87 protein-coding genes are annotated in these 105,991 nt (G+C 49.0%); 47 read left to right on the forward strand and 40 right to left on the reverse strand.

Annotation, left to right across the window (positions count from 1 at the left end; all coding sequences use genetic code 11):
* A partial coding sequence (locus ACYVB1_RS18505; RefSeq protein ID WP_460923686.1) for a transposase-like zinc-binding domain-containing protein occupies window positions 1-95 on the reverse strand: 95 nt, incomplete at its 3' end.
* A 219-nt stretch (window positions 96-314) separates the two neighbouring features.
* On the opposite strand from ACYVB1_RS18505, the gene ACYVB1_RS18510 reads away from it, so the two are divergent.
* Both ACYVB1_RS18510 and ACYVB1_RS18515 read left to right on the forward strand, forming a co-directional pair.
* The gene (locus tag ACYVB1_RS18510) at window positions 315-764 is read left to right on the forward strand and encodes a GNAT family N-acetyltransferase (protein ID WP_460925291.1); all 450 of its coding nucleotides are present in this window, start codon (window positions 315-317) and stop codon (window positions 762-764) included.
* Window positions 765-801: 37 nt separating this feature from the next.
* Window positions 802-1,065, forward strand: a complete 264-nt coding sequence (locus tag ACYVB1_RS18515; protein WP_460925292.1) for a DUF3820 family protein — start codon at window positions 802-804, stop codon at window positions 1,063-1,065.
* Between the two features lie 65 nt (window positions 1,066-1,130).
* On the opposite strand, the gene ACYVB1_RS18520 is transcribed toward ACYVB1_RS18515, so the two are convergent.
* Window positions 1,131-2,843 carry a GMC oxidoreductase gene (locus ACYVB1_RS18520; protein WP_460925293.1) on the reverse strand — a complete coding sequence of 571 codons (1,713 nt, stop codon included), beginning with the start codon at window positions 2,841-2,843 and terminating at the stop codon, window positions 1,131-1,133.
* 6 nt (window positions 2,844-2,849) lie between these two features.
* On the reverse strand, window positions 2,850-3,383 hold the full coding sequence (locus ACYVB1_RS18525; RefSeq protein WP_460925294.1) for a gluconate 2-dehydrogenase subunit 3 family protein: 534 nt from the start codon (window positions 3,381-3,383) through the stop codon (window positions 2,850-2,852).
* Between the two features lie 380 nt (window positions 3,384-3,763).
* Here ACYVB1_RS18525 and ACYVB1_RS18530 point away from each other — a divergent pair, with 380 nt between their 5' ends.
* The 3 genes from ACYVB1_RS18530 (at window position 3,764) to ACYVB1_RS18540 (ending at window position 8,536) form a co-directional block, all read left to right on the forward strand.
* Window positions 3,764-4,084, forward strand: a complete 321-nt coding sequence (locus ACYVB1_RS18530; protein ID WP_460925295.1) for a hypothetical protein — start codon at window positions 3,764-3,766, stop codon at window positions 4,082-4,084.
* 479 nt (window positions 4,085-4,563) lie between these two features.
* Window positions 4,564-7,512 (forward strand): T9SS type A sorting domain-containing protein, encoded by a 2,949-nt coding sequence (locus ACYVB1_RS18535; protein ID WP_460925296.1) that lies wholly within the window; start codon window positions 4,564-4,566, stop codon window positions 7,510-7,512.
* A gap of 175 nt (window positions 7,513-7,687) precedes the next feature.
* Window positions 7,688-8,536 carry an alpha/beta fold hydrolase gene (locus ACYVB1_RS18540; protein WP_460925298.1) on the forward strand — a complete coding sequence of 283 codons (849 nt, stop codon included), beginning with the start codon at window positions 7,688-7,690 and terminating at the stop codon, window positions 8,534-8,536.
* A gap of 54 nt (window positions 8,537-8,590) precedes the next feature.
* Here ACYVB1_RS18540 and ACYVB1_RS18545 read toward each other — a convergent pair whose 3' ends face one another.
* The 4 genes from ACYVB1_RS18545 to ACYVB1_RS18560 all read right to left on the reverse strand — a co-directional run bounded on the left by ACYVB1_RS18545 (window position 8,591) and on the right by ACYVB1_RS18560 (window position 13,735).
* Window positions 8,591-9,907: a gluconate:H+ symporter gene (locus ACYVB1_RS18545; protein WP_460925299.1), complete on the reverse strand. Its 1,317-nt coding sequence runs from the start codon at window positions 9,905-9,907 to the stop codon at window positions 8,591-8,593.
* Window positions 9,908-10,004: 97 nt separating this feature from the next.
* Window positions 10,005-11,537, reverse strand: coding sequence for a gluconokinase (locus tag ACYVB1_RS18550; RefSeq protein WP_460925300.1), 1,533 nt, complete (start codon window positions 11,535-11,537; stop codon window positions 10,005-10,007).
* Window positions 11,538-11,784: 247 nt separating this feature from the next.
* Window positions 11,785-13,017, reverse strand: a complete 1,233-nt coding sequence (locus tag ACYVB1_RS18555; RefSeq protein ID WP_460925301.1) for a Bcr/CflA family multidrug efflux MFS transporter — start codon at window positions 13,015-13,017, stop codon at window positions 11,785-11,787.
* Window positions 13,018-13,447: 430 nt separating this feature from the next.
* Window positions 13,448-13,735, reverse strand: coding sequence for a hypothetical protein (locus ACYVB1_RS18560; protein ID WP_460925302.1), 288 nt, complete (start codon window positions 13,733-13,735; stop codon window positions 13,448-13,450).
* 353 nt (window positions 13,736-14,088) lie between these two features.
* Between ACYVB1_RS18560 and ACYVB1_RS18565 the strand changes: the two genes are divergently transcribed.
* Both ACYVB1_RS18565 and ACYVB1_RS18570 read left to right on the forward strand, forming a co-directional pair.
* Window positions 14,089-14,496: an ACT domain-containing protein gene (locus ACYVB1_RS18565; RefSeq protein ID WP_460925303.1), complete on the forward strand. Its 408-nt coding sequence runs from the start codon at window positions 14,089-14,091 to the stop codon at window positions 14,494-14,496.
* A gap of 227 nt (window positions 14,497-14,723) precedes the next feature.
* Window positions 14,724-15,629 carry a bestrophin family protein gene (locus ACYVB1_RS18570; protein ID WP_460925304.1) on the forward strand — a complete coding sequence of 302 codons (906 nt, stop codon included), beginning with the start codon at window positions 14,724-14,726 and terminating at the stop codon, window positions 15,627-15,629.
* Window positions 15,630-15,746: 117 nt separating this feature from the next.
* Here ACYVB1_RS18570 and ACYVB1_RS18575 read toward each other — a convergent pair whose 3' ends face one another.
* Window positions 15,747-16,028 (reverse strand): hypothetical protein, encoded by a 282-nt coding sequence (locus ACYVB1_RS18575; RefSeq protein ID WP_460925305.1) that lies wholly within the window; start codon window positions 16,026-16,028, stop codon window positions 15,747-15,749.
* Window positions 16,029-16,383: 355 nt separating this feature from the next.
* On the opposite strand from ACYVB1_RS18575, the gene ACYVB1_RS18580 reads away from it, so the two are divergent.
* A complete protein-coding gene (locus tag ACYVB1_RS18580; protein WP_460925306.1) occupies window positions 16,384-16,809 on the forward strand; it encodes a hypothetical protein in 426 nt (141 codons plus the stop codon).
* A 160-nt stretch (window positions 16,810-16,969) separates the two neighbouring features.
* Here the strand turns inward: ACYVB1_RS18580 and ACYVB1_RS18585 are convergent, their stop codons facing one another.
* Complete coding sequence (locus ACYVB1_RS18585; RefSeq protein WP_460925307.1) at window positions 16,970-17,458, reverse strand: META domain-containing protein; 489 nt, start codon at window positions 17,456-17,458, stop codon at window positions 16,970-16,972.
* 132 nt (window positions 17,459-17,590) lie between these two features.
* Entirely contained in the window at window positions 17,591-18,490 is a 900-nt protein-coding gene (locus ACYVB1_RS18590; protein WP_460925308.1) for a hypothetical protein, read from the reverse strand.
* A gap of 423 nt (window positions 18,491-18,913) precedes the next feature.
* On the opposite strand from ACYVB1_RS18590, the gene ACYVB1_RS18595 reads away from it, so the two are divergent.
* Window positions 18,914-20,527 carry a catalase gene (locus ACYVB1_RS18595; RefSeq protein WP_460925379.1) on the forward strand — a complete coding sequence of 538 codons (1,614 nt, stop codon included), beginning with the start codon at window positions 18,914-18,916 and terminating at the stop codon, window positions 20,525-20,527.
* A gap of 530 nt (window positions 20,528-21,057) precedes the next feature.
* Here ACYVB1_RS18595 and ACYVB1_RS18600 read toward each other — a convergent pair.
* Both ACYVB1_RS18600 and ACYVB1_RS18605 read right to left on the reverse strand, forming a co-directional pair.
* A complete protein-coding gene (locus ACYVB1_RS18600; RefSeq protein WP_460925309.1) occupies window positions 21,058-22,398 on the reverse strand; it encodes an amidohydrolase family protein in 1,341 nt (446 codons plus the stop codon).
* A gap of 87 nt (window positions 22,399-22,485) precedes the next feature.
* Window positions 22,486-25,506 (reverse strand): amidohydrolase family protein, encoded by a 3,021-nt coding sequence (locus ACYVB1_RS18605; RefSeq protein ID WP_460925310.1) that lies wholly within the window; start codon window positions 25,504-25,506, stop codon window positions 22,486-22,488.
* 331 nt (window positions 25,507-25,837) lie between these two features.
* Between ACYVB1_RS18605 and ACYVB1_RS18610 the strand changes: the two genes are divergently transcribed.
* The 10 genes from ACYVB1_RS18610 (at window position 25,838) to ACYVB1_RS18655 (ending at window position 38,238) form a co-directional block, all read left to right on the forward strand.
* Window positions 25,838-26,857, forward strand: a complete 1,020-nt coding sequence (locus tag ACYVB1_RS18610; protein WP_460925311.1) for a BamA/TamA family outer membrane protein — start codon at window positions 25,838-25,840, stop codon at window positions 26,855-26,857.
* A gap of 192 nt (window positions 26,858-27,049) precedes the next feature.
* A complete protein-coding gene (locus ACYVB1_RS18615) occupies window positions 27,050-28,216 on the forward strand; it encodes a BamA/TamA family outer membrane protein (protein ID WP_460925312.1) in 1,167 nt (388 codons plus the stop codon).
* A 240-nt stretch (window positions 28,217-28,456) separates the two neighbouring features.
* Window positions 28,457-29,962, forward strand: coding sequence for a catalase (locus ACYVB1_RS18620; RefSeq protein WP_460925313.1), 1,506 nt, complete (start codon window positions 28,457-28,459; stop codon window positions 29,960-29,962).
* A 185-nt stretch (window positions 29,963-30,147) separates the two neighbouring features.
* Window positions 30,148-30,453: an ArsR/SmtB family transcription factor gene (locus tag ACYVB1_RS18625; RefSeq protein ID WP_460925314.1), complete on the forward strand. Its 306-nt coding sequence runs from the start codon at window positions 30,148-30,150 to the stop codon at window positions 30,451-30,453.
* Window positions 30,454-30,574: 121 nt separating this feature from the next.
* Window positions 30,575-30,976: a rhodanese-like domain-containing protein gene (locus ACYVB1_RS18630; protein WP_460925315.1), complete on the forward strand. Its 402-nt coding sequence runs from the start codon at window positions 30,575-30,577 to the stop codon at window positions 30,974-30,976.
* Between the two features lie 277 nt (window positions 30,977-31,253).
* A complete protein-coding gene (locus ACYVB1_RS18635) occupies window positions 31,254-32,480 on the forward strand; it encodes an exonuclease SbcCD subunit D C-terminal domain-containing protein (protein ID WP_460925316.1) in 1,227 nt (408 codons plus the stop codon).
* A gap of 237 nt (window positions 32,481-32,717) precedes the next feature.
* A complete protein-coding gene (locus ACYVB1_RS18640; protein ID WP_460925317.1) occupies window positions 32,718-36,371 on the forward strand; it encodes an AAA family ATPase in 3,654 nt (1,217 codons plus the stop codon).
* Between the two features lie 136 nt (window positions 36,372-36,507).
* Window positions 36,508-37,362 carry a thermonuclease family protein gene (locus ACYVB1_RS18645; protein ID WP_460925318.1) on the forward strand — a complete coding sequence of 285 codons (855 nt, stop codon included), beginning with the start codon at window positions 36,508-36,510 and terminating at the stop codon, window positions 37,360-37,362.
* An 82-nt stretch (window positions 37,363-37,444) separates the two neighbouring features.
* On the forward strand, window positions 37,445-37,798 hold the full coding sequence (locus ACYVB1_RS18650; protein ID WP_460925319.1) for a hypothetical protein: 354 nt from the start codon (window positions 37,445-37,447) through the stop codon (window positions 37,796-37,798).
* 260 nt (window positions 37,799-38,058) lie between these two features.
* Window positions 38,059-38,238 (forward strand): hypothetical protein, encoded by a 180-nt coding sequence (locus ACYVB1_RS18655; protein WP_460925320.1) that lies wholly within the window; start codon window positions 38,059-38,061, stop codon window positions 38,236-38,238.
* Between the two features lie 94 nt (window positions 38,239-38,332).
* On the opposite strand, the gene ACYVB1_RS18660 is transcribed toward ACYVB1_RS18655, so the two are convergent.
* A complete protein-coding gene (locus tag ACYVB1_RS18660; protein ID WP_460925321.1) occupies window positions 38,333-39,190 on the reverse strand; it encodes a universal stress protein in 858 nt (285 codons plus the stop codon).
* A 275-nt stretch (window positions 39,191-39,465) separates the two neighbouring features.
* Window positions 39,466-40,521 carry a DUF6687 family protein gene (locus ACYVB1_RS18665; RefSeq protein WP_460925322.1) on the reverse strand — a complete coding sequence of 352 codons (1,056 nt, stop codon included), beginning with the start codon at window positions 40,519-40,521 and terminating at the stop codon, window positions 39,466-39,468.
* 151 nt (window positions 40,522-40,672) lie between these two features.
* Between ACYVB1_RS18665 and ACYVB1_RS18670 the strand changes: the two genes are divergently transcribed.
* Window positions 40,673-42,133, forward strand: a complete 1,461-nt coding sequence (locus ACYVB1_RS18670; RefSeq protein ID WP_460925323.1) for a nicotinate phosphoribosyltransferase — start codon at window positions 40,673-40,675, stop codon at window positions 42,131-42,133.
* Window position 42,134: 1 nt separating this feature from the next.
* Here ACYVB1_RS18670 and ACYVB1_RS18675 read toward each other — a convergent pair whose 3' ends face one another.
* Window positions 42,135-42,425 (reverse strand): HNH endonuclease, encoded by a 291-nt coding sequence (locus ACYVB1_RS18675; RefSeq protein WP_460925324.1) that lies wholly within the window; start codon window positions 42,423-42,425, stop codon window positions 42,135-42,137.
* 127 nt (window positions 42,426-42,552) lie between these two features.
* On the opposite strand from ACYVB1_RS18675, the gene ACYVB1_RS18680 reads away from it, so the two are divergent.
* Window positions 42,553-43,806, forward strand: coding sequence for an MFS transporter (locus ACYVB1_RS18680; protein WP_460925325.1), 1,254 nt, complete (start codon window positions 42,553-42,555; stop codon window positions 43,804-43,806).
* Window positions 43,807-44,271: 465 nt separating this feature from the next.
* Window positions 44,272-45,060, forward strand: a complete 789-nt coding sequence (locus tag ACYVB1_RS18685) for a hypothetical protein (RefSeq protein WP_460925326.1) — start codon at window positions 44,272-44,274, stop codon at window positions 45,058-45,060.
* A gap of 89 nt (window positions 45,061-45,149) precedes the next feature.
* On the opposite strand, the gene ACYVB1_RS18690 is transcribed toward ACYVB1_RS18685, so the two are convergent.
* The 5 genes from ACYVB1_RS18690 to ACYVB1_RS18710 all read right to left on the reverse strand — a co-directional run bounded on the left by ACYVB1_RS18690 (window position 45,150) and on the right by ACYVB1_RS18710 (window position 50,054).
* The gene (locus tag ACYVB1_RS18690; protein ID WP_460925327.1) at window positions 45,150-46,655 is read right to left on the reverse strand and encodes a carboxypeptidase-like regulatory domain-containing protein; all 1,506 of its coding nucleotides are present in this window, start codon (window positions 46,653-46,655) and stop codon (window positions 45,150-45,152) included.
* A 221-nt stretch (window positions 46,656-46,876) separates the two neighbouring features.
* Window positions 46,877-48,178: a CsgG/HfaB family protein gene (locus ACYVB1_RS18695; protein ID WP_460925328.1), complete on the reverse strand. Its 1,302-nt coding sequence runs from the start codon at window positions 48,176-48,178 to the stop codon at window positions 46,877-46,879.
* Between the two features lie 169 nt (window positions 48,179-48,347).
* Entirely contained in the window at window positions 48,348-48,764 is a 417-nt protein-coding gene (locus ACYVB1_RS18700; protein ID WP_460925329.1) for a curli production assembly/transport component CsgF, read from the reverse strand.
* Between the two features lie 39 nt (window positions 48,765-48,803).
* Window positions 48,804-49,334 (reverse strand): CsgE family curli-type amyloid fiber assembly protein, encoded by a 531-nt coding sequence (locus ACYVB1_RS18705; protein WP_460925330.1) that lies wholly within the window; start codon window positions 49,332-49,334, stop codon window positions 48,804-48,806.
* A 303-nt stretch (window positions 49,335-49,637) separates the two neighbouring features.
* On the reverse strand, window positions 49,638-50,054 hold the full coding sequence (locus ACYVB1_RS18710; RefSeq protein ID WP_460925331.1) for a response regulator: 417 nt from the start codon (window positions 50,052-50,054) through the stop codon (window positions 49,638-49,640).
* Between the two features lie 562 nt (window positions 50,055-50,616).
* Between ACYVB1_RS18710 and ACYVB1_RS18715 the strand changes: the two genes are divergently transcribed.
* Entirely contained in the window at window positions 50,617-50,820 is a 204-nt protein-coding gene (locus ACYVB1_RS18715; RefSeq protein WP_460925332.1) for a hypothetical protein, read from the forward strand.
* 131 nt (window positions 50,821-50,951) lie between these two features.
* Window positions 50,952-51,260 carry a thioredoxin gene (gene trxA, locus ACYVB1_RS18720; RefSeq protein WP_460925333.1) on the forward strand — a complete coding sequence of 103 codons (309 nt, stop codon included), beginning with the start codon at window positions 50,952-50,954 and terminating at the stop codon, window positions 51,258-51,260.
* A gap of 50 nt (window positions 51,261-51,310) precedes the next feature.
* Here the strand turns inward: trxA and ACYVB1_RS18725 are convergent, their stop codons facing one another.
* Window positions 51,311-52,642: a sensor histidine kinase gene (locus ACYVB1_RS18725; RefSeq protein ID WP_460925334.1), complete on the reverse strand. Its 1,332-nt coding sequence runs from the start codon at window positions 52,640-52,642 to the stop codon at window positions 51,311-51,313.
* A gap of 37 nt (window positions 52,643-52,679) precedes the next feature.
* On the reverse strand, window positions 52,680-54,062 hold the full coding sequence (locus tag ACYVB1_RS18730) for a sigma-54-dependent transcriptional regulator (RefSeq protein ID WP_460925335.1): 1,383 nt from the start codon (window positions 54,060-54,062) through the stop codon (window positions 52,680-52,682).
* A 303-nt stretch (window positions 54,063-54,365) separates the two neighbouring features.
* On the opposite strand from ACYVB1_RS18730, the gene ACYVB1_RS18735 reads away from it, so the two are divergent.
* From ACYVB1_RS18735 to ACYVB1_RS18785, 11 genes are all read left to right on the forward strand, one after another.
* Window positions 54,366-55,616, forward strand: a complete 1,251-nt coding sequence (locus ACYVB1_RS18735) for an efflux RND transporter periplasmic adaptor subunit (RefSeq protein ID WP_460925336.1) — start codon at window positions 54,366-54,368, stop codon at window positions 55,614-55,616.
* Between the two features lie 73 nt (window positions 55,617-55,689).
* On the forward strand, window positions 55,690-56,409 hold the full coding sequence (locus tag ACYVB1_RS18740; RefSeq protein ID WP_460925337.1) for an ABC transporter ATP-binding protein: 720 nt from the start codon (window positions 55,690-55,692) through the stop codon (window positions 56,407-56,409).
* 321 nt (window positions 56,410-56,730) lie between these two features.
* Window positions 56,731-59,160, forward strand: coding sequence for an ABC transporter permease (locus ACYVB1_RS18745; protein ID WP_460925338.1), 2,430 nt, complete (start codon window positions 56,731-56,733; stop codon window positions 59,158-59,160).
* A 215-nt stretch (window positions 59,161-59,375) separates the two neighbouring features.
* Window positions 59,376-59,636 carry an ABC transporter permease gene (locus tag ACYVB1_RS18750; protein ID WP_460925339.1) on the forward strand — a complete coding sequence of 87 codons (261 nt, stop codon included), beginning with the start codon at window positions 59,376-59,378 and terminating at the stop codon, window positions 59,634-59,636.
* Window positions 59,637-59,648: 12 nt separating this feature from the next.
* A complete protein-coding gene (locus tag ACYVB1_RS18755; RefSeq protein WP_460925340.1) occupies window positions 59,649-60,920 on the forward strand; it encodes an ABC transporter permease in 1,272 nt (423 codons plus the stop codon).
* A gap of 22 nt (window positions 60,921-60,942) precedes the next feature.
* Entirely contained in the window at window positions 60,943-61,584 is a 642-nt protein-coding gene (locus ACYVB1_RS18760; protein ID WP_460925341.1) for an ABC transporter permease, read from the forward strand.
* 109 nt (window positions 61,585-61,693) lie between these two features.
* Entirely contained in the window at window positions 61,694-62,059 is a 366-nt protein-coding gene (locus ACYVB1_RS18765) for a hypothetical protein (RefSeq protein ID WP_460925342.1), read from the forward strand.
* A 214-nt stretch (window positions 62,060-62,273) separates the two neighbouring features.
* Window positions 62,274-64,145: a M61 family metallopeptidase gene (locus tag ACYVB1_RS18770; protein ID WP_460925343.1), complete on the forward strand. Its 1,872-nt coding sequence runs from the start codon at window positions 62,274-62,276 to the stop codon at window positions 64,143-64,145.
* A gap of 191 nt (window positions 64,146-64,336) precedes the next feature.
* Window positions 64,337-65,605 carry a TolC family protein gene (locus ACYVB1_RS18775; protein WP_460925344.1) on the forward strand — a complete coding sequence of 423 codons (1,269 nt, stop codon included), beginning with the start codon at window positions 64,337-64,339 and terminating at the stop codon, window positions 65,603-65,605.
* A 460-nt stretch (window positions 65,606-66,065) separates the two neighbouring features.
* Window positions 66,066-68,321 (forward strand): TonB-dependent receptor, encoded by a 2,256-nt coding sequence (locus tag ACYVB1_RS18780; RefSeq protein WP_460925345.1) that lies wholly within the window; start codon window positions 66,066-66,068, stop codon window positions 68,319-68,321.
* Window positions 68,318-69,127: a DUF4249 domain-containing protein gene (locus ACYVB1_RS18785; protein ID WP_460925346.1), complete on the forward strand. Its 810-nt coding sequence runs from the start codon at window positions 68,318-68,320 to the stop codon at window positions 69,125-69,127. The genes ACYVB1_RS18780 and ACYVB1_RS18785 overlap by 4 nt, the downstream gene beginning before the upstream one ends.
* 204 nt (window positions 69,128-69,331) lie before the next feature.
* On the opposite strand, the gene ACYVB1_RS18790 is transcribed toward ACYVB1_RS18785, so the two are convergent.
* From ACYVB1_RS18790 to ACYVB1_RS18800, 3 genes are all read right to left on the reverse strand, one after another.
* Window positions 69,332-70,156: a purine-nucleoside phosphorylase gene (locus ACYVB1_RS18790; protein WP_460925347.1), complete on the reverse strand. Its 825-nt coding sequence runs from the start codon at window positions 70,154-70,156 to the stop codon at window positions 69,332-69,334.
* A 250-nt stretch (window positions 70,157-70,406) separates the two neighbouring features.
* The gene (gene sppA, locus ACYVB1_RS18795) at window positions 70,407-72,170 is read right to left on the reverse strand and encodes a signal peptide peptidase SppA (protein WP_460925349.1); all 1,764 of its coding nucleotides are present in this window, start codon (window positions 72,168-72,170) and stop codon (window positions 70,407-70,409) included.
* A 136-nt stretch (window positions 72,171-72,306) separates the two neighbouring features.
* Entirely contained in the window at window positions 72,307-73,575 is a 1,269-nt protein-coding gene (locus tag ACYVB1_RS18800; protein ID WP_460925350.1) for a replication-associated recombination protein A, read from the reverse strand.
* A 227-nt stretch (window positions 73,576-73,802) separates the two neighbouring features.
* Here ACYVB1_RS18800 and ACYVB1_RS18805 point away from each other — a divergent pair, with 227 nt between their 5' ends.
* On the forward strand, window positions 73,803-75,101 hold the full coding sequence (locus ACYVB1_RS18805) for a serine hydrolase domain-containing protein (RefSeq protein WP_460925351.1): 1,299 nt from the start codon (window positions 73,803-73,805) through the stop codon (window positions 75,099-75,101).
* A gap of 131 nt (window positions 75,102-75,232) precedes the next feature.
* On the opposite strand, the gene ACYVB1_RS18810 is transcribed toward ACYVB1_RS18805, so the two are convergent.
* The gene (locus tag ACYVB1_RS18810) at window positions 75,233-76,393 is read right to left on the reverse strand and encodes an AI-2E family transporter (protein WP_460925352.1); all 1,161 of its coding nucleotides are present in this window, start codon (window positions 76,391-76,393) and stop codon (window positions 75,233-75,235) included.
* Between the two features lie 72 nt (window positions 76,394-76,465).
* Here ACYVB1_RS18810 and ACYVB1_RS18815 point away from each other — a divergent pair, with 72 nt between their 5' ends.
* The gene (locus tag ACYVB1_RS18815; RefSeq protein ID WP_460925353.1) at window positions 76,466-77,368 is read left to right on the forward strand and encodes a DMT family transporter; all 903 of its coding nucleotides are present in this window, start codon (window positions 76,466-76,468) and stop codon (window positions 77,366-77,368) included.
* Window positions 77,369-77,372: 4 nt separating this feature from the next.
* Here the strand turns inward: ACYVB1_RS18815 and ACYVB1_RS18820 are convergent, their stop codons facing one another.
* From ACYVB1_RS18820 to lpdA, 9 genes are all read right to left on the reverse strand, one after another.
* Complete coding sequence (locus ACYVB1_RS18820) at window positions 77,373-78,377, reverse strand: MBL fold metallo-hydrolase (protein WP_460925354.1); 1,005 nt, start codon at window positions 78,375-78,377, stop codon at window positions 77,373-77,375.
* A 155-nt stretch (window positions 78,378-78,532) separates the two neighbouring features.
* Window positions 78,533-79,624, reverse strand: coding sequence for an AI-2E family transporter (locus ACYVB1_RS18825; RefSeq protein WP_460925355.1), 1,092 nt, complete (start codon window positions 79,622-79,624; stop codon window positions 78,533-78,535).
* Between the two features lie 198 nt (window positions 79,625-79,822).
* Window positions 79,823-81,130, reverse strand: coding sequence for a DEAD/DEAH box helicase (locus ACYVB1_RS18830; RefSeq protein WP_460925356.1), 1,308 nt, complete (start codon window positions 81,128-81,130; stop codon window positions 79,823-79,825).
* A gap of 289 nt (window positions 81,131-81,419) precedes the next feature.
* Complete coding sequence (locus ACYVB1_RS18835; RefSeq protein WP_460925357.1) at window positions 81,420-82,064, reverse strand: NAD(P)-dependent oxidoreductase; 645 nt, start codon at window positions 82,062-82,064, stop codon at window positions 81,420-81,422.
* 174 nt (window positions 82,065-82,238) lie between these two features.
* Window positions 82,239-83,222, reverse strand: coding sequence for a YpdA family putative bacillithiol disulfide reductase (locus ACYVB1_RS18840; RefSeq protein WP_460925358.1), 984 nt, complete (start codon window positions 83,220-83,222; stop codon window positions 82,239-82,241).
* Between the two features lie 86 nt (window positions 83,223-83,308).
* Entirely contained in the window at window positions 83,309-83,830 is a 522-nt protein-coding gene (locus ACYVB1_RS18845; RefSeq protein ID WP_460925359.1) for a GNAT family N-acetyltransferase, read from the reverse strand.
* Between the two features lie 248 nt (window positions 83,831-84,078).
* A complete protein-coding gene (locus ACYVB1_RS18850) occupies window positions 84,079-85,197 on the reverse strand; it encodes a fatty acid desaturase family protein (protein ID WP_460925360.1) in 1,119 nt (372 codons plus the stop codon).
* 81 nt (window positions 85,198-85,278) lie between these two features.
* Complete coding sequence (locus tag ACYVB1_RS18855) at window positions 85,279-86,391, reverse strand: fatty acid desaturase family protein (protein ID WP_460925361.1); 1,113 nt, start codon at window positions 86,389-86,391, stop codon at window positions 85,279-85,281.
* 344 nt (window positions 86,392-86,735) lie between these two features.
* Window positions 86,736-88,130: a dihydrolipoyl dehydrogenase gene (lpdA, locus tag ACYVB1_RS18860; RefSeq protein ID WP_460925362.1), complete on the reverse strand. Its 1,395-nt coding sequence runs from the start codon at window positions 88,128-88,130 to the stop codon at window positions 86,736-86,738.
* 372 nt (window positions 88,131-88,502) lie between these two features.
* Between lpdA and ACYVB1_RS18865 the strand changes: the two genes are divergently transcribed.
* Entirely contained in the window at window positions 88,503-88,640 is a 138-nt protein-coding gene (locus tag ACYVB1_RS18865; RefSeq protein WP_460925363.1) for a hypothetical protein, read from the forward strand.
* 182 nt (window positions 88,641-88,822) lie between these two features.
* Here the strand turns inward: ACYVB1_RS18865 and ACYVB1_RS18870 are convergent, their stop codons facing one another.
* Entirely contained in the window at window positions 88,823-90,166 is a 1,344-nt protein-coding gene (locus tag ACYVB1_RS18870; protein ID WP_460925364.1) for a peptidoglycan DD-metalloendopeptidase family protein, read from the reverse strand.
* Between the two features lie 274 nt (window positions 90,167-90,440).
* Here ACYVB1_RS18870 and fabG point away from each other — a divergent pair, with 274 nt between their 5' ends.
* Window positions 90,441-91,187 carry a 3-oxoacyl-[acyl-carrier-protein] reductase gene (gene fabG / locus ACYVB1_RS18875; protein ID WP_460925365.1) on the forward strand — a complete coding sequence of 249 codons (747 nt, stop codon included), beginning with the start codon at window positions 90,441-90,443 and terminating at the stop codon, window positions 91,185-91,187.
* Between the two features lie 88 nt (window positions 91,188-91,275).
* Here the strand turns inward: fabG and ACYVB1_RS18880 are convergent, their stop codons facing one another.
* A complete protein-coding gene (locus tag ACYVB1_RS18880; RefSeq protein ID WP_460925366.1) occupies window positions 91,276-91,404 on the reverse strand; it encodes a hypothetical protein in 129 nt (42 codons plus the stop codon).
* 52 nt (window positions 91,405-91,456) lie between these two features.
* Here ACYVB1_RS18880 and ACYVB1_RS18885 point away from each other — a divergent pair, with 52 nt between their 5' ends.
* The 7 genes from ACYVB1_RS18885 (at window position 91,457) to ACYVB1_RS18915 (ending at window position 99,165) form a co-directional block, all read left to right on the forward strand.
* A complete protein-coding gene (locus ACYVB1_RS18885) occupies window positions 91,457-93,541 on the forward strand; it encodes a vWA domain-containing protein (RefSeq protein WP_460925367.1) in 2,085 nt (694 codons plus the stop codon).
* Between the two features lie 75 nt (window positions 93,542-93,616).
* Window positions 93,617-94,225 (forward strand): GNAT family N-acetyltransferase, encoded by a 609-nt coding sequence (locus ACYVB1_RS18890; RefSeq protein WP_460925368.1) that lies wholly within the window; start codon window positions 93,617-93,619, stop codon window positions 94,223-94,225.
* A 19-nt stretch (window positions 94,226-94,244) separates the two neighbouring features.
* Complete coding sequence (locus ACYVB1_RS18895; protein ID WP_460925370.1) at window positions 94,245-94,922, forward strand: pseudouridine synthase; 678 nt, start codon at window positions 94,245-94,247, stop codon at window positions 94,920-94,922.
* A gap of 95 nt (window positions 94,923-95,017) precedes the next feature.
* Entirely contained in the window at window positions 95,018-95,575 is a 558-nt protein-coding gene (locus ACYVB1_RS18900) for a GNAT family N-acetyltransferase (protein ID WP_460925371.1), read from the forward strand.
* Window positions 95,576-95,712: 137 nt separating this feature from the next.
* Window positions 95,713-97,014, forward strand: a complete 1,302-nt coding sequence (locus tag ACYVB1_RS18905) for a M20/M25/M40 family metallo-hydrolase (RefSeq protein ID WP_460925372.1) — start codon at window positions 95,713-95,715, stop codon at window positions 97,012-97,014.
* Between the two features lie 69 nt (window positions 97,015-97,083).
* Window positions 97,084-98,118, forward strand: coding sequence for a hypothetical protein (locus ACYVB1_RS18910; protein ID WP_460925373.1), 1,035 nt, complete (start codon window positions 97,084-97,086; stop codon window positions 98,116-98,118).
* A 60-nt stretch (window positions 98,119-98,178) separates the two neighbouring features.
* On the forward strand, window positions 98,179-99,165 hold the full coding sequence (locus tag ACYVB1_RS18915; protein WP_460925374.1) for an ABC transporter ATP-binding protein: 987 nt from the start codon (window positions 98,179-98,181) through the stop codon (window positions 99,163-99,165).
* 391 nt (window positions 99,166-99,556) lie between these two features.
* Here ACYVB1_RS18915 and ACYVB1_RS18920 read toward each other — a convergent pair whose 3' ends face one another.
* Entirely contained in the window at window positions 99,557-100,339 is a 783-nt protein-coding gene (locus ACYVB1_RS18920) for an endonuclease/exonuclease/phosphatase family protein (RefSeq protein WP_460925375.1), read from the reverse strand.
* A gap of 296 nt (window positions 100,340-100,635) precedes the next feature.
* On the opposite strand from ACYVB1_RS18920, the gene priA reads away from it, so the two are divergent.
* The gene (gene priA, locus ACYVB1_RS18925; RefSeq protein WP_460925376.1) at window positions 100,636-103,167 is read left to right on the forward strand and encodes a replication restart helicase PriA; all 2,532 of its coding nucleotides are present in this window, start codon (window positions 100,636-100,638) and stop codon (window positions 103,165-103,167) included.
* Between the two features lie 522 nt (window positions 103,168-103,689).
* Here priA and ACYVB1_RS18930 read toward each other — a convergent pair.
* Window positions 103,690-105,102: an SLC13 family permease gene (locus tag ACYVB1_RS18930; protein WP_460925377.1), complete on the reverse strand. Its 1,413-nt coding sequence runs from the start codon at window positions 105,100-105,102 to the stop codon at window positions 103,690-103,692.
* A 193-nt stretch (window positions 105,103-105,295) separates the two neighbouring features.
* Window positions 105,296-105,832 carry a DinB family protein gene (locus tag ACYVB1_RS18935; protein WP_460925378.1) on the reverse strand — a complete coding sequence of 179 codons (537 nt, stop codon included), beginning with the start codon at window positions 105,830-105,832 and terminating at the stop codon, window positions 105,296-105,298.
* Between the last annotated feature and the right edge of the window lie 159 nt (window positions 105,833-105,991).

Genomic DNA, 105,991 nt, shown 5'->3' on the forward strand with positions numbered 1-105,991 from the left:
AGAAAGTTCTGCCTGCCCGTGCGCTTTACGCCGTTTTTGACTACCTTCATACTGTGGCAGTAGGGGCAGTTTACTTGGATAGTTATCTCGCACATAACTTCCTATCAACACCCTTGCTGCCATACCTATTCCCGCATCATACATTGTAGGCCACAACCAAAATTTATTTATTGAGGGGCCGGTTTAGTTTAAACTAAATTACCTTTGTCTCCTGAAATAAGCTTTGTCCTATAGCCCACTGAAAGATTTGCGCAGCAGCCACTAAGAAAGGTTTTAAATCAGGCAGACATAAGAATTCATAATCTACCAATAAAATGACGCTTACTAAAGTTAGCAAAAGTTTTGACGCCCTTACACCGCATGAAATGTATGAGATGCTTCGGTTAAGAAGTGATGTGTTTGTGGTAGAGCAAAACTGTGTGTTCCTGGATCAGGATAATAAAGATCAGAAGTGCCACCACATACTGCTCTACAACCAGCATACACTGGTGGCTTATGCCCGCCTGGTACCACCAGGGGTGTCTTACCCCAACGAAATGTCGATAGGCAGGATAGTAACCAGTCCGGAGGTGAGAGGCACAGGGGTTGGGAAGCAGTTGATGGAGATAGCCATAGCCGAATGCTATGCTTTATACGGCACCGGCCCCATCAAAATTGGTGCGCAGCTTTACGCCGAGAAGTTCTATAACGCGTTTGGCTTTATACAGAGTGGCGAGGTATATGACGAGGATGGTATCGACCATGTTGAAATGACAAAGCCTTAACTACCAAACCTTCTAACTCAGCAATTAATAAAAAAGTATGGCTGATTCTACGCGACCAGACCCAAGCATCCTGCTTGATTTGGTAAAGGTTAAAATGCCTTTTGGCAAGTACAAGGATACAGTATTATGTGACCTTCCTGTCTCCTACCTCGAATGGTTCTACCGGGAAGGCTTCCCTCCGGGGAAACTGGGAATGCAACTCGCAACCATCTTCGAAATCAAAACAAACGGCTTAAACTATTTATTAGATCCGCTGAAACGACAGGTTTCTAGGAGCCAGACTAAATACCCACGCCGATAAACAGGAAAGCCAGCGATACACACCGCTGGCTTTTCTGCTTTACCTGGTACTTTGATTTAGTGCTACTACAGGTTCATTTTCTTCATTTCCTTAACAGCATAATCTACTGCACGGGCAGTAAGTGCCATGTAAGTAAGCGATGGGTTCTGTGTAGAAGTAGAGGTCATTGAGGCACCGTCTGTCACGAACACGTTCTTGCACTCGTGCAGCTGGTTCCACTTGTTCAGCAGGGAAGTCTTCGGGTCTTTACCCATTCGCACGCCCCCCATTTCGTGTATATCCAGCCCGGGAGCCCGATCAGAGTCTATTGCCTGAATGTTGGTAAAGCCTGCATTCGTGAACATCTCCGTCATCTGCTCCAGGTAATCTTTTGTCATTTTCTGGTCGTTCTCATCATAGGCAACAGAGATGCGAAGCTGCGGCATGTCGTAGGGGTCTTTCTTGGTCGTATCGAGGGCAACATAGTTGCTTTCCTTTGGTATCGTTTCGCCCATCATATGCGAACCTACAGACCAACCACCCAAAGAAGGGTTCAGCAGGCTGTTTTTCAGGCTCTCCCCCAGTCCATCCTGGTTCGTAACACTTTTACGGTTGGCGCTAAAGCCGGCAGCATAGCCCCTCAGGAAATCAGTCTCCTGTTTGTACACATTCCGGAAGCGCGGTATATAAGGGCTGTTCGGCCTGCGTCCGTCGGTGGTAGAATCCAGGTGGCCGTCATAGTCTGCAGATACTCTTGCCTTATAGTTGTGGAAGGCAACATACTTGCCCATCAGCCCATTGTCGTTGCCCAAGCCGTTCGGGAAGCGCTTTGAGGTAGAGTTCAGCAGGATGAGGTTCGTGTTAAGTGCTGCGGCATTCACAAAAATGATTTTGGCATAAAATTCCATCACCTCTTTCGTGTTGGCATCTATTACCCGCACACCCGTTGCCTTGCCTTTTTCATCATCGTAGATAATGGAATGCACCACCGAATCCGGGCGCAGTGTCAGATTACCTGTCCGGGCTGCCCAGGGTATAGTGGAGGCATTGCTACTGAAGTAACCGCCAAACGGGCAGCCGCGCTCGCAGATGGTACGGTGCTGGCATTGTGCCCTGCCCTGCTCCAGGTGGATGGGCTGTGGCTTGGTAATGTGTGCAGCGCGCCCCATGATTACCTGGCGGTCCTTGTACTTCTGCGCCACCTGCTTCTGGAAGTGAGTTTCCACACAGTTCATTTCATGCGGCGGCAGAAACTCACCGTCCGGCAGTTGCGGTATACCGTCTCTGTTACCGGAAATACCGGCAAACTTCTCTACGTAGCTGTACCATGGCGCAATATCGGCATATCGGATAGGCCAGTCTACGGCAAAGCCGTCGCGGGCCGGGCCTTCAAAATCGAAATCGCTCCAGCGTTGCGTCTGTCGCGCCCACAGCAGAGACTTGCCGCCCACCTGATAACCACGAATCCAGTCGAACGGCTTTTCCTGCACGTAAGGATGCTCGGCATCTTTCACAAAGAAGTGCTCGGTACCCTCATAAAAAGCATAGCACTTACTCACAATGGGGTTTTGCTTTACAACCTCAAGCGGTAACTGCCCCCGGTGCTCAAACTCCCAGGGGTTTTTGGTGGTGGTGGGATAATCCTTTATATGCTTTACATCCTTGCCTCGCTCGAGCACAAGCGTCTTAAGGCCATGCCCGGTCAGTTCTTTTGCTGCCCAGCCACCGCTGATGCCAGAGCCTATCACAATGGCATCATAGGTCATATCTTTAACTGCGTCTATCGCTAAATTTGCCATGTTGTATTAAGAAAGGGATTTTGAATCAACAGGAACACAACCATAGTAGTGGCCGGGGATTGCCTGGTAATTGGTAAGGTTCATCATCACGTACTCAGAATTCATGTAGCCCCGGACAGTAAGTCCTTTTACCATTTTATAGAACTCAGTCTCACTTGCATCGCCTGACTGCTCCATCTCTCGCAGCAGGGCAATGCGTTCGTCTGTGCTGCAGGCATCAAAGGCCTTACCATGCTTTTTATCGGCCTTTGCTTTCAGGGACTCTAATCCTTTCACAAGATTTTCCTGCGCTTCCTTCTCATAGCAATCCGTCACCATTTTCTGGACAAAGAGATGCACATTCAGGTCTTTGGCACCAGGAGTATCAGTGGCCGGAATGATAGTGTCGACCACATGTGCTAAAAGCCCCTCCTGGCTTGGCGAAAGGTATGGCTGCAGTTCCTGCGCTGTTGCTTTTTTGCTGCTGAGGTCGCAGCCTGGCAAAAGCACCAGACCTGTAACGGCAAGCGCCATATTCCTAATTACTACGCGTCTGTTCATGCGTAAAAAATGTTTATGGTTCTGTTATCTGATTAAAAAATATCAACTGCTGAACGCAGCTTACACACAATGCCTTAACCTGCAGCACGCAGTTGAGCCTCCACATGTAGCTTGAAGCACAAGCAGTCAAAAGCCATACAGGATCAACTACTTACACATCATAAAACTTTAAGGGAAAAAGCCTTTATGCCAATAACCATGTAAGACGACATCATCCTGAAAAGTTCCTTTTGCATTTGGGAACATATTACTAAATATTTCTAAGGTTGCCAAACATCAATGAGGTATGGCCTGGAAACAGGTTGAGCAGCCGAAACTCAGAAGCTTAGGGGTTCGTGCCAGTGTGCCTTTTCGGGACATCCAGTCTTTTCTGGTTTGATATGAAAAGAGAAGAGTATGAAAGGATTGTTCTGTCTCCTATACTCAGGGAGCGTGTGTTCAAGGCAACCTTAACATTACACATAGTTTTGCAGGTGCAACAGCAAGCCTGCGGCCAGGCTGTGCTCTATCTGGAAAAAACTCCTGCTCCGAACGAAGCTGTCTTCAGCAGACAGCTTCATCATGAGCCAGAAAAGCAGACACCGCATCAAGTTAAAACTACGGCAGCCTCCATATCATTAAAAGTAAAATTCACCACTGTTTTCCAGGACTTGAGAACGGCCATACACTTGCTTCAAGTAGCCACAAAGAGACACTTTTAAAGTCCTCTAAAAAATGAGAATCCATCAAAAACCCAAAGCAATTCAGACTTAACTAAATCCTATGTACGAAGCGTGTTAATTAACTTTTGATTGTTTCCTTCATTAAATTTTAATAATCAAATAACACCTGTTATTGTCTTATACCAATATCAAAGTTTAACTTTTTAAAATTTTTCCTAATAAAGCCTTAGTATTTAATATACCTTATATGTAATATTGCTACATAACTATATACAATTAATCAAACAAAGGTCTATTAGATAAACTATCAGGAAATATTACCAATTGATAAATGCTGCAAAATATAGCAACAGGAAAGCTATTGCCCTTTAGGAAGGAAAACTCTTAAACAAGCAGCATTATCTACAAAAAAGCAAAAACCATCCTGTTTTTGCACAGGATAAGTATTGTCAAAAAAGTACAAAGAAAACAACTCCCCCTAGTAAGAACGCAGTCACCCTTAACCCCTAAATTATTTTATGAAAAACTTTTACATTTCTAACCTACCCCTCTTACGGGCTCAAACTGCCACTGTTGCATTCAGAAGCATATGCGGCAGAATTCAGAAACAAACGACGCTTTTGGTGCTAAGCATGCTGCTGCTTAGTTTTAGTAGTTTTGGGCAGAAAACATTTCTTTCCGCTACTAATGGTAATTGGCATGAAACCAGCACATGGGTAATTCAAGGTAACGGCAGCAATACTAGCGCAACATCAGAATTACCTAGCTCAATTGATTTTGTTATAATCAAGCAAGGCCATACTGTTACTGTTAACACTCAAGAAAACACATGCCATACACTTACAATAGAAGCAGGTAAAACAGGTAATAGCCCTACTGGTGGCCGAATTCACATTGGAAGTGCTGGAACAGGAAAGCTAACATTGATTGACCTAAAGTTCGAGATTGCAAACGGAACACCTAAACAGCGAGCCGCTTTGCAGTTAGGTGCAAACGGTCATTTAGTTGTTTCAGGTGCTATATCTAAGATCAGCAGTGTTGGTCAGAACCAAGATGTTACCTCCCTTGACCATTCAAAGATTTTGTATAATATTAGCTCCACTAGTACTATTGAGTATAATGGTACAAATCAATCCATATTTAATTTCTACGCAATAGCAGGTAATACTGATACTGAGTCCGAAGCCTCTAACAGGTACGGTAATTTGATTCTCAGTAAACCAGCTAATACTACTGGACCAGTCGTTAAGACTCCTGCGGCAAAAGCTGATGGCACAACGGGGCTTGCTATCAGGGGTGACCTAACAGTGAACTCTGAAGTTACTTTTGATGCACTAGCGCTAAATCACACCATAGTAAAAAGCCTTGTCAACGCCGGAACCATAGAAGCAAAAACAAGCAACATTAATATTGGGGAGAATTTTACTAACAGTATAAATAATGTAAGTGGCACCTTCAATCAAGGCACCGGACTTGTAAACTACAATGGAGCAAATCAAGATGCTGCTGGCGTGGCCTACCATAACTTACAATTCTCAGGTACAGGCACAAAAACTGCTACATCCGGACTTTCTGTAGCGCATAACCTTGATATAATATCAGGAATTACTTTCAATGCTGGTAGTGGTACACACACCATTACAGCAAACTTAACTAATGCTGGTATTATCAATGCCGGCAGCAGTGGTATTAACATCGGAGGAGCTTTCAATAGTACTGGTGAATTTAACAGTGAAACAGGTACTATTAACTATAATGGAAATGCTCAGCTTATCTCACCACTTTATTATCATAACCTGTCACTAACTCCTGCTTCAGGAAATACGGCTGTATCAAAAACTGCAAACGGTGCTATCTTCGTTTCTAAAGCATTTGTAATAAATTCAGGAGCAAATTTTATACATAATAGCCAATCCTTCTATTATAATGGAGGTCCACAAACTATTACTCCTGCCGTTTATTATAATCTCATATTGGGTGGAACAGGCATCAAGTCAGCTACTTCTAACTTATTAATAGAAGGTAATCTGGAATTAGAATCCGGTGCCAGATTTGAAACTTCAGGCGCTTCTAATTACACACATTCCATTAAAGGAAATGTGCGTAATAGTGGTATTATAAACAACGCTAGCGGAACTGTTCCATATGCCAATGCTCTGAACGTAACAGGAAACTTTACAAACCATGGAACCTTCAATGCTAAGAGTTCTACACACACAATCTTAGGGAACTGGACTAACGCTGGAACTTTTAATGCCAACAGTTCCACCATTGAACTATCTGGAAACGGCTTAACTAAAACAATAACTTCTTTATCAGCTGGAACAGATGTGTTCCATAACTTAACAGTTTCGAGTGGAAACTCAAGTTTAGTTAACAATCTAACTGTTAGTAATGTATTACGGGTTGAAAACACAGTACTACAAACTAATACGAACACTTTATTTTTAGGCTCAACCGCTGACATATTATCTGCAGAGACAGCAACGTCTCACATCAAAGGTAATGTACAAACCACAAGAAACCTTACAACAACCACAGGTCAGCTTTTTGGCAATATTGGTCTTAGAATAACAAATATTCAATCTGACATAAACGCTGTTACTGTGAAACGTGTGACGGGATCAACTTTCGAAAACAGTACTGTAGAACGTCAGTATTATGTTACTGCTCCAGGTGCACAGGCAACTGATAAATTTACAGCCTCCATGGAGTTGGCATTTCCAGATTTTAATTTAACAGAACCAGCAGGAACAGTGTATGAGGTTTATAGAAAAAACATAAACAACACCTACGAACTCTTACCTAAAGTTGAAGCAGGAGATTCTTATTACAACTACAAATTGGCTGATGCAGACAGAAAATATGGAGTGTATACTTTGGCGAATCGTAATACCCCCCTTCCCGTGGAGCTTACCTGGTTCAGGGCACAGCGCCAGGCACAGGGCGTTCAGCTGACCTGGGAAACAGCATCTGAGAAAGAAAATACGGGCTTTGAGGTGCAGGTATCCACCAATGGCAAGACCTTCAGCAAAGTGGCTTTTGTGGACAGCAAGGTAATAAACTCTTCCGTGACCCAGCGCTACAGCTACACCGATAATGCTACTCTTGCGTTTGGCACGCGCTATTATCGTTTGGCACAAGTAGATTTAGATGGCACAACTACCTACTCTAATATCAGAGCAGTAGATATGGAGGCTAAAGTTGTGGCAGCTGCTGCCTACCCTAATCCGTTTGCAGAAGGCCAGGAGGTAATGGTGCGCCTGCCACAGGGTGGTGAAAGCCGCCAGGTAAGCCTGGTGCTGACTAATGCAATGGGCCAGGTAGTACTGGATCAGCAGACGCAGGTGCAGGATGGACAGGTTGATTTCGCCGTGAGCACAGCAAAAGCAACTGCAAAAGGTTTGTACCTGCTCAGCATCATCGACAATGGCACAAAGTACAGCTTTAAGCTACTGAAGAAATAAACAACCATCACCAACCAACAAATGAAAGAGGGCAGCCTATGTGAGCTGCCCTCTTTTTTTATTTAAGCCAATTAAGTAAGAGCGTACCTTAGTAACAGGTACAACTATATAATCAACTGATACTTTCTATGCTGTATCCTATATCCTCTGATACCGTTCTTTGGTATGATGAAACATGGATATAAGAGAAAAATATTACACCGTAAACGGTATCCGTTTGCATGTAGCAGAAGCAGGCGCCACGGATGGGCCCGTTATATTGTTCCTGCACGGGTTCCCGGAATTCTGGTACGGCTGGCAGAAGCAACTCGAATATTTTGCTGCGAGAGGCTTCCGAGCTATAGCACCTGATCAGCGGGGCTACAACACCAGCAGCAAACCGAAGGGACTAAAAGCATACACCCTTTCCCAACTGATGAATGATATTGCTGATCTGATACAGCAGGTTATTACCCGGAAAGTATACCTCGTAGGGCACGATTGGGGCGGCGCAGTAGCCTGGGCTGTTGCGCAACACTACCCCAATCTGCTCGAAAAGCTGGTTATCCTGAATATGCCGCACCTGGAGGTCATGCAGGAGGAACTCCGCACCAACTCAAAGCAGCGCTTAAAGAGCTGGTATATCGGTTTCTTCCAGCTTCCTATGCTGCCAGAGGCAAGCAGCAAAGCCTTCAACTTTAAGGTATTGGAGAGAAGCATGGTATCAACAGCAAAAAAAGGGGCTTTCTCAAGAACAGATATAGAGCGCTACAAAGCAGCATGGCAACAGCCACGGGCCCTGACCAGCATGATTAACTGGTACCGCGCCTACAAATACGACACCCTGGATATAACCCGTGCGGTAACCGTTCCTACCCTGATGCTCTGGGGCAGAAAAGACACCTTCCTGAGCGACACCATGGCACAGCCCAGCATAGAAAAATGTACCAACGGGCAGCTGATTTTCCTGGATGATGCCACACACTGGCTGCACCATGAAAAGCCTGAAGAGGTAAACAGTCTTCTGTACGACTTCATAAAGTGACGAAACAGGGGCCATAATGAACCCACAGTGTTTAAAAATACTGGTACGGGCACACTAAATAAAAGGCTCCAGCGCCAGCACGCCTAGCAATCCTAGCACCGAAACAAGGGTTTCCATAATGGACCAGGTCGCCAGGGTTTGCGGAATAGTCAGGTTAAAATATTCTTTGAACATCCAGAAGCCCGGGTCGTTCACGTGGGAGAACATGAGGCTACCGGCTCCTATGGATAAAACCATCAGCTCCGGGCTTACCCCGGTGCTGGCAATGAGCGGCAGGGCAATTCCGGCACCTGTTATTGCCGCTACGGTTGCCGAACCGAGGCAAACCCGCAGGAGCGCCGTAATCAGCCAGGAAAGAAACAGCGGAGATAAGTTAGTGCCACTGATAAGGCCCGTTACTTCATTCCCCACGCCACTGTCTACCAATACCTGTTTCAGAGCCCCACCACCACCTATAATGAGTAAAATCATGGCAATGCCTGCTATCGAGTCTGTGCAGACTTTCATTACCTCCGGCATCTTTTTTCCTCTGTTCAGGCCTAGCGTTACAATAGCCACCAGCACCGAGATCAGAAGCGCCATCACCGGGTCTCCTATAAACTCAAATAGCCGCCTTACAGGTGATGCAGCAGGCAACACGATAGACAGTACAGCAGAAACAGCCATCAATGCTATTGGTACAAGGGCAGTAAACACGCTTATTCCATAGCCAGGCATTTCCTCTTCAGAAAGGGGTTTCAGGACAAAGAGATTTTGAGGCGGAGCAGTTTTGATCTTCTTCAGGAAGCGGGTGAAAAAGGGCCCCGCCACCACGATAGTAGGCACAGCCAGTAAAAGGCCGTAGAGCAGTGTGAGGGTAATGTCGGCTTCAAATATAACTGCAATGGCGGTAGGTCCGGGGTGTGGCGGCAGAAAGCCATGTGTCACCGAAAGCGCAGCAGCAGCCGGAATGCCGACATACAGCAGCGGCAGTTTGGCAGATATGGCAACGGCAAAAACCAGGGGCATAATCACCACGAAACCCGCGTTGTAGAACATGGGCAATCCTACAATAAAACCGGTCAGCACCATTGCCCATTGCAGGTTCCGCTTACCAAATCGCTTTATCAGGCCGTACGTGATCCGCTGGGCAGCGCCACTCTCCGACAACAGATTTCCCAGCATAGCACCAAATCCCAGTATCAGCACAAGTGATCCCAGCGTGTCTCCTATCCCCTTTTGCAACGATGCCAGAGCATCCTGCACGGCCATTCCTTCTCCCAAACCTACACCCAGCGCCACCAGCACCAAGGCAATGAAGGCATTTATCCGCACAACAAGCGTCAGTACAAGGAGCGCAACAACACCAAGTAGAACAATAAAAAGTGACATAGTTTAGGAGTTTATAAGTCTGCCTGCAGTTCTTTAACCATCAGTCTACAACATGCTATGTCTGAATATATAGATTTAAATTTATATCCTGTACTTTTTATATGCCTTTATGGTGTGCAGCCTTATGAAGGCAGTCTTTGAGCTTTGGGTAGAGTTCGTTAAACAGTGAAAAGTTCTGCATATAACGGGCGTGGAGTTTCGGGTCAGGCACAAAGGTTTGCTTCACTCTGATCATCGCAGCGGCGTCCTCCAGGTTGTTGAGAAGGCCTAAAGCCTGCATGCCCATAATGGCGGCACCGAAAGCCGAACCTTCGTGGGTGTCGGTCAGGTGCACTTCTTTGTTGAAGATGTCGGCCAGCATCTGCACCCATACACCTGAGTGCGAAAAACCGCCATTCGCATAAATGGCAGAAATGGGACCTGTGGTTTGTTCCAACGCCCTGCCAACACTGTACACATTATACATCACTCCTTCCATGAGCGCCCGCAGGAAGTGCTCGCGGGTATGATTGTAGTGCACACCGAAGAAACAGGCCCGTGCCGAAGGGTCCCAGATTGGAGCGCGCTCCCCCAGCAGGTACGGCAGGAAAATTAAACCATCAGCACCGGCTGGCACAGCAGCAGCCTTCTCGTTGAGCAGATCGTATATCTCTGTGTTTTCCTGCTGCGCAAGCGCTGCTTCTGCCTGATAAAAATTGTCGCGGAACCAGCGCAGCACCACACCACCGTTGTTCACAGCCCCTCCCAGCACAAAGCGCTCCGGAGTTAGAATGTAACTGAAGATACGCTCCTGTATATCAGTGGCTGGTTCGCTTGCCATTACCCGCACCGCACCACTGGTACCAATCGTGACCACAGCATCCCCAGGCCGTACAGCGTTAGAGCCTAAATTAGCAAGGCACCCATCGCTGGCCCCGATCACGAAAGGAACCGAAGCCGGTATGTTGAGCAGCGTAGCATAAGCCGGCTTCATGTTGCGGAAAATATGCGATGGAGGCACAGGCTCTGAGAGCTTGTCCTTTGTGATGCCGGCCAGTTCCAAGGAATCCAGGTGCCACTCAAACGTAAAAATGTTGAACAGGCCAGTAGCGGAAGCGATCGAAAAGTCTATTTTGTACTCCCCGAAAAGGCGGAAAAATACATACTCTTTAATGCCGATAAATTTAGCTGCATTTTTAAAGACTGCTGGTTCATGGTCGCGCAGCCAGCGCAGTTTCGGCAAAGGTGACATCGGGTGCAGCGGAGTGCCGGTATGCAAGTAAATATCATGCCCTATCACGCTTTCCTTCAGGTTGGTGGCATACACCTTGCTTCGCGTATCAGCCCAGATAATACAGTTTGTAAGCAGATTACCTTTTTCATCTAAGGCTATGAGGCTATGCATGGCACTGCTGAAACTTACCCCGGCTAATGCGTAGCCAAGTTTGCCAAGTTCTGCAGCAACAGTACGCAGGCTGTCCAGCACTGCTTTCAGAACCACCTCCGGATCCTGCTCCGCTTCATCAGGCCTGGTACTGATAATAGGATACTCAATGGCTTCACGGACAAGCATGTTGCCCTCCGTATCAAAAGCGACTGCTTTGGTACTCGTAGTACCTATATCCATACCTATCAGGGCCTGTTGCTTCATTTTTCTGTTTTAATTCAGTTCTAAAGTACGTGATATAACCCGTGAGAAGTTATAATTTGGCTCCTGGCAAGTAAAAACCCACATTATAATTCCGGGTCTGCAACCTTGCTCATCCGCATATTCTAAAGTTGCCGGTTTATAGCATATGCAGCAAATATTAATTGGCAAAAGCCACTGCATCGTATAAAAAAAGGAAGCCCCTGAAAAATCAGGGGCTTCCTTTTAACGTTCCTGCCAGAGCAGCACCTTACATCACCACGGAGGTATCTTCTTCTATTTGCCGCTGGCTTGCCTGATACCGTACGTTGCGCTTGCTAATCGTCAGCACCACCAGCCCACCCAGGGCACAGGCCGTCATGACACTCACCATCGGAATGGCCGTACTGTTATGGAACACGCTTACTGCAGCTGACACCACTCCGGCCATTGCCATCCTGAAGCTCCCCATCAGGGCGGATGCACTGCCGGCATGCTTCGTGAACGGCGCCAGTGAAAGTGCAGTCGCATTCGGGTTCGTTAGCCCCTGCCCTGTCAGGAAAATAAACATCAACAGAATCAGGCTGTACATTCCAAACCAGCCATACCAGGTGCCTGCAACTAACACGATACCGATGGCTGACTGGTAAAACAGGGTGAAATTGATGATTTGCTGGCTCTTGAACTTCTTCAGCAGGATATGGTTCAGCTGTGTTGACCCGATCATAGCAAACGCCAGAAAAGCGAAAATCCAGCCATACGTCTGCTCGCTTACATTATAAATGTTCATAAAAACATCTGCCGAGCCTGCTATGTAGGCAAATGGGGCTGATGTGGCAATACCGCCCACCAGCGCATACACCAGGAACTGCGGTTGCTTAAGCACTGTATAAAAGTTGCTTATTACCGGTTTCGGGCGAAGCGACATGGTGGCATCCGGCTGCTTGCCTTCCGGCAAAGCAAAATGTATGCTCAGCAGGATAAGCGCTGTGATGATAGCCAGAATGATAAAAACATAATGCCACCCGAAAGCCGCCGTTACATAGCCACCCACTGTTGGTGCTATCATAGGAGACACCGCAATAACCAGCGTTATCAACGAGAAGGCCTGCGCTGTTTTATTCACCGGGAACAAGTCCCGCACCAGCGCCTGCGCTGCCACCATGCCGGCACAACCTCCCAATGCCTGCAGGAACCGCATGGCAATTAAAGATTCTACAGAATCAGTGAATGCGCATCCTAAGGAAGCCAGCAGGTAAATAACCAGGCCTGCGTACAGCGGGTTCTTTCTTCCGTACCGGTCGAGCAGCGGGCCGTAAAGCAGTTGACCTGCAGATATACCTACCAGGTAACTGGTTAAAGACAGCTGCACCTGGGCGATGGAAGTATTTAAATCTTCTGCAATTGCCGGGAACCCCGGCAGGTACATATCTATGGAAAAAGGGCTGATAGTTGCCAAAGCCCCCAGTATCAATATGATAATAAAGTATTCTTTACGCGTCATGAATTTGCAAACTTTCGAAGTTATAACATTCAAAAACAATACCTGGCAGGTAAAGTTTATTGAAAGCCATATTTAATTTTCCACAACCCTTACATACGCCTCACATCTGGCGAACAATATAACAGTCACAAAACAGATTGCGGGGAAGGCACCTTTCTTAGTGAAGCACCAAAAGGCTGGTGTGACCGCCTGCACTACACCAGGTTGCTGCTGGAAAAGCAGATGCTAACAAGTAGAAGGTGCTAATTATATAAGGAGGTGGTAAAAAAAGAGGTAAGTGGGCAAAAGCGGGTAAGAAACTTTGTACTTGTGCCTTCTCTGATGTACTTACTCCTGACGGTTCATCACAAAAGCAGAGAAACCTTCAGATGGCTTAAAGGCACTTGTTTGGCATCAGTGGCAATAAAACCACAACACTCTGTTGACTGACCTAAACTCCGTCATCACTTGCTGTTTCCAACGTGCCCTCTGTACCAGCAGCTTTAGACAAATTGGCGTATTTATTTTTCAGGCGCAACACATTGTCTTTGTCAATCATTTCATCATCCCCGCTGTGCAAAATGAGTTCTTCCTGTAGGCGTATATCCGTCACAAACATTCGGTCGAGGTAAATTCCATTGGAATAAAACCGGCAATAGAAGCGCCTTTCATTTATCGGAGTCAGGGCGATCATATCACAGCCGGACAGCTTTTCATAAAAAATTACTAATTCGTTCATTCTCAACACCATTTAACATAATACAGCACGTGCATTACTTTCTCCTCAATAGCGGTAAGGGTAAAATTTTTGACTATATATAGCCATCAAATATACTACCATTCCAGCACACTAGTACATATACTTAAAACAATCAGTATTTATACGCAGCAAATACATAGGGTTCTTTTTTCAGTATAATTTGTAACGCGAAATAATCAGCAGCCAATACAAGGACAGAAGAATTAACTTGGTTCTTTGAGGACAATAAAGCGGCCTTCACTCGCCCCCCTGTTTCGGACGACTTTATATACACAAACTCCTGCCCTATTTCTTTTATCTGCCTGAAGCTGATTCTTACGTATGCAGTTAGCATGAATAAATACGGAGAAAAGAACCTTGCTGTACTGCTGCTGCAAATGGAACCTGAGCTGAACGACGGAGAGTTTGTGTTTTGCACACTCCAGGAGGAAAGTTCCACTGGCATGAATAATGCCTTGTTCAGCTTCAAGGAAAGAGAAGGCCTTACCGTAGTTTTGCCCAAAGAAGCAGCAGAGGGAGCCGGAATTTCCTATTCAGTTGTCTTTTCCTGGATTACACTAAAAGTACATTCCTCGCTGGAAGCCGTAGGCTTAACAGCTGCTTTTTCCAAGGCCCTGGCGGACGCCGGCATCAGTTGCAATGTGGTAGCTGCATATTATCATGATCATATTTTTGTACCTGCCAAAGATGCTTCCAACGCCATGCAGGTGCTTAGGTCCTGCACTAACCAGGCTTCCTGACTACACATGTGCAGCGTATCACCTGCTTCAGGCCAAATCTGAGAAAGGCCTTTCCCGGTTTTACAAACAAAAGGCTTTACCTAAATGCCATCCTTCCAACGAAGGCAGAAGTGATGCGTAAAAAACTTTGGCTAAAGTGCTTTGGCTGCTCCAGGCGCCAAAGCATGGCCTTCTGGTAATGCAGCGTTCCAGAGCAGAATGTATGAACTCAACAAAAGACATATTGCATGCTAGTAGAAAAGCCAATTCCCGTCAGGTATGTTTACAAAAAGGTTCGGAAGGATGTGATAAGTGTTTTGTGCTTCTCCGTTGTGTTTCATATCCTGAAGCTGTTTGTGGCAGAACATCTTCCTCAGATTCCTTTCCAGCTACCTACTATCCTGGGGACCTCCATCTCCCTGATACTGGCCTTTAACCTGAACCAGTCTTATGACAGGTGGTGGGAAGCACGTAAGGTGTGGGGAGCTATCGTGAACGACTCCCGTTCCTTTGTTATGCAACTGAAGGGATTTGTAAGACGGGAAAGCGATACTGGCACCATGTTGTTGAAAAAAATGGCGCACAGGCAGATTGCCTGGTGTTACTGCCTTGGCCAGTCACTGCGGGGCCTGGACCCTATTGCTGCAGATCAGGTAAGCAACCTGTCGGATGAAGACATAAATTTTATTAAGACACAGAACAATAAGCCCTTCGCCCTGTTGATGCTGCATACGGAAGACCTGCGAAAACTTTACCTGAGCGAGGATGTAAACCCATTCCAGCAAGTACAGATAGACAGCACCATTACGCGCCTCTGTGACTCGATGGGAAAAGCGGAAAGAATTAACAGCACGGTTTTCCCGGTTACCTACAGGATTTTCGTTCACTTCTTCATTTACCTGTTCCTGGTGGTGCTTTCGCTTGCATTAGTGGAAACCATTGGCTTTTTTGAGATTCCGCTCCTGACCATGATCGCCTCGACCTTTTTCTTATTAGAGAAAACCGGCAAGCACATGCAGGACCCCTTCCGAAACAGACCAACGGACACAGCTGTAACAGCCATTGCCAGAACCATAGAAATCAATATCAGGCAGGTGCTGAAAGAGGAGGATGTGCCGAAACCACTGGCGCCTGAAAAGTTCTACCTGATGTAAAAACTGCTGGGGCCAGTTCCGTTTAAAGTACAGGCAGCATAACCATCCTCTTTTGTAAAAAAAGAAGGGATGCACCTGTATTATCAACCGCGGCTATGTGATTTGAAACAGAATGGATCAGGACTTACTGATGACGATGTTTGTCAGGGCCATCAGAATGATGGGATGCTTTTGCCTCATTTTCTCTAACATGAACTCCATTATGAAATAGTCGCTCACATCACTGTCTATGCCATCACAAAGCAGTGAATACTTAAATCTGATCACACCAATGTAGCAGGCATCATCGTGATCAATCAAGTAGTTGCAAATGCTGTAATATAATTCCTGAGACTCTTTCTCTCCTAACTCAATACTTAATACATCTTCTACAGCTTTTTTGGCACTGTTTCTTAACATAACCTGGAGAAATTTAACAATGGCTTAATAAAAATACGTATTTCCCCACCATAGTTTACGTGTTTGAACAAATATATTGCGCCCCTACACCTTACAGGGCGTTTTTCTGGCTACAGCAGGGAGAAGAATGAAACTTGGTTTCATGTTATGAATGTGGATAAAGTGTGTATAGACAGGATAGAAAGGTTTGCCTTTACAAGGCTTTACATACCTAACTCACTAACTACCAATTTATAAAATTAAAACACAGGAAAGACGCTCATCCACAGGCGTGTAAAATTTGTCCACATTCACATATCATACATATCGGTTACCTATATTTGTATAGATATACACCCTTACACAAGCAGGTAACATGCAGCAGACAGAGATTAAAACAGGTATACACAGAGGCGAAATCATTAAAGATGCCATCAAAGCGAGCGGTGTGGCAGTAGGTGTGGTAGCAGAGAAAATTGGCATCAGCCGCAAAACACTTTACAATAAATTTAAGGAATCAAGTATTCCTTACAGCTTTATACTCAAATTAGGCGAGGTGATACACCACGACTTCTCACTGGAGTTCCCGCATCTGAGTAAAACTGTAAAAAAAGAGGCACCAAAGCCACAGGCACCTGTCAGTAATAACCTGCTGTTGCAATTCGACAGTGCTCCCCAAGAGCCTTACAAGCCAAACAACATGAAAGAGTGTGAACAGGAGCTTGTAACGCTGCAGCGCAAATACATCACCCTGTTGGAAAACTTTAACGAGCTTCTGCTGAAGACTTCTCAAAGCAAGTAGTTTACACAGCTATGGGTAGTAAAGGTGAGCGTCATGTTTGCCGTTTTACATCTGGAGAGCCCCCTGCCGTGCAACCGCTGTAAAGGTAAAAGGCTACATCTGCTGTTGTGCAGGATGCAGCCTTTTACCTTACTCACTTCAAACAGGCTTTACGAATGGTTTAATCATTGCCGTTTGTCCTGTTCCGGTCCATATCATTTTCCATTATCTGGAGGTTTCCTGTCTTAAAGGTAGCCACAGCTTTGTCGCCCTCATACAGGGTAAGCACATCCCCCGCTATCCGATAGGTGTTTACACGGCCTAGCACTTCCAGCATCTTATTCTCCATACCCATTTCTGCACAGGACATTCGGGTAGTGCTTAAGTCTGATAGCTGCAGGCGCTGCTCAGTTAAAGAATATTTGCCTCTCAGTCTGTTACAGCCCGTAAACCCCGAAATGTCATTTTCGTTTTCCTCGAATCGTATATAAGCGGTGCGTGTGTCCTGGGGTGCCTGCACGTTCTGCCCTTCCAATGACAATAGTACCCAGTAAGCATCCTGTATAATTTCTGTTTCTGTAGTGATGGTGTTTTTCTTGAGTGTACAGGCGTTGCAAAGGGAAAGTAGCAGGACTGCCACCGGAAGCATAGCGGTTAGTTTATTCATCATACTTGTGGGTTTAGTTATTCATACAGGCCTTGCAGCTGTTGCATGTATAGTACGCAAGGCTTTAGCTAAAGTATAGCACAACAAAAAGCCCACAACATGTGGGCTTCCTGCTCTGATTAAATTTGCTGTTCTTTATCCACGAACCTGGCCACCGTTTTCACTGTAGTTGGTGATGGCAGAACTCTCACGGTAATCAGGGCCTGATCTGCCGTAACGGTTGTGACGGCTGCTCACACGGTCTCCATCGCTGTCGGACTGCTGATCGCTCACGTAGTCGCGGTTAGAGGAGTAAAGGCCGGTAGCATAGTTATCGTCACGGTCGCTGCCGGAGTTTTGTATACGGCCACTGTAGCGGAAGTCCTCATTGTCTAAATAACGGTCGTTATCCCGGCTGTAGCTAGTGTTTCTACTGCGGTCTTCGCCACGGTAGTTGTTGTCTGCGCGGTCGTATTTAAAATCTGAACGGTCATAGTAGCTATCTTCTGTACCTGCATTGTAGCCACTGTTTCGGTCCCTGTTATAGGTTCTGCCTTCATCACGGCCAAAATCGCCGTAACGTCTGCCTCCGCCGCTATACTGGTAACTGTTATCCCCGCGGGAGTAGCCGCCTTCTCTTCCCTGATCCCTGTTGCTATAGCGGCCATTGTCACGGCTGTAGCGGTCATTGTTATCACGCCAGCCTGTGCCTCTGGTGCGGTCGTATCCACCGTTTCTGTCGTTTCCCATGTATGGGTTCGGATCGCCATAGCGGTATTGGTCCTGATTATTGCCGGAAGAACCATAGCGGTTGCTGGACTGGTATCCTTCTACAGGGCCTGAAGATGGTCCTCTGCCATAGGCATTGCTGCCAGTGCTGCGCACATTCCGGTACTCAGCATTCTGATCCCGCATACCATAATAATTTCCACCGCTGCTGTAGCGGTCCCTGTAGTTCTCTAAGCCATCATTGTTGTTACGGTGATTCCGGTCTGTATTTCGTTTATTATCATTGTTGCGATAGTCGCGGCTGTAATATTGGTCGTCTCTTTCCATAGTTATAGTGTAGTTTAATTTTAATTTCAACTCTACCTATATAAACGAACCTTAGCCGCCAACGTTATTTTTCACCTCTTAAATGCCTTTAAGGAAGCTATGTGTAAAGGCACTGCCTTCACTATGCTTTCGCACGATTCATCAACATGGAACAGCGCATCTTAACAGAATGGGCGCCGAAGAAGAAGTGTCTGGCTTCAAACATATAGGTATGGTCTCTTCCACCAGCCTTTGCACGAATCTACTTTCTCCTCGTATACACCAACAAGCCTATTATAAATTCTATAGATACAAGATAGAAAAAATCTATAACCATTTCAGGATATTATAAAGTATAAGCATGAAAGTAAACGTGTCTCTTATCAAAACACCTAACCTATCATTATGAAAGAAAACAGCGAAAACGGCAAGAAAAACGAAGGAATGCAAGCAGGCAATGGGCAAAATGGGCAGCAAGGCAACAGGCTTACCACCCGCCAGGGCCACCCGGTTACGGATAATCAGAATATCCGAACTGTGGGCAACCGTGGTCCTGCTACCATGGAGAACTACCATTTCATAGAAAAAATCTCTCACTTCGATCGGGAGCGTGTTCCGGAGCGTGTGGTACATGCCAGAGGAGCAGGTGCACACGGCGTATTCAGAGCCTATGGAAAAGTTGGAGACCAGCCTATCGCGAAATATACCCGTGCTAAGCTGTTTCAGGAGGAAGGCAAAGAAACACCTGTGTTTGTGCGTTTCTCCACTGTTGGCCACCCGTCCGGCTCACCGGAAACCCTTCGTGATCCACGCGGTTTTGCTGTAAAATTTTACACTGAAGACGGTAACTGGGACTTAGTAGGTAACAACCTTAAGATATTCTTTATCCGCGACGCGATGAAGTTCCCGGACCTGATTCACTCCCAGAAGCCTGACCCAATCACGAACATACAGAGCGCTGAGCGCATTTTCGACTTTTTCTCGGGCACTCCGGAAGCAACTCATATGATTACGTTCCTGTACTCGCCATGGGGTATTCCGGCCAACTATCGCCAGATGCAGGGTTCGGGTGTAAACACTTATAAGTGGGTGAACGCAGACGGCGAAGCTGTGCTGGTGAAATACCACTGGGAGCCACTGAAGCAGGGCATCCGCAACCTGACAAGCAAAGAGGCGCAGGAAATTCAGGCTAAAAACTTTAACCACGCTACGCAGGATCTGTATGAAGCCATTGAGCGCGGAGACTACCCGGAGTGGGAACTGAATGTACAGATAATGAGTGATGATGAGCATCCGGAACTGGATTTCGATCCGCTGGATGACACCAAGCTGTGGCCTCAGGACCAGTTCCCTTTCCTGCCGGTTGGTAAAATGACACTCAACAGGAACCCGGAAGATTATTTCAACGAAGTAGAGCTTTCGGCTTTCGGTACAGGTGTACTGGTTGACGGGCTGGACTTCTCAGATGACAAGATGCTGCAGGGCCGTACTTTCTCATACTCTGATACACAGCGTTACCGTGTAGGAGCCAACTACCTGCAGTTACCAATTAATGCTCCTAAAAATAAGGTGCATACAAATCAGCGAGGTGGTCAAATGTCCTACAAAACGGACTGGGCACCGGGCCAGAACAAGCACGTAAACTACGAACCTTCTGTTTTAGGAGGTTTGTCGGAGGCTCCAAAACCAGGAAAGGATTATATGCCGCGCTACGAGGCGAACCTGACACGCCAGGCTATAGACCGCAAAAATCCATTTAAGCAGGCAGGTGAGACTTACCGCAACTTTGAGGACTGGGAGCGCGAAGAATTAATCTCCAACCTGTCCAATGACCTGGCCACCTGTGATAAGCGCATTCAGGACAAGATGCTGGAACACTTTACACAGGCAGATGAAGATTACGGCCACAGGGTTAGAGAAGGCATTCAGATGGCGACAGAGAAGATGATGAAAATGAAAAAGGAAATACAGGGTACAGACGGGCCAATGGGTAACACATCAGGACATGAAGGGGTGGAACAGGCACAGAATGACTCACATTCCGCTAAACCATACTAGATACCAGTTCAAAACGAATTGAAGTTAAGAGAGGCTGCAAAATTTGCGGCCTCTCTTTTTATTTGTCGGTAACAGGAGTGGCAAATGATGTTTTAACCCTGAACGTCGAGAAATTCGGGCAGTTCATCTAAATCTTTAGGCGGAGACAGCCTGGTTCCTTAGCTTTATCCAATTGAAAATGCCTGTTCCAAGCTCATGAAAAACTTACTGTTGCCTTTGGCTTAACGGCCCTCCTCTCATTCACTCCGGTGCAGCTAGTTCTCTACAATGGCTGGCAAAGCATATAAGAATTTTTGTTTAGTATTTGATTGTTTGTAATAACCTACTGAGGACCCTGCGCCAAAAACGCAGGGTTTTCTTTTTTGTTGACAGAAACACAGTGTAGGTTTCAGGAAGTGGAGGATACCGCTGTTTCTGCTTAATAGGCATTTACCGCTCCTGTACCAAAAGCAGTGTTCCGCAGAAGGTACAAAAAAAGGAGCTGCCGGATTTCCGGCAGCTCCTTTTTTTAACAGCAGTCTATTCCTGATTTAGTTCTTCATAGAAGTAGGTGTACCAGTTGCTTGCTTCTCCTGTGTCTTGTACTTGTTATCAAACTTCTCATACAAAACTTTCTGCTTGTTGTTCAGGTCTACGTTGCGGCCCTGGATGTAGGCGTGCGTCACGTTGCTGGTGCGCATGTCCAGCAGGTCGCCCGCAGATACCACGATAGTAGCATCTTTGCCTACCTCTACAGAACCAACCTGCTTGTCAATGCCAAGTATTTTGGCAGCATTCAGGGAAACAGCGGCTAAAGCCTGCTCTTTGTCCAGGCCATAGGCAGCGGCAGTACCTGCTATAAAAGGCAGGTTACGGATACCGTGAATGCTCGTGTTGTAGTCCAGTGCGAACGGGATGCCTGCTTTGTGCAACAGGTAAGGCGTTTTATAAGGCATGTCTACATCTTCCCCGGCACGCGATGGCAGGGCATGCACACCAGAGTAAATGACAGAAATGTTATTCGCCTTCAGGAAGTCAGCTACAGCGATGGCATCTCCTCCACCTACAATCACTATGTTTTTCACGCCATGCTGTTTCGCAAAGTTTACAGACTCAATGATTTCCTTGCCATAGTCGGCATGAATGTACAACTTCTTAGACCCGTTGAACAGACCAGCCATAGACGCCAGTTTCAGGTTCTCATTGTCGTGCTTGCCTGCTTTGTATACTGCTGCATCGCGCATCAGCTTTGTCAGTTCAGCCAGAGTTTCCTCACGGCCCTCTGCCATACGCTTCAGTCTTGCATCACTGTCGCTGTTACCTGTTTGGATGAGCATGTTTGGCCAGTTCAGGTGAATACCCTCATCGGCTTTCATCATGGCATCCTCCCAGTTCCAGGCATCTAAATGCACGACACTGGAAGTACCGGAAATAGTGCCACCGATAGGTGTCAGCTGTGTCATCAGCACACCATTTGTACGCACCGTCGGGATAATATCAGAGTCTGTGTTATAAGCAATGATGGAGCGCACGTTCGGGTTGAACTCCCCTACTTCACGCCAGTCGATGGTGGCGCGCACGCTCTCCACTTCGTTCAGACCCAGCGTGGAGTTTGGGTGAATCAGGCCAGGATAAATATGCTGCCCTGTCACGTCTACTACTTCGTAGTTGCCCAGGTTGGCACCATTCTGCGGACCTGCGTACGTAATCTTGCCGTTGTCAAAACCTACGGCAGCATTTTCTACTACCTGCCCATTGCCTACGTGCAGCGTGGCACCTTTCAGCAACACCGGCTTGCTCTGTTTCGGAGCAGGTGCAGGCACCTGTGCCAGGGCTGGTACACTAAGTAGCGCCGTTAATGCTGCAGTTATATATGTGTTTTTGAATTTCATGATATCCATTCTATTTAAATTGTTGATTGATGGCTGCTGATTGTTGTTTATGCCCTGAGGCAGCAACTTACAATCAACAACAAACAATTAATGGGCTAAATAAGCCTCTTCCTCGTTGAACTCCACATCTTCGCAATGCACCACACGGGCCTTTCTGGTTACAGGAGCCTGTGTTCTGGCACCTCCAGACTTCTCGTTCAGCATTTTCTGCACCAGGCGCATGCGCTCTTTCTCCAGGTCCACCCGCATTTGCTCATCACGCTCCAGGTCGTAGTAAGCAACACCGTCTACAAACGTCTTCAGCGGTTTGGCATAGATAGAAAGCGGGTGGTCGTTCCACAGCACCACGTCAGCGTCTTTGCCTTCTTTCAGGCTACCCATTCTGTCGTCGAGGTGCATGAGTTTGGCAGGGTTCAGGGTTACCATTTTCAGGGCGTCTTCTTCGCTCACACCGGCATACTTCACGCTCTTGGCTGCCTCCTGGTTCAGGCGACGAGCCATTTCAGCGTCATCCGAGTTGATGGCCGTTAACACGCCCACATTGTTCATGATACCGGCGTTGTATGGAATCGCGTCTTTCACCTCCATTTTGTAAGCCCACCAGTCAGAAAAAGTACCGGCACCTACGCCATGTTCTTTCATCTTATCGGCTACTTTATACCCTTCCAGGATGTGCGTGAACGTGTTCACCCTAAAGCCCATTTGCTCGGCTACCTTTATCATCATGTTGATTTCGGACTGCACATAAGAGTGGCAGGTGATATAGCGCTCGTCGTTCAGGATTTCTACCAGTGCATCCAGTTCCAGGTCGCGGCGGGGAGCCGGTGTTTTGGCTTTCTCGCGCCTGCTTAGTTTGTTGTAGTTCTTCCAGGCCTGGTCATATTCCTTGGCACGGGTAAAGGCATCTACATACACCTGCTCCACTCCCATTCTGGACTGCGGGAAACGGATGCTGTGCAGGTTGCTGCGGTTAGAGTGCTTCACGTTTTCACCCAGGGCAAACTTTATAAACTTTGCATCCGGCAGCAGCATCTCATCCGCGCTCTTACCCCAACGCAGCTTCACCACCGCCGATTGTCCACCAATCGGATTAGCAGAACCGTGCAGCAACTGCGAAGTAGTCACGCCACCCGCCAGCTGGCGGTATATGTTAATGTCTTCCGGGTTTACCACATCGGCCATACGTACCTCTGCTGTCACGGACTGTGTGCCTTCGTTTACGCCATCCAGCGCAATATGCGAGTGCTCATCGATGATACCCGGTGTGACGTGTTTGCCTGTTCCGTCAATGACGCGCGCCCCGGACTCGCTCAGGTTCTTCCCTACTTTGGCAATTTTACCGTTCTTCAGCAGCACATCGGCATTCTGCATGATGCCTTCTTTCTCGTTTGTCCAGACAGTGGCATTTTTGATAAGCACTGTTTCCTGCTTTGGAAGCTCAGCGGCACCAAAAGCCTGGAAAGGATAAATCATGTTGCCCAGTTCCACTGGCTTCGCTGTTTTCGTGCTGTCGCTTTTCGCTTTCTGGCTCAGGGCCTCAGAGAAAACAGCCGTCCACTTCACGCTGGAAGCATCCGGTAACTGGCCTTCGCCCTGCAGGTTTTTCTCATTTAACCAGCCACTCAAACGGATGCTTTCCTTGCTCTTCTTGTCTTTGTTGAAGGAAAGCGTAACTAAATTGTTATTAAAGGAAATGTTGCCTTTTACCGTGTCCTGTGCAATTACTTTTAGCTCAGGCTTCTCCGGTGTTCCGGCAATCATCAGTTTGCGCTCCGGCTGGTTGGCCATTTTCAAAGTATAAACGCCGCGGTAATCGGCAGGCACTTCAGATACTTTGTACTGGTTGCCCTGCACCCAGTTCTCCAGAATCACGTTCTCTTTGTCGAACAGGTCGGCGCTTGTGATGATGAAGTTAGCCAGGTAACCTTTGTTCAGGCTGCCCACTTTCTTGTCAGCGTTCAGCAACTTAGCTGGCGTAACCGTGAGGGCTTTCAGTGCCTCTTCTGCCGGCAGGCCGTATTCTATGGCTTTGCGCAGGTTTGGCAGGAAGTCTTTTTTGTCTTTCAGGTCAGCCGCGGTGAAGGCGATGGTGACACCGGCTTTCTGCAGCATGGCAGGGTTGGCAGCAGCCATTTCCCAGTGCTTCATGTCTTCCAGAGACACACGACGTGCATCAAATGGATCCTCCACGCTATAGGCGGCCGGAAAATTCAGCGACAGGATAATTGGCGCATTTGTTTCTTTTACCTGCTTTAGCATCTGGTACTCATCGCCGGCACCTTTGATGATGTATTGCTTGCCGAACTCGTCGCCTACCTTGTCGGCGCGCATCACGTTCAGCTTGTTATCTACTTCAAAAATCTGCGGAAACTTGTTTGCCGCAGTGAAGGCATTGAGCGAAAGGTTCTGCTCTTTTTCTGAGTTTTGTGCATTCCACTGCGCATCCAGGTACGTCTGGCGCAGCAGGGCAACGGCACCCATGAGCGAGTTAGGATAATCCTGCTTGGAAGAACCTCTGTCAAAAGACAAAGTGCCGGCAGCTTTCTCCAGCACAACCACTTCGTTTTCACGCTTGTCTGCCAGCGTTACCAAAGCAGCAGTACCACGGGCAATACCATCACGGTGCACGGCCAGCACAGTACCAAAGCCAAGCTTGCGCAGCTCTTCCGCCTGCTTTTTGTTGGCTTTGAATAGTTCCACGGCATTGGTTTCCGGCCTGATAGCCTGGTTCCAGTTAAAAGCTCCCTTTTTTTCCGTGTCTGGTTGCGGCGGTGAGCCATAGCCTCTGCGCTCGCTCTTTACCTCTGGCAAACCGTAGCTGGTGAACATGTCCACGAGGCCCGGGTAAATATGCTTGCCTTTTGCATCGACCACCACAGCACCCGCAGGCACTTTTACGTTGGCTCCTACGGCCTCTACCTTGCCATTGCGGATAACAAGGGTAGCATTCGGTAGTGTGGTTTTATAATCGGTATGGATAGTAGCGTTAGTGAAGGCCACTAAGCCGGAGCGTTCGTCATACACCCCGTTGCGCGGAAAAGTCTCCTGCGCCATTACGTTGCCTGCACCAAGTGCCAGGCAGACTGCAATGGTTAAGATTTTCTTCATCAATTAGATTAGTAAAGTGATAAGGTTGTTTAGATACACCAAATGTAATCATGCCGCATTAAAGTTTCGACATCATACTTTATTTTATTGCTCTTAGCGGCGGCTATAGTTTATTTCAGGATAAGATACTATATTTCATTGCACTAATGTGATAAAAATTATAATTTTTTAGGTTTAAATGCTCTAGATTCTTATCATCTTATTAGCAGTACGCTTATGAAAAAACACCTCTCTCCTGCTGCTGATAAGCTGCTGCTTTCTGGGCACCACCGCCACGACACTGGCTCAAACCGCTACTGACACCATTGCCACTAAAAAGAGCAGTGAAAGCGTGAAAGGCCTGATCCCGATACCTGTGGTGTATTATACCCCCGACACCCGTCTTGGCCTGGGTGCCGCCGTTATCGGGTACCTCCGTTTGAAAAGCCGCACCGATTCCACCTCCACCCGCCTTTCCACCGCCAGGCTTTTAGCCGATTACACACTCAACAAGCAGATGGATCAGCAGTTGCTTTGGGAGGTGTTCACGCGGGAGGAAAAGTACCTGTTGCGCGGCGAACTGCGCCACCGGGTGTATACCGACAGGTTTTATGGTGTTGGCAACAATACTGTGTTGGCAGACGAAGGTAAGTATGCCTACAACTTTGTAAGTGCCCGGTTGGGCGGATTAAAAAACATTGGCCACCGTGTGTTTGTTGGCCTTGACTTCCTGCTGACAAATTATTACAACCTGAGTTACGATTCGCTAAGCGATAGTCGTGAAAGTTTGCTGCAGGCACAGCAGATACCCGGTTACAAAGGTGGCCTGAACAGCGGAGCCGGTTTGGTTTTCCTGTACGACACCCGCGATAACACGGCGTTTGCCAGCAGCGGCATGCTCTTCGAAGCCTCTGTGTATAATTTCGGGAAGATGTTGGGCGGTGACTTTGACTACCGGAACGTGAACCTTAACTTCAGCAAGTACTTTGAGTTGCGGCCGAACCGGGTGCTGGCTTTCAATACCGTGCTCAACCTGAATAACGGAGAGGTGCCTGTGATGCGCATGGCTCCTGCCGGCGGCGACAGGATTCTGCGCGGTTATGCCCGTAACCGTTTCCTGGACGACAACTTTGCCGGCACCCAGGTTGAATACCGTTTTCCGCTGTACCGCAGGCTTGGCTTGGCTACTTTCGCAGGCATCGGTGATGTGTTTGACCAAACCTCTGATGTGCAGTTCTCCACGCTCAAATATTCTATCGGCTCCGGCCTTCGCTATGCCCTTAACAAAGAGCAAAAGCTGAATATTCGAATTGACGTTGGCTACGGTCGTGAAGGCAGCAATTTTTACATTGTCATTGGGGAAGCTTTTTAGCTTCACGGGTACAGCAGCCCGTACCTGAGCAGCAAATTTATAACTTTTTCTGCTGTTTATTTCTCTTATGTACGATACTGCTAAAATGGTTGCTAACAGCTTACTTTATATAACATAATTTTTCACTAAAAACAACAATTATCCTTCCCTGCTCTGGTATACGCAGCAGCAGCTTTAACGTAAGTAAGTCAGATGAATCACGTCTACACGTTAACGCACATGCTAAGCACCAAACAATTTTTTCTGATAGCGAGCTGCTCTATCATGCTTTTTGCTGCACAGCCCACCGTAGCGCAAGAGAAGCCCATTGCAATAGAAGAAGTTCAGGCAGACCGCACCAAAAGAGGCATCATACCGGCGCCGATTGTCTACTATACCCCCAACACCAAGTTTGCCTTCGGAGCTACTGTAGTTGGTTATCTCAAGTTAAGGAGCAAAACCGACACCACCTTTACCAGGCTCTCACTTGCCCGGTTGTTCACAGACTTTACCACCAACAGGCAAACGCACCAGTGGCTTTTCTGGAACATCTTTACCCGCGACGAAAAGTATTTTATACGTGGAGAGGTGCGCCACCGCATTTACCGCGACCGCTTTTACGGCATTGGCAACGACACGCCCGACGATGCCGAAGAAATTTTCAGACATAAATACATCACCGCCCGGGTGGCTCCTCTTAAAAACATTGGCAACCGGGTTTTCATTGGTCCTGAATTCCAGGCCTCCAATTACTACGAGACAGAGCTGAACCCGGCTAATGGCGAACAGCAGAGCCAACTGCTGACGCAGCAAATTCCGGGTTACCAGGGTGGGGTGAATGTGGGCCTAGGCATTACGGTCATAAACGATAACAGGAACAACGTAGCTTTTCCCAGCAGTGGTTATTACCTAGAAGCTTCTGCACATCGCTTCAGCGAATCCTTTGGTGGCGATTTCAACTACAACAATTACAACTTTATTGCCAGCAAATACTGGGGCTTAAAGCCTGACCATGTGTTGGCGGGCAACGTAGTCGTGAACCTGAACAATGGTGAGGTGCCGGTGCAGCGATTAGCCACAGCAGGCGGCGAGCAGATTCTGCGCAGCTACACCCGCAACCGTTTTATGGCCGATAACTTTGCCGGTGTGCAGGCAGAATACCGTTTCCCGCTTTTCTGGCGCTTGGGTATGGTGACCTTTGCAGGAGCAGGAAATGTATTCAATGAGTTTTCAGAGAACACCATCTCCACCCTCAAGTACTCCGTGGGTACCGGATTCCGCTTAAGGTTGCTGCCGGAAGAGAAACTCCACTCACGGCTCGACATCGGCTTTGGCCAGGAAGGTATTGCTATCAATGTTGGCCTCGGTGAGGCATTCTGAGAGGCTGTAAACAGGCAACTGTTGCCAGACCACGTGTAGGCAACTCTTTATTTCAAGAGGATTCAGGAGCCGCTTTATGAAATATTTTATATAGCAGCTTTACGATAAATGTATGAAAGGAGCCGCAGGAGCGGCATCATCAACTAAAACTATATTGGTATAAAATTAATCGATTTGGTTTATAATCCTCACCCAGGTAGCTTTGAATCATAAGTAAAACATCTCAAAGCCTATTACACCATGAGTGATAAAGAAAAAAACCTTCGATTGACGACTGCTTCCGGCACACCTTACTATGAGCACGAAGACAGCCAGACAGCTGGCCCACGTGGCCCTGTTCTGCTTCAGGACTTTATCCTGCACGAAAAGTTAGCGCACTTCAACCGTGAGCGCATCCCGGAGCGTGTGGTACACGCCAAAGGTTCCGGCGCCTATGGTACCTTCACCGTTACCCACGACATCACCAAATACACCCGTGCCAAAGTTTTCAGCGAAATCGGGAAAGAAACACGCGTGTTCCTGCGTTTCTCTACTGTGGGAGGTGAGAAAGGAAGTGCCGACAGTGAGCGTGACCCTCGTGGCTTTGCCGTGAAGTTTTACACCGAAGACGGTAACTGGGACCTGGTAGGCAATAACACGCCGGTTTTCTTTATCAAAGACCCGAAAAAATTCCCTGACTTTATTCATACCCAGAAGCGCGACCCTTACACCAACACCAAGAGCGCAACCATGATGTGGGATTTCTGGAGCCTGAACCCAGAAAGCCTGCACCAGGTGCTCATCCTGATGAGCGACCGCGGTACACCTGTTTCTTACCGCCACATGCACGGGTTCGGAAGCCACACCTTTGCCTTCATCAATGCAGAAAATGAGCGCCACTACGTAAAATTCCACTTCAAGACACTGCAAGGCATCCAGAACTTTACGGATGAGGAAGCCACCAGAATGAAGGGCATCGACCCGGACCAGGCACAGCGTGATCTGGTAGAGGCGATTGACAGAGGCGACTTTCCGCGCTGGGCTGTAAAAGTGCAAATCATGACAGAGGAAGAAGCTGCCAACTACAAGTGGAACCCTTTTGATGTAACCAAAGTGTGGTCGCAGAAAGACTTCCCGCTGCTAGATGTGGGCGTGCTGGAACTGAACGAGAATCCTGACAATTATTTCGCACACGTAGAGCAGGCAGCCTTTGCTCCTGCCCATGTGGTTGACGGTATCGCTTTTTCACCAGACAGAATGCTGCAGGGCCGCATACTAGGATACTCAGATGCCCAGCGTTACCGCATTGGTGCCAATTACGAGCAGATCCCGGTAAACCGATGCCCATTTGCCGTTAACAATTACCAGCGCGACGGTGCCATGCGTGTAGACGGAAACGGAGGCAGCAAGCCTAACTACTTCCCAAACAGCTTCGATTCTATTTATGCCGATGAAACATACAAGCAGAAAGCTGAGAACCTGGGCCAGAATGTACTAGCAGACTGGTACGACCGCAACGGCGTAAATGAAAACGACCATTATACACAACCCGGCGACCTGTTCCGACTGATGACTGTGGAGGCGAAACAAAACACTATCAACAACATAGTGGGTGCTATGAAAGGCATCAACGGACCGAAAAAAGACGAAATCATCAACCGCCAGCTGTGCCACTTCTTCCGTGCCGACATTGGCCTGGGAATGGGCATAGCACAAGGCTTGGGTGTGGACATTGTGCAGCACGCCAGCTCCATGCAGCCTAACTAATATTTACCAACCTTTTATACCTGTTTTCAAAAGCAGCGCTGGCCTTGCCGGTGCTGCTTTTCTTTTACCAGGTGCCGATTTTGCTGAAAAACAAACGGGAAGGAACTTCCATCGGCTGCTGGTTGTATGTTTAATTATACATGAACACACGGCCATATATTTGCCACACAATGTTTAGGGACAACATGGACAGCTTAAGGGTAAGGTTAGACAAGAAAAAACTGGAAAAGGCCGCGAACGTATTAAAGTGCCTGGCGCACCCCATGCGTATCAGCATCATTGACTTGCTGGAGCAGCGCAACCGAATGACGGTAACCCAGTTACAGGAAGTTCTTAATATTGAACAGTCTCTCCTCTCACACCACCTCATTACCATGCGTGACAAAGGCATTGTGAACACCCACCGCGAAGGCAAAAACATCTACTACTCTCTTGCCGACACAACACTTACAGCTATTATAGACCTTATCAACAGAGGCAAACAGGTTTAACACCCTCTCCTTCCAGGGAGTCATGGCCATGAGGAAATATCAGGCTGTAGCAGTTAGATCAGCATCCTTTTTTCTTAACTTTGATCGTCTCCATAACTGCCAGTTTAACACGTAGAGTTATATGAAAAATTTATTGTTCATACTTGTTACCATCATGGCCTTCAGTTGTGCACGCCCACAGCAAAACACACCTGTTGAGGTTCAGGATTTAACCACACAGGAATTTAAGCGGCAACGCATGAGCAGCAAGACAATGTTGGTAGATGTGCGCACACCGGAAGAGTTTGCTGCCGGTCATTTGTCTGGCGCAATCAACTCCGATTACAGAGGCGGTAACTTTGCCGAGGAAATGAAGAACTGGAAAAAGAACAAGGTCTATTACCTTTACTGTGCTACCGGAAACCGCAGCGGAAAAGCCGCAGAACTGATGAAAGAAGCAGGCTTTCAGCACATCTACAACATTGGCGGCTATCAGGAATTGAAAGAAGCAGGCCTGCCTACTGAACAGGGTAGTGAAGAATAAGCACAGCAGGAAGGGCCGGAGGAATCAAATTCTCCGGCCCTTCCTGCTTTACAGGCGCATCTCCGAGTTAGCTACTGCCTTCCTGTACATCTTTTACCGGGCATATCCGCTCCAGTTTACCACCAGGCTCTGTTATCCGGGCTGATTAATAAAGTCTTACTTTGATGCGCAAACTCCGCAGGTGTTAATAACCTGTTGATAAAAGCTTTCCCGCCAACTTGTAATATGCCTGTGCTCTGCTGTATCTTAGGGCTGATTAGGAGATAAGGTAAGGGATATGCGCGTATTACACACTTCAGACTGGCACCTGGGCCAGCGCCTCGTTAACCTCGAACGCACAGAAGAACACCAGTACTTCCTGAATTGGCTGCTGCAAACCATTGAGCAGGAGCAGGTAGAGGCGCTTATTATGGCGGGCGATGTGTTTGACAACGGCGCTCCCTCCAACACAGCCCTGAAACTGTACTATGATTTCCTGCGCAAGGTATGTGCCACCTGCTGCCGCCACATCATCATCACGGGCGGTAACCACGATTCTGTTTCTACTCTCAATGCCCCACGCGAACTGCTGGAGTGCTTCAACATCTACGTAATTGGTGGTGCCACGCCCGACCCGCTGGATGAACTGATTGAACTACGTAATCCGCAGGGCGAACTCGAACTGGTGGTATGTGCAGTGCCTTTCCTCCGTGACCGCGACATCCGGTTGTCTGTGGCGGGCGAGAGCTATGAGGAGCGGGAACAACGGATTAAAGAGGGTATCGCTGCGCATTACGAGGCATTTGTGCCACATCTGCAGCAGTACAAAGCACAAAACGTTCCGGTGGTGGCAACCGGCCACCTGTTTGCGGCGGGCAGCTCCGCCTCCGACAGTGAGAAAGAAATACATGTGGGTAACCTGGGCCAAATTGGAGCAGACCAGTTCCCGAAGGAGTTCGATTATGTGGCACTAGGTCACCTGCATCGCCCGCAGCAGGTAAACAAGCGTCACCATATCCGTTACTCTGGCTCTCCCATTCCGCTAAGCTTCAGCGAGGTAACTGATAAAAAAGTAAATTATGTACTGAATTTCAGGGATGGTAAACTGGCCGACCTGCAGGAGCTGGAGATACCCTGCTGCCGTAAGCTGGTCCGTTTTAAAGGTCCGTTAGATAAGGTGAAGCAACAACTGGCGGTGTATGATAACAGCGACTATGCCTTAACAGCCTGGGCCGAGGTACAGGTAGAGCTCGACGCTCCCCTCCCCGACCTGAACCAGCAACTGGAGGAGGTGCTCTCACTGAAACCAGAGATACAAGTGCTCATTCATCGCCCCCCGCTTATCTCGGCCGCAAAACAAACGCTGGAGCAGCAGGTGCAGGAAGAAGTAGACCTGCACACCCTCCGCGAAAAAGAGGTGTTCCTCAAACGCTGCGAAAGTGCTTTTCCTGAAAGCGACCATTCAGAACTGGTAGCGACCTTCTCAGAACTGCTGGAGCTGATGGGACAGGAGGAGGAAAGTTGAGAAGAGTTAAAAAGTTAGAAGGTTAAAGAGTTATAAAGTTATAAAGAACTCGCAGCGTGCGCAGCTCCTGCGAGCGTCTGATTAGTATCGCGCAACCTGTTGCAAGGGAGCTGAGGCAAAACCTCAGTGTCCTCCAGACCTGGGAGCGGTTTGCAGGCTACACAGCAAAAGCAAACACAAGCAAACGAGGTCTCACCTGACATTTGCGCCGCATAAACATATTAGCCAAAGTACACCATGAAAATCCTTTCCGTCCGTTTCCAGAACCTGAACTCACTGAAGGGTGAGCATGAAATCCGCTTTGACCGGAGTCCGCTGGCCGACGCAGGCTTGTTCGCGATTACGGGGCAGACGGGTGCAGGTAAAACAACGATACTGGATGCCATCACAGTGGGCTTATACGGGCTGGTGCACCGCCATAGCAGCGATAAGCCGCTGGAACTGATGACAAGACATACAGCAGAGTCCTTTTCGGAGGTGGAGTTTGAGGCGAACGGCAAGCGCTACCGCTCCCGGTGGCAGATACGGCGAAGCCGGAGCAAAGCAGACGGCAACATGCAGCCCGTGCACATGGAGCTTTGCGACCTGGAGGATGACAAGCCCTTTGACCTGAAGCCAAGCCATGTACCGGACAAGGTAGCGGAAATCTGCGGCCTCGATTACAGCCAGTTCCTTCGTTCTGTCATGCTCTCCCAAGGGGACTTTGCACGCTTCCTGAAGGCTAACCCGAACGAGCGCAGTAACTTATTAGAGAAAATCACCGATACCGGCATCTACTCCGAAATTTCTAAATCAGCATTTAGAAAAGCGAAAACAGAACAGCAGAAGCGCGAGGAATTGGAGCGCCGCCTGCAGGACAACAAGCTGCTACCAGAAGAACAGCGCCAGGCTTACGAGCAAAGCATAGCAGAGCTGCTAGGTCAGGAAATAGCGTTTCAGAAAGACATCGCTGCGATGCAGGAGCAATTGCAGTGGCTGCAGCAGGTACAGCAACTGCAAGCTAAAAAACAGCAACACGAGGCGGCCCTGCAGGTGCAGGAGCAGAAACTGGAGCAACTGCAGCCGGATTTCAGGAAGCTACAGCAGCACGAGCAGGCAAACCAATATGTTGGCGAGCTGACCCAGATCCGGGCTGCCGACAGCAAGGTAGCAGAAGTGCAGGAGCAGCTCCTGACACTGGAAAAACAAATTCCGGTACTGGAGGCGGAACTGGAATTGGCAGGGAAAGTGGCTGCAGAGGCCGGAAAAGCTTACCAGCAGCAGGAAGAAAACCTGCACAAGCTAGAGCCGCTGCTGGAGCAGGTCACAACGCTGGACCATCAGCTACAGACCATCCGGGAGAACTATGCCAGGGACAAAGCAGCTTATCAGCAATTTGAGGCAGCCCTGAAGCAGGAACAAACCCTGCTGCCCCAAAAGCAGGAGGAGCTGGAAAAGCTGACGCAGGAGGCCACAGCATTTAAAAATTGGCTGGAGGCGAACCAGCACCTGCAGGATTTGCGGGAGAACCTGCCTGAAATGCGCCAAACCCTGAAAGACCTGCAGGAAGTAGCGCAAAAGCTAAAGCAAAACCAGAAAGAGCAGCAGGAAATCCAAAGCCAGCGCACACAGGAGGCGCAACAGGTAAAAGAGCTCATAGCGGCGCAGGAGCAACAACAGGAACAGCAAAAAGACCTGGAGAAGCAAAAGCAGTCAAAACTTACCCGGCTACAGGAAATCCTCTCCGACAAAAGCCTAGAGGAACTGGAGCAGGCAGCACAGGCACAGCCTGCAGTACTGGCACGATACGAACGTTTGTCTGAACTTGCCCAACAGCATGCTACCCTGCAGCAGAAGCTAAAAAGCCTGCAGGAGCAAATTGCGCAACAGGAGCAGGAAGCAGCCTTGCATAAAACAAAACTGGAGGAAACGCAGCTAAAACACACGGCGGCTGCAGAACGGCTGGAAGACCTGCAGAAGCTGGTAGCGCTGCAGCAGCGCATACAGGAATACGAGCAGGCACGGCATCATCTGAAACCAGAAGAACCCTGCCCGCTCTGCGGCTCAGAGCATCATCCTTTTGTAGAAGGCCAATACACTTTCAGCCTGACAGAAGAAGAGCAGAAAAGAGATAAGCAGCAGGCATTGGTAACGGAGCTGCAGCAAAGCATCCACACACTGCAAATGCAAATCAGTGCACTGCAGCCAAAACTACAGTTGGCTGCACAAACAAAAGCAGAAGCCGAGGCCGAAGCAAAGCGCCTGCTTCTTTCTTATACCAGTTTGATGGAGGGCGTGGCTTTAACAATCAAAATTGAGGACGCCACAAAGCTTGCTGAATTACTTTACAACGAAAAGCAGGCACTGAACCAGTTGCATCAAACATTGGCGCAGGCCCGCAACCTGAGTCGCGAAACAGACGGCATTAACCAAGAACTGATGAAATTGCGCGAGGCACAGGTGCAGGCACAGGGCAAATACGCCCAGTTGAAACAGTCTGATAAACTGCTGCAGGCGCAATTACAAAAACTGGAGGCTGCCATACAGGACCAGCAGGAACAGCAGCAGGCACATACTGAAACAGCTGAGTCTTTTGCCGCCGCCTACCGGTTGGCGTATAAGCCGGAGGCAAAGCAGGAGTTGCTGCAAACGCTGGAACAGCAGGCTGCCGCATACCAGCAGAAGCAGCAGGCCCTGGAGCAAATGCGCGAAAAGTATATTGAGCTGAAAGAGCAGGTAAAAGCCTTGCAAGCGAAGGTAAAGGAGAAAGAGCAGGAGCTGAAAGAGCGCCAGGAGAACCTGAAACTGGAGCATGTAAAACTGACCGAGCTGAAGGCAGCGCGCACGGCTTTGTTCGGGGAAAAGCAGCCACAGCAGGAGCGACAACTGGCGCAGCAGGATCTCCGCAACCGCGCCCGGCAAGCGGAAGAAGCCCGTGCCAGTCAGCAGAAAAAGCAACAGCAGCTGCAGGAGGCACGGCAACGGCGCACAGAATGTACTTCCAGGCATCAGCAGGATAAGTCGGTGCTGGACCAGCTACGCGATGGCTTGCTGCAGGTGTTGCAGCAAAAAGGCATTGCCACTATCGAGGCGCTCAGTCAAATGCTTTTAAACCGCGACGAGGCAGATCGCCTGGCTAACCTGAAAGCCCAGACTGAAAAGCAACTGACGGAGCTCCGCAAATCGCTAAGCGATGTACGGCACGACCTGGAGACAACACAGGCCAGGCAGCTATCCTCTGAAAGTGCCGATGCCCTTCAGAAAGCTTCGGAAGAGAAAAAGCAGCAGCAACGACAGTTGATTGAGCAGCGCGCCCGCTTTCAGCAATTGTTGGAGCAGGACGCTGCGCAGCGCGAAAAAAACAGGGAACTGGCCGAACAGCTGCAAACACAGCAACTGGTTTGCAACCGCTGGAACCAGCTGGCCGACCTGATTGGCTCAGCAGATGGAAACAAGTTCAGCCGTTTTGCCCAGGGCCTTACCCTGGCCAGGCTGGTAGAGCTGGCTAACCGCCACCTCCAGAAACTGAACGACCGCTACCGCATCCTGAAATCTTCGGAAGAAGACCTGGAGTTGCTCATAGTTGATACCTACCAGGCAGAAGCTATCCGCCCAATGAACACGCTCTCTGGCGGTGAGAGCTTCTTGGTTAGCCTGGCACTGGCGCTGGGTCTCTCCGACCTCGCCGGGCGCCGCACCCAGATCAACTCGCTGTTCATTGATGAGGGCTTCGGCACACTGGATGCCGAAACGCTGGATGCTGCCATCACTACGCTGGAGAATTTGCAGGCCAGCGGCAAGATGATAGGTATAATCTCGCACGTAGAGGCACTGAAAGAGCGCATCAGCACACAGATACGTGTGCAAAAGAAAGCTGGTGGCGTGAGCAAGGTGGAGGTTGTGGGCTGGTAACAGCAAGTTAAAGTTATTAGCTTTTCAAAAATCCGAAAAAGCCTGGTGCATGCTGTGTACCTGAAACTGAAAAGATAACCGTTCCCATTATTTTTCTCCGGCGGGCTTGTGTATTTTTGTCTTAGCCCAAATCCACATGAGAAACAATATTCACTTACTGCTTGCCCTGGTGCTCTGTGCAGCCATGTCCTGCAAACAGAGTAGCCGGGAAGAAGCACAGGAACAGTTCAGGCAGCGGCAACAGGCTGTGCTGGAGCGCAACGAAAACCTGCCCGAAACGCCATCCGCTGAAACCACAGTAGAAGAAACAATCCCACTGGAAGAAGAAGCAGGGGAAGCTGCTCCAGCCCAACCGGCTGCTACTGCCGGTGATAAGGTAATCGGGATAAAAGACGGCGACACGATAGAGCTGCTGCGCAATGGCCAACCGGTAACTGTTCGCTTGTTCGGCGTAGATACCCCTGAAAAAAAGCAGGCCTTTGGGGAAAGAGCAAGGCAGTTCACTTCTGACCTGGTGTTTGGCAAAACGGTTCGGTTAATCGAGCATAACAAAGACAGGTACGGGCGCACTGTCGGGACAATCATGCTGCCGGACGGGCGTAATTTAAACGAGGAACTCGTAAAGAACGGCTTCGCCTGGCACTATAAAGCCTACTCCAAAGATACCAGGCTGGCTAACTTAGAAGCCGATGCCAAACGTTTTAAACGCGGTCTGTGGCAGGATCCCAACCCGGTAGCTCCCTGGGATTTCAGGAAAGAGAAGCGAAGCGGAAACAGTAATACAGAAACTGCTGTCAGCACAGCCCCTATACCGGCAGGCGCTGCGAAACGCCCTGTTTACCTTTGTAGCAGCAGCGGTTCTGAAGTCTACCACCTTAGCAAAACCTGCCATGTGCTGAAGCGTTGTAAAAAGAGCCTTGTAACCGTAACAGAAGCCGTCGCTATCCGGGAATACAATCGCCGCCCCGATAAGACCTGCAGCAATCTTTAAAAATCTTTACCTTTGGTAAACTCTGCATTATAACCCAATGAACTTCATCTTATCAGATAGAATAATTAACACCTTCAGAAATTTGCTCCTGCTAACAGTAACATGTAGCGTTTTCTCATGCCAGCAGACAGAAGAGACAGATCAAACAGAAGCAGCCAATACCATTACTGCAGCAGACACCACAGCGGTCCGGCCTGCTCCTACTTTTTATGTGATTCCGCCGGACCTGGCAGAGGAGCGTGTCTGGATCTGCGAAAATGCATCGTTTGATGTTTTCCATGTGCAGCATGATTGTCCGTTGCTGGCAGAATGCAAAGGCAAAGGCACTTTCCGGAACCTGACCCTGGTCCGCGCCATTGAAGATTATGGCCGCTACAACTGCTATGTATGCAGCGAGGAATTAGCTCACATATTCGATGAAGAGATGGTAAGATAGCTATGTTAGCAAAGTGGTGAAGGGCGCTGCTTTTAAGGCTAAATCCCAACAAGCTGCAAAGGATTGCCTGCACAAGACTAGTTACTTCTCAATTAAATACCATTTAAAGAATTCCCACAAGCTTTGAACTTCCTTTAATGTCAGGATGTTAGCCATCAATCGTTTAATGTTTGAACATTTTATTGATTATTCAAAAGCTTTAGATTTATTTTGCACCCCTAGCCACGCTAGAAGTGCTTTAGTTTAATATTAAGTTAGCCATGGGAAAGAAAATCAATCTTGAAATCACAGACCAGGAACTGTCACGGCTTGAAGAGACAGTGAATGCAATGATATACAAGTTACAGAAAGAATGGTGTGAGAGTGAAGACGTGCTGCAGTACAAAAGTCTATTAGCCAAACTGAAGTCTGCTTTCAACACGGAAGAATTTGCACGCTAATGCAGCAGCCCTAAAAAGTACTGCCGCCAACTTCAAAGAAAAAGCAAAGGCTTCGCTCTGAAAGCGGGGCCTTTGCTTTTTAAACCGCCACCGTCTACTTTGTCTTCTGCCCATGCAGTACAAGCAAAGGCACCTCTGCCTGGTATGTGAGGCGCTCTGCCAAACTTTGCGTAAACAGCTCCCGGAGAAACCCTTTTTTTCGTCTTACAACCGCCAGTATCTCGCCGCCGGCTTTTCTGAAGTAATCCTTTAGCCCTTCATCGCGGTGCTTGTTGGTTATTTCCTGAAAGCTAAGCGGCACATTGGGGAACAGTTTCTGAAGCTCCTCCCAAAAACGCTCCGCCTCCTCTGTATGAGTGTCCTCCGGTGACTTAACTACGTGCACTACGTCTATGTGTGAGCCAAAGTAGCTACCCAGTTGCACCACTTGCTTCAGGGCGTTCCGGTCCTCTTCGCTGTAATCCGACGCATATACTATTTTCTCGAAGCTAGGTGCAGGTGCCACGGAAGGTATAGAAAGCACCGGGCACTTCACTTCCTCTATCACCGCTTCAGTATTACTGCCAATTAATAATTCCTCCATGGTATTGTCCAGGCCTGTTGTGCCCATCACAATCAAATTGTAGCCTCCTGGTGCAGTCAGTTCCGCTGCCATGTCTGTTAGCAAAGCCTCTTTCAGGATATAGTCGCAGGTAAATCCCCCATCACCGTTTGCGCCATACTGTTTTTCAATTTCAAGACACAGCGCATCCAGCTTGCCGGCAGCATCGCGCTTCTGCTCCCCCAGCAGTTCGCTTGCCACTAAAGCTGTTTCAGATGTGTCGACGATTGGCAAATGCAGCACATGCAGCAGCGACAGGTGTGCTCCTGCATGCTGCGCCATGAAAACGGCATAGTCCATCGCCTTCGCAGAGGTATCCGAAAAGTCAACGGGACATAAAATTCTTTCCATATAAATTGTGTTGTTTGGTTTAGCTCATGATTATAGAACTATTTCACGATGTATACGGAAAGAATTACAAGAGATAGAGTTTTTTTGCTGAATAACCTATGTACCTACTCTAAAAGCCTTTTTTATTTTCAGCGGTGTGTTAAGCGCTCCTGGTACCAAGGCAAAATATTTGGTTATGAATAACTTATTTGTCCTTTTCAGCTTTCAGAACAAGTAATTAGGACCTGCCAGTGCCAGTTGAAGCATCCTTCAAGCCTGCGGCTGTCTGGCAACCCTTACTTGTTCAGGTCTTTGATTTCTTTCCAGGTCCACTTATGCCTGGGCTGGATATTTTTATAACCTTCCCGGTAGTAGTTTACCACCTCTTCCTGCAGTTGTGCCACAGGTATGGAAGAAGAATAAATCTCACGTTCAGTTGGGTTATCGTAGGCTTCTGCCCGGGTAAGTTTGTCTCCATCCAGGCGCAGCAAAGGGCCGGTATCAGTAATAGAATCATGGGTCCAGCGGCGGCCGGAGGTTTCCAGTTGATTCAGGCGACCCGATAACGGAGCCATGTTCAGGCGGGGGAGCGTAGGTCGGGAGGCAATGTCAACCCAGGTCGTGTACTTGTACTCTAATTCGTATTTGTTCTGATTGTAGCACGCCAGAACCATATCAAAACCCTGGGTGCGACTGAAGAGGGCATAATAGTGCACAGGGTGCGGTGTCTCGATGATAATCAAGCCAATTTCCGGGTGCCGCGTGATTTTAGTGTCCGGCTTATACATGTCGCGGTAGCCTAGCAACACACCTCCTACTTCATCTTCCCAGGCCCCTCTTTCCCAGTCCGGGTCCTGCAGTACCCGCCCGAATTCCCGGAGGAAGTACTTAAACTTCTGCACGCACTGTGCCGCTTCCTTCTCCTCCGCTTCGTCAGCGGCAAAAGGTTTGTAAAACAGTTCCCGTTCTTTGGCGTTCATCCAGCAAACCAGCTTCAGCGCCTCGCCTGCCAAAGGGTGATTCAGGTCCAGTTCTCTGAAGTCACCGATCAAAGCCATTTGCCGCAGCAACTCCTCATGTTCCAGTGCCTGCTCCGGGTTGAGAAGTGCCCACACGCCCACAAAGCCATCAACATCAAAATGATTTGATGATACATAAGGCAGGTCGAGCTCCGGCAGATTCTGACGCAGGGCATGCAGCACAATGGCAGCGCTGGTATCGTCCTGTACAGCAGCAGGTGTGGGAGCACCCTTCCAGTGCGACAGCATCACACCGTTGGCATGGGTGCTGTCCACCACGATGGCTTTTTTACTTTTAACCTCTGAGAAAGGAATAAACTGTTTTTTCTGCATGGCTCAAAATTGCATCCGTCAGCACTAAGACACAAATTGTTCATTTGTTTAATTGCTGAATTGTTAAATTGCCGGCCCGTTCAAAAGTTAGCCAACTTAAGGCTGATCGTACACGTTGGCAGGTATTGCCTCTTCATTTTGATTTACCGGTATGGCATTAAACGATATATACGCAACCTCCCTCACATTGCTCACCGACCTGTACCAGCTCACCATGGCCTACGGTTACTGGAAGAAAGGTATGGCAGAGCAGGAAGCAGTCTTCCATTTATACTTCCGGAAAAACCCGTTCAAGGGAGGCTATACCATTTCTGCCGGCTTAGAACATGCCGTGCAGTACCTGCAGGAGTTAAAGTTCCGGGAAGAGGACCTGAGTTATTTGTCTAACCTGAAAGGAGGACAGGGACAGCCGCTGTTTGAGCAGGGTTTTATACAGTACCTGCAGGATCTTCAGTTTACCTGTAGCGTGGATGCCGTTCCGGAGGGCACCGCTGTATTCCCCAATGAGCCGCTGGTAAGGGTAAGGGGGCCCTTGCTACAGGCCCAGCTGATTGAAACACCCCTGCTTACCATCATCAACTTTGAGACGCTGATTGCGACCAAAGCTGCCCGTATTGCCGATGCCGCCAAAGGAGATCATGTCATTGAGTTCGGTATGCGACGGGCGCAGGGCATCGATGGCTCCCTCTCGGCCTCCAGAGCGGCTTATATTGGCGGAACCAGTGCCACCTCGAATTTGCTGGCAGGCCAGTTGTATGATATTCCGGTAAAGGGCACGCACGCCCACAGCTGGGTGCAGGCCTTCAACTCAGAGGAAGAGGCTTTTGCAGCGTATGGAGAAGCATTTCCGCAGGATTCTGTTTTCTTAGTAGATACTTATGACACGCTGGAGGGGGTAAAGAATGCCATTGCAACAGCTAAAAAGCTACAGCCCAAAGGCTTTAAATTCGGCGGTATCCGGCTTGACTCCGGCGACCTGACCTACCTGAGCGTAGAGGCGCGTAAACTGCTGGACGAGGCCGGCTTTACCGACACCAACATCGTGGCCAGCAACGACCTGGATGAGCACATCATTACGAGCCTGAAGCACGAAGGCTCTAAAGTGAATGTGTGGGGCATCGGCACCAAAATGGTGACGGCCTATGACCAGCCTGCGCTGGGCGGTGTGTATAAGCTTGCTGCATTAAAGCGGCAGGATGGCACCTGGGAGTATAAAGTGAAGCTGTCGGAGCAACGGGCCAAGACCTCTAACCCGGGCATGCTGCAGGTGCGCCGGTTCTACGATGAAAACGGCAACATTGCCGATATGATTTATAACGAAATGGAGCCCCTGCCCGAACACCTCCAGATTGTGGACCCGCTGGACAGCACCCGCCGCAAGACAATAGCCCCTGAAACGGCCTCCGAAGAACTGCTGGTGCCGGTTTTTGAAGAAGGGCAACTGGTGTATACGCTGCCAGATCTGCCCACCATCAAATCCAGGACGAAATCCCAGCTCGACAGGCTGCACGAAAGCATACGCCGCTACCTGAACCCGCACAGCTACCCGGCAGGTTTAGAAGGAAGCCTGCACCAGTACAAAACAGATTTGATTCTGAAACTGAGAAGCTAAGTTAACGTCGCCTGCCCCTCCGGTTAGAGATGCGCTGAATGCGTTTACCCCGTACCCACTTCAGGTACTTTTGTAAAGGCTCCGCTCTTTGCAGTGCCGGTATACTGTTAAACTGGGTAGCTAAATCGCGGTTGGAGAAGGTGAGGTGGATGGTGCTGTGGCAGGGCTGGCAAAGTTCGGCAGTAGCGCCATAGCGGCCACCCTCCTCCCGCGGCACAAGGTGGTGCCGTGACAGGCTCTGCACTTCTCTCCCGCAGAGCTCACAAACGTTTTCTTCCTGCTTCTTAACCATTCTTTTACAGCCTCTTTCTGGTCTTCTTTTACACAAAACAATTGCGCCAGGTTGATAGTTTAAAGAGGTTCCTCTGTTAAGAGCATGATTATGCTTAATTTACACGCCTACATTGAACCGAAGTATTATGAAAGCCTCTCCACAAGAGCCTGAAGATATCTCTGTTGCCTCACCCGATGCCGTTGTTCCCAAAAAGGTTATCCGTGAAGGGCTGCTGATCTTTATACTTGCCGCCATACAGTTCACGCACATGATCGACTTTGTGATCATGATGCCGCTGGGCCCCCAACTGATGCGTGTGTTCAGCATTTCTCCGAAGGAATTCGGCCTGCTGGTATCGGCTTATACCTTTAGCGCCGCAGTGGCCGGGTTCCTGAGTGCCCTTGTCATCGACCGCTTCGACAGGAAACATGCACTGCTGGGTTTGTACCTGGGCTTTACCTTAGGCACCCTGGCCTGTGCCATGGCTCCCTCTTATGTGCTGCTGCTGACGGCTCGTATAATAGCCGGGGCTTTTGGCGGTGTGCTGGGAGCAATCTTGCTGGCCATTATCGGGGATGCTATTCCGGAGGAGCGCCGCGGAGCGGCCACCGGTAAGGTAATGGCGGCCTTCTCGGTAGCCTCCATTGCCGGTATTCCAATTGGCTTATACCTGGCAAGCCAGACAAGCTGGCACGCCCCTTTTTACCTTGTAGCTGCCCTGAGTTTTGTCATTCTCTTAGTTGGCTTTTTCTTTTTACCCACCATGCGAGGGCACCTGACCAATGCTACCAAAGAAAGTCCTTTCCTGGTGATCCGCAAAATCCTGGGCATCCTAAACCTGCAGTGGGCTATGGCTTTAACAATTACTCTTACCATGGCTGGCTTTTTTGTAGTGCCTTTCATCAGCCCCTATATGGTAGCCAACGTGGGGTTTGAAGAGGCTGAGTTGAGTTATATCTATTTGTTTGGCGGGCTGGCAACCGTTTTCACCTCGCAATGGGCTGGTTGGCTTGCAGACAGGCACGGAAAAAAACGTGTGTTCGCCATTTCGGCTTTGCTTTCCATTCTGCCGATTCTGGTGATAACGAACCTGCCACCTGTGCCACACTATATCGCGCTTATCATCACAACGTTCTTCTTTGTCTTCTATGGCGCCCGCTTTGTGCCAGCCATGGCTTTGATCACTTCCACTGTAGAGCCAAAACTGAGAGGCAGCTTCATGAGTATCAACTCCTCTGTGCAGCAGCTAAGCGCTGGCCTCGGCTCGTTTGCAGCGGGCTTTATTGTAAAAGAGTCTGCTACGGGCAGTCTGCTACACTTTTCCTGGGTCGGTATTATAGCCTGCGCTATCACCCTGGTTTCTGTTTGGATTGTACAGTACTTGAAGCCTGTAGCATAGTAACGCATATCCCTTGTTTTCAAAAGAGCCTATCTGTCATAAGCCAGCCTCTTTTGTGTTGCCTAGTTTGCAACAGCAGGCATTTACAAATACACCTTTCTGTCCTCCATCAGAAAGGTTATAAAATTATAACTCTTCTGTTAAGGTATCTTTAACTCCAACTTTGGGAGAAAACAGCTCTTAATTACCCCCCGGCTAAGGAATAAGCTACTTTTACCTCTTTTTGCAATACTTTAACGATTGAACAATGCAGGCAAAATTCCTTCCAGCTATGTTCAAGAGGGTGAATAAAAGAGCTGTTGCAACATTCTGCAATAAATAACAAAAAAGTTATAACATTCCGTGGGCACTTGTGGTATAAACGGGTGGAAAATTAAGAGCTGTTTTCAGCTGACCATAAGGTTGTTCCGATCGTATTATTACTTATTTTTTCACTTAAATTCTTTCACCAAAACATTAAGTACTATGAAACAACTCAAACTCATTTTAGCTGCTGCTTTAGTCATGCCTTCCTTCGCTATGGCTCAGAACCAGCTAACGATTGACCAGGCTGGTAACAACCATATGGCACAGATTGAACAAGTCGGCAGTAACAACCTTATTGATGTTGCACAGCGGGACAACGAGCAGATGGTGCAGGTAAACCAGTCAGGTAGTGACAACTGGGCTTACCAGGATCAGGAGGGGTCGCAGAATGCTATAATGCTGCAGCAGGCTGGTTCCGGTAACTACACCATGCAGTTCCAGGGAGGTGCAAATAACGCCACCACCATTGAGCAGGTAGGAACTAACGGCTATGTGTATGTGGAGCAGTTTGGAAACGACAACGTTACAGAAGCTTACCAGTACGCTGCAACCATGAGCAATTCCCTGGAGCAGTTCCAGTGGGGTGATGGTAACTACCTCCGCGCTGACCAGGTAAGTGGCCTGAGCAATGTTTCCTGGCAAGCGCAGTATGGCGACAACAACATAGGTGTAGCAGCACAGGCTGGCGATAACTTATGGGCTGTACAGTACCAGGAAGGTAACTCAAACGCGGCGGCTATCCTGCAGTATGGCCTCATGAATTATGCTGAAATTGAACAGTATGGTTCTAACAACATAAGTGCCATCGGCCAGATGGGTACAGGTAACCTAGGGTACATCGGCCAGTGGGGTAACGGTAACGTTGCAGCCATCCTCCAGACCGGCAATAATGGCAATGCCGTTGTGACACAGGTGGGCAACAACAACGTGATTGCAGTTACGCAGTAAAAGCAATTATCTTAAATCATAAAAAATGGCTGCCTCCTGAGAGGCAGCCATTTTTATATACACCTGAAGCAAGAAGCCGTACACTTTGCTTATTTCCAGTCGGGCATGGTGGCGTTGGAGAAAAGCTTTACCCTGTTTCTGCCATCAGCAGCATCCATCATGTATACATCATGTGGGCCAAGGCCATCGTTCGGCGTGTTCACAAATATTATTTTGGAACCATCAGGGGAATATTTCGGGTAAAGGTCATTTGTTCCTTCAGGCTTAAAACGGGAAAGGTCTGTTACACCTGAACCATCGAGGGTTGTCCGGAAAATATGTGCATTGAGTTGCCGCCCTTGCAAGTTCTCAAAACCAGCCACGTCGTGGGTATAGAGCACATTGTTGCCATCAATAGAAAAAGAAGGGCTTTCCACACGGCCCGGGAGGTTCCCCACCAACAAAGTCATGTCTGAGCCATCTGCATTCATGATATAGATTTCTGAATCGTTTATGTCAGCGCCTATTGTCTGAGCTACTATCCTGTCGCCCCTCTCTGTCCAGTCTACCATCCGGAAGTGGCGGTTGGCAGGCGCTGTGGCTACCAGCGTGAGGCCTGAACCATCGCGTTCTATGCGGTAAAGCTTGTTGTAATTAGGATAAAGCAACTGCCCTCCGTCCGGAGACCAGGCAAAGCCAATGCCCTGGTTGTGGTATCCGGCAACAGGCACACTTGTGATTTGTTTTTTATTAGAACCATCCCGGTTCATAGAGAAAATCTGTGGTTCTATGCCAACGTTGGAGGAATAGGCTATTACATCACGCTGTGGATTAAGAATTGGCCACCATTCGCGGCTAAAGTCTGAAGTTAAGCGAAAGGTATTAACCTCTGTACCATCTGAACTGTAAATATTAAAGTCACCACCCCCTGTCGAGCGGGCAAAAAGGTAACGTGCCTCCGGCACTGGTACGGTGGTAAAACTCCAAACTTCACCGTTGGTTAGTCCGCCCCTGTTATCTCTCACTACCACCTGCCAGAAATAAGTGGTGTTATACATGAGGTTACGTGCCACCACACTGGTATCGGATATTGCCTCCGCAACCCTTCTCCTCCCCGTACTGCCCGATTCGTACAGGTAAACATCGTATGTTAAAGAATCGCTGTTTAGCGTATCCGGTGCCTGCCACCTCAGGGTAACATCAATAGGCTGATTGGTTGCGTTTACTTCGGGTGAAGGGCTTCCTGGTTGTCCGGGTGCAGAACCACCGACCTGCGTCTCCTCCAGCACAAGTGTTACATCACTCTGCTCTGCATCCCTTACCGCTATGGTAACTGTCCTGGTTTTATAGCCAAGTTTCTGAGCCGAGATGCTATAATCCCCTCTGGAAATACCGGTGATAGAAAACACACCCTCTTCATTAGTGATAACGGCTGATGTAGCCGGGTTTGTTGTAATGCTGACTGCCTCGATCGGCCGGTTTGTTGTAGCGTCGATAACCACACCCCTGATAGTCCCTCTACCATTGGGTTCTATGGTGTCTTCGTTACACGCCATAATACTGGTTAGCAGCAGAAAGAAGTAAACAAACTTATAAATGGTAGCTGTCTTGAACATGTATATTATAATGGAAAAATTAAGAGAAACTTACCGGCTACTTAGGTTAAAGTCTTTAAGACTTCTAACCTAGGTGCCGCGTGAAACCTGGTACTAAACGAACAAAAAATCAAAGAGTTAATCCTTTATCTCATTTACCGAATACAAGTTGCCTTGAACGGCCCTGTAATGCAGTCAACCAATCCTCTGGCTCAAAGCCAGAGCAGACTATTTGCATAAGATTACCTGTAAAGGCCAAAATAGAAGTTTACACCTACCTTTCCAGTCCAGAAATAGTCATTAAACCGGCCTTGCTCTACCTCATCAAAGCTATCGTTCAGCAAATAGGAACTGGATGCATTGAAGTCCAGGCCAATACGCCTTGTAACCGTATATTCATAACCCAGCCCCGCTTTTACATAAGGATTGAACCCTTCTGTTCCAAAATTTGAGAAGATGTTATCTGTTACCAAAGCACCTGCACCAACCTGAAGGTAGGGTGTGTGCCTTAATTTAGGAAAGAGGTTGTAGTTCAGGTCTAATTCAGCATAGTTTACAATAAGGTCAAAAACTTCACGTGTGGCAAGTCCTCCCCTTCCCAACTTCAGGTCAAACCCCAGGTTGTTGCGGGTACTGACTTTGAAGCCCAGTTCTCCTACAGGTCTTACCACAGGATTTGAGTAGTCGCCACGGTATAGTATGCCACCGCCCGCCACACTTGCCCCCAGCAACCCCCGTCGCTCTGCCAGCAACTGCCCCTGTACATCTGAATGCTGTACATTTTCTTTTTCCTGGAGGTAGTCTTTGATAACAGCTGATTCCATGGCCGCAGGATTTTCCGGGCTCCAGTAACCCGCCAGAATCCCCTCAATTATTAAACTTTGAACCGCTTTGTTGATGGCTTCTTTTACTGCGATTTCTGTCGGCTCATTGTACGTAAAACCGGTTTCTGCCTCCAGCAGGCGTTTGAAGGTAACATACCGGAACAACCCGAAATCAACTGATTGCGAAAGAATGGTTTTGGAGGTGTAAACGGTCTTCAGTATTTCGCCTGTACTAGATGATACGGCTCTTAGGTACACCGTCACTTTGTCCTCCCTATACTGCCCGGAGCCTCCCGCTCCAAAATATCTTAGTCCGGCACCGCCTGTTACAACATTCGCATCATAAGAGATAATGCCACCCTCCAGTATTACCCCTGCAAAAAGGAGCCCGGGTAAAGCGGGTTGCTTGTTGCCGGTAATGGCTTCAGCCTCGGCACGGGTAGAACGTATAATTTTGCGCTCGTTTAAAAGATTGCCCAGGTTTTCCCGCTCAATTGGGGTGAACCATCCAGATTCTTCCAGCGCATTTATAAGAATAGTAGTGGCTCCCTGGGTTACGGCCGTAGACCAGTTGGCATTGTTAAGAGATGGCTTGTATTGCCCGGTCTGGTCCCGGAACTTATATACGGCTGCCACTACTTTCTGCTGTGGCGGCGGCAGGTTTACCACTTCCTCACTGTTTGGCGCAGGCGCACCCAGCATGGCCCTTGAAGTATGCAAGGGCTGGTTGAAATAAGGCGCGCAGGAAGCTAACTGAAGTAGAAATAACAGAAAGGTCAGGGCACGTAAAGGCCGAAACATTTTATGCAGCATAAGAAAGGGTGACGTATGTGTAAGGGTGTAGCAAAAGCAGTACTAAATTGAAGGCACTCAAACCTAAGGGCAGCTGTCAGAAATAGGGAATTGTAACCGTTGTCCTGTCTCCTGTTCCAATGTCCACAATCACAATGTTGATGCCGCTGCCTCCTTCTGTTACATCAATCTGGTAGCTTCCCACTGTATAACTGCCCGGCTCTAATCCTTCTTCACCAAACTGTGAGGCAACCAGCTGCCTTGATAGTTGATTCAGTATCTGCCTGTTCAGGTTTTGCTCGAAGTCCTGGAGTGGGCTCCTGTTCAGCAAACTGTTTACCTGCGCGTTAGGATCTGTTGTTTTATCCTGTGCCTGGGCAGAACTCTGCAGCCACTGGTAATTAAAAGTATCGCCGCCAAAGGCAGGGTTCTTCGGCTGGTACAGCAGGTCTTGTGCCTGCAGGTGGCTCGCTGCCAGCAAACAAATAGCCAGTAAATAGAACAGTTTGTTCATTTTTTTATCGTTGGTATAGCTGTAATCATCAGTTTCACATTAAAATACCTCGCGTGCTTTTTTGCCCTCTGCTTCCAGTTGTTTGTTCAACTGGTCGTTCACCAGGTACTCATACACTACCCCCACCATGTAGGTGGCCACCTCCTCCACAATGTCGTACCGGGGCTGAAGCGGCTGCTCAAATAACTTCACCTCATTCACCGACAGGGAAACAATGGTGATGTTACCCCGGCCCGGAAGTTCTTCTATCTGAATAGTGAAGTTCTTAGCCATGGGAGGAGCCTCCCACTGCCTTTGGAAAACATCGTAAAAATCGCGGCCGGCTTTAGAAATGGTTTTATCTACAATCAAACCATCAATCTCGAGGTCAGCCGAGCTCCGGATGTTCTGCTCGTACTGGTTGCGTTGCTCTGGGGTAAGTGGTAGTCCTGTTGTATCCTGCACAATAGAATCCTGCGGCACCAACGGCCTGTGCTGGGGTAGATTTTGCTGCGCACAAGCGTTTTCGGCTTCTGCCAGGAGCAGAAACAGGCAAAGAAACTTTAGTACAGAAAAGACTATGTTGCTCAAGCAGGATGAAAAAGACAAACCGGTATTATATAACAGAACCCTGATGTTTTTGCTTATACCCTAACTTTCTGCAAAAGTTTACCCGAACACAGATATTCTATTGTTTTTCTGCCAAACAGGTAAAATACGGAGGTGATGAGGCGCAGCTTACGGCACTAGCAAGGTTCAGGTTCAGGTTCAGGTTCAGCTCTCCTGAGTTTGATAAGCGGTCTGTTGCTGCTATCCATGCCTTCAGCCTATGCCTGTAAGACATAGGCTGAAGGCATGTCAGTTATTCGAGGTGTGCTAAAAAGGAGCGGATGTCTAGCGCTTGTATATATGGATGGTATGCGAAAAATAAGAGTCACCGGTTTTTAAGGCCTGCAGTGCGTCCCGCAGTTCGGCTGGCTCCGTGTTTTTAAGTAAATAACCTCTTACCCCCCTTTTCAGCAGGCCATCTACAAGCGACTCCTCTCCATGAATGGTCATAACCAGTATAGAAACATTGTCATACTTCGACAGCAGGTAGCGGGCTGTTTGTACACCATCCATTTCCGGCATCTCCAGATCGAGTATGATAACGTCTGGCAGGTTGTTTTCTATTTTATCCAGCAGCTCTGCCCCATTACTGGCATCGGCAACTACCTTTATTTCCGGAAATGCTTTAAATAATTCCAGAATTCCCTTCCGGAGCAGTACGTGATCATCAGCAATGGCTAATGTAAGCGGTTGATACACCATTATGGTAAATAAGTTTGTTGATTGTTGTGTTATAGTTAGTATTCTGGTATTACTTTACCCTGACCTGGGCCCCCACCCCAGCCAGGAATCTAAAGTTCATTTGTCCATCAGTTAAATTTTTCTGTTCAAACATTGAAGTTTACTTACTTCTCCTTTTGTTGTATTATGTCAAATATCCAGCATTATTGGCCACCTATGGCACTAGTGATGATGGGTGGCTCCTACTCCAGAGCTTTTGCCAGTTTTTCCTCAGAAGAATGATGTTATTGACGTGTCTGCAGTGCTTTCTTTTGTATAATTTACTGACTAGGCAGTAGTTTGGCACCATTTACCATCCATTTCTCCTGTTCAGTTATACAGCCCCCTTTATTTCTGCAGCCCAGTTAAAGGTTTAAATATATAAAGTTTTAAATATTAAAACTACACTATGTTAAACTTTCAAAAACAAAAAATTTATAAAATGATGGAAGACGACGAACTGTACTTAGAAAATAACGGCCAGTAGTGGAAGCGACGCACCCCGCTCCACCGGCAGTCAGACTTTTACAGCGTAGCTGCATTTTTGAAAGGTCAGATATCACGCAACAAAACAGGGCTGGAAGAACCGGGCGATGTAAAAGGAAAGCCGCTGCTGCACCTGCAGTTCCTGCACGAGTATCCGTACTCGCCCTACAGTTGCTTCCGGCACAAGGTGCAGGGCAAAGACGGCTACTGGCGCATATGGCACTGGAAAACAAGACACCGTTGCTCTGTTCCATTAAAGTAACCAAACCTAAAGCATAAAGCTTTGATTTGGCAAAGCCTTTCATGCTTTTAACCAGAAGTACAGGCGCTGCCCTGGTGTAACCCACGCTCCTACCATACCCGTATTCAGGTTGAATGTAAGATGTGAAAGCCATGGCGAAGAAATCATTTCAGGAACTGATAAACACTCCAGACATGCCGGTGCTGGTAGACTTTTATGCCGACTGGTGCGGCCCGTGCAAAACAATGTCACCGGTGGTGAAGCAGGTTGCCAGCCAGTTTGACGGGAAGCTGAAAGTTATTAAAGTGGATGTAGACAAAAACCAGGCAGCAGCGGCACAATACCGGGTGCAGGGCGTGCCTACCTTTATACTCTTCCGGAATGGCCAGCAGGTATGGCGCCAGTCCGGGGCTATGCCAGCCCATGTGCTGTCGCAGGCAGTGCAGCAGGCGCTGGTTTAATTTTGAATAACTGAATACACTCCCTGCATATTCAGTTATTCAAAATTTAGTCATTCGGTTAATGCCTTTAGCTGCAGGCTGAAAACGGTCGGGCCTCTGGGTTGTGTGTTTACCCTAATACTGCCCCCATGCTGCCGTATGATTTGTTTTGACAGGCTTAAACCAATGCCCGATCCCTGCTTTTTGGTGGTGTAAAACGGGATAAACATTTTATCCAGTACTTCAGCTGGAATACCTTCTCCATTATCTGTCACATCAATCCGGATTTTATTTTTTTCCAGTTCGGGTATATAGGCCATTACTTCCACACAGGGCTTTTCTACTGCCTCACAGGCCTCCATTCCGTTCTTGATCAGGTTAATCAGCACCTGTTCCAGTTGCTCTGCATCAGCCAGTATGGTAAGGTTGTCATCGGGCAGGTAGAGTTTAAGGCTGATGTGCTGTGTTTGCATGGTGGGCTGCAGTAGCAGCCGTACGCTTTGCAGCAGTTCCCGTACCTTTACCGGACGGAGCTCTGAGGTAGGCAGCCGCATCAGGCGGCGGTAGTCTTTCACAAAGTTTAGCATACCAGCACTGCGCCGTTCTATTGTCTGCAGTCCCGCCTGCATATCTTCCAGCACCTCCTCCTCTATGGCTTCTCCGGCAGCCTGTTTGGCTATAACTTCACTTTCCAGTAAACCTGCTACGGTAGATGTAAGCGAAATAACAGGCGTTATAGAATTCATGATTTCGTGTGTGAGCACCCGAATTACCTTCTGCCATGTCTGCAGTTCCTGCTCCTCTAGCTCTGACTTTATGTTTTGCAGCGTTACAATCCGCAGCAGTTGCCCCTGCGAGCGCAGTTCGGTAACAGCTATGTTCAACAGCAGTTGATCCTGGTCCAGCACCACAGTTACCAAGGCCTTGTCATTGTGTTTTGTGTGCCACAGCGCATGCACCAGCTCCGGGCTCACCCGTGAGAGGGCGTGTACACTGCGCAAATGCGGCACGCGCAGCAGCTCTTTGACCACATGGTTTACCAGCTGCACCTCTCCTTCTTCGTCAAAGGTAAGAATACCAACACCTACCTGCTCCACAATAGTCTGCAGGTAGTGGTAGTGCGCCTGCTTCTCTGTTTTTACCCGCTGAAAAGACTCCGAAATATCGTTAAAGCTGGCATACAGGTCGCGGAAAGAGGAATTAGGCCCTTCGGCAGCAAATCGCTGTGTAAAGTCAGAGTGCTTGATGGCTTCCAGAAAGCTGCTGATGTCGCGGTTGGTGCGCTCTACAAAAAAAAGCATGTCGTAGAGCTGAAACAGCACCAGCAGGAAAAGGCAAAAAGCCGTCATGTACCAGTCCGTGCGATAAATAACGAAAATGGTAACAACGATAATTGCTACCAAAAGCAATAACCGAAACAGCAGCTTAGCCTTAAAACCATTAAAGACCATGCTTCTCTATTCTCCTGTAAAGGGCAGTGCGCGTAATACCCAGTTCTTTTGCCGCGTGCGTAATGTTGCCGGAGTGCTTTACCAGCGCCTTCTGTACCATCATCTTCTCCAGCGTGTCCAGCGTATAGTCACTTTCTGCTAAGTTTTCTACCAGCTGGCGTGGCTCCCGTGCGGCCTCGCTGGGCGCGAAATAAAAGTCCCCGGCCTGCAGCTCGTCTCCATCGCAAAGTATCACGGCGCGTTCCATGGCATGGTCCAGTTCCCGGATGTTGCCAGGCCAGTGGTACTCGTTCAGGCGGCGCAGGGTGTTCTGGTTCATGCGCAGGCCAGGGCGCTCATATTTCTGACTGTAAATCTTCAGGAAATGCTCTGCCAGTAGTTTAATGTCTTCGCGGCGCTCCCGAAGCGGGGGCAGGTGTATTTCTACTGTATTGATGCGGTAGAGCAAATCCTGCCGAAAGCTTCCGTCCCGCACCATTTCATACAGCGGCATGTTGGTCGCACAAATGAGGCGGATGTTAATGGGCCGCGGCTTATTGGTACCCAAGCGGATAACCTGACGGCCTTGCAGCACCGTCAGCAGTTTAGCCTGCAGCGCCGGCGACAGGTTTCCAATTTCATCCAGAAAAAGCGTTCCGCCAGTGGCTGCTTCAAAACGGCCGGCGCGGTCTTCTTTGGCATCGGTAAAGGAGCCTTTGGCGTGACCAAACAGCTCGCTTTCAAACAAAGTGGTACTCACAGCGCCCAGGTCTACTTTCTCGAAAGCCTCATTTGCCCGTTTGGATTTGCGGTGCAGCGCCCGGGCGGCCACTTCTTTACCGGTGCCGTTTTCGCCTAATATGAGCACGTTGGCATCAGTGCCTGCTACTTTGTCTATTGTCTGGTACACCCGCTGCATGGCCGGCGACACACCAATAAATTCCCCATAATGGTACACTGTGTTATTTTGCTCGGCTGCCTCTGCCGTCCGGCTTTCCTTGCTGCTGTTTTTCTGGCAGGCTGATTTCAGAATGGCTACCAATTTCTCGTTCTGCCAGGGCTTCAGCACAAAGTCAGCGGCTCCTTCTTTCAGGGCGCGCACTGCCAGCTCAATATCGCCATAAGCTGTCATCAGAATAACAGAAGTTCTCGGGGAGGTTTGCCTGATCTGCTTCAGCCAGTACAAGCCTTCTTTGCTGGAGGTAGCCCCGGTACTGTAGTTCATGTCCAGCAGTACCACATCTATCTGGTGTTCCTGCAGCAGAGAAGGGATTGTGTAAGGGTCGGAGGTAGTCTGCACAGATGAAAAGTGCTGCTTCAGAAGCAGCCGGCCTGCCATCAGGATATCCTCCTCGTCATCGACTATCAGTATGTTGCAGGCGGTTTTACTCATGGTTCAGGTGCGCGTCAGTAGGGTAAAAGTATGTAAAATTACGTATTTTTAGGGCAAAATACCATGCCAGCTGCTAAGTATACCTGTCTGGCCACAATTCTCCTAACCAATTTTGCAGCATCTTTTGCAAGCTGTTCGGATGCAGACACCCGGGTGTTCGGAAGCGGACACTTCAAACATCGTCAAAGCACCATACTTATATCCAACATACTGATAATCAATACATTCCGTTTTATGGCACATTTATTGGCAACACTGAAACAAACAGTACGAAAAAAACAAAAGCGTTAATATATCTTCAAAATGGATCGGGTAATTGAAAAGAAAACGAACACACCAAAAAGGATTGCCATCATAGGGGGCGCTGTGGCGCTGCTGGTGCTGCTAATCTACAATCTTCTCTTTGCCGAGCACACCTCTAAGCTGAATGTAGACAGCGAACGTGTAACACTGGGCAACGTGCAGGATGGTGTTTTCCAGGAGTTCATTGCCATTGATGGTTCGGTGGAGCCGCTTAAAACCTTTTACCTCGACATTGCAGAAGGTGGCCGCGTAGAGCAGGTCTTCAAGGAAGACGGACAGACAGTGCAGGAAGGCGATACCATCCTGAAGCTTTCAAACACCACACTCCAGATCGACTTCATGACACGCGAATCGCAGTTGTACGACCTGATGAACGAGCGCCAGAACTCAGAGATTGAAATGAAGCAGGACCTGATCCGGAAAGAAAACGACCTGGCGGAGATTGAATACAACCTGGCCCTGGCTAAAAGAAAATACGAGCGTAACAAAATGCTGATAGCGGAAAAAGTAATTCCGCAGGAGGAGTATGACGCCTCGCAGGATGAGTACAACTACCTGAACAAGCGCAAAACCCTGGCCGAGCGGTCTGTAAAACAGGATGCCAAACTCATGGACGACCGCCTGCGTCAGCTCGACCTTTCCATCTCCCGCATGAGCGCCAACATTGGCATGGCCCGCAACACCCTGAATAACCTGTATGTGGTAGCCCCTATCACAGGCCAGCTTTCCACGCTGAAAGCAGAGGTAGGTGAGTCGAAAGGAGCCGGCGAGAACATTGGCCAGATCGACAACCTGAGCGGCTATAAAGTAACTGCCAACATCGACCAGCATTATATTTCCCGTGTCTACGAAGGGCTCACCGGCACTTTCGAGTTCAACGGAAAAACACACGAGGTAAGCATTGCCAAGGTGTTCCCGGATGTGCAGAACAACACCTTTAAGGTGGACATGCAATTTACAAAAGACGCACCGGAAGGCATTCGCCGCGGGCAGACCCTGCAGCTGAAGCTGAACCTTAACGACGGCGGCAAAGCAGTGCTGGTGCCACGCGGTGGTTTCTACCAGAGCACAGGCGGCAACTGGATATTTGTAGTAGATAAGTCAGGTGATTTCGCTACCAAACGCAACATCAAACTGGGCCGCCAGAACCCGAACTATTACGAAGTACTGGACGGCCTGCAGCCAGGCGAAAAAGTAGTCCTCTCCTCCTACGACAGCTACGGCGACATTGACAGGTTGGAGTTGAAATAGATTAGCACATTAATTACTGCCCTAGTACAAAATAAAACTATCAGGAAAAAAAACTCATAAACATAAAGGGACCATGAACAAGGTAGACTTAATTATCGAAACAAAGAACCTGGAGAAAAAATACGTAACAGATACAGTGGAAACCACTGCCCTCGCCGGCGTAGATTTGAAAATAGCAAAAGGAGAGTTTGTGGCCATCATGGGCCCTTCTGGTTGCGGCAAGTCCACGCTGCTGAACATCCTGGGTATGCTTGACAGCCCTTCTTCCGGCACCTTCACCTTCCTGGGCCAAGACATCAGCAACGCGACTGAGCGCCAGCGTGCCAAGCTGCGCAAAGAGAACCTTGGTTTCGTGTTCCAGAGCTTTAACCTGATTGACGAACTGACCGTGTTAGAAAACATCGGGCTGCCACTTGCTTACCTGGGTGTTGGGAAAGAGGAAACAAACAAGCGCGTGCAGGCGGCTATGGAGCGCATGGGCATCGCCCACCGGCGCAATCACTTCCCGCAGCAGCTATCAGGTGGTCAGCAGCAGCGTGTGGCCATTGCCCGCGCCACCGTTTCCAACCCCAGCCTGATACTCGCCGACGAACCGACCGGTAACCTCGACTCGGTGCACGGCCGCGAGGTGATGGCGCTGCTGTCTGAACTGAACGAAGCTGGCACAACGGTAGTAATGGTAACGCACTCCCCTTCAGATGCCGAGTACGCCCACCGCATCGTGAACCTGTTCGACGGCCAGATTGTAACCGAAAACCTGAACGTGAAGCGCCACGCAGCCGAGCTACTGTAGTGCCCTCTATAAGATTTGTTGTTTGTTTATATGTTGTTTGTAGTAGTGTAGGCGCGTCACCCGCGCCTACCTGCAAAACTTATACTTACAGCACCGCCCCACGCACAATCCTTACACCCGAAACGCCCTGACTTCACAGCCAATGTGAGGCCGGCATGCAGACTTACCTGTTGCCCCAATACCTTCAGTTTTGGCTGCTAATAAGATAAAAATTAAAGTAGCTATTGCCCATGCTTTCGTCACCAGCCGTGCTGAAAAGGCGGAGCCGTAGGAAGTTCGCTTTCCTTAATAACTGATTTCTGAAGCTTAACCTCAATGCAGATGCTAAAAAACTACCTAAAGATTGCCTTCCGAAACCTGGCCCGGAATAAAGTATATTCTGCCATCAACATTGGTGGCCTGTCAGTAGGTATAGCAGCCTGCATCCTCATCTTCCTTTTTGTAAAAGACGAGCTCAGCTACGACCGCCACCATGCAAAGGCAGACCGCATTTACAGAGTTACCCGCGACTTCCTGTCTAAAGATGGATCTGTAAGCCTGCACCTTGCCCGTGTGGCCCCGCCCATAGGACCACTTTTGCAACAGGATTTTCCCCAAATAGAAGCCGTAGCGAGAATGGTTACTTTTGGTGTGATGCTGGAAAACAAAGAAGCACAAAAAACCTTCAGAGAAGATGACATGTTCTTTGCGGAGCCTGAAGCCCTGGAGATTTTCGACATCAACCTGGTAAAAGGAAACCCAAAGACAGCGCTGCGCGAACCGTTCACTCTGCTAATCAGTGATAAAACAGCTGAAAAATACTTTCCCGGCGAAGAACCTGTAGGAAAAGTGCTGCATTTCGGAGAAAACTCAAGCTTAAGGGTGGAGGGCGTGTATGAATCTTTTCCGGCCAACTCACACGTTCACCCGGAATTACTGGGGTCTTTTGCTACGCTCAATGACTCTACTGTGTATGGTGCCGAGGCACTTAAAACCCAATGGGGAAACAACTCCTTCCCTACTTACCTGCTGCTGCCATCAGAAGAGGAGGCAAAAAAGATACAGGCGCAATTACCCTCTTTCCTCGACAGGCACCTGGCAGGCACCAGCCATGCAGGAGACGGAAAACCCAGCGAGTTTACCAACCTCTACCTGCAAAAGCTGACAGACATTCACCTGCGCTCTAACCTGGATTCAGAACTGGAGGTCAACAGTGACATAGACAGCATTTTCATCCTTTCAATAGTAGCCGTTATTATCCTTCTAATTGCCTGCATCAATTACGTTAACCTCAGCACGGCCCGCTCTACCAGCCGGGCTAAAGAAGTTGGCGTACGGAAAGTGATTGGCGCAGCAAGGCACAACCTCGTTTTCCAGTTCCTGCTGGAGTCTGTGCTGCTGGTAACAATTGCCACCTTCCTTTCTTTGGGAATAGTGGAAATCTGCCTGCCCTGGCTAAACAGCTTTACCGGCAAAGAAATAGAGTCTAACCTGTTTACTGATCAGTGGCTACTGGTACTCCTGCTCTCGCTACCAGTGCTGATTGGTGTGCTGGCAGGCCTGTACCCTGCTTTCTACCTGTCGCATTTCCAGGCTGCCACTGTGCTCAAAGGCACCTTAAGCAACTCTTCCAGAAACCCGCTGCTCCGTAAGTCGCTGGTGATTGTGCAGTTCTCTATTTCCATTATTCTCATCATTGCGACCGGCATTATCTTTCAGCAACTGGTTTACATCCAGAACAAGGACCTGGGCTTTGACAAGGAACAGATGGTGATTCTGCAGGAGTTTCCTGCGATAAGGCCCCAAATGGAAGCTTTTAAGGCAGAATTACAGAAGTCATCAGCCATACAGGGTGTGGGCAGGTCGCAGCTGATACCAACCGAGCAGCTGCTAAACTCCTCAGGCGCGCAGGTGGCAAAAGGAGACAGCATGGCACCAACGGCAGCTACCATTAAGTTTGTAACCGTTGATCATGATCTGCTGGATGTCTACGACATGAAAATGGTGGCAGGCAGAAACTTCAGCCGCGAATTCAGAAGCGACGACACAGCAGCATATATTCTGAACGAGGCAGCCGTTCGGATGATAGGCTGGCAAAATCCACAGCAGGCCATTAACCAGGCTTTCACCTATGGTGGTAACAACGGGCGTATCATTGGCGTGGTAAACGACATCAACTTCGAGTCGCTGCATAAGGAAATCTCACCCATGGTGTTTATGGTTACCGGGTGGGGCAACTACCGCAAAATCTCTATTAAAATCAGTGGTGATACACAGCAGGCGCTGGCGCACATAGAAGAAACCTGGAACAAGTTCCTGCCCACCTACCCGTTCGAATATGAGTTTCTGGACCAGTTGTATGGGCAGACCTATGAAGCCGAGCAGAAGAAAGCACAGATATTCACCATCTTCTCCTGTATTGCCATCCTGATCGCGTGCTTGGGTTTGTTTGGGCTTGCTTCTTACACCACCGTGCAGCGCAAAAAAGAGATTGGCATCCGCAAGGTGTTTGGTGCTCCGGTGGCCAACATTGTTGCCCTTATTTCCAAAGACTTTATGAAGCTGGTGCTGGTGGCCAACATAATAGCCTGGCCAATCGCCTGGTACGCCATGCGGCAGTGGCTCGACAATTTCGCTTACCGCATCAACATCAGCACTGACATCTTTATACTGGCAGCTATCGTGGCCTTCATCATCGCCATGGCTACGATCAGTTACCAGGCAATCAAGGCCGCTACCACAGACCCTGTGAAGTCACTTAGAACAGAGTAAGTACCGATGCAGCCCACCCTGGCTTCTGCAGGAGCATTAGGCAATAAAGACGCAAATCAGGAAAGGACTTGCTTTTATCGCTACGCCACCTTCTGCCTGTGAAGTACCAGGCCGTATCGGCAACCTTTTCAGGCCTTGCATACAAAGGAAATTAGCAACAGGAGAGGCTCAGACACTGCACCGGCCTCTCCCTACCACATACAACGTTTAAGCCCATGTTCGCCAACTACGTTAAAATAGCCTTCCGAAACCTTTTCCGTAACAAGGTTTACTCTACCATCAACATTGCTGGTCTGGCCATTGGAGTGGCTTCCTGTGTACTGATTTTTCTGTATGTGCAGGACGAACTCAGCTATGAAAAGCACTTCTCCAAGGCCGATCGCATTGTGCGCCTGGCCGGGGAGATAAAGTTCGACAGCCAGGAGCCAAACAAGTTTGCCCTTTCACCACCGCCTGTTTCTGCGGCCTTGCGCTAGGACTTTCCGGAGGTGGAGCAGGTGGTACAGCTTTTACCTGTCGGCACCCAAACGGTCTGGCACAAAGACAAAAGCTTTAACGAAAAAGACCTGTTTTTCACCGACAGCACGTTGTTTGAGGTTTTTGACTATAAACTCGTAGTCGGCGACCCTAACACAGCACTCGATGCGCCGCAGACAATTGTTATCAGCGAGGAGATGGCCGAAAAATACTTTGGAGGTGCCGAAAGTGCCATGGGTAAGCTCTTGAAGTTCAGCAAAAACTCCTACAAAGTGACGGGTGTTTTCCACGACCAGAAGCACTCGCACATTATAGCCAACGCCTTCTTATCCCGAAGCACTATTGCACAAGAGGAGGCCATTACAGCAGATCAGTGGTTTAATATGAACCGCTATACCTATGCCCTTCTGCAGAGCGAGGACCACCTACCTGCTTTCCAGGAAAAACTGGATGCTTTTGCTGAAAACAAGATCGTCCCCTGGATAAAAGAAAACGAACTGAATGCCAGCCTGCGTTTCGTGCTGCAGCCACTTAAATCAATACATTTCGACACAGAATATGGCGCCGACATATCCCCCGCCGGGAACATCTCCTATGTGTATATTTTCGCTGCCGTAGCTGTGTTCATCCTGCTTATTGCCTGCATCAACTATATGAACCTGGCCACTGCCCGCTCTGCGAAGCGTGCCAAGGAAGTTGGCCTGCGCAAAGTGGTAGGGGCAGACAGAAGCCAGATCATCAGCCAGTTTATAGGCGAATCGGTGCTGATGACACTGCTCGCTGCAATTCTGGCGCTTGACATTGTGCAGGTAATGATGCCGGCTTTTAATGCGCTCACGGAAAAGAACTTTGCATCTAACTTCATTTTCCAGTGGGAGTTTTTGCTGATGGTGCTGGCTATTATCGTGTTTGTGGGCGTGGTGGCCGGCAGCTATCCTGCTTTCTTCCTTTCTAATTTTAAGCCCGTCGATGTGCTGAAAACAGACAAAGCACCGAGAGGCGGCAGCGCCTCGCTGAGAAAGGTGCTGGTGGTCACACAATTCACCGTTTCGCTGATGCTCATCATCGGAACCATCGTGGTGTTTACGCAGATGCACTTTCTGCGCAGCCGTGACCTGGGCTTCAACAAAGACCAGGTGATGGTAATAGATGTTCCGGGTGGCGATACCACCCTCGTGAAGCGCCTGCCCATTATCAAGCAGCAGCTTTTAAGCAACCCGAATATAGAGATGGTTTCCAACACCAACGATATACCCAGCAGCCAAGTGGCTGGGCTGGTCTGACCCGATTGGCAAGCGCATACAGATGATTGACTGGGACGCCAAAGTTATCGGGGTTGTAAAAAACTTCCACGTAAAGTCGCTGCATACCAATGTGGAGCCACTCATCCTGGCACTTAGCCCTGAATCACCGGGTTACCTGATGGCGCGCATCAAAGCAGAGGATGTAGTGTCTACCATCAGCTTTGTCGAAAGCAAATGGCGCGCCTTCGACACCCAACACCCGATGCAGTACTTCTTTATGGATGAGCACTTCGATGCGCAGTACCATGCCGAAGAGAAAATGCTGACAGTGTTCGGGTACTTCGCCGGCCTCACCATCCTGATAGCCTGCCTGGGCTTGTTCGGACTGGCCTCCTTCACCGCAGAGCAGCGCACCAAGGAAATCGGCATCCGCAAGGTATTAGGCTCCTCCACCGGCAGCATCGTCATGCTGCTTTCAAAAGATTTTGCCATGCTCGTGTTCATTGCCATTGTTATTGCCTGCCCGCTGGCCTGGTACGGCATGGATAAATGGCTGCAGGACTTTGCCTACCGCACAGACCTGAGCTGGTGGATTTTTGCCCTCTCCGGCGCTATCGCCATGCTCATAGCCCTGCTTACGGTGAGCATGCAGGCCATGAGAGCAGCGTTCACAGACCCTGTGAAGTCGCTGCGGGCGGAGTGACATTGAATAGTGTGCTTGTTTTAGGTGAGGCTTCTGGCAGGGCCGTTATTTTTTAACCTGCTGAAGCAACCTTCTCACACTGAGGCACATCTTTTAAAATAAAAAAACTATGAAAAGTACACCAGCTGTTTTCCTAACCTCCCTCGCTGTGAGTGCCATCAGCCTGGCGACACCAATTCCAGCGGCATCTACTGTACTAGACCTTTTTATAGGAGAAGATATAACAGTACACGATACTTCCAATACCCCGACAGAGTGCCGGCACAACAGCAGCCCCGAATCGGGAGCCGCGGACTGTTGTCAGGAGAATATCCATGAAAGCAACTTCAGCTTTACCGGGGAATTGCCCCTGCATGGCAACAGAAGCAGCATAGTCGACAAAGCTATCAGCCTGCGTAACCGCACTGCCCTCAGGACCGTGAACACTTATTGCCAGGGTCTTGCCTGGGTGTTATCCGGAGGCAGTACAGCATAAGCCAGGATGGAATGGCAGAAAGCTGCTTTTGCTGCAGTTGGTGAAGTATACCTGCAAATAAGCAGGACCCTGAGCCGAAGTTCATCACTAAAACAAACCGATGGTCGGAAAAAAGAATTAATGATGTCTTAATAGGGTATTTTTAAAGAAAAGAAGGTATAAGGAATAAATGCTGCAAAAGGCAGCCTGTACCACGACCAAATAACAAGCAGACATGCAACTGAAAAAATCACTACTACTCCTTATTCTAAGTTTAGGCCTACACCTTTCTGTTTATGCGCAGCAGGAACCGGCAGCTGGCAGGTACAATGTGTCTATCGACCTGACAGAAGTAAGAGACGACAGGGTGCAGGTAACGCTGCAGGCCCCTCCTATTGCGCAGAAAGAGATTACCTATATCATGCCGAAGATTGTGCCGGGCACTTACTCTGTTTCGGACTTCGGCAGGTTTGTGACCAACCTGAAAGCCTATACCAGAACCGGAGACACCCTCGCTGTAAAGCAACTGGATACAAACCGCTGGCGCATCAGCAATGCCCCGGCTCTAAGCCGTATCACGTACTGGGTAGATGATACCTTTGATGCACAGAAGCGGGAAGAAGTGCTGTTTGAACCGGGCGGCACCAACATCGAAGAAAACAAAAATTTCCTGCTGAACCCCTTTGGCTTTGTGGGCTATTTTGAGGGCATGAAGCAGGTGCCATATGAACTGAATATAACCAAGCCGGAAGGCTTCTACGGCTCCACCTCCTTGCAGGCAGTAGCCTCTACAGACACCACTGACCGGTACCTGCTTCCGGATTACATGGAACTGGCCGATTCCCCGCTCATGTACAACCGCCCTGACACCACCGTGCTGGCCCTGGGAGGTACCGAGGTGCTTGTGTCTGTTTACTCTCCTTCCGGCCGTGTTACGTCAGGGCCCATTGCAAAGAACGTACAGAGCATACTGGAGGCACAGCGCAGCTACTTAGGCGGCACCCTGCCGGTAGAAAAATACGCCTTCCTGATTTACGTGCCGGAGCGTGTCGGCAAATCCGGCTCGTACGGTGCACTGGAGCACTCTTATTCGTCGGTATACTTTCTGCCGGAAATGCCGGAGGCGCAGTTCAGCAGCACCATCCGTGATGTGGCCGCACACGAGTTCTTCCACATCGTGACACCACTCAATGTCCATTCCGAGGAAATTGGCAACTTCGACTTTATAAATCCGCAGATGTCGAAGCACCTGTGGATGTATGAAGGAGTTACAGAGTATTTTGCATCCCACGTGCAGGTGTATGAAAACCTCATCGACCTGAACGAATACCTGCAGAAGGTCCGTGAAAATATCGTGACCTCCAAAGCCTACTATAACGATACACTGCCCTTCACAGAAATGAGCGCCAATGTGCTGGACGAGTACGAGGACCAGTATGGCAACGTGTACCAGAAAGGGGCTCTTATCGGCCTGGTGCTGGACGTAAGGCTGCGGGAGCTGTCGGGTGGTGCTTATGGCCTCCGGAACCTGATGCTGGACCTGTCCGGGACCTATGGCAAGGACAAGCCTTTTAAAGATGAAGCACTGTTTGATAAGATTGCAGAGCTGGCGTACCCGGAAATCCGGGAGTTCTTCAGGAGGCATGTAGAAGGCGCGGAGCCCCTGCCTTTAGATGAAACCTTCCGGAAAGTGGGCATCCGGTATGAGCCGACGGCAACACGGCAGGTTATCTCATTCGGGAACTTTACACCCGGCTTCGACCAGGAAGCAGGCAGGATAACCGTGGTCGAAACAGATGAAATGGACGCTTTCGGAAGGGAAATGGGTTTTCGGCCTGGTGACCAGCTACTGGCACTGAATGGCACGGAGATAACCCCGCAGAACATAAGGGAGGTAATAGGAGAACAACTACAGCAGATGCAGCCCGGTGAAAGAATAACAATAACGGTAGGACGGGAAAACACTAAGGGGAAAATCAAAAAGAAGAAACTGAAAGGCAGGGCAACTGCCCTCGAGCGCCAGTCGCTGCACGTGCTGGAGCCGGCCCCCGATGCGACTCCCGAACAGAAAGCCCTGCGTGCAGCATGGCTCAACAACGAGGTTTGATTGCTGGTTGTTTGTGATTCGTTGTTGGCTGCTAGCTTTTGATTGCTAGAGTATGAGAATTACAGTTCTTGTCTATTGCTTCCAGCTAGTAAATCATCAAAGACAATTATGTACAACAGCATTAACAATATTATGCTAAAAACCAGCAACTAACAACAGAAAACCAAAACCGCCACTAGCAAAATAAAACGATGAAAAATGTTACTTCCAAAGCCCTGCTGAAAAAGCTGGGAGGGCTGGCCCTATGCTTATGTTTAGCAGGAGCCGCACAGGCACAGGAGCCCCTGGCACTGGAACAAAGCCTGGAACTGGCACGGCAGCACAACGTAGCCCTGCGGCAGGCCCGCTACAACAGCACGAAGGCAGACATTAACCTGCGCAGGAACAAATTTGGCTATTTGCCTGTGCTGGCAGCAAGAACAGACGTAAGCCGCGTGAATGGCTTAACCTTCGACAACGTGTCCGGGCAGCTAAAACGGGGAAACACCACCTCCTCTAACCCTTACATGGTGGGGGAACTGGTGCTGTTCGATGGCCTTTCCAAGTACTATGAGCTGAAAAAAGCGAAACAGCAGGCGCAGGCTAGCAGGTACACCGAGCAACAGGCCGATATAGACCTTGAGGCTGCCGTTACAGGCTACTTTTTACAGGCCATCCTGGACCATGAAAACATCCGGATTGCCCAGGAGCGTATCGACCTGCTTGAGCAGCAGCTAGGGAAAATGGAGAAACTGGAGCAGGCAGGTGTGCGCACGCAGGATGATGTGTACCAGATAAAGGCCCAGCTCGCCACCGAAAAGCTAAACTTGATTACGCAGCAGAACAGTTACCGGCAGTCAATGCTGGAGCTGGAGCAGCAGATGAACGTGGAGGGCGGCAGGCAGTATGAACTGGTAGTACCCACCGCTCCTGTTGACATTACCGCAACACTCCCTACCCTGGAGAGCATCCTGGACAAGGCCACCAGCTACTCACCACAGTTAAAGGCTTCAGCGGCAACACTGGACGTTACCAGGAGCAGCCTGAACATTGCGCGCAGTGGCTTTGCTCCCACCCTTAGCCTGCAGGGCATTATAGGCTCCAACTTTTCAAGTAATATTCAGGAACAGAACCCGGAAACACAACAGTTTGAGCAGATAGCATACTTTAACCAGTTAAGATTAAACCAGCAGAAAATAGTGCAACTGAGCCTGAGCATTCCAATCTTCAATGGGCTGAGCAGGCACTTCGGGACCCAGATGGCCCGTGTGGACATACACAATGCCGAGTTAGATTACAGAACTGAGCAGAACAACCTGCGCCGCACTGTGGAACAGGCTTACCTGGATGTATTAGCAGCCCGGGAGAAGTACAATACTGTGGTAGCCAATCTTGAATACACCGAAAAAGCCTTCGCATCAGCAAAACGGCGGTATGAGACAGGCAGCACAGATTTTTTTCTCCTACATGGAATCGCTTAACAACAAAAACAAAGCACAGGCAGAACTCCTGCAAAGCAAATGTGAGTACTATTTTAAACAACACATTCTGGCGTTATACCAGGGATGAATTCAGCTGATGACCTTCTTTTTTACCGGAAGCCGCACGCGTAGTGCGGCTTCTTTGTTTTCTTTTCGGGCATGTGTAAATTTTATGGTTTACGCACTCAACCTCCTCCTTCAGCACCAGGACTCATCCTTTTTCGCTTTCAAGCAACAAAGGGAACCACACTCCCAGATAAATTAACAGCACAAACAAACCATTTGTAACTTTTGTAGGTTATTTCTGTACTTAAATTAAATTTATTCTTTCGTATTCCGTTAGTAATTAATCACTGCGACATAAGTATAACCATCAAGCCTGATGCGCTTCATTCACCTTTATAGTTTATTATTTTTATTTCTACTTGTTACTTTGCCTTCCTTTGCACAAAACTCTACTGTGCGTGGGTTTGTACGTGACGCTAATAATGGTGAACCTCTCATAGGGGCCACCGTTGCCATTCCCGGGCTCGGGCTCGGAACCAGCACAAACGAAGAAGGAGCCTATACCATCAGCCTGCCAGAGGGGGAGTACACGCTACAGGCAACTTATATTGGCTACAGCAGCCTGTCCCGCAAAATCCGTGTGACGGGCGGGGCGCAACAGCGCATCAATTTCACTTTGGATCCTGCCGAAACTGAACTGAAAGAGGTACGGGTAGAGGCAAACAGCCTGCGCCAGAAACTGAATGATACCCGCATGAGCGTGGAGACCCTCACCGCACGCGAGGCCAAACTGCTGCCCGCGCTCTTCGGCGAAGTTGACCTTGTGAAGACATTACAACTGAAGCCAGGCGTGCAGTCTGGCGGTGAGGGCACTTCAGGCCTGTATATTCGTGGCGGAGGGCCCGACCAGAACCTGATCCTGGTAGACGACGCCCTGATCTACAACCCCTCTCACCTTTTCGGCTTTTTTAGCGTGTTTAATCCTGATGCTGTAAGGAGCGTGGAACTGTACAAGGGCGGCTTCCCCTCCCAATATGGCGGTCGTTTATCTTCTGTAATGGATGTACAGCTAAATGAAGGAAACAACGAAGGAATCAGGGCAACGGGTGGGCTTGGGCTTATTGCTTCGCGCCTGACCATAGATGGGCCTATCGTGAAAGACAAGGTAAACTTTACCGTGTCAGCCCGCCGTACGTATGTGGACATCTTTACCCGCCAGATCAACCGCATAAGCGAAGGCAAAGCGGACTACGACCCTATTCCCGATTACTACTTTTACGACCTGAACGGTAAGCTGACTTACAAGCTCGGCCGGAAGGATGAACTTATGTTAAGTGGCTACTACGGTCGCGACATTTTTGGCTTTAACGACAATAAGTTTAAGTTCGACTTTGACTGGGGCAACACCATGGGTACTTTGCGCTGGAAGCACAAGTTTAACAACAGCTTGTACGCCACTACCTCCTTCTACACTACCAGCTACCAGTACAACATTAACAATTCCATCGATGCCTTTAGCGCACGCCTCACTTCGGCTGTAAAGGACTATACCCTTAAAACCGACTTTGACCTTTTTGTGAAGGGCGGGCACAGCATTAAATTCGGAGCTATGGCTACCCGCCACCATTTTACCATTGGCCGCCTTAACTTTGAGTCAGAAGACAGCACCCAGTCTTTTGCAACAGGCACCGACCTGGCGGGCACAGAATTCGGAGTGTATGCCTCGGATGATTACCAGGTAAATGCGCAGCTGTCCCTTAACTACGGCCTGCGCCTCTCAGGCTTTAACAGTGGTGGCAAAACCTATTCGGCACTGGAACCGCGTGTTGCCGCCAAATATAACCTGAGCGAGAGCTCCTCCCTGAAGGCCAGCTTTGCCAGCATGAAACAATACGTACACCTTGTATCGAACTCAGGCGCTTCTTTGCCTACAGATATCTGGTACCCCTCCAGGGAGGGTGTGGAGCCGCAACGGTCGCAACAGGTTGCAGTAGGTTTTAATAAGCTCTTTGGCAGAGGCAAGTATATGTTCACCAACGAGGTGTACTACAAGTGGATGAAGAACCAGCTGGACTTCCGCGATGGTGCCAACCTCTTCGTGAATGATAACCTGCAGGATGAATTCCTTTTTGGCATAGGCAAGAGCTACGGCAACGAGATATACTTTGAGAAAATCAAGGGCAAAACAACCGGCTGGCTCGGCTACACCCTCTCCTGGACCTACCGGAAGTTTGACAGTGACAATGATTTGGATGATATCAATGAGGGCCGGTGGTTTCCGACCCGCTACGATCGCCGCCACGATATCAGCCTGGTGGTGCTGCACCAGTTTAGCAAGCGCCTTAGCCTGACAGGGGCCTTCGTGTTTGGCACTGGCAATGCCTACTCCATTCCGGTCGCACGCTTCATTTTCCAGGATGTAGGAAGCGAAGACCCATCCGTTATTCCGATTTATGAGGACCGGAATTCTTTCCGGCTGGCTCCTTACCACCGCCTCGACCTGAGCGCTGTTTTCAAGCTGAAACCGAAGCGGGGCGAGTCGGACCTGACCTTTAGTGTGTACAACGTGTACAACCGCCGCAACCCGTACTTTGTATATTTCGAGCAAGTAAAAGACGAAGAACGGAGAGAGACATTAAGCTTTCAGGCAAAGCAGGTAGCGCTCTTTCCGCTTGTACCGGCTATAACTTATAACTTTAGATTTAAATGAGGCTGAAGCAAACTATATACTTCCTGCTGCCACTCCTGGCCATATTTTATGGCTGTGACATGGATAAGGACATAAACATAGAACTGCCGGCACATACCCCGCAGCTGGTAGTGGAGTGTTATTTAGAACCTGGAAAGCCCTACCGCATTGCGGTACAGGAAAGCGCCAGCTATTTTGATGCTCCTACCCCTCCACTTGTACCGGATGCGAAGGTGTTAATCACACACAATGGCCGGCGCATAGAACTCACTTATAAGCCCAAGTTAGATAACCTTACAGGCTTCCTGTACACCCACAGCTCACATGAAATAATGAATGGAAAGCCAGGCGACATCTATGGGCTGGAGGTTACAGATGGCAAAGGCCGTAGAGTAACAGGCTTTACTACTGTCTTACCGTCAGTGCCCATTGACACAGTGGAATGGCGGTTTAATGACGAAGGAAAAGCAATCCTGCTGACATCACTCAAAGACGACCCCAACACAGACAATTATTACCGCTACATGACGCACCGCGACAGTGTAACGCATGATTCAGACAGGGAATTTGTCAGCACTGACAAGTTAAACAACGGGAAGCGCATCACATTTGGCTCTAACTTCAGGTATGAGCGGGGAGATACCCTCATTGTGACGCTCTTTCACATCGAGAAGCAATACTACGACTTCCTGGCTTCAGCAGACAATGCCAAAGATGCAAACGGTAACCCTTTTGCCCAGCCGTCAAGAATCCGGTCCTCTGTGCAGGGCGGTATCGGCATTTTCACGAACCTGGCCTACAGACGCAAGATGGTGGTTTTGGAATAAAGTTAGAAAGTTAGAAAGTTAGAAAGTTAGGGTATACCTGGCTTGCTTGATACTAGGTTACGCACTGTACGAAGCAGGTACAGGTTTTCTTAAGAAGCAGCCCAAATTTAGGTCTTTGAATAACAAACCAAAGAGGTAATAATTGCTCGTGGTTGGTACAGTTATTACCTCTTTGGTTTGTTAGTCTTCTAACTCCCAGACTTTTTAACCCGCGCTAGTTCTCTTTACCAGTTCCCTGATAAGAAAGGTCATGCGGGGCTCGGCTATAGCGGCAGCCTCCAGGATATCAGCCAGTACCACTTTCTTTATCATGTCTGGGGTGCACATGTCCGTGATTACAGACAAAGCGAAAACCGGCAGGCCCATATGGCGCGCTGCAATAACTTCAGGTACAGTAGACATACCTACGGCATCAGCACCTATCGTACTCAGGTACCGGTATTCTGCTTTCGTTTCCAGCATCGGGCCTGGTACGCTCACGTATACCCCTTCGCTCAGGTCAAAATCGGCATCTTCTGCAATTACCATTGCATCGCGAATCATGTCTTCGTCATACACATCGCTCATGTCCGGGAAGCGTGGACCTAGCTCATCTATGTTTTTACCAATAAGCGGGTTGCCCGGCAGGAGGTTAATGTGATCCGTAATCACCATCAGGTCGCTGGTGTTAAAGCGGGGATTAAGTCCTCCGGCTGCATTAGAGACGATCAGTTTTTTCACTCCCAGCAGCTTCATTACCCGCACAGGAAAAACCACCTGCTCCATGGTGTAGCCTTCGTAGTAATGGAAACGCCCCTGCATCACTACGACCGGCTTGCCTGCCAGCAAACCAAAAATCAGCTTGCCTGAGTGGCTCTCAACTGTAGAAACAGGAAAGTTCGGAATATCGGCATAAGACAAGGTGTGCTGTACGTCCACTTCGTTAACCAGTGCACCTAAGCCTGTGCCCAGTATTATTCCGAATTCTGGCACAAAGCCCTCTGATTTGCTTTGTATATAGGCAGTTGATTCCTGTAAGCGCTGCATCATATAAATTGATTTTAGATAATTGAGAATTGCGTTTTGAAGGAGTGAGTGTGACTTACCTGTACAGGCTGTTGAACCAGGTAAACCAAAATCATAACCCATATTGCTGTACGGACAAAATTGCAAAAAAATAGCTTTGCCGTAAAACAAAAACTGCTTTCAGACACAGTGCCTGGAAGCAGTTTTTGTTTTATGCATGCTTCAATAGAACCACTCCATCAAAACATGAAATCAGAAATGAATCAAAATGTATTTACTGAATGAACAGTTCGTAGGGCATTCTGGCCTGTGCTCCCTGCAGGTTGCTTACCTTTTTGTACAACTTGTAGTAAGGGTACAGTTCACCAAGCTCTGCCTTGATAGACTGCTCCTTGGTTTGGGCGCCAAAATCACTGAAGAAGCTATTTAAGAACGACTTCCGCTCAGGCATGGCTTTAACACGGTAGTCATCTTCTATGTTTGCTTTTTTAGCGGCAATGGCGAGGGCTTCTTCCAGGCCACCATACGTATCCACGAGGTTGCGCTGCTTCGCCTCTGTACCGGACCATACCCTTCCGGATGCATACTCCTTCAGCTGATCCTGGCTCATGTTGCGGCCCTGGGCAGCTTTGCTGGTAAAGGTTTCGTAAATCTGGTTGATTTGGTTCTGCACAATCTCCTGCTCCTGCGCTGTCATCGGGCGGGTGATGGTTGGCATATCTGCAAACTTGCCGGTGCTTACGTGGTCCACGGTAATACCTAGTTTCTCATTCAGGAAGCCCTGTATGTTTGGAATTACACCGAATACTCCGATGCTACCTGTAATCGTGTTCGGGTGCGCCACAATGGTATCGCAGCCCATGGCCAGGTAATAGCCGCCGGAAGCAGCATAATCAGACATAGAGGCGATAACAGGCTTCTCTTTTTTGGTGAGTTGTATTTCACGCCACATTACATCAGATGCCAGTGCACTACCACCCGGAGAACTGATACGCAACACCACGGCCTTCACATTTTCGTCCATCCGGGCTTTGCGCAGGGCATCAGAAAAGCGCCGGCTACCGATGTTGTTTTCATCTCCCTCGCCATCCACAATATCGCCTTCGGCATAGATAACAGCAATTCTGTTTTTGGACGTGTTTACCTCTATGTTATCTTTTACTTTCTTGTACTTGGACAGCTGCACAAGCTCCAGCTTGGCATCCTGCTCCATACCAATCTGCTCCTTCATAAAGCTGATAGCCTCATCAAAGTAACCGACATCCGTAATCAGCTTATGCTCCTTAGCGTCGGCAGGGTCACGCACCAGCAGGTTGTCCTGCACGTTCTTCAGCTCTGCTACCTCCACGCCGCGTGCCTTGGCTATATTTTGAAGCTGGTAATTGTTAATGGAGTTCAGGAAAGAATTGAGTTGCTCGCGGTTGGCATCGCTGGCCTGTTCTAAAAAGAAAGGCTCTACAGCGCTTTTGTAGGTACCCACTTTAAATATCTGCGCCTCAATGTTTAGCTTGTCCAGAAGCCTTTTGAAGAAGTACATTTCAGAGCTCATGCCATTAAACTCTATTGTACCCATTGGGTTCAGGTAAATCTTGTCGGCCACAGAAGCCAGGTAATAAGCTTTCTCTGTAGAAGCATCAGTATAAGAAACCACAAACTTGCCCGACTCCTTGAAATCAATCAGCTCGTTACGGATTTCCTCCAGCTTTGCCATACCGGCATCCACGTAAATCATGTTCAGGAAGATGCCCTTCACGTTGTCGTCAGTCTTGGCACGCCGGATGGCGGCTTTAATCTGGTCCAGGCCATCCGAGCTGGACAAAGAACCAAAAGAGAAGCCAAGTTCTGCAAATGGGTTTTCCGGGTCACGCTCTACAATAGGCTTGTCCAGCTTTAACTCCAGCACAGAGTTCTCAGCTACTTTTACTTCATCAGAAGAGGCCGAAGCGGCAGCAATGCCAATCAGCAGCAGAATGCCAATGAAAAAGAATACGAGCAAGCCAACAATGGTAGCCAGCACATATTTCAGGAAGTTTAACATGTTGTATTTGAGTTTAGGATAGTACGCTTATTAAGAAGGAATTTATAACCCCCTCTATACAATATACAAAAATAGGGCAAATAGTTTACCTACTGTTAACCTTCTCGACCAATTCCACCTTTTTATAGACCAACCTCTAATATCCATACTTTTTGCCCCACTGTGCCTGCAGCTGCTTTCGCATTTCGTTTTCACGGCCGTTCTGGCCGGGCTGGTAAAAGGCGGTGCTGCTGAGTTCCTGCGGCATAAACTCCTGCTGCACAAAGTTGCCCTCGTAATCGTGGGCATACTTGTAGTTGTTGCCGTAGCCAATCTCCTTCATCAGCTTGGTAGGTGCGTTCCGGATGTGCAGCGGCACCGGCAGGTTACCTGTTTGCTGTACCAGCGCACGCGCCTGCTTGATGGCCTTATACGAAGCATTGCTCTTGGGGGAGGTAGCCAGGTAAACAGTGCACTGCGAAAGAATTATCTCTGCCTCCGGATAGCCAATCATTTGCACTGCCTGAAAGCAGGAAGTAGCCATAAGCAGGGCATTGGAGTTGGCCAGGCCGATGTCTTCTGAAGCGGCAATTAACAGGCGGCGGGCAATAAACTTCGGGTCTTCGCCCCCTTCTATCATACGGGCCAGCCAGTAGACTGCAGCATTCGGGTCAGAGCCTCGTATTGACTTGATATAGGCCGACACCAGGTCGTAGTGCATCTCGCCAGACTTATCATACATCACGATGTTCTGCTGCGCTACCTGCTTTACCAGTTCATTTCTAACAACCACTTCATCGCCTTTCACACCTTCTGCCACAATCTCGAGCAGGTTCAGCAGTTTGCGGGCATCCCCCCCTGAAATGGTCAGCAGGGCCTCATACTCCTCCACCCGCACGTTGCGGTGGCGCATCCACTCATCCTGCTCCAGCGCTTTGTCCACCAACTCTATCAACTCGTCCTTTGTCAGGTGCTTGAGAATGTAAACCTGGCAGCGTGACAGCAAAGCTGAGATCACCTCGAAGGAAGGATTTTCTGTTGTGGCACCAACCAGTGTAACAGTGCCTTTCTCCACCGCTCCCAGCAGTGCATCCTGCTGGGACTTGTTGAAACGGTGAATCTCGTCTATGAACAGCACCGTGCCCTGCCGTTTCCTCGCCTGCTCAATTACTTCCCGTATGTCTTTCACACCGGAGTTAATGGCACTCAGGGCCACGAACGGCACTTTCATCTGATTGGCAATGATGTTGGCCAAAGTGGTTTTGCCAACACCGGGAGGGCCCCACAAAATCATGCTGGGGATAACGCCACCCTCTATATAGCGTCGCAGGATGCCGTCCGGCCCCACCAGGTGCTTCTGTCCGTAATACTGATCTAAGTTGTGAGGCCGCATGCGTTCGGCCAAAGGTATGTTCGGGTGATTCATCTGCTCTAAACTTTCTCAGGATTGGGTTAAAGACAAAGCTACGAATTTGAAAGGAAAGAGATCAGGTGTAAGGGTTTCCTGTGACAGATGGCCCTGCTACTCCCAGGGATAAGCGGCATGACCGGTTTCCTTCCCTGAAACTGGCCCACGAAAAAAGTGGTAGGCAGGCATTAATCCTGCGCTAAATATAGTATCTTAAACTTTTCAGATATACAAACAACTGCTATATGATACACCAATCCAGCCTCACGCTGTTGCTTTGCCTGTGCATCAGCTTCACGTTTGCCCAGAAGTCTTCCACAACCGTTCTGCAGGAAGCTAAACCCGACAAAGCAGGCATGAGCGCCGAACGCCTGCAACGCCTGGATCGGGTGCTGCAGGAATACATAGACAAGAACTATATTCCCGGTGCTGTGGCTTTGATTGCCCGCGATGGCAAAATTGTTTATCACAAAAGCGTTGGAAACAGCGATGTGGAAGCAAAGGAGAAGCTGAAGCGCGACGACATTTTCCGGATTGCCTCTCAGACCAAGGCTATTACCAGTGTAGGCGTGATGATGCTTTATGAGGAAGGGAAATTCCTGCTGGATGATCCTGTCTCAAAATACATTCCCGCCTTCCGTAACCCACAGGTGCTGGATACCTTTAACAAGCAGGACACCACCTACACCACGGTGCCGGCGAAACGTGAAATCACGATCCGCGACCTGCTCACACACACCTCCGGCATCAGCTATCCCTCCATCGGAGGCCCGGAGGCAACAGCCATTTACGCAAAAAACAAAATCCCCAGCGGTATTGGCACTCCCAACGACAGGCTTGCCGATGCCATGATTGCGCTGGCAAAGCAACCATTGGTTCACCAGCCAGGAGAGCGTTTCACCTATGGTCTAAATACAGACTTGCTTGGTTACCTGATTGAAGTTGTTTCCGGTCAGCCACTGGATCAGTTTTTCCGGGCACGCATTTTCGAACCACTCGGCATGAAAGACACCTGGTTTTACTTACCTGCTGAAAAGCAGGGTCGCCTGGTTACATTGTACACAGAAGGAGAAAACAAAAAATTACAACCGGTGCCTGCACGAGGAGGGCAAACACCTGACTTTCCTAATGTGAAAGGCACTTATTTCTCAGGAGGCGCCGGCTTGTCTTCCACCATTCAGGATTACGCCGTCTTTTTACAGATGCTGTTAAACAAAGGAGAATACAACGGGCTCCGCCTCTTAAGCCCGGCTACTGTTCACCTGATGACGACAAACCAAATTGGAGAGCTGAACAATGGAAACAGCAAGTTTGGCCTGGGCTTTGGTATTGCCACTGAAAAAAGCGCTGCCAGAATGCCAATTTCCGTGGGCACCTTTGAATGGGGTGGAATCTTCGGGACTACCTACTGGGTGGACCCGAAAGAAGGTATTGTGGCCTTGCTCTACACAAACAAGTACCCGAACAGTTACGGAGACTTAGGCGATAAATTCAGAGTGCTGGTATATCAGGCTATCACCGATTCCCAGCTTTCCTTTAAGTAGCCGTAAGTTAATATGTTGCCCATTCTCTTTCCTCCTCTGAGAGGCAGGGACAGGAATGGGCAACATTTCAGTTTCGTAAGCAAAACAGCGTTGCCACCAGTACCAAACCAAACATCCGGTAACAGATTAGCTTATCTTCCCCGCTTTCTCGTTCGTTCTATACCATTCTCCTCTTCCAGCTGACGCTCCACAAGCTCATCATCCTCCCGCAATGCAGGCTCGTGCATGGGGCTTTCAGCGGGTCTTTCGTCACCTAGCAGGATTGCCCACTGCTTAAATTTCTCTGTTCTGTCGAAGATCACCTTTAGCACGGCAATGATGGGCAGCGACAGGAACATTCCAATAACGCCTGCTATCTCGCCGCCAACGATAACACCCACAATGGTGGCCAGGGCATTGATCTTCACTTTTGACCCCACAATGCGTGGCATCAGAATATTATTGTCAAGAAACTGTACAGCAGCTATCACACCCAGCACCGTGAGAATGGGCCAAAGTTCAGAGGAAGAGGCAAGCGTCAGCAGCACCCCGATGATATTGCCCAGCAAGGCACCTACATAAGGTATCAGGTTCAGGAAAGCGAAAATCACACCGATTAGTAAGGCATGCTTGATACCGATGATCATCAGGATGCCACCCAGCAGCACCGTCATATAAGAAACCTGGATTAACAGGCCAAAGAGATAGCTTTTAATAATCACCTCCATCTCGCGCATCGTTTCCTCCACGTTCTCGTGCATGTCGTCCGGGAACCAGAAAAACACAAAACGCAGGAGCAGGTTTTTATAGAAAAGTAGCAGGAATATATAAATGGGCACCAGGCCCAGGAAAACAAACATGCCTGTAATGGAAAGTGCAGCCCCGCTCAATACCGAACCGGCATAACTCAGAATCCTGCTGCTGTATTCACTTAAGTAGCGGGTCTGCTCCTCGGTAGACACAGGCGAGACATCCTCGATCCACTCGCTGAGGGAGTGCAGGTGTTTGACAACGTTCGCCTGGATGGTAGGAAAGTCTGCTATCAGGTTGCTGATCTGAGATGAAAAGAACCATATAATCAGCCCCACCACCAGGGCCAGTACCAATAAAGTGGTACCGATGGCAAGTGTTTCCGGGAACTTGTTTCTCCTGAAAAACCGGTAAAGCGGCAGCAGCATAAGACTCAGGAAAAAGGCCATCAGCAGGGGGGCCAGCAAGTCTCTGCCCAGCACAATGAGCCACCCCAAAAAAAACAGGCCCATCACTTCAATTGCCCTCCTCACTGTTAGCGGCAGGTTATTCTTATAGTTCATATAAAATAAGGTTAAGCTACAGATACTGCCTCTTTATACGGTACTAAAGAAATAAGCACTTACCTTTGCGCGATGAGTAAGCAAGTGCAGGTGCATGCGGCGCTGTTTCTGGTGGCGCTGATTTACGGGAGCAATTACAGTATAGCCAAAGAAGTGATGCCCGTTTATGTGGGACCCTTTGGATTGATTGTGATAAGGGTGGTGTCGGCAGCGCTTTTTTTCGGAATCTTCTCAAGGATGGTCGTGAAAGAGAAAATCGTGGGGCGGGCGGATAACCTGCGGTCGATCGCCTGTGGCGTGACGGGTATTGCCATTAACCAGCTCTGCTTTTTTGCCGGCCTCAATTTAACAGTGCCCATCAATGCTGCCCTGCTGATGGTGATTAGCCCTGTGGCAGTGCTCCTGTTCTCGGCTATACTGTTGCGGGAGCGCGTCAGCTTTCGTAAAGTGAGTGGCATTGTGCTGGCATGCCTCGGAGCCCTGCTCCTCATCAACACCTCCCGCACAGAGAGCACCACAGGCAACATCTTCGGCGATTTGCTGATTATCCTGAACGCTGTCTCTTTCGGCATGTATCTGGTGCTGGTAAAACCGCTGATGCAGAAATACCATGCGATTACCATTGTCAGCCGCATCTTTGCAGTGGGGGCCGTTATCGTAGTGCCTTTTGGCTGGCAACAGCTCCTCGCGCCGGACTACGGTTCCTTCCCCACCTCTATCTGGATAGCCATTGCTTTTATGGTGCTGGCAGTTACCATACTGGCTTATCTCCTGAATACCTGGGCTCTCCGCTATGCCAACCCTTCTTTGGTGGGCGCCTACATTTACCTGCAGCCGGTACTGGCTATTATCATTGCAACCGGTTTTGGCAAAGATGAGTTTACGCTGCAGAAAGGCCTTTACGCCTTACTCATTTTTGCCGGCGTGTACTTAGTTAGCCGGACACGCCAGAACGTGGGCAGAAAAGCAGCATAACGTACTATCTTTTCCACCACAGCCTGCTGTTAAAGGTATGTATATCCTTTAACCACTGCCCTACCTCTGGCAGCAGTATCGGCACGCCCTGCAGGGCAGCCGCCCGGTGTAAGCGCTCTATCGGTTCGCCCCAGGGGTGGATGGCCAGGTCGAAGGTAGCCCAGTGCACGGGCAGCAGCCTGTTACCTTTTACCTGCTGATGCGCCTGTACTGCCTCTTCGGAGTTAGTGTGTATGTCGGCCCAGTTTACGTCGTAGGCACCAATCGGTATAATTGTCAAGTCAAAGGGGCCATAGGCTTCACCTATCAACCGGAATTCTTCCATCGGGCCAGAGTCTCCGCTGTAGAACACCCGCTCCTGCTTCCCAATTAAGCACCACGACGCCCACAGGGTGCTGTTCCGGTTAAAGAGCCCCCTGCCAGAGAAGTGCCGGGCTGGCGTGGCAATTAATATGTTATCACCGTCCTGCACCTGCTGCCACCAGTCTAATTCCACAATATTCATTGGCGGCACTCCCCAGTGGATCAGCTGTTTCTTTACTTTCAGGGGCACGTAGAACAGGGGCACCTTGTGGCGCAAGGCGCGGATGGTCTGATGGTCGAGGTGGTCGTAATGATCGTGGGAGATGAGCACGGCATCAATCCCGTGAACATCCTCTGCCTTGAGGGGAGCAGGATGGATGCGCTTTGGTCCCGCAAAGGGCACAGGAGAAGCCCGCTCGCTCAGCACCGGGTCGATGAGGTAGCGGCGTCTGCCCATTTCCAGCACCAGGGAGGCGTGCCCCAGCCAGTTCACCTGTATTTGTTCAGATGGCTCCCGCTCAAAATCAGCTACTGAAAGGTGGTGCACGGGCACTTCAAAGAGCGGTTTGCCTGCATCTTTGGGGCGCTTCGCATAGCGCAGCATCGTGTCCAGCATGTCTTCTTTCTGAAGTACTTTTGTGATGGCTGAATTATGGAATTTGCCATTTTCAAAGCGGGAGGCGGCAGCCTGCTGTGGTCTTCTCATTGGTGTGTCTGGTTTTATTTTTTACCAGCCCAATGTACTTGTTTTACCTGGTTTCGGTTTTGCGTGCTGGTTGCCAGGACAGCAGCGACATAAAGGCTCTGATATGAGAGAACAGTTTGCACAGTTCAGCTTCCCTCTATGTCAGTTGCCCCTCGTTATTTTTTGAAAAAGGCTTTTACCTTGTCAAGCCAGCTCTCGCCAGAACCGGATTTACGTGTACCTATCAGGTACCCCACAGGCCTAAGGCTCTCAACCCTGTCGGAGAGAATTTTGAACACTGCAAACAGGGGCACAAAAAGAATCATGCCGGACAGCCCCCAGACCATGTTCCCGATAATAATAGCAACAATCACAAACAGGGGGTTCAGCTGTACTTCTGAACCGATGATGATAGGCTCAAACACGTAGCTTTCTATCAGTTGTATTATCAGCACCGTTACCGCAAATAAGACAAGCACAGTAGAGTCGTCTATGAAAAGAATACCCACAAAAACAGGTAATATCCCGCTTACTAGCGGTCCGATGTAAGGTATAATCGTCACCAGGGCACCGAAGGCAGTCAGTAAAACAGGGTACCGGATATCGAAAGCGAGAAACGCAATGATGTACATAAGCGCCAGAAGAGACATCACTTTGATGCGCCCCCAAAGGTACTGGTGTGCCACATGGCTTGTTTTGCTTAATACTCCCTTTGCCTTCTCCTTTTTCTCTTCAGAAGTATACATCAGCACCACATCTGCAAACCGGTCCCTGTACAGGAGAAGGAGAAATACATAGATGAGCAACAGGAGAAACTTTAGAAATGTATTCAGGAGGTTCGCCAGAAAATTGGTTGCCTCCGCCTCCAGTGTGCCAAGTATGGTATCTGAACGCTCCTGCAGAAACCGTGTTTGCTCCTCGTGCGAAATACCGGTTATAGAAGTCACAAAATTTTGCAGCTGCGAAAGGAGCTGCTCTGACTCGTGCTGAATATCCGGTAAATCATCGGTCAGGTTCCTTAGCTGGAAAACCATCAGGTAAGACAGGCCAATGACCACAACAAACACTACAAGGGTGCTGATGAAGGAGGACAGCGCTCTTCCCATTCCCCAGTCTTCCAGTTTGTCTGCTACCGGAATCATGAGCATGGCTATGAAAACCGCAAAGGTAAAGGAGACCAGGAAGTCAGCTCCGATATATAGGATGGCAAATACAGCAATCAGACAAAGTAGTATGGCGTTTATCTGCTTAAGCTTGCTGTAAGTCATGTCATTCAAACATTGTTTTAGAATTTTGCAGGCTAACTACCGGCAATACCCTTCATACGATAATATCAGGTTAAGTTTTGAAAGTGTTGCCTACACGCCTTCTATGGCAGGTTTGGTCTACCAACAGGTACCGCTGCCGAAAATACAAAATCCTGCCGGTACTATACCGGCAGGATTTCCTGATGCTGTATTTCTTAACTAAGCCTTACTTGCTTTCGGCTTGTTATTGCTCCACCTTCTGTTGCCTCCGTTGCCAGTGGCTTTAGCTGCGCTGCCGCCACTGTTGTTCGGTCTGTTTCTACCGCCACGGCCGCCCCTGTTTTGCTGCTGCTTTACCGTGCTGGCTGCCTCCGCAAAATCTTTCGCCGTCATCGGGTAAGGGTGGTTGTCTATTACCGGAACCGACTTCGATATCAGCTTCTGAATGCTTACGAGGTAAGAGGTCTCTTCGGCATCGCAAAACGACAGGGCCACTCCACTTGCGCCGGCACGACCTGTACGGCCAATGCGGTGCACATAGGTTTCCGGCTCGTTCGGCAGCTCGTAATTAATAACGTGCGACAAATCGTCCACATCAATACCACGTGCTGCGATGTCTGTTGCCACCAGCACGCGTGTCTGGCTTTTCTTGAAGTTATCAAGGGCACGCACACGCGCATTCTGCGATTTGTTTCCGTGAATAGCCTCTGCCTGCACACCGGCTTTGCTCATGTCTTTGGCTACCCTGTCGGCACCATGCTTGGTGCGGGTAAATACAAGGGCACGGTCAATCTCGCCATCCTTGAGCAGGTGGAGCAACAGGTTCTTCTTATCTGATTTCTTTACATAGTACACCGCCTGCTTAATCGTGTTGGCTGTAGACGACACCGGCGTTACCTCTACCTGCGCAGGGTTTACCAGAATGGTGTTCGCCAGTTTCAGGATTTCAGGGGCCATGGTAGCCGAGAAAAACAGCGATTGCCTTTTCTCCGGCAATACTTTCAGCACCTTCCGTACGTCATTCACAAAGCCCATGTCCAGCATGCGGTCTGCCTCATCGAGCACAAACATCTCGATGTTATTCAGGTGCACGTACTTCTGCGCCATCAGGTCGAGCAAACGGCCTGGCGTGGCCACCAGTATGTCAACACCGGCGCGCAACGCATCTGTCTGCGCACGCTGCGATACACCACCAAATATTACGGTATGCTTCAGGCCGGTATGTCTGCCGTAAGAGGTCAGGCTGTCGGCAATCTGCAGGGCCAGTTCTCGTGTTGGCGTCAGAATCATCGCTCTGATTTTGCGTGGCCCTCTGTCCTGCTGCACTTTGTTCTCGGAAAGCAGCTGTAAAATAGGAATAGAGAAGGCTGCCGTTTTACCGGTTCCTGTCTGGGCACATCCTAAAAGGTCTCTTTTCTGAAGTATAAGCGGAATTGATTTTTCCTGGATGGGTGTCGGTTGGGTATATCCTTCTGTTTTAAGAGCTTTAAGGATTGGCTCTATCAAATTTAAATTCTCGAATGTCATTAATTGGTTTTTCAAAAGAAACCGCGCAGCACCATGTGTACTGCTTCAGCGGTGAGATGGCCGGAATCTGATTCATTTTGCGAAGCTGCTATAGCTCCTGGGCCATTCCCGACCTGTATTCTTTCTTTAACCTATGATAGAACAATATAGTTCTATAGGGGTTAAAGAATGTAAAGGTACACCGATACAGCGTCACTTCCTATATATCTTTTTCAGGGAGGGTTTTTCAGCCTGACGGCCCGCTAAAGAAAAGCAGCACCAGGAAACTGGTGCTGCTTGATAAGGAGATTTAATAACCAACAGTAAAGCGCTGGCGGATGTATTTCGGCTTTTCCAGTTCATCTAACGCGGCTACAGCAAAGTCCTGTCGTGAGATTTTGCTTTCGCCCCGCTCGTTCATCACCGGGTTTTCTGTACCGTAGCGGAATTTGCCGGTGCGCTCGCCCGGCTCAATGATAATGGCCGGACAAAAAAAGGTCCACTCCAGCTCCTTTTCTTCCCGGTACACTTTCAGGGCGTCGCGCTGGCCCATGGCCCCTGCTTTCCAGGCTTCCGGAAATTCGGGTGTATCTACCAGTTGCACCCCGCCCTCTGTGTAAAGGCTACCGGCCCCGCCCACATTCAGCACACGCTTCACGCCTGCTTTTTTCGCTGCCTGCAGCACCTTCTCTGCCACTTCCACATACTTATGAAAGTCTGTACCAGGTTCCCAACCCGGGCTATAGGACACCACTACGGCGTCATGGTCTTTGATCAGGCTGGCTGTCTGCTCCACATCTTCCACATCCCCCTGCTTCACTTCGAGGCTCACGCTCTCTTTAGCTACCTTCTCCGGGTGCCGTACAATGGCTGTTACGCTATGCCCCCTGGTAAGTGCCTCCTGTGTAATCCTGGAACCGATGTTGCCGCTGGCTCCTATAATGGCAATCTTCATACTTTACTTGTTCTAAGTTCATTAATAAGCTCTGGCTCAGCAGGTGCTCCTTCAGCTTTTGTGCTTGCAGTCGGACCTCTTCCAGTCAATGTCTCTTTAAACTTATTACGGCAAACAAAGTTACGACAGCAGCAAAGGAACAGCGGCTTCGGACTGTCATACCCCAGGTACAGGCTACGCTTTTTCTACCTCCTTTTCCCGCGCAATATGCTTCACAATTTTAATGGCATGTTCACGGGAGTTCTCAATAAACCACACGTGTGTATCCATGCCACCGCATATCACACCGGCTAAATAAACGTTTGGCAGGTTAGTTTCCATGGTCTCCGGGTCGTACTGTGGATAGCGTTTTTCGTCTTCCGACAGCTTGATGCCAATATTTTGCAGGAAACTGAAGTCTGGCTGATAGCCTGTCATAGCCAGCACAAAATCATTTTGAATGGTAATTTTCCCCTCCGGGGTCTGTATATCTACTTTCTGCTCCCGTATCTCGGTAAGGTTAGAGGAGAAATAGCACTTAATAGAGCCCTCTTTGATGCGGTTCTCCAGGTCAGGCTTTGTCCAGTACTTTATACTTCCCAATTCAGGCTGGCGCACCACCAGGGTCACCTCTGCTCCCTTTCGCCAGGTTTCAAGGGCAGCATCTGCGGAGGAGTTGTTGGCTCCTACCACCACCACTTTCTGCCGGAAATAGTAATGCGGGTCGAAATAATAGTGGCGCACCTTGGGCAGTTCCTCCCCCGGTATGTTCAGCATATTCGGGATGCCGTAAAAGCCTACCGCAATTATTACGTGCCGGGCTACATATTCCCCCTTGCTCGTCCGGACCCGGTACACATCTCCCTCCGGCTCCAGGTGTTCTACCCCCTCAAAAAGGTGCACGTTCAGGTTCTGAGAATCCGCTACGCGGCGGTAATACTCCATCGCCTCCATGCGGTTCGGCTTCGGGTGAATGGACACAAACGGAATGCCCCCAATCTCCAACCTGTCGGAGGTGGAGAAAAAGGTCATGTTCAGGGGGTAATTGTAAATAGAATTAACGAGCGTGCCTTTCTCCACTATCAGGTGGCTGAGCCCTACCCTTTGTGCTTCCAGTCCGCAGGCCAGACCGATGGGTCCGGCTCCGATAATGAGTATATCTATTGTTGATGTATCCAATGCTACTTGTGCTTGATAAGCTTGAGTTATACGTAAATCTTACAACATGTAGAAGCCGTGCAAAGTTTAGGGTACTGCACTGCCTCTTACAACTCCCGCTTCAGGATGTACATGCCGCGGTACTCCGGCTTCATTGCTTCAAAATCCAACCTGTAAGTACCACATTTCTCAAAGCCATTCTGCTCATAGAAATCTACGGATTTACTGCTGTCCATTGCCTTCAGCCAAATGGTACGCTTGTTTCTTTCCCTGGCAAACGCGACTGTAAAATCCACCACCTGGCGGCCGATGCCTTTGCCGGACGCTGCTTTAGTCAGATAGATTCTTTCCAGTTCCAGGCTTTCTTCTTCGCTCTCTCCTTCTAAAGCCTGATCAATGTTCAGCTTCAGGAAGCCCACCAGTTCCTCCTCTGCATAAATCAGGAAAAGAGCCGCATTCTGGTCCTCCAGCTCTTTTTTAATAGTTGCCTCGCTAAAGCTCCTGTCAATATACCACGCCCCACCGTCGTACCACAGGTACAAGTAATGGTCGCCATAGGCGTTAATGGCAATATCCTGAAGCGTATATAAATCTGCCGGCGTGCAGGGGGTGATTTGAATGATAGGCATGGCTGGGTGTTGGTGCTGCAAGTATTGAGTTTATGTATTCCTGCAAAATTACACAAAGTAAAACCCGATCGCTAACCTAAAGCACCTGCTCCATATCCCCCCGCAGCGTGCGCAGATCCTGTGAGGGTCTGGCAAAAACAATAGAAATAATCCTGTTCATCTTAGAAAATATCCGCACATCCTGTTTCAGACAAACAAAAACGGCTGGAAAGTTACCTCCAGCCGTTTCAAACACATTCATACCTTGCTTATGCCATCACCTCGTTCAGGTCAGGCAGTTGCAGCCTTCCGAAGCGGTGCAGGGTGTTTACGTGCGAGCGTATAGCCTGTGCTAACGTTTTACTCTCCAGGTAAGGAATACCAAACTCCGCGGTTGTTTCTTTTACAATGGCAGCGATGGCAGGGTAATGCACATGGCAGATACGCGGGAACAGGTGGTGCTCAATCTGGAAGTTTAAACCGCCCACATACCAGGAGAGCAGCTTGCTCCTGCGTGCGAAATTGGCCGTTGTGTTCAGTTGATGGATGGCCCAGTCGTTTTCAATGATACCGCTATCGCAAGGCAGTGGATGACTTGTGCCTTCCACGGTATGCGCCAGCTGAAATACGGTAGACAGGATGATACCGGCCACAAAGTGCATCAGCAGAAAGCCCACCAGCACCTCCCAGAAAGGAATACCAAAAAGAAGTGTTGGTGCCACCAGCATCGAGAAGAAATAGAGCACCTTAAAAGCAACTATTTTTATGAAGGCTATCTTGTTCTCAGCTCTTGAATTGGCATTCACCCCGCTCCTGATAAAACGGAAGAACTGCACAAAATCTTTCAGAACTACCCAATACAGCGTGAGCAAACCATAAAACATAAAAGCATACACCCACTGCAGTTTATGGTAGAACCTTACGTTGGTATGTGGCGAGAAGCGCATGAACACCATATCATCTATGTCTTCATCCATTTCCACCACGTTTGTATAAGTGTGATGCAGGATATTGTGCTGCAGTCTCCAGTTAAAGGCAGAGCCACCCAACAGGTTTACAGAATGTGCCATCAGGTAGTTGATGGTTTTGCTTTTAGAGAAAGCGCCGTGGTTGGCATCATGCATCACACTCATGGCAACACCCGCCACGCCGATGCCCATGATAAACCACAGCCCTAAACTTACACCAAGGCCCGGAGTGAAGGCAAGCAACAGGGCGAAGGGCACAAGGTATATAAGCAGCAAAATGATGCTTTTGACCAGGATGTTATAGTTGCCTGACTTCGGCAGGTTATTGTCTTTGAAATAAGCGTCTACACGTTTGCGTAGTGTTGGGAAAAAGAGGCTTTTGTCTTTGTTGACGAATTTTACTTTGCCTTTAAGCTTCATTTGTAAACTTGATAATTTGTAAAAAAGGATGCATCCGTAGAGAAACAGCTCCTCCGGGATGAATGCCTGGTAGCCCGGTCATTAGCCAATGGCCTCGTTCATGTCAGGGAGCCTGCCGAAGCGGTGCAGCGTGGCAATGTGAGAACGCACAGCCTGCCCAAACGTTTCGTTTTCGAGATATGGTATGTTAAACTCAGTTGCTGTCTCTTTCACTATTTCTGCGATAGCCGGATAGTGCACATGGCAGATACGCGGGAAAAGATGGTGCTCCACCTGAAAGTTTAAACCGCCCACATACCACGACAACAACTTGTTGTGGCGCGAAAAGTTTACAGTAGTGTTCATTTGGTGTATCGCCCAGTCGTTCTCGATGTTTCCGTTTTCGTCGGGTCTGGGATGGCTGGTGCCCTCCACCGTATGCGCCAGTTGGAATACCACCGTGAGTATGATACCCGCCACAAAGTGCATCAGCAGAAATCCGAGCAACACCTGCAAAAATGGAATTCCAAAGAACAGTACTGGCACCGCCAGCATCACGAAGAAGTACAGCACCTTCATGGTGATGAGCTTCAGAAGCCATTTCCTGTTTTCAGATACCGTATTTGCGTTTACGCCGTTTTTAATGAATAGACCGTACTGCACAAAGTCTTTCGCCACCACCCAGTAAAGTGTTAGCAGTCCGTAAAAAACAAAAGCGTACACCCACTGCAACTGGTGAAAGAACTTCACCTTTGTGTGCGGCGAAAAGCGCAACACCAGCCTGTCCTGTATGTCCTCATCCATCTCCACCACATTGGTATAGGTATGGTGCAGGATGTTGTGCTGCAGCTTCCAGTTAAAGGCGGAACCGCCTACCAGGTTCAGGGTATGCCCCATGAGTTCATTCACTCTTTTGCTGCTTGAAAAGGCGCCGTGGTTGGCATCATGCATCACACTCATGCCAATGCCTGCCACGCCTAATCCCATCACAAACCAAAACAGCAAACTAAGCGGAAATGCTGGTTGCAAAGAGAGAAGGGCAATAAAAGGAACGATATAGCATAGCAGCAGCACAACGCTCTTCACTACCATGGTCGTGTTGGCTGTTTTAGCAATACTGTTCTCGGCAAAGTAATTATCAACCCGTTTGCGAAGGGTAGCAAAAAAGAGGCTTTTATCTTTGGGAACGAATTTTACTTTGCCTTTAAGCTTCATATAAGCAGTTTTGTGTGATAAAATGAACTCACGCAAAGCCTTAAAGGGCATAGAGGTGAATTGCGGGTACTACAGTATAAAGGTATCCAGGTGGTTATAAGTTCAGAGATCACTACAGTAACATCTCCAACATTAGTAACTTATACTGATATACTGGATTATTGATACGTAAAGAACCTCAAAGCTAATCAAAGATCGACGAGAAAAAAAGTACAACGCCAGGCAGCTTCTGTAAGACAGCTATTCCTGTTGCTGCAGTTCCAAATGCTTTGTTCAAAACACGACATAAAAAAGAGGTTGTCCGAAACTTCGGCCAACCTCTTTTTTATTTTACTATAAACCGGCTATAGGTGAATCACCTCGTCGTAGGCTGCTGCGGCAGCTTCCATTACAGCCTCGCTCATGGTTGGGTGCGGGTGCACCGACTTAATAATTTCGTGGCCCGTAGTCTCCAGCTTGCGTGCTACAACTACTTCAGCAATCATCTCTGTCACGTTCGCACCAATCATATGGGCACCTAAGAACTCTCCATACTTCGCATCAAAAATAACCTTTACAAAGCCGTCTTTCACGCCACCTGCACTGGCTTTACCAGACGCGGAGAACGGGAACTTACCAACTTTGATATCCAGGCCTTGCTCACGGGCCGCTTTCTCTGTTAAACCAACAGACGCGATTTCAGGTGAGCAATAAGTACAACCAGGGATATTGCTGTAGTTTAGCGGCTCCGGATGATGACCCGCAATTTTCTCTACGCAGATGATGCCTTCTGCAGAAGCTACGTGCGCCAGCGCCGGACCAGGAACGATGTCACCAATGGCATAAATGCCATCCACATTTGTTTTGTAGAACTCATCTACTATCACACGGCCCCTGTCTACTTTGATCCCGAGTTCTTCAATACCGATGTTCTCCAGGTTTGTCTGTATACCTACAGCTGATAATACTATCTCTGCTTCAAGTGTTTCCTGACCTTTGGCAGTTTTTACTTTGACTTTGCAAAGCTTGCCGCTGGTGTCAACAGACTCTACCTGAGAATCGGTCATGATATCGATACCGGACTTCTTGAAAGACTTTGCCAGCTGGCGGGATACCTCTTCGTCCTCTACAGGCACAATGTTCGGCAGGTACTCCACCACAGTTACTTTTGTGCCCATGGAGTTATAGAAGTAGGCGAACTCTACCCCAATTGCACCGGAGCCAACCACTACCATTGATTCAGGAAGCTTGTCCAGCGACATCGCCTGGCGATAGCCAATGATTTTCTTACCATCGATTGGCAGGTTTGGTAGTTCGCGTGAACGTGCACCTGTTGCCAGGATGATGTTTGTTGCCTCTATTGTTTCCTTCTTGCCGTCGGCGTTTGTTACCTCTACTTTGCCTTTGCCGGTTACTTTACCTGTTCCCATAATCGCATCGATCTTGTTTTTGCGGAACAGGAACTGGATTCCCTTGCTCATACCGTCGGCAACGCCACGGCTACGCTTGATAACAGCACCGAAGTCTACAGAAGCATCCCCCACCGTAATGCCGTAATCAGCAGCATGGTTAATATATTCAAAAACGCTTGCGCTCTTTAGCAGTGCCTTGGTCGGGATACAACCCCAGTTCAAGCAGATACCACCCAGCGCCTCACGCTCGATAACACCTACTTTCATACCCAGTTGCGATGCGCGAATTGCCGCCACATAACCACCCGGGCCACTACCAACCACTACTAAATCGTATTTTGATGCCATAGTCTCTTTTTATATAGTTGATGAACAAAAATAATCTTAAATACCCATACTGCAAAACCAGATGTCTCACCTGCTGCTGTTTTAGCATAATTAGGAGAACAGGATGGAAAGATACAGCGAAAGCATTATATAACTCAAAAAACACTTTCAGGAATCTGTCAATCTACGGCTCTTTGCACCCCATTCGCTTATATCACCCTAAAAAAATGAAAAAATTTTATTCCTTTTACTGCTTACACTTGCTTCTTTTTCTTCTTTAGCTCAGGATATCGCCAAAGACTATTGTCTGGACGGAAACAATAACTTTAAAACTGCAGGTATGCAGAGGCCATCAGAGACTATGACCAGGTGCTGCAGCAGGAACCCGGCCATGTGGAAACACTCACTAACAGAGGAGTAGCCAAGGACCACCTCCAGCGCTATTGCGATGCCATACAGGACTTCAATAAAGCCATTATCGCCGCCCCGTCTTACCCAGAGGCCTGCCTGAGCCGGTGCCGACCGGGCTAAAGTTAAGTCACTGGGTTTGAAAGATGCCGACGTACAGTTGAAGAACTGCTGCAACTAAAGCTGGAGTTGGGTTTGGCTGTCTTGAATTCACCTACACGAAACCATAAGCGGCGCTTTGCGCAAAAGAAAAAGGCGCCTTCACAGCGCCTTCTCCCTAAATTCAAATACTCACAAATAAAATCTTAAGCATCCTTCTCCTGGCGGGCTTTATTCGTTGCCAGCAGGTCAGGCTTTGCATTCTTTAAATCTATCGCTTCCATTCTTTTCACCGTTTCCTCTTTTACCTCATTAAATTCAGAAAGGTATTTCTTCGTAATAGGATTTGCCAGCGGAAGTTTGGCACTCAGGGCATCCACTTGTTTGCCATCTTTCCAGAACCGGTAGCACAGGTGCGGGCCGGTGGCCAGGCCAGTGCTACCTACATAGCCAATGGTTTGCCCCTGCTTCACCCGCTTGCCAGCACGCATGCCCTTTGCAAACTTAGACATGTGCAGGTATTGGGTGGTGTAGGTTTTGTTGTGCTTTATTTTCACGTAGTAGCCATTGCCTCGGGTATAGCGCGCTTCCAGCACCACGCCGTCACCTACTGTGCGGATAGGAGTACCATGCGGCGCAGCAAAATCGGTACCAAGGTGTGCTTTGTAGCGCTTCTGTACCGGGTGGAAACGGCGCTTCGAAAAGCGGGAGCTGATGCGGCTGTACTCCAAAGGCTCCCTTAGAAAAGCCTTTTTCATGCTCTGCCCTTTCTCGTCGTAGTAGCTCAGGCCATCGCCCTGGTCAAAGCCAATGGCATACAACGGCTCTCCCCTGTGCTCAAAAAAGGCAGCCTTCAGGTTGCTGAAGCCAATGGTGGTACCATTCACCACCTTTTCATCATAAATCAATTTAAACTTATCTCCTGGTTGTATACGGTTCAGGTTCAGGCGCCAGGCGTAGATGTCGGCGAACTTGTTTACGAGCTGTGCCGAACCGCCTGCTGCTATAATAGATTCGAAAAGAGAGTTTTTTATTTCGCCTGCCAGTGTGCGCTCCAGCACCTCCATCTGCCGCTCTACCTTTGTCACGGTCATTTCACAGCGCAGGTCATAGACGATATATTCCAGGTTGTTTGGCTCATAAATAAAGAACTGGGCCGTTTGCGCAGAGTCCAGCGCATGCAGCAGGGTATAGCTGCGCTTTGCTGCCATGTGGCGTACGTTGAAAACATCCTTTGACTTTGCAGCCAGCTGATCAACCTGCGCTGGAGTGATGTTGTAATTAGAGAGAATCTCAGAGAGGCTCTCCCCTCTTTTGATTTCGGCCTCTACTATCTCAAGCGAGTCGGTAGGAATACCATATACAATAGGGGCAGGTCCCTTCTCCTCCTCTATTTCTTCTGTTTCCTCGAGTGCTTCAGCCTCCGAAACAGACGCTATGGGTTGCGCCATCAGGCTTTCGGTACTGAATTGCAGCGCGTACTCAGCCGTAAAAAACACCAGTACCAGTAAAGCGATAAGGGTGGCAAGCCCTCTGTTGCTATTCAACATCTTGTAATCCCTTTGGTTGAAAATCGACACGAAAATAGTCCGAAACCATTACAAATAAAAACATAGCTTAACACAATATTCAGATTCTAAATATGTTACAATATATTTACCTAAACCAATATAGCACTGCAGCACACCCAAGGCCTTAAGGACACCGGCCTCTGTTCTTTGCTGTTTATGATTCAAGGGGTTAAAACAGAGGGACTTTCCCCACCAATTTCCCTGTTTTTTTCGGCGCCTTCAGAATTCTATTTTTTTTCTAACTTTGGCCTCTATGAAAGCATTAGAAGGAAAAGTAGCTCTGGTAACCGGAGCATCCAAAGGAATAGGGCGCGCCATTGCGCAGAAGTTTGTAGAAATGGGCGCACAAGTCGCCTTCACCTACCTGTCGAGTGTTGAAAAAGGCCATCTGTTAGAGCAGGAACTGTCTGCTGACGGTGGCAAGGCGAAAGGCTACCGCTCTGACGCTGCCAACAATGCCCAGGCAGAGCAACTGGTGGAGGATGTTGTGAAGGAATTCGGTAAGCTGGACATTGTAGTGAACAATGCCGGCATTACGCGCGACGGTTTGCTGATGCGCATGAACGAGGAGCAGTGGGACGCGGTGATAAACACGAACCTCAAGTCTGTGTACAATGTGACCAAGGCAGCTACCAAGCACATGATGCGCGCCAAAAGCGGCTCTCTTATCAACATTACATCCGTGGTAGGTATAAAGGGCAATGCAGGCCAGGCCAACTATGCCGCCTCCAAGGCAGGTATTATCGGCTTCACAAAATCAGTGGCGCTGGAGCTGGGCTCCCGCAACATCCGCTGCAATGCTATTGCCCCAGGCTTTATTGAAACAGAGATGACGGGTGAACTGGACCAGAAAGTGGTGGACGAGTGGCGCAAGGCGATTCCGCTGAAGCGTGGCGGCTCTCCGGAGGATGTGGCCAATGCGGCTGTATTCTTGGCCTCTGACCAATCCTCTTACATCAGCGGGCAGGTGCTGCAGGTAGATGGCGGCATGCTGACCTAATTGGACAAATTAGCCAGAAACAATGACTCGTTTCTGACTAATTTTCCGGATATAAATAAATGTAAAGACCAATGCTACAACTTTTGCGTTAGTAGCATTGGTCTTTTTCTTTTATCTTTAGTATCAGCACCTGACAACTGTTGCGCTTGCTGGGTGTTTTCACCGGCAAAAAGACTGCCATAGCCGGGGTAATTTCGTCCTGAAACGAAGCTCCCATAGCAGGCATTCATGCTTTATAATTTGTAGTTCGTCATTCATACATCAAAAAGTTGAACTCATTCAGACTTATTACCACTTATTCACCTTGGTTACTGCTGGCCTGCCTGGCGGTGGGGCTGCTGTATGCCTGGCTGCTCTACAGTAAGCGCACACCCTGGCCGAAGTCCCTAAACTATTTGCTGGCTGCCCTGCGTTTTGTGGTAGTCAGTTTTCTGTGCTTTTTGTTACTGGGGCCGCTGGTGCGCTATGTTGCCAATACCACGGTGCCCCCCACTATTGTTTTTGCTATAGATAACTCCCAGTCGGTTTCGCTTTTCTCTAACTCTGTGCAGCTGCAACAGGCCACGCAGGGCCTGCAGGCAATACGCGAGAGGCTCCTGACCGAAGGCTATCATACGGAGGTGCGCACGCTGGCGCCAACCGGGCAAAATACGCAGAACATTACCGAAATAGACTACGCTGCCGAAACAAGTAACCTGAGCCAGTTACTGTCGGGGGTACAAGAGGAGTACGCGGGGCAGAACCTCGCAGGCGTGGTTCTTCTTTCTGATGGCATCGTGAACCAGGGCATCTCCCCTACCTACTCTAATTATAACTTTGCTTTGTACCCGGTGGCTGTAGGCGACACCATTCCAAAGAAAGACGTACTGATTGCCTCGCTTCGTTACAACAAAGTAAATTACAGTGGCAACCGCTTTCCACTGGAAGTAGAACTGCAGCAGGAAGGCTTTGGAGGCAAGCAGGCAACAGTTGTTTTAACTGAGAACGGCAAGACCATCGAACGTAAAACAGTGACATTGAAACCAGAGCAACCTATTCAGCAGGTGCCCTTCCAGGTGCTGGCAGGTGGCGAAGGAAAACGACATTATGAAGTGCAGGTACAGCCACTGCAGGGAGAGTTTACAACCCTCAACAACACCAAGCACGCCTACATAGATGTGGTAAAGGGGAAAATAAAAGTGCTGGTAGCCGCTGCTGCCCCTCACCCGGATATTAAAGCCATACGGGCGGCCATCGAAACAAACCAGAACTATGAAACTGAGCTGTTTATTCCCGGCCTCACGCCCCTGAAACAGCAGGATTACGATGTGGCCGTGCTGCACCAACTGCCCGGACGTGTTCCCGGTGGCGAAGCCGCTCTTAACCTGGTACGCCAGAAAAAGGTGCCGGCCCTTTATATCCTTGGCCCACAGAGCGACCTGAATGACTATAACCGCCTGAATGCCGGTGTTAACATAAACACCAGTGGGCAATCAGATGAAGTAACTGCTGTGGTTAGTGGCAACTTTACTACGTTTAAACTACCGGAGGCTGCCGGCGAGCGCCTGCAGCAATACCCTCCCGCCAGTGTTCCTTTCGGCGATGTACAGCTGGCACCAAACACAGAAGTGGTACTGTATCAGCAGGTGGGGCGGGTGCGCACCAACAAACCACTGCTGGCGGTGCAAACCGCAGGCGACAGACGCAATGCCACCCTTCTTGCTTCCGGCACCTGGCAGTGGCGTATCATAGAATCGGCCAACAACGAGCAGCCGGAGGTGTACGATAAGCTTATCACCAACCTGATACAGCTGCTAAGTGCACCCCGCAACAAAAAGCGACTGAACGTATACCCGACCCAGGAAGAGTATACCAGCTCGGATGAGGTGCGCTTTAACGCAGAGGCCTACAATGAGGCACTGGAGCCTATCTATGGCCAGAACATTACACTCCGGGTTACTAATGAAGACGACGAAACAAAAAGCTTTAACTTTGCCAACGGTGAGAACCAGTCAGGGGTAAATATTGGTTCGCTGCCGGGTGGCCGCTATACCTATACTGCCACGGCAAGTATAAACGGGCAGCAGCAACAGGATAAAGGAGAGTTTGTGGTAGAGGAATTACAACTGGAGGCGCTGAATGCCGTGGCTGATCACAACCTGCTCTTCCAGTTGGCCAGCAACACCAACTCGAAACTCTATTACCCAACCCAACTGCAGCAACTGGAACAGGACATTCTCAGCTCCGAACACAAAGATGTTATCTACAGCTCTGAAGAACTGAACGATCTGGTAGACATGAAATGGCTGTTCTTCCTGCTGCTGGGCTTGGTGTGCACCGAGTGGTTTGTGCGGAAGTTTAACGGCAGCTACTGATTATTTCCTTAGATGAAATATTGTTTTTGTTTCCATACGCTGCTTTGCTTGTAAATTGAGAAACATTACCGGAAGATGCTGACAAACGATTTTTCCCCTACCATACTGGCAACAGAGCGGCTGTACCTCAGAGAACTGACACCTGACATGTACAACACCCTATTCAGGTCTTATGCTGAGCGGGAGATAAAAGCCTACCTGGGTCTGCGTTCCGCTGCGGAGTTCAGAGAAGCAAAGAGAAGGTATGAGCAGGGCACCACAACCTATTACACCACCTTTAAGCACTTTCACCTGCTCCACAAAGAAAACGGGCAGGTAATTGGCCGCTGCGATTTCCATACCTGGATAAGGGCGCACAGGAGAGCCGAGGTAGGCTACACCATCACCAGCGAGGAGTACAAAAACCAGGGCCTGATGACAGAAGCCTTGAGAGCTGTTCTTTCCTATGGGTTTGAAAAAATGAGTCTTTACCGGGTAGAAGCCCTGGCCTCGCCTCATAATACGCCTTCTCTCCGATTGCTGAAGCATCATGGTTTTCAGAAAGAGGGCCATCTCCGGAGCCATTACATGATAGATACCGGGTTACAGGACTCTCTCATGTTCTCTCTGCTGCTTCCGGAGTTCGAGAAACTAAAGGCAAGCTGGGTGCAGCATGCTGCAAAGGATACAAAAGCCCCATCATAACTATAAAACACACCAGAATTTGAAGTACATTATTTTAAACAAACCCTTTGAAGTGCTGACGCAGTTCGTAGACGAAGCAGGACGTGCTACCTTAAAGGATTACGTGAAAGTACCGGACATATACCCTGTAGGCCGCCTCGACTACGACAGCGAAGGCCTCGTTTTACTTACCGATGACAAAGCCCTGCAGCACCGCCTCTCCGATCCAAAGTTTAAGGTAGAAAAGACATACCTGGTGCAGGTAGATGGCATTCCATCAGAAGAAGCCCTGACAAGGCTGCGCCTGGGAGTGCGCATCAAAGAGACTAAAACAGCACCGGCTAAAGTGCGGGCTTTAGAAGAAGAACCGCAGGTGTGGGAACGCTCTAAACCCGTACGTTTCCGGAAGAACATACCCACTTCCTGGCTCGAAATAAAAATATCGCAGGGCATGAACCGGCAGGTGCGCCGCATGACGGCCGCTGTAGACCACCCTACGCTGCGCCTCATCCGTTCTTCTATCGGCCCCCTGACGCTCGGCAATTTGCAGCCTGGCGAATACAGAGAACTAACGCCGGAAGAAATAACACAGCTAAAAGCAGCAGCAAAAGGTAGCCCGCAAAACAGCGGCAACAGCGGAACCGGCAAAGGCAAAAGTACAGGGAACAGCAGAGGCAGGCGAGGCGGTCAGGGTGGCTTCCGGAAGCAGATAAACTAAAAAGTTTGTTCCTGCTTTTGCTCTATAAATAGCCTATTCTTTGCATAAAACCTGCTTAACCTGTTAATTAGAGGCTGATACAACGCTACCTTTACATGAAGATAAGCCCGCATACCACCCACATTCCCGTAGATACAGACCTTTACCTGCGCCTGGCCACAGTTGACGACGCCCCTTTTTTATACCACCTCATCGACATTCACCGGGCGTACCTGCGCGAGTGGCTTCCCTTTATCGATTACAGCAAATCGGTGCTGGACACGAAGGCCTACCTGAGAACGGTGACAGACAGTAAGAACATTTCAGAGGAAGTATATGTGATTCTGTATGAAAAAAGCGTCGCAGGCATCATTGGTTTCAAGGGCATTGACCATGTAAACCGCAAGGCTGAAATTGGTTACTGGTTATCGGGTGCGTTGCAGGGCAAGGGTATTATGCGCCGCTCCTGCAAAGCCCTGCTGCAGTATGCTTTTGAGGAAATGAAGTTAAACCGTATACAGATCAAGGTTGGTGTGGGAAATACCAAAAGCAGCAGGATTCCCCAGAAGCTGGAATTTAAACTGGAAGGCGTGCAGCGGGACGGAGAGTATCTGAACGGGCGCTTCCATGACCTGGAGATTTACAGCCTGCTGCGGCGCGAGTGGCAGCAGTAAAACGAGTAAACTTAAGTGTTGTGGCACTCCTGCTGCAGCATGAATATAAACAGCGGTAATACAGGAAAAAACTATCTTTGTCTAACACGAGGCCTGCCCTCTGTCACTTTCTTCTTCCAACCTCAGAAACACCGGAAATGAACCAGATAAAAACTGCCCTGCTGTTGCTTGCCTTCGGCTTCACGGCGACAGCCACAGCACAGGATTTAGCACCTATCACGCAAGCTGAAACCACCCGTATTGTTGGCACCCTAAGTGCTGATGACATGCAGGGCCGTGCCTCTTTTACACCCGGTATAGAAAAAGCAGCTGACTTTATTCAAAAAGAGTTTCAGCGCATTGGCTTAAAGCCTTTGCCAGGCGAGTCTGATTTCAAGCAGACTTTCACCATGTATCGTGTGTTGCCAAAGGAGTTGGAAGTAAAGCTTAACGGGAAGGCGGTAAAGCCGGAACAGGTATTTGCCATTACCGACAAAAAAGAACTGGAGTGGACAAACAAAGGAAAGCAGAAGGTGGTGACGGTTGGCGCTCAGGACAACTTCCGTACTGTTTTAGGAGAACTGAATAATGAGCAGCAGGACGTGCTGGTGCTGGTGCACCCCAGGCACCAGGACTTCTTTAGCCGGTACCAGCACTATATGAGCAGCGGCAGTGTGAAGAAGGAACTTGACCAGGGGCCCGGTAAGGTATTTATATTGACAGACCAGGCAAAGGCAACGAAGTACAATGTAGAGGTGGAAAACAGGATTGAGCAACTGCAACTCACCAACGTAGGCGGCATGATAGAGGGCAGGCGCAAAGATGAGTACGTCGTATTCTCAGGCCACTACGACCACATCGGCATTCAGGAACCTGTGGCCGGCGACAGCATTGCCAACGGTGCTGACGACGATGCGGCAGGCACAACCGCCATGATCATGCTGGCCGACTATTACAAGCAGCAACCGCAGCCGGAACGCTCCCTGCTGTTCGTAGCTTTCACGGCAGAAGAGATGGGCGGGTTTGGCTCGAAGCATTTTTCTGAGCAGCTTAACCCGGACCAGATTGTTGCCATGTTCAACATCGAAATGGTAGGCAAGCCTTCTAAGTTTGGCCCGAACAGCGCCTACCTCACCGGCTTTGAGCGCTCCAACCTGGGCACCCTCATGCAGCAGCGCCTGCAGGGCACCAACTACAGCATTCACCCCGACCCGTACCCTGAACAGAACCTTTTTTACCGCTCCGACAACGCCACCCTCGCCCGTTTAGGCGTGCCGGCGCACACCATTTCTTCTGTGCAGATAGACAAGGATAAAACCTACCATACTGTAAAAGACGAGTTGTCGCAGCTGGACATGGAACACCTGACCAACATGATCAAAGCTATCGCCCTTGCCTCCGAAGGTGTAGTGAACGGCGAGGACACCCCAACGCGGGTAGACAAGTCGCAGGTGCGGTAAGGGCTTATCCGGAGCTTGTTTTATAGAAAGGCAGCAAATAAAGGAGGTGATTCCTTTTTCAGAAGAAATATGATTAAAATACTTACACTCGGCCTCCTCCTGTCTTTCGCCTCCGTGAAAGGCTTCTGCCAGACGGATAGCCAGCCCACTGGCCCAGAGCCAATAGGCGGCATCAACAAGTTAGTTCTGGAATACTACAGGATTGATTTTACCAAAGAGCAGAGAAAGATGCTTCAGGATAAAGAAATCGAATTCATCTTTTCTATTGATGAAGAAGGCAACCCTACTCTTGAAGAAATAAACGGTGTAAACGAAAAAGCTATACAGGACAGCCTGCAGCAAGCCTCAAACAAATTACCCCAGTTTACTCCACACACAGTAAATGGAGTGAAAGAAAGCTCTCTTTACTTTTTGAAACTACAGTTCCCCGAATACAAGGTGGCTGAAAATCAAACAAGCCTTCAGGATGCTATTCGATATCAGGAAGCGCAATACGAGGATTTCGAGTACATCCATAAATCAGGAGAAAGAATAGACATTTTGTTTGGGGGAGTTAGCAATGCCTTTTTAGGAAGACCAGGCAAATATTTGGCACCTGGTGGAGGAATGAAGACAGAGGTGATGATAGTTGGAAAAAAAGGTTTCGGAGGGGGTATCCTCATGAGCTTCTACGGAAACAAACTCAAACAGGCGTACCCGATAGACTCTGAAAGAGACCAGAACAGCGCGCCTCCCACCCTGCTGTTGGGCTTGGGTTTAAACAAGACCATGCTGAAAAAAGAAAGAAGAGAAGCCAACGTGCAACTGGAACTGAATTACGCTGTACAGAATGTCACCCCCCGACTTAATGAAAGTGATGAGGATTGGACGCAGTTACACGGTTTTAGCCCCGGCATAGTTGGCAACTACCTAATCCAGTTTGGCAAAAACAAGTCATACTACTATTACGGCAGGCCTGCTGCCTACAGCCACTACTTTAATGTTCATGGAGCTGTCAGGCCAGTCTTTTTCAACCTGAAACAGGCATCAGGAATAATGCTGGAAGCAGGATTGTCCTACAGGCTCGGCTGCCATACTGTGGATGAGTACAGGCTGAAGCCATAGTGTTTTTAAACCTTCACCAAAAGCAGCTGTTTCAAGTTAATGTACAACCCCATCAGTTAAATGAGTTTACTTCAAGTATCAGGCATATCCATACAGGAAAAAGCGAGTTTCACTTTAAAAGACATCAGCTTTAGCCAGGAGGAGTTTCAGAAAATAGCCATTGCAGGAGAAACAGGCGCTGGTAAGAGCACACTGCTCAAAATCATTGCCGGGCTGGTACAGCCTGGCGCTGGCGAGGTTCTTTTTGGGGGTGAGAAAGTGATTGGTCCACTGGATAAACTGGTGCCGGGGCATTCGGGAATCTCCTACTTATCACAGCACTTTGAACTGCCTAAATCTTTAAGGGTAGAGCAGGTACTGCGGTATGCCAACACCCTGCCTTCAGATGAAGCGGAAACGCTGTACGGAATATGCCGCATCACCCATTTGCTGGATCGCAGGACCGATCACTTATCCGGAGGTGAAAAACAACGGATTGCCCTGGCGAAACTGCTTATCTCCTCCCCCAAACTACTGTTGTTGGATGAGCCATACTCCAACCTGGATGCCGTGCACAAGAACATCCTGAAATCTGTCATCCGCGAAATAGGGGAAAGACTGGACACTACCTGCATCCTCACCTCCCACGACCCACTGGACACCCTCTCCTGGGCAAATGAAATACTGGTGATGCGAAACGGAGAATTGCTGCAGAAAGGAACGCCGCAGCAGATTTACAGGAAACCGGTGAACGAGTATGTAGCCGCGCTGTTCGGCAGCTATAACCTGATACCTTCATCACAGGCAGAAGCCTTTTCCAAATTGCCTGGCATAGAGCTAAACAGGAAACAGCTGCTCATCCGGCCTGAAAGTTTTAAGATAGGCGCAGAGGGAGATAGCGGCCTTACTGGAAAAGTGAACAAAGTCACCTTTTACGGTAGCTATTACGACATAGAAGTTATGCTCTCAGGAGACACTACGGTTATTGTGAAAACCGCAGAGGCCAGTGTTACAAAAGGCGACACAGTACACCTCTCTCTGTCTGCGGATAGTGTCTGGTATATTTAGCAGCGCTTCTCTAAATTGAAATCTAGTGGCATGTAATTCTTTCTAACCTGCCGTGGATACAGCTTATCCAGTGGCTCATTAGCAGCCTTTTCCATCTTAACTTTCTGTGCTCTCAAGGCCGAGTGGCCTCGTCTTCGGGCATCGCGCTGTGTATATTTCCTGCCTTACGGCTGCCACTGGCGTGGCACCGGAAATTTACAAGGCGCTCAACCCAAAGACTGGAAACAGGTTCACTTCGTGCTAACAAATTCCGAATAAGAGTACAGCCTTGACTATGGAAAAAGCCTTGGGGGACCTATAGAAGCAGGTTCACTTCCTTGGACAAGGAGAAGCAGGGGTGGTTTGACCCGGTACATCAGAGAAAAGATGATACTCTTAGCTATTGGCCTTCTTACCTCTTTACACTATACTGCACCTCTGCCACTACCGGGAAATGATCAGATGGAAACTTTCCGTCGCCGTAGGTGTCTGTCAGGATGCCGTAGCGGTTTACATTGAAGTCGGAACTGAGCCAGATGTGGTCAATTCTTTCATCGGAAATACGGTCAGCGTCAAATCCGTTGAATGTGCCTCGGGGGGCGTAGCGGGCATTTGCCAGCTGATAGGCGTCTTTCAAAATGCCGGAGGTGTTGAGGGTGGCGTACTTCTCATCTTTCTGACTGAAATTGAAATCACCGGCCAGGATAACAGGTGAGCTTCCAGCTATCTGTTTTATTCTCTGAAGCACCAGCTGCACACTTTCCTTGCGTGCCTGCTCTCCCCTGTGGTCGAAGTGCACGTTAAAAAAGTAAAAGGAAAAGTTGGTTTCCTGGTCCCGGAACTGGCCCCAGGTACAAACGCGGGGAATAGCGGCATCCCACCCCTTACTTGGTTTCTCAGGCGTTTCAGAGAGCCAGAAATTACCTTGCTGCTGCAGCGTAAACCTGTCTTTGTTATAAAACACAGCAGCAAACTCTCCTTTCTCTTTGCCATCATCTCTGCCCACTCCTTTGTGTTCGTAAGCAGGCAAAGCCGTTGCCAAATCTTCTAACTGGTTAGCCAACACCTCCTGCGTACCAAAGATATCGAAGTTGTGGTACTGGATTTGGTCCGCCATCACAGGGAGGCGCTTTGCCCAGGAATTTGGGGCGTCATTGGGGTTGTCGTAACGGATGTTATAAGTAGCTACACGCATTGTTTTAGATTGTGCAAGCACATTGATGCTACAGTACAGCAACAGTAGGCTCAGGATGATTAAATTTTTTCCTAACATAACCTGAATTTAGAGTACAGTACGTGGCGGCTGCAAAATGGCTCCTTTTCGTTGGATTAAATATAGCGATTTCATATCATTTCCCTGTTCTGAACAGCTCTGGTTTATCTGCCTGTGGACAGTGCACATGGCAAAGGCTGGGCTTTTGAGCACGTCCAAATGCTTCATAATCATCAAAAATTTACGACCTTTGTTCTTGGCTAAAGTATAAAGCACCCTTGTCCGAACTATTAAACTTTAATTATCCACCGGAGCCGGCTACAGACCGCGTCACGTTGTTTGCCGATGTGATCCTGCCCCTGCCCCTGCCGAAGCTGTACACCTACCGCATTCCGTTCGAGATGAACGACAATGTGATGGTGGGTGCCCGGGTAATTGTGCAGTTCGGCGGAAAAAGGGTGCTGAGCTGCATTGTAGCGGACATTCATGAAAACGCACCCGCTGACTACCAGGCGAAGTATGTGCTGGATGTGCTGGATGACACTCCCATTGTAACAGGGCCACAGCTTAAGCTCTTTAAATGGATAGCAGACTATTACATGTGCACCCTCGGCGAGGTGATAAACGCAGGGCTGCCCTCGGCCCTGAAGCTGAGCAGTGAGTCGCGCATACAGCTGCACCCGCAGTATAACCCGGAGGAAGACGAAATCGTCTTTGCCGCGCAGGAGGAGAAAATCATCTTTGCCCTGCAGCAGAACCAGTCGCTGACCTTTACGGAAGTTGGTAACCTGCTGCAGCTAAAGAGTTATCATAAATTTATTAAATCGCTGATTCAGAAAGAGGCGATTATTATTTATGAACAGGTCAGCGACAAGTTTGCGCCAAAGGTGGTGAAGAAAGTGCGTCTCTCTGAGCATTTCGTGCAGGAAGAGGGCATGCTGGAAGAGCTCTTTAACCAGCTTACCCCGCAGCCCAAGCAGCTGGATATTCTCCTGAACTACCTCCAGAAGGTGCCGGTGCACCAGGATATCCACCTAAACTACAAAGGACTGGAGAAGAGTGAGCTGACCAAGAACCCGCATCTCTCCGTCTCCTCCCTCAACACGCTGATCAAGAAAGGGGTAATGGAGCAGTTCGATCAGATTGTGTCACGCTTCCCGATTGATCATCTGCAGCAACAGATGCCGATGGCCCTGTCGGAGCACCAGTTGCAGGCGAAAGATGAAATACTGGGGCTGTTTAAGGAAAAGGATACGGTGCTGCTGCACGGGGTAACGGGCAGTGGAAAAACCGAAGTGTACATCGACCTGATAAAGCACGCCCTGGAGGCAGGTGGCCAGGTACTGTACCTGCTGCCGGAAATTGCACTGACCGCCCAGATTGTGACGCGCCTGCTGAAGGTCTTTGGCGAGAAGTTAGGGGTATACCATTCTAAATTCTCCGATAACGAACGGGCCGAAGTGTGGCAGGGTATCCTGTCGGGCCGCTTCCAGGTGGTGGTGGGCGTGCGCTCGTCTATCTTTCTACCCTTCCACAGCCTGTCGCTGATAATTGTAGACGAGGAACACGAGGCCAGCTACAAGCAGTACGACCCGGCGCCGCGTTACAATGCCCGCGAAACAGCCCTGGTGATGGCGAATCTGCAAGGCGCGAAAACGCTGCTTGGTTCCGCTACGCCCTCCATTGAAAGCTACTACAACTGCAAAACCGGGCGCTGGGGGCTTGTCACCATGAGTAAGCGCTTTGGCCAGGCACAGCTACCAGACATAGAACTGGTAGATACCCGTGATGAGCAACGCCGGAAAACCATGCACAGCCACTTTACAGGTAAGCTGTTGAAGGCTATTGAAGAGCGCCTGCAGCGCCAGGAACAGGTGATTCTTTTCCAGAACCGCCGCGGCTATGCCCCCTTTATCTCCTGCGACGAGTGCTCCTGGATACCGAAGTGCAAGTTCTGCGCCGTGAGCCTCTCCTACCATAAGTATAACAACGAGTTACGTTGCCACTATTGCGGTTACCATGAGCGCATGCCCCACGACTGCCCCGCCTGTGGTGCCACTACGCTTAAGAGTATGGGCTTTGGTACTGAAAAGGTGGAAGACGAACTGAAACTGCTATTGCCAAAAGCAGAGGTGCAGCGGATGGACCTCGATACTACCAAAACGAAAAACAGCTACCAGCAAATCATCGCCGACTTCGAAAACGGTAAAACGAATATTCTGGTAGGCACGCAGATGGTAACCAAGGGCCTCGACTTTGAGAACGTGAGCCTGGTGGGTATCCTTAACGCAGACACGGTAATTAACTTCCCTGACTACCGGGCACATGAGCGGGCGTACCAGTTGTTTGTGCAGGTCAGCGGCCGCGCCGGCAGAAAAGGCAAACCCGGCACCGTTATCATCCAGACACGTGACCCGCTGCAGCCCATTTTCCGGAAAGTGCACAGCAATGATTACGAGAGCCTGTACGAGCATGAAATTGAGGAGCGCCTGCGCTTCAACTACCCCCCTTTTGTGCGCATGATCCGCATAACCGTGAAGCACGCCGAAGAGCAGGTTTCAGAAAACGCAGCTATTGTACTAGCCAAAGACCTTGTGAACCGGTTGGGCAAGCAGCAGGTATTAGGTCCGGAGGTGCCTTACATCTTTAAAATCCGGAACCTGTTCCTGAACGAGATACATATCAAACTGCCACGCGCCAACACCAACCTGAAGGCTGCGAAAAATCAGTTGGCTCAAGCTATTTTTAATTTAAAGCTCCTGCCCGACTTTAAAGGTATAAAAGTGGTAGCCGATGTCGACCCGATGTAAAGAAGGTCAGTGAACTTATTGCAAAGTGTAGAGCCGCTGAAGTGGGTAAAGGAGCTAACGTGATGCCTTCTTTTAAAGACTGAAGCCACTGTGCTCGGAGGTAGAAAAAAATTTTTCGCTTTTTTATAAATTTTTCAAACCAAAGCAAACCTCTCCCGTATAGATAGATACCTTTGGCTAAAAGTTGAAAACCTGAGGGTCTGATTGTTCAGGAGGAACAGTGGAGACTCTCAGGTTTTTCCTTTTTATCCCCCCTCTCAACTAGGATATACGCATAGGTTACCCCGAAAACCAAGAAGATAACAAGCAGAAAAACATCTATCCAGGTGTAGCTTCCCTGCATGATTCTGTAAGCATTCATACCTGCAAACACAAAACAGGCAATTGTTACGACAATACGATATAATCTGCGGTTCCGCATAATTTCAGCAAAAAATAGTTTAGTTAAGTTAATATAAGGTTACAGCTGTAGAGTCCGACTGTATAAGATAGTTAACCTGCGTCGAACGCGCGCTTCTTAATCTATAAAGACAGGTAAATCAGCACCCACGCTGTTGTGACTACAGCTCCAAAAAGATTCAGCACCAGGCCTGCGCGGACCATTTCGCCGATGGATACCTGTTTGCTGCCGTATACAATGGCATTAGGAGGTGTGGCCACAGGCAGCATAAAGGCAAGGCTACAGGCCACCACCACACCCAGCACCGGGTAGAGCAGCGGCAAAGCCAGCCCCTGCAGCACTCCAATAATGATAGGCACAAAGGTGATGGCAATAGCCGTGTTTGAACTTACCTCTGTGAGCAGCAGTACCAGCGTAACCAGCACAAACACCAGCAGCGCCTGGTTCTCCGGGTCCATGACAGCCGTAATACTGCGCCCGATAACATCTGCCAGCCCCGAAGTCACTACCAACTGCCCAAGGGCCATACCACCTCCGAAAAGCAGAATGGTGTCCCAGTCAATTTTCACCAGATCTTCAGCCGTGAGTGTGCCCTCTCCCTTATTCTCCTGCCCCGGCGGTATCAGGAAAAGCAGCAACGCCGCCAGTACAGCCACCGTGCTTTCAGCAAAATAAGTGTTCATAAAGGCATAAGCCTCCTCAAGCCCCAGCAGATTGAAAACACCAGGTGCCAGCCACAGGATTACAGCCACTACAAACACACCCATAGTTACTTTTTCGCCCTGCTTTAGTTGCTGGTGTTGCTGCTGGTGCTCTGCCACATAAGCCTGCACCACTGCCTGGTTGTAACTGCTCTTACTCAGGAAATAGCGCATATAGAGCACCATCAGGCCATACATGCTGATAGAGATGGGCAGCGCCAGCAGCATCCATTGCAGGAAATCGATGGTAACGCCCTGCTGCGCGAGGTAATTCACGCCTATCAGGTTAGGAGGAGATCCGATAATGGTGCTGATGCCACCTATGGAAGCACTGTAGGCAATACCTAGCAAGAAGAAGGCAGCGGAGCTTTTGCCCTGCTCCGGCTGACACACCAGCTGCGTTACTCCCAGCATGAGCGGCAACAGCATGGCTACGGTAACCGAGTTGCTCACCCACATCGAGAGCAGAAAGGAGATAAAGGAAAAGCCCAGGAACAAGCGGAAAAGGCTTTTTTGGAAAAAAGGCCGGGACAGGATAAACAGGGCAATGCGCTTGTCCAGGCCGTGGCGCGTCATGGAGCGGGCCAGCAGGAAACTCCCGATAAAAAGCAGGATGATGGGGTGCCCCAAGTTCTGGAAAGCAGTCCCGATTTCAGCAACACCTACCATTACCGCCAGCAGTACCCCCAGAAAGGCTGTCATAGAAAGCGGAATCACTTCCGTCATCCAGAAAACAAGGCAAAAAGCCATAATGGTAGCCACCGTTCTGGCTTCATAGGCTAACACCGGCGTCAGCCACCACACGGTCAGTGCCAGTAAGGGAGCTAGTATCAAACCTAAGTTTCTGCGGGTTATATGTATCGGGTGAGTCAGCTTCTGGTATCATTACAAAAAGACAATATAAGGATACTTCTGCTAAAACCCAGTTTCCCGCAACATGTAAGGAATTAGAAAACTATGCTAAGAGGTGACTGCCGGTTATTACGTTTCAGCTGTGTTTAACTGAACTTCACCTTACAGTCTTCAACTACATAGTGTTTAAATACCGCTCCCGGATTATCTTCTGATGGTGCACTTCGTGACCCAAAATAACATAGCCCAGCGCCCGAACGCTTACTTCTATTCCGCTGGCAATGCCTTTTTGCTGCAGCGCTTCCTCGTCAAAGTTTTTGAAAAGCTCGATGGTGGCTGTACGCAAAGAGGTGTATTCTGCTATGATGGAGTTGATGTCGCGGGAATCGGCTTTGGCGGGTATGATGTACTTGTCCTGGTCAAAGCCCGGCAGTTCCGTTTTGTCCTGGCGGGCGAAACGCAGCGCGCGGTACGAGAAGATACGCTCTGTATCTATCATGTGCACCATTACCTCTTTGATGCTCCACTTGCCCGCCGCATAACGGTGCAGCAACTGCTCCTCTGTAAGCCCCTGAATCATGCCTGTAATAAAGACATAGCTGGCCGTGAGCCCCTCAATGAGGTCATCTGTTTTAGCCTGCTGTACATAATTACTCAGAAAGCTACTATGTTCTTCTGGTGATGGATACGTAATAGGTTGTTGCGTTTGCATACTTTAAGCTGACTAATAATAGATGCTGTGCAAGGTACGAATATATAGTTTAGCGGGCTGTGTTCTAGAATGTATGATGTTGGAATAAGTATGGCAGCAAGGGTGTTTATAGGAAGTTATGTGCGAGATAACTATCCAGGTAAACTGCCCCTACTGCCA

This window comes from Pontibacter brevis (assembly GCF_054779655.1).

Coding starts and splice junctions, on each gene's coding strand:
- ACYVB1_RS18745 (WP_460925338.1), top strand. CDS start 56,731: ATGCTAAAAAACTACCTAAAGATTGCCTTCCGAAACCTGGCCCGGAAT.
- ACYVB1_RS18805 (WP_460925351.1), top strand. CDS start 73,803: ATGATACACCAATCCAGCCTCACGCTGTTGCTTTGCCTGTGCATCAGC.
- ACYVB1_RS18770 (WP_460925343.1), top strand. CDS start 62,274: ATGCAACTGAAAAAATCACTACTACTCCTTATTCTAAGTTTAGGCCTA.
- ACYVB1_RS18825 (WP_460925355.1), bottom strand. CDS start 79,624: ATGACTTACAGCAAGCTTAAGCAGATAAACGCCATACTACTTTGTCTG.
- ACYVB1_RS18635 (WP_460925316.1), top strand. CDS start 31,254: ATGCGCGTATTACACACTTCAGACTGGCACCTGGGCCAGCGCCTCGTT.
- lpdA (WP_460925362.1), bottom strand. CDS start 88,130: ATGGCATCAAAATACGATTTAGTAGTGGTTGGTAGTGGCCCGGGTGGT.
- ACYVB1_RS18740 (WP_460925337.1), top strand. CDS start 55,690: ATGAACAAGGTAGACTTAATTATCGAAACAAAGAACCTGGAGAAAAAA.
- ACYVB1_RS18570 (WP_460925304.1), top strand. CDS start 14,724: ATGCTAGTAGAAAAGCCAATTCCCGTCAGGTATGTTTACAAAAAGGTT.
- ACYVB1_RS18605 (WP_460925310.1), bottom strand. CDS start 25,506: ATGAAGAAAATCTTAACCATTGCAGTCTGCCTGGCACTTGGTGCAGGC.
- ACYVB1_RS18535 (WP_460925296.1), top strand. CDS start 4,564: ATGAAAAACTTTTACATTTCTAACCTACCCCTCTTACGGGCTCAAACT.
- ACYVB1_RS18685 (WP_460925326.1), top strand. CDS start 44,272: ATGAAACAACTCAAACTCATTTTAGCTGCTGCTTTAGTCATGCCTTCC.
- ACYVB1_RS18630 (WP_460925315.1), top strand. CDS start 30,575: ATGAAAAATTTATTGTTCATACTTGTTACCATCATGGCCTTCAGTTGT.
- ACYVB1_RS18670 (WP_460925323.1), top strand. CDS start 40,673: ATGGCATTAAACGATATATACGCAACCTCCCTCACATTGCTCACCGAC.
- ACYVB1_RS18565 (WP_460925303.1), top strand. CDS start 14,089: ATGAATAAATACGGAGAAAAGAACCTTGCTGTACTGCTGCTGCAAATG.
- ACYVB1_RS18675 (WP_460925324.1), bottom strand. CDS start 42,425: ATGGTTAAGAAGCAGGAAGAAAACGTTTGTGAGCTCTGCGGGAGAGAA.
- ACYVB1_RS18625 (WP_460925314.1), top strand. CDS start 30,148: ATGGACAGCTTAAGGGTAAGGTTAGACAAGAAAAAACTGGAAAAGGCC.
- ACYVB1_RS18890 (WP_460925368.1), top strand. CDS start 93,617: ATGCTGACAAACGATTTTTCCCCTACCATACTGGCAACAGAGCGGCTG.
- ACYVB1_RS18910 (WP_460925373.1), top strand. CDS start 97,084: ATGATTAAAATACTTACACTCGGCCTCCTCCTGTCTTTCGCCTCCGTG.
- ACYVB1_RS18855 (WP_460925361.1), bottom strand. CDS start 86,391: ATGAAGCTTAAAGGCAAAGTAAAATTCGTTCCCAAAGATAAAAGCCTC.
- ACYVB1_RS18520 (WP_460925293.1), bottom strand. CDS start 2,843: ATGGCAAATTTAGCGATAGACGCAGTTAAAGATATGACCTATGATGCC.
- ACYVB1_RS18560 (WP_460925302.1), bottom strand. CDS start 13,735: ATGAACGAATTAGTAATTTTTTATGAAAAGCTGTCCGGCTGTGATATG.
- ACYVB1_RS18580 (WP_460925306.1), top strand. CDS start 16,384: ATGCAGCAGACAGAGATTAAAACAGGTATACACAGAGGCGAAATCATT.
- ACYVB1_RS18905 (WP_460925372.1), top strand. CDS start 95,713: ATGAACCAGATAAAAACTGCCCTGCTGTTGCTTGCCTTCGGCTTCACG.
- ACYVB1_RS18870 (WP_460925364.1), bottom strand. CDS start 90,166: ATGTTGAATAGCAACAGAGGGCTTGCCACCCTTATCGCTTTACTGGTA.
- ACYVB1_RS18530 (WP_460925295.1), top strand. CDS start 3,764: ATGAAAAGAGAAGAGTATGAAAGGATTGTTCTGTCTCCTATACTCAGG.
- ACYVB1_RS18785 (WP_460925346.1), top strand. CDS start 68,318: ATGAGGCTGAAGCAAACTATATACTTCCTGCTGCCACTCCTGGCCATA.
- ACYVB1_RS18790 (WP_460925347.1), bottom strand. CDS start 70,156: ATGATGCAGCGCTTACAGGAATCAACTGCCTATATACAAAGCAAATCA.
- ACYVB1_RS18815 (WP_460925353.1), top strand. CDS start 76,466: ATGAGTAAGCAAGTGCAGGTGCATGCGGCGCTGTTTCTGGTGGCGCTG.
- ACYVB1_RS18730 (WP_460925335.1), bottom strand. CDS start 54,062: ATGAGTAAAACCGCCTGCAACATACTGATAGTCGATGACGAGGAGGAT.
- ACYVB1_RS18765 (WP_460925342.1), top strand. CDS start 61,694: ATGAAAAGTACACCAGCTGTTTTCCTAACCTCCCTCGCTGTGAGTGCC.
- ACYVB1_RS18835 (WP_460925357.1), bottom strand. CDS start 82,064: ATGAAGATTGCCATTATAGGAGCCAGCGGCAACATCGGTTCCAGGATT.
- ACYVB1_RS18735 (WP_460925336.1), top strand. CDS start 54,366: ATGGATCGGGTAATTGAAAAGAAAACGAACACACCAAAAAGGATTGCC.
- ACYVB1_RS18845 (WP_460925359.1), bottom strand. CDS start 83,830: ATGCCTATCATTCAAATCACCCCCTGCACGCCGGCAGATTTATATACG.
- ACYVB1_RS18585 (WP_460925307.1), bottom strand. CDS start 17,458: ATGATGAATAAACTAACCGCTATGCTTCCGGTGGCAGTCCTGCTACTT.
- ACYVB1_RS18540 (WP_460925298.1), top strand. CDS start 7,688: ATGGATATAAGAGAAAAATATTACACCGTAAACGGTATCCGTTTGCAT.
- ACYVB1_RS18665 (WP_460925322.1), bottom strand. CDS start 40,521: ATGCAGAAAAAACAGTTTATTCCTTTCTCAGAGGTTAAAAGTAAAAAA.
- trxA (WP_460925333.1), top strand. CDS start 50,952: ATGGCGAAGAAATCATTTCAGGAACTGATAAACACTCCAGACATGCCG.
- ACYVB1_RS18750 (WP_460925339.1), top strand. CDS start 59,376: ATGTTCGCCAACTACGTTAAAATAGCCTTCCGAAACCTTTTCCGTAAC.
- ACYVB1_RS18935 (WP_460925378.1), bottom strand. CDS start 105,832: ATGCAAACGCAACAACCTATTACGTATCCATCACCAGAAGAACATAGT.
- ACYVB1_RS18920 (WP_460925375.1), bottom strand. CDS start 100,339: ATGCGTGTAGCTACTTATAACATCCGTTACGACAACCCCAATGACGCC.
- ACYVB1_RS18555 (WP_460925301.1), bottom strand. CDS start 13,017: ATGACGCGTAAAGAATACTTTATTATCATATTGATACTGGGGGCTTTG.
- ACYVB1_RS18510 (WP_460925291.1), top strand. CDS start 315: ATGACGCTTACTAAAGTTAGCAAAAGTTTTGACGCCCTTACACCGCAT.
- ACYVB1_RS18600 (WP_460925309.1), bottom strand. CDS start 22,398: ATGAAATTCAAAAACACATATATAACTGCAGCATTAACGGCGCTACTT.
- ACYVB1_RS18760 (WP_460925341.1), top strand. CDS start 60,943: ATGATTGACTGGGACGCCAAAGTTATCGGGGTTGTAAAAAACTTCCAC.
- ACYVB1_RS18850 (WP_460925360.1), bottom strand. CDS start 85,197: ATGAAGCTTAAAGGCAAAGTAAAATTCGTCAACAAAGACAAAAGCCTC.
- ACYVB1_RS18620 (WP_460925313.1), top strand. CDS start 28,457: ATGAGTGATAAAGAAAAAAACCTTCGATTGACGACTGCTTCCGGCACA.
- ACYVB1_RS18880 (WP_460925366.1), bottom strand. CDS start 91,404: ATGGGAGCTTCGTTTCAGGACGAAATTACCCCGGCTATGGCAGTCTTT.
- sppA (WP_460925349.1), bottom strand. CDS start 72,170: ATGTTAAACTTCCTGAAATATGTGCTGGCTACCATTGTTGGCTTGCTC.
- ACYVB1_RS18550 (WP_460925300.1), bottom strand. CDS start 11,537: ATGAAGCAACAGGCCCTGATAGGTATGGATATAGGTACTACGAGTACC.
- ACYVB1_RS18915 (WP_460925374.1), top strand. CDS start 98,179: ATGAGTTTACTTCAAGTATCAGGCATATCCATACAGGAAAAAGCGAGT.
- ACYVB1_RS18615 (WP_460925312.1), top strand. CDS start 27,050: ATGAATCACGTCTACACGTTAACGCACATGCTAAGCACCAAACAATTT.
- ACYVB1_RS18595 (WP_460925379.1), top strand. CDS start 18,914: ATGCAAGCAGGCAATGGGCAAAATGGGCAGCAAGGCAACAGGCTTACC.
- ACYVB1_RS18660 (WP_460925321.1), bottom strand. CDS start 39,190: ATGGAAAGAATTTTATGTCCCGTTGACTTTTCGGATACCTCTGCGAAG.
- ACYVB1_RS18700 (WP_460925329.1), bottom strand. CDS start 48,764: ATGAACAAACTGTTCTATTTACTGGCTATTTGTTTGCTGGCAGCGAGC.
- ACYVB1_RS18810 (WP_460925352.1), bottom strand. CDS start 76,393: ATGAACTATAAGAATAACCTGCCGCTAACAGTGAGGAGGGCAATTGAA.
- ACYVB1_RS18710 (WP_460925331.1), bottom strand. CDS start 50,054: ATGGTGTATCAACCGCTTACATTAGCCATTGCTGATGATCACGTACTG.
- ACYVB1_RS18775 (WP_460925344.1), top strand. CDS start 64,337: ATGAAAAATGTTACTTCCAAAGCCCTGCTGAAAAAGCTGGGAGGGCTG.
- ACYVB1_RS18680 (WP_460925325.1), top strand. CDS start 42,553: ATGAAAGCCTCTCCACAAGAGCCTGAAGATATCTCTGTTGCCTCACCC.
- ACYVB1_RS18830 (WP_460925356.1), bottom strand. CDS start 81,130: ATGACATTCGAGAATTTAAATTTGATAGAGCCAATCCTTAAAGCTCTT.
- ACYVB1_RS18645 (WP_460925318.1), top strand. CDS start 36,508: ATGAGAAACAATATTCACTTACTGCTTGCCCTGGTGCTCTGTGCAGCC.
- ACYVB1_RS18575 (WP_460925305.1), bottom strand. CDS start 16,028: ATGTTAAGAAACAGTGCCAAAAAAGCTGTAGAAGATGTATTAAGTATT.
- ACYVB1_RS18690 (WP_460925327.1), bottom strand. CDS start 46,655: ATGTTCAAGACAGCTACCATTTATAAGTTTGTTTACTTCTTTCTGCTG.
- ACYVB1_RS18900 (WP_460925371.1), top strand. CDS start 95,018: ATGAAGATAAGCCCGCATACCACCCACATTCCCGTAGATACAGACCTT.
- ACYVB1_RS18590 (WP_460925308.1), bottom strand. CDS start 18,490: ATGGAAAGAGACGACCAATATTACAGCCGCGACTATCGCAACAATGAT.
- fabG (WP_460925365.1), top strand. CDS start 90,441: ATGAAAGCATTAGAAGGAAAAGTAGCTCTGGTAACCGGAGCATCCAAA.
- ACYVB1_RS18545 (WP_460925299.1), bottom strand. CDS start 9,907: ATGTCACTTTTTATTGTTCTACTTGGTGTTGTTGCGCTCCTTGTACTG.
- ACYVB1_RS18640 (WP_460925317.1), top strand. CDS start 32,718: ATGAAAATCCTTTCCGTCCGTTTCCAGAACCTGAACTCACTGAAGGGT.
- ACYVB1_RS18655 (WP_460925320.1), top strand. CDS start 38,059: ATGGGAAAGAAAATCAATCTTGAAATCACAGACCAGGAACTGTCACGG.
- ACYVB1_RS18525 (WP_460925294.1), bottom strand. CDS start 3,383: ATGAACAGACGCGTAGTAATTAGGAATATGGCGCTTGCCGTTACAGGT.
- ACYVB1_RS18515 (WP_460925292.1), top strand. CDS start 802: ATGGCTGATTCTACGCGACCAGACCCAAGCATCCTGCTTGATTTGGTA.
- ACYVB1_RS18800 (WP_460925350.1), bottom strand. CDS start 73,575: ATGAATCACCCGAACATACCTTTGGCCGAACGCATGCGGCCTCACAAC.
- ACYVB1_RS18820 (WP_460925354.1), bottom strand. CDS start 78,377: ATGAGAAGACCACAGCAGGCTGCCGCCTCCCGCTTTGAAAATGGCAAA.